97 protein-coding genes and 5 pseudogenes are annotated in these 100,041 nt (G+C 71.9%); 65 read left to right on the top strand and 37 right to left on the bottom strand.

Features of this window, described 5'->3' with window-relative positions:
• From ACFZBT_RS33475 to ACFZBT_RS33445, 7 genes and pseudogenes are all read left to right on the top strand, one after another.
• Positions 1 to 1,194: pseudogene (locus ACFZBT_RS33475) on the top strand (alpha-1,4-glucan--maltose-1-phosphate maltosyltransferase); the annotation flags it as partial.
• The gene (treS, locus tag ACFZBT_RS33470; RefSeq protein WP_391111716.1) at positions 1,191 to 2,927 is read left to right on the top strand and encodes a maltose alpha-D-glucosyltransferase; all 1,737 of its coding nucleotides are present in this window, start codon (positions 1,191 to 1,193) and stop codon (positions 2,925 to 2,927) included. The pseudogene ACFZBT_RS33475 and the gene treS, both read left to right, overlap by 4 nt.
• Positions 2,928 to 2,955: 28 nt before the next feature.
• Entirely contained in the window at positions 2,956 to 4,326 is a 1,371-nt protein-coding gene (locus tag ACFZBT_RS33465) for a maltokinase (protein ID WP_391111713.1), read from the top strand.
• 3 nt (positions 4,327 to 4,329) lie between these two features.
• Positions 4,330 to 6,537 (top strand): 1,4-alpha-glucan branching enzyme, encoded by a 2,208-nt coding sequence (gene glgB / locus ACFZBT_RS33460; protein WP_391111710.1) that lies wholly within the window; start codon positions 4,330 to 4,332, stop codon positions 6,535 to 6,537.
• A 112-nt stretch (positions 6,538 to 6,649) separates the two neighbouring features.
• Complete coding sequence (locus ACFZBT_RS33455; RefSeq protein WP_391111707.1) at positions 6,650 to 7,738, top strand: glutamate--cysteine ligase; 1,089 nt, start codon at positions 6,650 to 6,652, stop codon at positions 7,736 to 7,738.
• 155 nt (positions 7,739 to 7,893) lie between these two features.
• Positions 7,894 to 9,792, top strand: coding sequence for an AMP-binding protein (locus tag ACFZBT_RS33450; protein WP_391111704.1), 1,899 nt, complete (start codon positions 7,894 to 7,896; stop codon positions 9,790 to 9,792).
• 114 nt (positions 9,793 to 9,906) lie between these two features.
• Positions 9,907 to 10,341, top strand: a complete 435-nt coding sequence (locus ACFZBT_RS33445) for an ATP-binding protein (protein ID WP_391111701.1) — start codon at positions 9,907 to 9,909, stop codon at positions 10,339 to 10,341.
• A 38-nt stretch (positions 10,342 to 10,379) separates the two neighbouring features.
• Here ACFZBT_RS33445 and ACFZBT_RS33440 read toward each other — a convergent pair whose 3' ends face one another.
• Positions 10,380 to 10,751 carry a PRC-barrel domain containing protein gene (locus ACFZBT_RS33440; RefSeq protein WP_391111699.1) on the bottom strand — a complete coding sequence of 124 codons (372 nt, stop codon included), beginning with the start codon at positions 10,749 to 10,751 and terminating at the stop codon, positions 10,380 to 10,382.
• A gap of 344 nt (positions 10,752 to 11,095) precedes the next feature.
• Here ACFZBT_RS33440 and ACFZBT_RS33435 point away from each other — a divergent pair, with 344 nt between their 5' ends.
• The 8 genes from ACFZBT_RS33435 (at position 11,096) to ACFZBT_RS33400 (ending at position 20,496) form a co-directional block, all read left to right on the top strand.
• Complete coding sequence (locus ACFZBT_RS33435; RefSeq protein WP_391111696.1) at positions 11,096 to 11,497, top strand: anti-sigma factor antagonist; 402 nt, start codon at positions 11,096 to 11,098, stop codon at positions 11,495 to 11,497.
• Between the two features lie 198 nt (positions 11,498 to 11,695).
• A complete protein-coding gene (locus ACFZBT_RS33430; RefSeq protein WP_391111693.1) occupies positions 11,696 to 12,583 on the top strand; it encodes an RsbRD N-terminal domain-containing protein in 888 nt (295 codons plus the stop codon).
• Positions 12,580 to 12,999 (top strand): STAS domain-containing protein, encoded by a 420-nt coding sequence (locus ACFZBT_RS33425; protein ID WP_391111690.1) that lies wholly within the window; start codon positions 12,580 to 12,582, stop codon positions 12,997 to 12,999. The genes ACFZBT_RS33430 and ACFZBT_RS33425 overlap by 4 nt, the downstream gene beginning before the upstream one ends.
• A complete protein-coding gene (locus tag ACFZBT_RS33420; RefSeq protein WP_391111734.1) occupies positions 12,999 to 13,439 on the top strand; it encodes an ATP-binding protein in 441 nt (146 codons plus the stop codon). Before ACFZBT_RS33425 ends, ACFZBT_RS33420 begins: the two co-directional genes overlap by 1 nt.
• Positions 13,439 to 14,827, top strand: coding sequence for a SpoIIE family protein phosphatase (locus ACFZBT_RS33415; RefSeq protein WP_391111687.1), 1,389 nt, complete (start codon positions 13,439 to 13,441; stop codon positions 14,825 to 14,827). The genes ACFZBT_RS33420 and ACFZBT_RS33415 overlap by 1 nt, the downstream gene beginning before the upstream one ends.
• Complete coding sequence (locus ACFZBT_RS33410; protein ID WP_391111685.1) at positions 14,824 to 16,554, top strand: SpoIIE family protein phosphatase; 1,731 nt, start codon at positions 14,824 to 14,826, stop codon at positions 16,552 to 16,554. The genes ACFZBT_RS33415 and ACFZBT_RS33410 overlap by 4 nt, the downstream gene beginning before the upstream one ends.
• 230 nt (positions 16,555 to 16,784) lie before the next feature.
• Complete coding sequence (locus ACFZBT_RS33405) at positions 16,785 to 18,158, top strand: FAD-dependent oxidoreductase (RefSeq protein ID WP_391111682.1); 1,374 nt, start codon at positions 16,785 to 16,787, stop codon at positions 18,156 to 18,158.
• A 94-nt stretch (positions 18,159 to 18,252) separates the two neighbouring features.
• The gene (locus tag ACFZBT_RS33400; RefSeq protein WP_391111679.1) at positions 18,253 to 20,496 is read left to right on the top strand and encodes an FUSC family protein; all 2,244 of its coding nucleotides are present in this window, start codon (positions 18,253 to 18,255) and stop codon (positions 20,494 to 20,496) included.
• A gap of 12 nt (positions 20,497 to 20,508) precedes the next feature.
• Here ACFZBT_RS33400 and ACFZBT_RS33395 read toward each other — a convergent pair whose 3' ends face one another.
• The 5 genes from ACFZBT_RS33395 to ACFZBT_RS33375 all read right to left on the bottom strand — a co-directional run bounded on the left by ACFZBT_RS33395 (position 20,509) and on the right by ACFZBT_RS33375 (position 23,753).
• Entirely contained in the window at positions 20,509 to 20,943 is a 435-nt protein-coding gene (locus ACFZBT_RS33395; RefSeq protein ID WP_391111676.1) for a hypothetical protein, read from the bottom strand.
• 28 nt (positions 20,944 to 20,971) lie between these two features.
• Complete coding sequence (locus ACFZBT_RS33390; RefSeq protein ID WP_391111674.1) at positions 20,972 to 21,811, bottom strand: DUF1206 domain-containing protein; 840 nt, start codon at positions 21,809 to 21,811, stop codon at positions 20,972 to 20,974.
• A 166-nt stretch (positions 21,812 to 21,977) separates the two neighbouring features.
• Positions 21,978 to 22,223 (bottom strand): DUF5133 domain-containing protein, encoded by a 246-nt coding sequence (locus ACFZBT_RS33385; protein ID WP_391111671.1) that lies wholly within the window; start codon positions 22,221 to 22,223, stop codon positions 21,978 to 21,980.
• Between the two features lie 29 nt (positions 22,224 to 22,252).
• Positions 22,253 to 23,116, bottom strand: a complete 864-nt coding sequence (locus ACFZBT_RS33380) for a SigB/SigF/SigG family RNA polymerase sigma factor (protein ID WP_391111667.1) — start codon at positions 23,114 to 23,116, stop codon at positions 22,253 to 22,255.
• A gap of 202 nt (positions 23,117 to 23,318) precedes the next feature.
• Positions 23,319 to 23,753, bottom strand: a complete 435-nt coding sequence (locus ACFZBT_RS33375; RefSeq protein ID WP_391111664.1) for an ATP-binding protein — start codon at positions 23,751 to 23,753, stop codon at positions 23,319 to 23,321.
• A 273-nt stretch (positions 23,754 to 24,026) separates the two neighbouring features.
• Between ACFZBT_RS33375 and ACFZBT_RS33370 the strand changes: the two genes are divergently transcribed.
• The 3 genes and pseudogenes from ACFZBT_RS33370 to ACFZBT_RS33360 all read left to right on the top strand — a co-directional run bounded on the left by ACFZBT_RS33370 (position 24,027) and on the right by ACFZBT_RS33360 (position 25,744).
• Positions 24,027 to 24,248 carry a hypothetical protein gene (locus ACFZBT_RS33370; RefSeq protein ID WP_391111662.1) on the top strand — a complete coding sequence of 74 codons (222 nt, stop codon included), beginning with the start codon at positions 24,027 to 24,029 and terminating at the stop codon, positions 24,246 to 24,248.
• Between the two features lie 79 nt (positions 24,249 to 24,327).
• Positions 24,328 to 25,005: pseudogene (locus tag ACFZBT_RS33365) on the top strand (hypothetical protein); the annotation flags it as partial.
• A gap of 283 nt (positions 25,006 to 25,288) precedes the next feature.
• Positions 25,289 to 25,744, top strand: coding sequence for a cyclic nucleotide-binding domain-containing protein (locus ACFZBT_RS33360; RefSeq protein WP_391111659.1), 456 nt, complete (start codon positions 25,289 to 25,291; stop codon positions 25,742 to 25,744).
• A gap of 4 nt (positions 25,745 to 25,748) precedes the next feature.
• Here ACFZBT_RS33360 and ACFZBT_RS33355 read toward each other — a convergent pair whose 3' ends face one another.
• Positions 25,749 to 27,041: an MFS transporter gene (locus tag ACFZBT_RS33355; protein WP_391111656.1), complete on the bottom strand. Its 1,293-nt coding sequence runs from the start codon at positions 27,039 to 27,041 to the stop codon at positions 25,749 to 25,751.
• 83 nt (positions 27,042 to 27,124) lie between these two features.
• Positions 27,125 to 27,742, bottom strand: a complete 618-nt coding sequence (locus ACFZBT_RS33350) for a LysE family transporter (protein WP_391111654.1) — start codon at positions 27,740 to 27,742, stop codon at positions 27,125 to 27,127.
• Positions 27,743 to 27,811: 69 nt separating this feature from the next.
• Between ACFZBT_RS33350 and ACFZBT_RS33345 the strand changes: the two genes are divergently transcribed.
• Positions 27,812 to 28,711, top strand: a complete 900-nt coding sequence (locus ACFZBT_RS33345) for an ArgP/LysG family DNA-binding transcriptional regulator (protein WP_391111731.1) — start codon at positions 27,812 to 27,814, stop codon at positions 28,709 to 28,711.
• 11 nt (positions 28,712 to 28,722) lie between these two features.
• On the opposite strand, the gene ACFZBT_RS33340 is transcribed toward ACFZBT_RS33345, so the two are convergent.
• Complete coding sequence (locus ACFZBT_RS33340) at positions 28,723 to 29,430, bottom strand: TetR/AcrR family transcriptional regulator C-terminal domain-containing protein (RefSeq protein WP_391111651.1); 708 nt, start codon at positions 29,428 to 29,430, stop codon at positions 28,723 to 28,725.
• A gap of 112 nt (positions 29,431 to 29,542) precedes the next feature.
• On the opposite strand from ACFZBT_RS33340, the gene ACFZBT_RS33335 reads away from it, so the two are divergent.
• From ACFZBT_RS33335 to ACFZBT_RS33325, 3 genes are all read left to right on the top strand, one after another.
• A complete protein-coding gene (locus ACFZBT_RS33335; RefSeq protein ID WP_391111648.1) occupies positions 29,543 to 30,760 on the top strand; it encodes a saccharopine dehydrogenase C-terminal domain-containing protein in 1,218 nt (405 codons plus the stop codon).
• 103 nt (positions 30,761 to 30,863) lie between these two features.
• Positions 30,864 to 31,115, top strand: coding sequence for a WhiB family transcriptional regulator (locus tag ACFZBT_RS33330; RefSeq protein WP_215123942.1), 252 nt, complete (start codon positions 30,864 to 30,866; stop codon positions 31,113 to 31,115).
• Between the two features lie 75 nt (positions 31,116 to 31,190).
• Positions 31,191 to 31,541, top strand: a complete 351-nt coding sequence (locus ACFZBT_RS33325) for a DUF488 family protein (protein WP_391111644.1) — start codon at positions 31,191 to 31,193, stop codon at positions 31,539 to 31,541.
• 19 nt (positions 31,542 to 31,560) lie between these two features.
• On the opposite strand, the gene ACFZBT_RS33320 is transcribed toward ACFZBT_RS33325, so the two are convergent.
• Positions 31,561 to 33,234, bottom strand: coding sequence for an FAD-binding dehydrogenase (locus ACFZBT_RS33320; protein ID WP_391111641.1), 1,674 nt, complete (start codon positions 33,232 to 33,234; stop codon positions 31,561 to 31,563).
• 17 nt (positions 33,235 to 33,251) lie between these two features.
• Positions 33,252 to 33,884 carry a TetR family transcriptional regulator gene (locus ACFZBT_RS33315; protein ID WP_391111638.1) on the bottom strand — a complete coding sequence of 211 codons (633 nt, stop codon included), beginning with the start codon at positions 33,882 to 33,884 and terminating at the stop codon, positions 33,252 to 33,254.
• A gap of 116 nt (positions 33,885 to 34,000) precedes the next feature.
• Between ACFZBT_RS33315 and ACFZBT_RS33310 the strand changes: the two genes are divergently transcribed.
• The 3 genes from ACFZBT_RS33310 to ACFZBT_RS33300 all read left to right on the top strand — a co-directional run bounded on the left by ACFZBT_RS33310 (position 34,001) and on the right by ACFZBT_RS33300 (position 36,762).
• Positions 34,001 to 34,624 carry an alpha-ketoglutarate-dependent dioxygenase AlkB gene (locus ACFZBT_RS33310; RefSeq protein WP_391111635.1) on the top strand — a complete coding sequence of 208 codons (624 nt, stop codon included), beginning with the start codon at positions 34,001 to 34,003 and terminating at the stop codon, positions 34,622 to 34,624.
• 117 nt (positions 34,625 to 34,741) lie between these two features.
• Positions 34,742 to 35,488, top strand: a complete 747-nt coding sequence (locus ACFZBT_RS33305; RefSeq protein WP_391111633.1) for an MBL fold metallo-hydrolase — start codon at positions 34,742 to 34,744, stop codon at positions 35,486 to 35,488.
• A gap of 41 nt (positions 35,489 to 35,529) precedes the next feature.
• Positions 35,530 to 36,762 carry a DUF4032 domain-containing protein gene (locus ACFZBT_RS33300; protein ID WP_391111630.1) on the top strand — a complete coding sequence of 411 codons (1,233 nt, stop codon included), beginning with the start codon at positions 35,530 to 35,532 and terminating at the stop codon, positions 36,760 to 36,762.
• A gap of 33 nt (positions 36,763 to 36,795) precedes the next feature.
• Here ACFZBT_RS33300 and ACFZBT_RS33295 read toward each other — a convergent pair whose 3' ends face one another.
• Entirely contained in the window at positions 36,796 to 37,671 is an 876-nt protein-coding gene (locus tag ACFZBT_RS33295; RefSeq protein ID WP_391111628.1) for a universal stress protein, read from the bottom strand.
• Between the two features lie 199 nt (positions 37,672 to 37,870).
• Here ACFZBT_RS33295 and ACFZBT_RS33290 point away from each other — a divergent pair, with 199 nt between their 5' ends.
• The 4 genes from ACFZBT_RS33290 to ACFZBT_RS33275 are packed head-to-tail and all read left to right on the top strand — an operon-like array spanning position 37,871 to position 44,314.
• Entirely contained in the window at positions 37,871 to 39,547 is a 1,677-nt protein-coding gene (locus ACFZBT_RS33290; protein ID WP_391111625.1) for an FAD-dependent oxidoreductase, read from the top strand.
• Positions 39,544 to 40,989: an ATP-binding protein gene (locus ACFZBT_RS33285; RefSeq protein ID WP_391111622.1), complete on the top strand. Its 1,446-nt coding sequence runs from the start codon at positions 39,544 to 39,546 to the stop codon at positions 40,987 to 40,989. The genes ACFZBT_RS33290 and ACFZBT_RS33285 overlap by 4 nt, the downstream gene beginning before the upstream one ends.
• Positions 40,986 to 41,348, top strand: coding sequence for a UBP-type zinc finger domain-containing protein (locus tag ACFZBT_RS33280; protein ID WP_391111620.1), 363 nt, complete (start codon positions 40,986 to 40,988; stop codon positions 41,346 to 41,348). The genes ACFZBT_RS33285 and ACFZBT_RS33280 overlap by 4 nt, the downstream gene beginning before the upstream one ends.
• 29 nt (positions 41,349 to 41,377) lie before the next feature.
• A complete protein-coding gene (locus ACFZBT_RS33275) occupies positions 41,378 to 44,314 on the top strand; it encodes an AAA family ATPase (RefSeq protein WP_391111617.1) in 2,937 nt (978 codons plus the stop codon).
• A 242-nt stretch (positions 44,315 to 44,556) separates the two neighbouring features.
• On the opposite strand, the gene ACFZBT_RS33270 is transcribed toward ACFZBT_RS33275, so the two are convergent.
• On the bottom strand, positions 44,557 to 45,801 hold the full coding sequence (locus tag ACFZBT_RS33270) for a GDSL-type esterase/lipase family protein (RefSeq protein ID WP_391111614.1): 1,245 nt from the start codon (positions 45,799 to 45,801) through the stop codon (positions 44,557 to 44,559).
• Positions 45,802 to 46,002: 201 nt separating this feature from the next.
• Between ACFZBT_RS33270 and ACFZBT_RS33265 the strand changes: the two genes are divergently transcribed.
• The 5 genes from ACFZBT_RS33265 (at position 46,003) to ACFZBT_RS33245 (ending at position 52,058) form a co-directional block, all read left to right on the top strand.
• Positions 46,003 to 46,680 (top strand): AIM24 family protein, encoded by a 678-nt coding sequence (locus tag ACFZBT_RS33265; protein WP_391111611.1) that lies wholly within the window; start codon positions 46,003 to 46,005, stop codon positions 46,678 to 46,680.
• 197 nt (positions 46,681 to 46,877) lie between these two features.
• Complete coding sequence (locus ACFZBT_RS33260) at positions 46,878 to 47,942, top strand: tetratricopeptide repeat protein (protein ID WP_391111608.1); 1,065 nt, start codon at positions 46,878 to 46,880, stop codon at positions 47,940 to 47,942.
• On the top strand, positions 47,939 to 49,003 hold the full coding sequence (locus ACFZBT_RS33255; protein WP_391111605.1) for a polyprenyl synthetase family protein: 1,065 nt from the start codon (positions 47,939 to 47,941) through the stop codon (positions 49,001 to 49,003). Before ACFZBT_RS33260 ends, ACFZBT_RS33255 begins: the two co-directional genes overlap by 4 nt.
• A 99-nt stretch (positions 49,004 to 49,102) precedes the next feature.
• Positions 49,103 to 50,062, top strand: coding sequence for a pyridoxal-phosphate dependent enzyme (locus ACFZBT_RS33250; protein ID WP_391111602.1), 960 nt, complete (start codon positions 49,103 to 49,105; stop codon positions 50,060 to 50,062).
• Between the two features lie 337 nt (positions 50,063 to 50,399).
• The gene (locus tag ACFZBT_RS33245) at positions 50,400 to 52,058 is read left to right on the top strand and encodes a protein kinase (protein WP_391111600.1); all 1,659 of its coding nucleotides are present in this window, start codon (positions 50,400 to 50,402) and stop codon (positions 52,056 to 52,058) included.
• On the opposite strand, the gene ACFZBT_RS33240 is transcribed toward ACFZBT_RS33245, so the two are convergent.
• The gene (locus ACFZBT_RS33240) at positions 52,050 to 53,480 is read right to left on the bottom strand and encodes a serine hydrolase (RefSeq protein ID WP_391111597.1); all 1,431 of its coding nucleotides are present in this window, start codon (positions 53,478 to 53,480) and stop codon (positions 52,050 to 52,052) included. The genes ACFZBT_RS33245 and ACFZBT_RS33240 overlap by 9 nt on opposite strands.
• A gap of 73 nt (positions 53,481 to 53,553) precedes the next feature.
• On the opposite strand from ACFZBT_RS33240, the gene ACFZBT_RS33235 reads away from it, so the two are divergent.
• The 3 genes from ACFZBT_RS33235 (at position 53,554) to ACFZBT_RS33225 (ending at position 56,135) form a co-directional block, all read left to right on the top strand.
• Entirely contained in the window at positions 53,554 to 54,525 is a 972-nt protein-coding gene (locus ACFZBT_RS33235; RefSeq protein ID WP_391111594.1) for a TIGR03557 family F420-dependent LLM class oxidoreductase, read from the top strand.
• A 60-nt stretch (positions 54,526 to 54,585) separates the two neighbouring features.
• Positions 54,586 to 55,647 carry a hypothetical protein gene (locus ACFZBT_RS33230; RefSeq protein WP_391111591.1) on the top strand — a complete coding sequence of 354 codons (1,062 nt, stop codon included), beginning with the start codon at positions 54,586 to 54,588 and terminating at the stop codon, positions 55,645 to 55,647.
• 62 nt (positions 55,648 to 55,709) lie between these two features.
• Positions 55,710 to 56,135: an SsgA family sporulation/cell division regulator gene (locus ACFZBT_RS33225; protein WP_391111588.1), complete on the top strand. Its 426-nt coding sequence runs from the start codon at positions 55,710 to 55,712 to the stop codon at positions 56,133 to 56,135.
• 46 nt (positions 56,136 to 56,181) lie between these two features.
• Here the strand turns inward: ACFZBT_RS33225 and ACFZBT_RS33220 are convergent, their stop codons facing one another.
• Positions 56,182 to 56,679 (bottom strand): DUF6328 family protein, encoded by a 498-nt coding sequence (locus ACFZBT_RS33220; protein WP_391111586.1) that lies wholly within the window; start codon positions 56,677 to 56,679, stop codon positions 56,182 to 56,184.
• Positions 56,680 to 56,829: 150 nt separating this feature from the next.
• On the opposite strand from ACFZBT_RS33220, the gene ACFZBT_RS33215 reads away from it, so the two are divergent.
• Positions 56,830 to 57,174: a hypothetical protein gene (locus tag ACFZBT_RS33215; RefSeq protein WP_391111583.1), complete on the top strand. Its 345-nt coding sequence runs from the start codon at positions 56,830 to 56,832 to the stop codon at positions 57,172 to 57,174.
• A 24-nt stretch (positions 57,175 to 57,198) separates the two neighbouring features.
• Here the strand turns inward: ACFZBT_RS33215 and ACFZBT_RS33210 are convergent, their stop codons facing one another.
• Positions 57,199 to 58,182, bottom strand: a complete 984-nt coding sequence (locus tag ACFZBT_RS33210; RefSeq protein WP_391111580.1) for an aldo/keto reductase — start codon at positions 58,180 to 58,182, stop codon at positions 57,199 to 57,201.
• A 155-nt stretch (positions 58,183 to 58,337) separates the two neighbouring features.
• Between ACFZBT_RS33210 and ACFZBT_RS33205 the strand changes: the two genes are divergently transcribed.
• The gene (locus ACFZBT_RS33205) at positions 58,338 to 60,059 is read left to right on the top strand and encodes a cholesterol oxidase substrate-binding domain-containing protein (RefSeq protein WP_391111728.1); all 1,722 of its coding nucleotides are present in this window, start codon (positions 58,338 to 58,340) and stop codon (positions 60,057 to 60,059) included.
• Here ACFZBT_RS33205 and ACFZBT_RS33200 read toward each other — a convergent pair.
• A pseudogene (locus ACFZBT_RS33200) lies at positions 60,049 to 60,436 on the bottom strand (hypothetical protein). The gene ACFZBT_RS33205 and the pseudogene ACFZBT_RS33200 sit on opposite strands and share 11 nt — an antisense overlap.
• A gap of 373 nt (positions 60,437 to 60,809) precedes the next feature.
• On the opposite strand from ACFZBT_RS33200, the gene ACFZBT_RS33195 reads away from it, so the two are divergent.
• Positions 60,810 to 61,178, top strand: a complete 369-nt coding sequence (locus ACFZBT_RS33195; RefSeq protein ID WP_391111577.1) for a tyrosinase family oxidase copper chaperone — start codon at positions 60,810 to 60,812, stop codon at positions 61,176 to 61,178.
• A 31-nt stretch (positions 61,179 to 61,209) separates the two neighbouring features.
• Positions 61,210 to 62,031 (top strand): tyrosinase family protein, encoded by an 822-nt coding sequence (locus tag ACFZBT_RS33190; protein ID WP_391111574.1) that lies wholly within the window; start codon positions 61,210 to 61,212, stop codon positions 62,029 to 62,031.
• Here the strand turns inward: ACFZBT_RS33190 and ACFZBT_RS33185 are convergent, their stop codons facing one another.
• Together ACFZBT_RS33185 and ACFZBT_RS33180 are read right to left on the bottom strand one after the other, a co-directional pair.
• Positions 62,032 to 62,745 (bottom strand): RNase H family protein, encoded by a 714-nt coding sequence (locus tag ACFZBT_RS33185; protein ID WP_391111571.1) that lies wholly within the window; start codon positions 62,743 to 62,745, stop codon positions 62,032 to 62,034.
• 49 nt (positions 62,746 to 62,794) lie between these two features.
• Positions 62,795 to 63,595 (bottom strand): VOC family protein, encoded by an 801-nt coding sequence (locus ACFZBT_RS33180; RefSeq protein WP_391111568.1) that lies wholly within the window; start codon positions 63,593 to 63,595, stop codon positions 62,795 to 62,797.
• A 259-nt stretch (positions 63,596 to 63,854) separates the two neighbouring features.
• Between ACFZBT_RS33180 and ACFZBT_RS33175 the strand changes: the two are divergent.
• The 4 genes and pseudogenes from ACFZBT_RS33175 to ACFZBT_RS33160 form a co-directional block, all read left to right on the top strand.
• A pseudogene (locus ACFZBT_RS33175) lies at positions 63,855 to 64,410 on the top strand (cyclase); the annotation flags it as partial.
• Between the two features lie 44 nt (positions 64,411 to 64,454).
• Positions 64,455 to 64,898, top strand: a pseudogene (locus tag ACFZBT_RS33170) (SAM-dependent methyltransferase); the annotation flags it as partial.
• 136 nt (positions 64,899 to 65,034) lie between these two features.
• Positions 65,035 to 65,937, top strand: a complete 903-nt coding sequence (locus tag ACFZBT_RS33165) for an SGNH/GDSL hydrolase family protein (protein ID WP_391111565.1) — start codon at positions 65,035 to 65,037, stop codon at positions 65,935 to 65,937.
• Positions 65,938 to 65,970: 33 nt separating this feature from the next.
• Positions 65,971 to 66,846 (top strand): phosphotransferase, encoded by an 876-nt coding sequence (locus ACFZBT_RS33160; RefSeq protein WP_391111563.1) that lies wholly within the window; start codon positions 65,971 to 65,973, stop codon positions 66,844 to 66,846.
• Positions 66,847 to 66,885: 39 nt separating this feature from the next.
• Here the strand turns inward: ACFZBT_RS33160 and ACFZBT_RS33155 are convergent, their stop codons facing one another.
• The gene (locus ACFZBT_RS33155) at positions 66,886 to 67,368 is read right to left on the bottom strand and encodes a VOC family protein (protein ID WP_391111560.1); all 483 of its coding nucleotides are present in this window, start codon (positions 67,366 to 67,368) and stop codon (positions 66,886 to 66,888) included.
• Positions 67,369 to 67,490: 122 nt separating this feature from the next.
• On the opposite strand from ACFZBT_RS33155, the gene ACFZBT_RS33150 reads away from it, so the two are divergent.
• The 3 genes from ACFZBT_RS33150 (at position 67,491) to ACFZBT_RS33140 (ending at position 70,053) form a co-directional block, all read left to right on the top strand.
• Positions 67,491 to 68,702, top strand: coding sequence for an alpha/beta fold hydrolase (locus ACFZBT_RS33150; RefSeq protein ID WP_391111557.1), 1,212 nt, complete (start codon positions 67,491 to 67,493; stop codon positions 68,700 to 68,702).
• A 107-nt stretch (positions 68,703 to 68,809) separates the two neighbouring features.
• A complete protein-coding gene (locus ACFZBT_RS33145; RefSeq protein ID WP_391111554.1) occupies positions 68,810 to 69,451 on the top strand; it encodes an ATP-dependent Clp protease proteolytic subunit in 642 nt (213 codons plus the stop codon).
• The gene (locus ACFZBT_RS33140; protein WP_391111551.1) at positions 69,451 to 70,053 is read left to right on the top strand and encodes an ATP-dependent Clp protease proteolytic subunit; all 603 of its coding nucleotides are present in this window, start codon (positions 69,451 to 69,453) and stop codon (positions 70,051 to 70,053) included. Before ACFZBT_RS33145 ends, ACFZBT_RS33140 begins: the two co-directional genes overlap by 1 nt.
• 21 nt (positions 70,054 to 70,074) lie before the next feature.
• Here ACFZBT_RS33140 and ACFZBT_RS33135 read toward each other — a convergent pair whose 3' ends face one another.
• Positions 70,075 to 70,467: a helix-turn-helix domain-containing protein gene (locus ACFZBT_RS33135; protein WP_391111549.1), complete on the bottom strand. Its 393-nt coding sequence runs from the start codon at positions 70,465 to 70,467 to the stop codon at positions 70,075 to 70,077.
• A 276-nt stretch (positions 70,468 to 70,743) separates the two neighbouring features.
• On the opposite strand from ACFZBT_RS33135, the gene ACFZBT_RS33130 reads away from it, so the two are divergent.
• Positions 70,744 to 71,628 (top strand): SigB/SigF/SigG family RNA polymerase sigma factor, encoded by an 885-nt coding sequence (locus ACFZBT_RS33130; RefSeq protein WP_391111546.1) that lies wholly within the window; start codon positions 70,744 to 70,746, stop codon positions 71,626 to 71,628.
• A 176-nt stretch (positions 71,629 to 71,804) separates the two neighbouring features.
• On the opposite strand, the gene ACFZBT_RS33125 is transcribed toward ACFZBT_RS33130, so the two are convergent.
• Complete coding sequence (locus ACFZBT_RS33125; RefSeq protein ID WP_391111543.1) at positions 71,805 to 72,269, bottom strand: ATP-binding protein; 465 nt, start codon at positions 72,267 to 72,269, stop codon at positions 71,805 to 71,807.
• A 191-nt stretch (positions 72,270 to 72,460) separates the two neighbouring features.
• Between ACFZBT_RS33125 and ACFZBT_RS33120 the strand changes: the two genes are divergently transcribed.
• From ACFZBT_RS33120 to ACFZBT_RS33110, 3 genes are read left to right on the top strand one after another with little or no spacing between them, the layout of a single operon-like run.
• The gene (locus ACFZBT_RS33120) at positions 72,461 to 72,601 is read left to right on the top strand and encodes a hypothetical protein (protein ID WP_391111540.1); all 141 of its coding nucleotides are present in this window, start codon (positions 72,461 to 72,463) and stop codon (positions 72,599 to 72,601) included.
• On the top strand, positions 72,598 to 73,182 hold the full coding sequence (locus tag ACFZBT_RS33115; protein WP_391111537.1) for a PRC-barrel domain-containing protein: 585 nt from the start codon (positions 72,598 to 72,600) through the stop codon (positions 73,180 to 73,182). The genes ACFZBT_RS33120 and ACFZBT_RS33115 overlap by 4 nt, the downstream gene beginning before the upstream one ends.
• The gene (locus ACFZBT_RS33110) at positions 73,179 to 73,595 is read left to right on the top strand and encodes a PRC-barrel domain-containing protein (RefSeq protein ID WP_391111535.1); all 417 of its coding nucleotides are present in this window, start codon (positions 73,179 to 73,181) and stop codon (positions 73,593 to 73,595) included. Before ACFZBT_RS33115 ends, ACFZBT_RS33110 begins: the two co-directional genes overlap by 4 nt.
• Position 73,596: 1 nt before the next feature.
• Here the strand turns inward: ACFZBT_RS33110 and ACFZBT_RS33105 are convergent, their stop codons facing one another.
• The gene (locus ACFZBT_RS33105; protein WP_391111532.1) at positions 73,597 to 74,532 is read right to left on the bottom strand and encodes a DUF6777 domain-containing protein; all 936 of its coding nucleotides are present in this window, start codon (positions 74,530 to 74,532) and stop codon (positions 73,597 to 73,599) included.
• A 368-nt stretch (positions 74,533 to 74,900) separates the two neighbouring features.
• Here ACFZBT_RS33105 and ACFZBT_RS33100 point away from each other — a divergent pair, with 368 nt between their 5' ends.
• Positions 74,901 to 76,199: a streptophobe family protein gene (locus ACFZBT_RS33100; protein ID WP_391111529.1), complete on the top strand. Its 1,299-nt coding sequence runs from the start codon at positions 74,901 to 74,903 to the stop codon at positions 76,197 to 76,199.
• Between the two features lie 10 nt (positions 76,200 to 76,209).
• On the opposite strand, the gene ACFZBT_RS33095 is transcribed toward ACFZBT_RS33100, so the two are convergent.
• The 4 genes from ACFZBT_RS33095 to ACFZBT_RS33080 are packed head-to-tail and all read right to left on the bottom strand — an operon-like array spanning position 76,210 to position 81,010.
• Positions 76,210 to 77,196, bottom strand: a complete 987-nt coding sequence (locus tag ACFZBT_RS33095) for a protein kinase (protein ID WP_391111527.1) — start codon at positions 77,194 to 77,196, stop codon at positions 76,210 to 76,212.
• Positions 77,193 to 78,212 carry a hypothetical protein gene (locus tag ACFZBT_RS33090; protein ID WP_391111525.1) on the bottom strand — a complete coding sequence of 340 codons (1,020 nt, stop codon included), beginning with the start codon at positions 78,210 to 78,212 and terminating at the stop codon, positions 77,193 to 77,195. The genes ACFZBT_RS33095 and ACFZBT_RS33090 overlap by 4 nt, the downstream gene beginning before the upstream one ends.
• Before the next feature lie 9 nt (positions 78,213 to 78,221).
• Positions 78,222 to 80,552, bottom strand: coding sequence for an FHA domain-containing protein (locus ACFZBT_RS33085; RefSeq protein ID WP_391111522.1), 2,331 nt, complete (start codon positions 80,550 to 80,552; stop codon positions 78,222 to 78,224).
• Between the two features lie 47 nt (positions 80,553 to 80,599).
• A complete protein-coding gene (locus tag ACFZBT_RS33080) occupies positions 80,600 to 81,010 on the bottom strand; it encodes a hypothetical protein (RefSeq protein WP_382488502.1) in 411 nt (136 codons plus the stop codon).
• A gap of 345 nt (positions 81,011 to 81,355) precedes the next feature.
• Between ACFZBT_RS33080 and ACFZBT_RS33075 the strand changes: the two genes are divergently transcribed.
• Positions 81,356 to 81,643, top strand: a complete 288-nt coding sequence (locus tag ACFZBT_RS33075) for a DUF1905 domain-containing protein (RefSeq protein ID WP_391111519.1) — start codon at positions 81,356 to 81,358, stop codon at positions 81,641 to 81,643.
• Positions 81,644 to 81,692: 49 nt separating this feature from the next.
• Here the strand turns inward: ACFZBT_RS33075 and mgrA are convergent, their stop codons facing one another.
• A complete protein-coding gene (gene mgrA, locus ACFZBT_RS33070) occupies positions 81,693 to 82,685 on the bottom strand; it encodes an L-glyceraldehyde 3-phosphate reductase (RefSeq protein WP_391111517.1) in 993 nt (330 codons plus the stop codon).
• Positions 82,686 to 82,805: 120 nt separating this feature from the next.
• On the opposite strand from mgrA, the gene ACFZBT_RS33065 reads away from it, so the two are divergent.
• The 3 genes from ACFZBT_RS33065 (at position 82,806) to ACFZBT_RS33055 (ending at position 85,871) form a co-directional block, all read left to right on the top strand.
• Complete coding sequence (locus ACFZBT_RS33065; RefSeq protein WP_391111514.1) at positions 82,806 to 83,723, top strand: LysR substrate-binding domain-containing protein; 918 nt, start codon at positions 82,806 to 82,808, stop codon at positions 83,721 to 83,723.
• A gap of 67 nt (positions 83,724 to 83,790) precedes the next feature.
• Positions 83,791 to 85,287: a carotenoid oxygenase family protein gene (locus ACFZBT_RS33060; RefSeq protein WP_391111511.1), complete on the top strand. Its 1,497-nt coding sequence runs from the start codon at positions 83,791 to 83,793 to the stop codon at positions 85,285 to 85,287.
• 68 nt (positions 85,288 to 85,355) lie between these two features.
• Entirely contained in the window at positions 85,356 to 85,871 is a 516-nt protein-coding gene (locus ACFZBT_RS33055; protein WP_391111508.1) for a DUF664 domain-containing protein, read from the top strand.
• On the opposite strand, the gene ACFZBT_RS33050 is transcribed toward ACFZBT_RS33055, so the two are convergent.
• Together ACFZBT_RS33050 and ACFZBT_RS33045 are read right to left on the bottom strand one after the other, a co-directional pair.
• A complete protein-coding gene (locus tag ACFZBT_RS33050; protein WP_391111505.1) occupies positions 85,853 to 86,932 on the bottom strand; it encodes an adenosine deaminase in 1,080 nt (359 codons plus the stop codon). The genes ACFZBT_RS33055 and ACFZBT_RS33050 overlap by 19 nt on opposite strands.
• A gap of 45 nt (positions 86,933 to 86,977) precedes the next feature.
• Positions 86,978 to 87,370, bottom strand: a complete 393-nt coding sequence (locus ACFZBT_RS33045) for a VOC family protein (RefSeq protein ID WP_391111502.1) — start codon at positions 87,368 to 87,370, stop codon at positions 86,978 to 86,980.
• 125 nt (positions 87,371 to 87,495) lie between these two features.
• Here ACFZBT_RS33045 and ACFZBT_RS33040 point away from each other — a divergent pair, with 125 nt between their 5' ends.
• Both ACFZBT_RS33040 and ACFZBT_RS33035 read left to right on the top strand, forming a co-directional pair.
• Positions 87,496 to 87,891 carry a tautomerase family protein gene (locus tag ACFZBT_RS33040; protein WP_391111499.1) on the top strand — a complete coding sequence of 132 codons (396 nt, stop codon included), beginning with the start codon at positions 87,496 to 87,498 and terminating at the stop codon, positions 87,889 to 87,891.
• A 62-nt stretch (positions 87,892 to 87,953) separates the two neighbouring features.
• Complete coding sequence (locus ACFZBT_RS33035; RefSeq protein WP_391111496.1) at positions 87,954 to 88,412, top strand: pyridoxamine 5'-phosphate oxidase family protein; 459 nt, start codon at positions 87,954 to 87,956, stop codon at positions 88,410 to 88,412.
• Here ACFZBT_RS33035 and ACFZBT_RS33030 read toward each other — a convergent pair.
• The 4 genes from ACFZBT_RS33030 to ACFZBT_RS33015 all read right to left on the bottom strand — a co-directional run bounded on the left by ACFZBT_RS33030 (position 88,409) and on the right by ACFZBT_RS33015 (position 92,365).
• Entirely contained in the window at positions 88,409 to 89,326 is a 918-nt protein-coding gene (locus ACFZBT_RS33030) for an oxidoreductase (protein WP_391111493.1), read from the bottom strand. The two genes, ACFZBT_RS33035 and ACFZBT_RS33030, sit on opposite strands and share 4 nt — an antisense overlap.
• Positions 89,327 to 89,369: 43 nt before the next feature.
• Complete coding sequence (locus tag ACFZBT_RS33025; protein ID WP_391111725.1) at positions 89,370 to 90,734, bottom strand: phospholipase; 1,365 nt, start codon at positions 90,732 to 90,734, stop codon at positions 89,370 to 89,372.
• Between the two features lie 111 nt (positions 90,735 to 90,845).
• Positions 90,846 to 91,736: a glycoside hydrolase family 19 protein gene (locus tag ACFZBT_RS33020; RefSeq protein WP_391111491.1), complete on the bottom strand. Its 891-nt coding sequence runs from the start codon at positions 91,734 to 91,736 to the stop codon at positions 90,846 to 90,848.
• Between the two features lie 191 nt (positions 91,737 to 91,927).
• Positions 91,928 to 92,365, bottom strand: coding sequence for a MarR family transcriptional regulator (locus ACFZBT_RS33015; protein ID WP_391111489.1), 438 nt, complete (start codon positions 92,363 to 92,365; stop codon positions 91,928 to 91,930).
• A gap of 78 nt (positions 92,366 to 92,443) precedes the next feature.
• Between ACFZBT_RS33015 and ACFZBT_RS33010 the strand changes: the two genes are divergently transcribed.
• Both ACFZBT_RS33010 and ACFZBT_RS33005 read left to right on the top strand, forming a co-directional pair.
• A complete protein-coding gene (locus ACFZBT_RS33010; protein WP_391111722.1) occupies positions 92,444 to 93,547 on the top strand; it encodes an ABC transporter substrate-binding protein in 1,104 nt (367 codons plus the stop codon).
• A gap of 157 nt (positions 93,548 to 93,704) precedes the next feature.
• Entirely contained in the window at positions 93,705 to 94,754 is a 1,050-nt protein-coding gene (locus ACFZBT_RS33005) for an acyl-CoA dehydrogenase family protein (RefSeq protein ID WP_391111487.1), read from the top strand.
• A 4-nt stretch (positions 94,755 to 94,758) separates the two neighbouring features.
• Here ACFZBT_RS33005 and ACFZBT_RS33000 read toward each other — a convergent pair whose 3' ends face one another.
• Together ACFZBT_RS33000 and ACFZBT_RS32995 are read right to left on the bottom strand one after the other, a co-directional pair.
• The gene (locus ACFZBT_RS33000; protein ID WP_391111484.1) at positions 94,759 to 95,970 is read right to left on the bottom strand and encodes a serine hydrolase; all 1,212 of its coding nucleotides are present in this window, start codon (positions 95,968 to 95,970) and stop codon (positions 94,759 to 94,761) included.
• A 134-nt stretch (positions 95,971 to 96,104) separates the two neighbouring features.
• The gene (locus ACFZBT_RS32995; protein WP_391111481.1) at positions 96,105 to 96,284 is read right to left on the bottom strand and encodes a hypothetical protein; all 180 of its coding nucleotides are present in this window, start codon (positions 96,282 to 96,284) and stop codon (positions 96,105 to 96,107) included.
• Positions 96,285 to 96,512: 228 nt separating this feature from the next.
• Here ACFZBT_RS32995 and ACFZBT_RS32990 point away from each other — a divergent pair, with 228 nt between their 5' ends.
• Both ACFZBT_RS32990 and ACFZBT_RS32985 read left to right on the top strand, forming a co-directional pair.
• Positions 96,513 to 96,953: an SPW repeat protein gene (locus ACFZBT_RS32990; RefSeq protein ID WP_391111478.1), complete on the top strand. Its 441-nt coding sequence runs from the start codon at positions 96,513 to 96,515 to the stop codon at positions 96,951 to 96,953.
• Positions 96,954 to 97,113: 160 nt separating this feature from the next.
• Positions 97,114 to 97,377, top strand: a complete 264-nt coding sequence (locus tag ACFZBT_RS32985; RefSeq protein WP_184595905.1) for a GlsB/YeaQ/YmgE family stress response membrane protein — start codon at positions 97,114 to 97,116, stop codon at positions 97,375 to 97,377.
• 136 nt (positions 97,378 to 97,513) lie between these two features.
• On the opposite strand, the gene ACFZBT_RS32980 is transcribed toward ACFZBT_RS32985, so the two are convergent.
• Complete coding sequence (locus ACFZBT_RS32980) at positions 97,514 to 98,446, bottom strand: NAD-dependent epimerase/dehydratase family protein (protein ID WP_391111719.1); 933 nt, start codon at positions 98,444 to 98,446, stop codon at positions 97,514 to 97,516.
• A 135-nt stretch (positions 98,447 to 98,581) separates the two neighbouring features.
• Between ACFZBT_RS32980 and ACFZBT_RS32975 the strand changes: the two genes are divergently transcribed.
• Together ACFZBT_RS32975 and ACFZBT_RS32970 are read left to right on the top strand one after the other, a co-directional pair.
• Entirely contained in the window at positions 98,582 to 99,067 is a 486-nt protein-coding gene (locus tag ACFZBT_RS32975) for a deaminase (protein ID WP_391111476.1), read from the top strand.
• Positions 99,068 to 99,199: 132 nt separating this feature from the next.
• On the top strand, positions 99,200 to 99,934 hold the full coding sequence (locus ACFZBT_RS32970) for a class I SAM-dependent methyltransferase (RefSeq protein ID WP_391111473.1): 735 nt from the start codon (positions 99,200 to 99,202) through the stop codon (positions 99,932 to 99,934).
• Positions 99,935 to 100,041: the final 107 nt, after the last annotated feature.

Here is a 100,041-nt window from a genome sequence, read left to right as displayed (position 1 = left end):
CCCTGGGCCATCGGCTCCCCCGAGGGCGGCCACGACGCCGTCCACCCGGACCTGGGCACCCTGGAGGACTTCACCTGGTTCGTGGAGCAGGCCCGCGAGCTGGGCATGGAGGTGGCACTCGACTTCGCCCTGCAGTGCTCCCCCGACCACCCCTGGGTGCAGAAACACCCCGAGTGGTTCCACCACCGCCCCGACGGCACCATCGCCTACGCCGAGAACCCGCCCAAGAAGTACCAGGACATCTACCCCATCGCCTTCGACACCGACATGGACGGCCTCATCGCCGAGACCGTGCGCGTCCTGCGGCACTGGATGGACACCGGGGTGCGGATCTTCCGCGTCGACAACCCGCACACCAAGCCGGTCGTGTTCTGGGAGCGGGTGATCGCGGAGATCAACCGCACCGACCCGGATGTGATCTTCCTGGCCGAGGCGTTCACCCGCCCGGCGATGATGGCCACCCTGGCCCAGATCGGCTTCCAGCAGTCCTACACCTACTTCACCTGGCGCAACACCAAGCAGGAACTGACCGACTACCTCACGGAACTCTCCGGCGAGGCCGCGTCCTACATGCGGCCGAACTTCTTCGCCAACACCCCCGACATCCTGCACGCCTACCTCCAGCAGGGCGGCCGTCCCGCCTTCGAGGTGAGGGCCGTCCTCGCCGCGACCCTCTCCCCGACCTGGGGCATCTACTCCGGCTACGAACTGTGCGAGAACACCCCGCTCAGGCAGGGCAGCGAGGAGTACCTGAACTCGGAGAAGTACCAGCTCACCCGGCGCGACTGGGAGGCCGCCGAACGCGAGGGACGCACCATCACCCGGCTGCTGACCAGGCTCAACACCATCCGGCGGGAACACCCCGCACTGCACCGGCTCAGGAATCTCCGCTTCCACCACACCGACAACGACTCCCTCATCGCGTACAGCAAGCGCGCGGGAGACGACGTGGTCCTGGTGGTCGCCAACCTCGACCCCCACCACGCCCAGGAGGCGACGGTCTCGCTGGACATGCCGCAACTCGGCCTGGACTGGCACGAGTCGGTGCCCGTACGGGACGAGCTCACCGGCGAGACCTACCACTGGAGCAGGAACAACTACGTGCGTCTCGAGCCGGGGCGGGCTCCCGCGCACGTCTTCCACGTCCTGTCACCGCCCGCCGCGCGAGCGATCGGAGGGGCAGGAACGTCATGACCGTGAACGAGCCCGTGCTGGACACCTTCGAGGACACACCCGTCAGAGACCGGGACCCGGAGTGGTTCAAGCGCGCCGTGTTCTACGAGGTGCTCGTCCGCTCGTTCCAGGACAGCAACGGCGACGGTGTCGGTGACCTGAAGGGCCTGACCGCCAAGCTGGACTACCTCCAGTGGCTCGGCGTCGACTGCCTGTGGCTGCCGCCGTTCTTCAAGTCACCCCTGCGCGACGGCGGCTACGACGTGTCCGACTACACGGCCGTCCTGCCGGAGTTCGGCGACCTCGCCGACTTCGTGGAGTTCGTCGACGCCGCCCACCAGCGCGGCATGCGCGTGATCATCGACTTCGTCATGAACCACACCAGCGACGAGCACGCGTGGTTCCAGGAGTCGCGCAAGGACCCCGACGGGCCCTACGGCGACTACTACGTCTGGGCCGACGACGACAAGGGCTATCCGGACGCCCGGATCATCTTCGTCGACACGGAGACGTCGAACTGGACGTACGACCCGGTGCGCGGCCAGTACTTCTTCCACCGCTTCTTCTCGCACCAGCCGGACCTCAACTACGAGAACCCGCGTGTCCAGGAGGAGATCCTGGCCGCGCTGAAGTTCTGGCTGGACCTGGGCATCGACGGCTTCCGGCTGGACGCGGTGCCGTACCTGTACGCGGCCGAGGGCACCAACTGCGAGAACCTGCCCCCCACCCACACGTTCCTCAAGCGCGTCCGCAAGGAGATCGACGCGCAGTACCCGGACACGGTGCTGTTGGCCGAGGCCAACCAGTGGCCCGAGGACGTCGTCGACTACTTCGGCGACTACCCGAGCGGCGGCGACGAGTGCCACATGGCCTTCCACTTCCCGGTCATGCCGCGCATCTTCATGGCCGTGCGCCGCGAGTCCCGCTACCCGGTCTCGGAAATCCTGGCCAAGACCCCGGCCATCCCCTCGGGCTGCCAGTGGGGCATGTTCCTGCGCAACCACGACGAGCTGACGCTCGAGATGGTCACCGACGAAGAGCGCGACTACATGTGGGCCGAGTACGCCAAGGACCCCCGCATGCGCGCCAACATCGGCATCCGCAGGCGTCTTGCTCCCCTGCTCGACAACGACCGGCACACCATCGAGCTGTTCACCGCTCTGCTGCTGGCCCTCCCCGGCTCGCCGATCCTCTACTACGGCGACGAGATCGGCATGGGCGACAACATCTGGCTCGGCGACCGGGACGCCGTCCGGACCCCCATGCAGTGGACCCCGGACCGCAACGCCGGGTTCTCCACCTGCGACCCGGGCCGCCTCTACCTGCCGGCGATCATGGACCCGGTCTACGGCCACCAGGTGACCAATGTCGAGGCCTCCATGTCCTCGCCGTCGTCGCTGCTGCACTGGACCCACCGCATGATCGAGATCCGCAAGCAGAACCCCGCCTTCGGACTCGGCACGTACACCGAACTGCCCTCCTCCAACCCCGCGGTGCTGGCCTTCCTCAGGGAGGCCCCCGCTTCTGGGGAAGAAGGGGACGACCTGGTGCTGTGCGTGAACAACTTCGCGCGGTTCGCGCAGCCCACCGAACTCGATCTGCGCGAGTTCGCCGGACGTCACCCGGTGGAGCTGTTCGGCGGGGTGCGCTTCCCGGCCATCGGCGAGCTGCCGTATCTGCTGACGCTCGGGGGTCACGGCTTCTACTGGTTCCGGCTCACCCGAGTCGCATCCCGCATCGGACGGCGACTGTGAGCACGCGCCGGGACAAGGAGGCGTGACCATGCCGAAGACCGCATCCCTGCGCCCGAGCCTCACCCGCCTGGCCGAGCCCATGGAGTCGCTCGGCGCCCTGCTGCGCGACTGGCTTCCCCGCCAGCGCTGGTTCGCCGGCAAGGACCGGCCCGTCACGGAGCTCGGCCTGCTGTCGATGACCGAGCTGTTCCCGGGCTGTCTGCACCTGCTGGTGCACGCCGGGCACGCCGGGCACACGGGTGTGCCGTCACCGGGCGGTGCTCCCCCGGCCGGCGACTGCTACCAACTCCTGCTGGGCGTACGGGAACACCCGTCACCGCGCCTCGGCCGGGCCCTCATCGGGCAGGTGCAGGACGGGCCGCTGGCCGGTCTGACGGTCTACGACGCCCTCCACGACCCCCGTTCGGCCCAGTTGCTCCTGGACCGGCTGCGGCAGCCCGGCACCGCCGGCCCGCTGCGCTTCGACTGCGACCCGGACCAGCGGGTGCCCGGCGGGCTGGTGCCGCGGCTGCTCGACGCCGAGCAGTCCAACTCCTCGCTGGTGTACGGCGACGAGTACATCCTGAAGATCTTCCGGCGCATCCAGCCGGGCGTGAACCCGGACCTGGAGGTGCCGGGCGCGCTGGCCCGCCAGGGCTGCCACCGCGTGCCGGCGCCCGTGGCCTGGTTCCAGATGAACCATCCCTTCAAGGCGACGCTCGGTGTGCTCCAGCCGTATCTGCGGGACGCCTCCGACGGCTGGACGCTGGCGCTGCACGCCCTGGCCGCCGGGGACGACTTCACGGTCCAGGCGCGGGCGCTCGGCGCGGCCACGGCGGATGTGCACCTCGCGCTGGCCTCGGCCTTCCCGGTCGGCACGCCCGGGGAGAACGGGCGTACGGCGTCGGCGATGACCGAGCGGCTGGACGCCGCCGCGCACTGCGTGCCCGCACTCCAGCCGTTCGTGCCGGGCCTGCGGACCGCGTTCGCCGCCCTCAGCACCTGCGATGCCGGGCCGCCCGCCCAGCGCATCCACGGCGACCTGCACCTCGGCCAGGTGCTGCGGGCGGGGCGGGAGTGGTTCGTCATCGACTTCGAGGGCGAGCCGTCCCGGCCGCTCTCCGAACGGCGCAGCGCCCACTCCCCCGTGCGGGACGTCGCCGGGATGCTGCGTTCCTTCGACTACGCCGCCCGGCAGCGCCGCCCCTGGCGCCCGGAGTGGGCGCGGCGCTGCCGCGAGGCCTACTGCGCGGGCTATGCCGCCCGGGCCGGCTGGGATCCGCGCAAGAAACACGGACTGCTCCGGGCCTATGAGACGGACCGGGCCGTGTACGAGGTGCTGTACGAGGCACGGCACCGCCCCGACTGGCTGCCTGTACCGATGGCGGCGATCGAGCGCCTCGCTGTGAGAGGAGACTGAGCCGTGGCCCTGCGAGACACCTCAATCCCGGAGCCGTCAGGCCCGGTCCCGAGCGCGACCGCGCCCGCCCTGAGCCCGGAGGACCGCGGGCGCCTGCTGGCGGGCGCCCACCACGATCCGCACGCGCTGCTCGGCGCCCACCCGGCCCCCGGCGGGATCGCGTTCCGGGCGCTGCGCCCCTTCGCCCGCTCCGTGAGCGTCGTGACCGGCGGGAAGCGCACCGCTCTCGTCTCGGAGGGCGACGGCCTCTTCTCGGGCGTGCTGCCGCTGGACGCGATCCCCGAGTACACGCTGCACGTGGCGTACGACGGCGGTGAGCAGGAGACACACGACCCGTACCGCTTCCTGCCCGCGCTCGGCGAACTCGACCTGCACCTGATCCGCGAGGGCAGGCATGAGCAGTTGTGGCAGGCGCTCGGCGCCGAGCCCATGACTCACGAGGGCGTGACCGGCACCCGGTTCACGGTGTGGGCGCCGAACGCGCAGGGGGTACGGGTCGCCGCCGACTTCACCCACTGGGACGGGACGCAGTTCCCGATGCGGTCGCTGGGCGCGTCCGGGGTGTGGGAGCTGTTCCTGCCGGGCGTCGGGGAGGGCACCGCGTACAAGTTCGAGATCCACTCCCGGTACGGGCACCGCTTCCTCAAGGCGGACCCGATGGCCCGCCGTGCCGAGGAGCCGCCCAATACGGCGTCGATCGTGACGGCCTCGCACTATGAGTGGGCCGACGCCGAGTGGATGGCGCACCGCGCCGACAGGCCGGTGCACGAGGCGCCGATGTCGGTGTACGAGGTGCATCTGCCGTCCTGGCGCCCGGGGCTGACCTACCGGCAGCTCGCCGAGGAACTGCCCGCGTACGTCAAGGACCTCGGCTTCACGCACGTCGAGTTGATGCCGGTCGCCGAGCACCCCTTCCACGGCTCGTGGGGCTACCAGGTCACGGGTTTCTACGCGCCGACGGCCCGGCTGGGCTCTCCGGACGACTTCCGGTTCTTCGTCGACGCCTGCCACCGGGCCGGCCTCGGCGTGATCATGGACTGGGTGCCGGCGCACTTCCCGAAGGACGACTGGGCGCTGGCCCGGTTCGACGGGGAGCCTCTGTACGAACCGGGGGACGACCGGCGCGCGGAGCACCCGGACTGGGGCACGTACGAGTTCGACTTCGGCCGCACCGAGGTGCGCAACTTCCTCGTGGCGAACGCGGTGTACTGGTGCGAGGAGTTCCACATCGACGGGCTGCGGGTGGACGCGGTCGCCTCGATGCTCTACCTCGACTACTCGCGCGAGGACGGCCAGTGGGAGCCCAACGCCTACGGTGGCCGGGAGGACCTGGCGGCCATGGCGTTCCTGCAGGAGATGAACGCGACCGTGTACCGGCGTGCTCCCGGCGTGGTCACCATCGCCGAGGAGTCCACCGCCTGGGGCGGCGTGACCCGGCCCACCGACACCGGCGGGCTCGGTTTCGGGCTGAAGTGGAACATGGGCTGGATGCACGACTCGCTGGAGTACCTGAGCCACGAGCCGGTGCACCGCAAGTACCACCACCACGAGATGACCTTCTCGATGGTGTACGCGTACAGCGAGAACTACGTCCTGCCGATCTCCCACGACGAGGTCGTGCACGGCAAGCAGGCGCTGGTGTCGAAGGCTCCGGGCGACTGGTGGCAGCGGCGCGCCACCACCCGCGCCTACCTCGGCTTCATGTGGGGCCACCCCGGCAAGCAACTGCTGTTCATGGGGCAGGAGTTCGCCCAGGGGGCCGAGTGGTCGGTGGAGCACGGGCCGGAGTGGTGGCTGCTCGACGACGGCTACCACTCGGCCGGGGACCACCGGGGCGTGCGCGATCTGGTCCGCGACCTGAACACGGCGTACCGGGCGACGCCGGCGCTGTGGCAGTGCGACACCCGTCCCGAGGGTTTCCGGTGGGTGGCGGTGGACTCGGCCGACGACAACGTCTTCGCGTTCCTCCGCTACGACGCCGAGGGCAGTCCGCTGCTGGCGGTGTCGAACTTCTCCCCCGTCGTCCGGCACGACTACGGCCTTTGGGTCCCGGACGACGTGGTCGCCTGGCAGGAGATCCTCAACACCGACGACACGCGCTACGGCGGCGGTGGTGTCACCAACCCGAATCCGGCCAAACCGGAGGGCGGCCTGGTCCGGATCACGCTGCCGCCGCTGGCCACCGTGTGGCTGAGGCCGTTCGCTCCGTGAAGTCCCGCGGACGCAACAGGTGTCCGACCCGCCCGTGAGGGGCACTGGGGGTCGTACCACCGGGCGGATCCGGTGGTACGACGCGGCAGGGTCGCAGAAGGGCGGGCATCGGGTGCGCACCGTCGGAGTGGAGGAGGAACTCCTCCTGGTCGATCCGGAGACCGGCGAGCCGCGGGCGCTGTCCGCGGCGGTGCTGGCCCACGCGGCGCGGGACGGCGCGGATCAGGACGTCTTCGAGAAGGAACTCCACGAGCAGATGCTGGAGTTCGCCACCCATCCGCAGTCGTCCATGGAGAGCCTGCACGCGGAGATCGTCCGCTGCCGCGAGGAGGCCGCCCGGCACGCCGGGGAGATCGGCTGCACCGTCGCGGCGCTCGCCACCTCCCCGTTGCCCGTCAGCCCCGCCATAAGCGTCAACCAGCGCTACCAGTGGATGGCGGAGCGGTACGGCATCGCCACCCGGGAGCAGCTCGTCATGGGCTGCCATGTGCACGTGTCGGTCGAGTCCGACGAGGAGGGCGTGGCGGTCATCGACCGGGTGCGGCCGTGGCTGCAGGTGCTGCTGGCGCTCAGCGCGAACTCGCCGTTCTGGCAGGGTCACGACTCGGGGTACAGCAGCTATCGCAGCCGGGTGTGGCAGCGCTGGCCGTCGGCCGGTCCGACCGGGATCTTCGGCTCGGCCGAGCGGTACCACCGGCTGGTCTCGGAGATGGTGGCCACCGGGGTCATCCTCGACGACGGGATGATCTACTTCGACGCGCGGCTGTCCCGGCAGTATCCGACGGTGGAGGTGCGGGTCTCGGACGTCTGTCTGCGCTCCGGCACGGCCGCGCTGGTCGCCACCCTGGTCCGCGGGCTCGTCGAGACCGCCGCTCGGGAGTGGCGGGCGGGCCGGGAGCCCCTCGACCACAGCGTCAGCCTGCTGCGGCTGGCCTACTGGCAGGCCGCCCGGTCGGGGCTGACGGGCGAGCTGCTGCACCCCGCGACCATGCGGCGCATGCCCGCCGAGGCAGTGGTGCGTGCCCTGCTGGACCATGTCGGTGCGGCCCTCTCGGACACCGGTGACTTCGACCGTGCCCGGACCGCCTGCGCGGAACTGCTGCGGGAGGGCAACGGCGCACGGGTCCAGCGCGAGCTGATGGAGCGTACGGGCAGCCTGCGGGACGTCGTCACCGAGTGCGTGCGCCACACCCAGGGCTGAGCCGTCCCGCCCGTCCTTTCGGTCACGCCGAGATCATCAGCGGTGTCACTTCCGTATTTCCCGACCCCGAAGGGTCCCGACTCGACTACATTCGAGCACCGCCGATGACGGTACCCGTCGGCAATGTCACACCCCGTACACGTCAGGAGCAGTGCATGCGCGACACGGCCCTCGCTCCACCGGCCTTCTCGCCCCTGACCGGCGGGCTCGCCGACAGCGTCTTCGAGACGGCGGACCGCGAACCCACCCGGCCGATGCTCGCCCGCCGCACCGACCCCTCCTCCGCCGTCTGGGAGGAGGTGACAGCGATCGAGCTGCGCGACGAGGTGGTGGACGCGGCCAAGGGGCTGATCGCGTCCGGGATCGCGCCGGGCCACCGCGTGGCGATCATGGCGCGCACCCGGTACGAGTGGACGGTCCTGTGCTACGCGCTGTGGGCCGTGGGCGCCGAGGTCGTCCCGGTCTACCCGACCTCGTCGCGCGACCAGGTGGAGTGGATCCTGCGGGACGCCGGCTGTGTGGCCGTGGTGGTCGAGGACGAGCAGGGCGTCATGACCGTCGGCTCGGTGTGCGCGGCGCTGCCGCTGCTGAGCCACGTGTGGCAGCTGGACGCCGGGGCGCTGGAGCAGCTGGCGGTGCGCGGGGAGTCCGTGCCGCTCGCCACGGTCGACTCGATGCGCCGCATCGTGCTGCCGGACTCCACGGCCGTCATCGCCTACACCTCCGGCACGACCGGCCATGCCCTGGGCTGCGCCCTCAGCCATCGCAACCTGGCCGGGCCCTGCGACACACTGCTGGCCGGCTGGGGCCGGACGGCGGCAGGCCGCGGGGAGCAGGGCTCCGTGCTGGCGTTCCTGCCCTTCTCCCATGTGTACGGGCTCATGATCCAGGGCCTGTGCGTGCGCGGCGGCCTGCTGATGGGGCACCAGGCCGACCTCGGCGGGGACGCGCTGTTCTCGGCGCTGCGCTCCTTCCGGCCCACGTACTTCTACGCGGTTCCGTCGGTCTTCGAGAAGATCTACAAGAACTTCCTGCGCACGGCGCAGCAGGAGGGCCACGGCGGGCTGTTCGAGCGGGCCGCCGGGACGGCGCGGGACTTCGCCGCGGCCCTCGAACGCCAGCGGCTGGGCCGGGGCCGCGGACCCGGTTTCGATCTGCGGCTGCAGCACGCCCTGTACGACCGCACGGTGTACCGCAGGCTGCGGGCCGCGCTGGGCGGCCGGGTACGGCGGGCGACGTCCGGCGGTTCTCCCCTCAGCCGCGACCTGTCCCTCTTCTACGAGGGCATCGGCATCTACGTGAACGACGGGTACGGCCTGACGGAGACCAGCGGCGGGGTCACGATGCAGCCGCTGGGCCGGGAGAAGTCCGGAACCGTGGGGCAGGCGCTGCCCGGCACGGAGATCGAGGTCGCCGACGACGGCGAGATCCTGGTGCGCGGCCCGTCGGTGTTCCAGGGGTACGTGGGTGACGACGCCGGCACCCGGGCCGCGCTCCGCGGCGGCTGGCTGGCCACCGGTGACCTCGGGCGCCTGGACTCGGACGGCTATCTGACGATCACCGGCCGCAAGAAGGACATCATCATCACGAGCAGCGGCAAGAGCGTCGCCCCGGCCTCCCTGGAACAGCGGCTGCGGATGCACCCGCTCATCCATCAGGCGGTGGTGGTGGGCGACAACCGGCCCTGTGTCGGCGCCCTGATCACGCTGGATCCGGAGTTCCTGGCGCACTGGCGGGCGGCGCTGGCGCTGCAGGGCGAGATGCGGGAGGCGCGGGAGGAGAACGCGCTGCGGGAGGAGGTCGCGCGGGCCGTGGCAGCGGCCAACAGTGCCGTGTCGCGGTCGGAGTCGATCCGGGTGTTCCGGGTCCTGCCGGAACCGTTCGACGTGACCAACGGGCTGCTGACGCCGTCGATGAAACTACGCCGGGACGAGATCGTGCGGCACTGCGCGGCCGAGATCGACGCGATGTACGAATCGCGCAGGCGTCCCGGGCGGACGGGCACTGCGGAGGACCCGTCGCACTGGGACGACTCGGACAACGTGTTCCGATGAACACGGACCGGACGCGTAGTCCGCGCCGGCACGGGAACACGACAGTGGCGACGCAAGAGAGAGGACGACAGCCCTGACGACAGCCCTTGCTGACGACCGGGCCGGAAAGGCGATATGTCAACCGAGCCGCGTGGGGACGACGCACTGACCTCCGAGGACATCCCGAGCCGCACGAACAGCTTCGTGGGCGAGCCGCACGACGTGACCGGTGCGCGGCTGGCCGCGGAGGGCTTCTTGCGTGACCTGGCACGATCCTCGCCGCCCTCTGCCCCCGAGTACTGGGACGACATCCTGCTCGTGGTGACGGAGCTGGCCGCCAACGCGGTCCAGTACGCCCCGGGCCCGTTCGCGCTGCGGATGCGCCGGACCTTCGACGGGGTGCACGTGGTGCTGCACGACTCCAGCAGCACGGAGCCCGCCCCGCGGCCCTTCGACCCGCGCAGCGGTGGCGGCGGGATCGGCTGGCATCTGATCCACACCCTGTGCGACCAGGTCAGCGTGGTGGCCGACGAGGGCGGCAAGGACGTGCACGTCTTCCTGCCCTGGTGAGCCGGGAGCGTCACGGGCGCGGAGCGCCCGTGACCGACTCAGGCCGAGGCCGTCTCGCGTGGCGGCAGCCGCTCGTAGTAGTCGCCCACGGCCGTCAGGTACTCCCGGTCCCTGGTCTCGCTGTCCGTCTGGAAGCGGGGGGCCTCCTTGGCGTCTCCCCTGGTGCAGGCCAGTGTGATCTTCCGGGCCTGTGTGTCGATGCCGACGACGACCCCGGCCGGCACCAGCACGCTGCGGCCGAACACCCAGACTCCGGTGTCGACGATCAGGTGCCGCATGCCGTGCGGGGCGGCCTCGCGGTCCAGGTGCCCGATCGTGCCGTCGGTCGCGGCGACGGTGAACCCGGTCAGGTCCCGCCCCTCGACGTGACCGCTGTCCGGCGCGTACGACCAGATTCTGTCGATGGCCACGCTGCTCCATCCTCCTTCGCGGTGTGCGGATAGCGGAGGCCCCGGCGGACGTATCCCGCCCACCCGGCTCCACAGCAGCAATTACCCTCCTGCCGCACGCGCATTCGGCGCACACCCCTGCCACCGTACGAAGCGGAGCGGCGGGTCTCGGAGAGGTTCGGGGCAGAAGGAATGGAGGCCGGTTTCCGGGGTAATCGCGGGGGCGCGGTGAAAACGGAGCCCGGTGGCGAAGGGAGGCACATGACACACGGCATTCGAGCCCACCCCACGACCGGCATCGCCCCGTACCGCGGTCATCCCTGAGAGGTGACCAGACCAGGCCGCAGCACTTGTTGGAGGTATCCGTGCCCCTCGCCCAGAACCCGCTGTCCGTGGAAGTCGAGCTGCCCCGTGAGGATGTGGCCCTGATCACGGTCGACGGCTACCTGGACGTCGACACCGCGACCGAGTTCCAGGCCCATCTGGCCAACCAACTCCACCACGGCCGACGGCACTTCCTGCTCGACCTGTCGTCCGTCCCCTTCATGGACTCGTCGGGGATGAACATCATCCTCCGCGTGTACCAGGAGACCCGTAAGACCGCCGGCAGCGTGCACGTCATCAGCCCGACGTCCGCCGTACGCCGCATCCTCGACCTGACGGGCGTCAGCATCACGGTGCCGATATCGGAGAGCGTGGACGAGGCCCTGGCCCGTGCCGACGAGGGGCCGGACACCCCCGAGGAGCCGGAGGGAGCGGGCGTCTGACGACCCGCGTCCCCTCCTGCACGGCACCGGCCGCCGGCGGTGACCAACCGCCGTTTCCCTGAACCGGTCCGCCCGCGCCGGAGCAGGTGTCGTACGAGGTCGGGGCATGGTTAGAGTTGTCGCCCGGCAAGTGTCACCACGCCGTTCTCGTTTCCGAAGCGGGCTCGGTCGACGCAACGCGGATGAGGAGAGAACCAGGTGCCGGAGCACGAAGCGGACGGACAGCTCGCCACGCCCACCCAGGAGGTCAGGGACTTCCTGCACCGCCGGCGTGAGCAGATCGCCCAGCGGTGGGCGGACGAGCCCCTGTTCCGCACCGTGTTCACCGTCTCGCGCGACGAGGCGGTGGAGGCGGGCAAGGCCGTCGTGGACGCGCTGGCCCAGGTGGCCGACTCGGACCAGGTGGAGGACCCGGACGCCGCGGGGTTCAGCGGGGTGCGGGAGCAGCTGGCCCGGATGGGCGCGGCCCGCTCCCGTGCCGGGCTGTCCAACACCCAGGTGTCCAGCGAGCTCGCCGCCCTGCGGCCGCCCGTCGAGAACCTGCTGGCCGCCGACCTGGAACAGGCGCCGCCCGAGCACCTGCGGGCGTGTTCGACGGCGTTCACCGTCCTGATGGGCACCCTGCGGCTGGTGGCCATGCAGACGGCGCTGAGCGAGTGGGAGGCGCTCAGCGACCGGCAGCGGCTGCAGCTGATGGAGGTGGCCACGCCCGTCATCCGGCTGTGGGACGGCATCGTGGCAGTGCCGCTGATCGGGACGCTCGACAGCGCCCGCAGCCAGGTGGTCATGGAGACGCTGCTGGACGCCGTCGTCGACCAGCACGCCCGGTTCGCGATCCTGGACATCACCGGCGTGCCCACGGTCGACTCGCTGGTGGCGCAGCACCTGATGAAGACGGTCGCCGCCGCGCGGCTGATGGGCGCCGAGTGCATCGTCTCCGGCATCCGTCCCGCCATCGCGCAGACCATCGTCCACCTCGGCCTGGACCTGGACGTGATCACCCGCGCGAACCTCGCCGACGCTCTGGGATACGCGCTGCACCAGCTCGGCGCCGACATCGTGAACGCGGGTGCGGGACAGCGGTGAGCGACCCCTACCTCCGTCCCGTGCCGGGCCATGTGCCGGTCCTGCGGCTCGGCGACGTCCTCCTGGTCACGCTCCAGGGGGACCTGCACGACAGCACGGCGCAGCAGCTTCAGCAGGACCTCGCGGAGACGATCTCCCGTACCGGGGTGCGCGGTGTCCTCATCGACATCTCCGGCGTGGAGATCGTCGACTCCTTCCTCGGCCGGGTGCTGGCCGAGATCGCCGCGCAGGCCAAGCTGCTGGCCGCGCGGACCGTGGTGGCCGGCATGCGCCCGGCGGTCGCCATCACCCTGGTGGAACTGGGACTGACGCTGCCGGGGCTGCGCACCGCGCTCAGCGCCGAGGCGGGCCTGGAGCTCCTCGCGGGGCAGAGCCCGGTGACCCGTCCCGGCGGCCCGCGTCAGGAGAGTGCGTGATGCACACCGCCGCGGGCGTGGAGGCCTGCCTGCCCATCCGGTCGGACCTGGACCTGGTGTGGGTGCGACAGCATGTGCGGCAGGCCGCGGCCCTGCTCGGCTTCGGCCTGGTGGCGCAGACCAAGCTGGTCACCGCGGCCAGCGAGCTGGCCCGCAACACCCTCGTGCACGGCGGTGGCGGGCAGATGGAGGTGACGCGGGTCAGCAGCGCTGGTGCGCAGGGCCTGCGGCTGGCCTTCACCGACGAGGGGCCGGGCATCTCCGACCTGGACCAGGCGCTCAGCGACGGCTACACCTCCGGCGGCGGGCTGGGGATGGGCTTGAGCGGCGCGCGGCGCCTGGTGCACGACTTCCACATCGACAGCACGCCGGGCAACGGCACCACCGTGCGGGTGACCTGCTGGGCCGCCCACCCGCCGCGTCCGCGCGAGGAGGCCTGATGCCGCGCGTGTGGGACATCCCGGTACGGGACTCGACGCGGGTGCGCGACGCGCGGGTCGCCGCGGAGGGCGCGGCCGCGATGGCCGGTCTCGACGAGCGGCGCACCGCGGCCGCGGCGCTGGTCGCGACCGAGCTCGCCACGAATCTGCTCAAGCACGCCGAGGGCGGTCAGGTGCTCATCGACCTCGTGGCGCCGCCCGTGCCGCGGGAGGGGCGGGAGGATTCCCGGGTGGTGCAGATCGCCGCGCTCGACCACGGCCCGGGCATCGCCGACGTGCCCGCGGCGATGCGCGACGGTTTCTCCACGACCCGCTCGCTCGGCGCGGGCCTCGGCACGTGTCTGCGTCTCGCCGACGACTTCGGCCTGCACAGCGCGTCCGGCCACGGCACGGTCGCGGTGGCCCGCATGGGCACCACCCCGCGCGGCGACGGCACGCCGGCCGGGCCGGCCGTGCGCGTGTGGGCGGACGGGGTCTCGGGGAGCTGGGGTGACATGCCCGGGGCCGGCCTGCCGGTGGGCTCCGTGCCGGGGTGGTCCGGCGACGGGGTTTCCGGCGGCGGGCTACGGCCTGAGGGTGTGCCGGGAGGTGCCTCGGAAGGCGGTCGCCGGCCGGGCGGAGTCATGGCGTGCGGCGGCCTGACGGGGCACCCGACGGTGGCCGGCGGCCCGGGCTTCGCCGGGCGGGCCGGGAACCAGCCCCGGCCCCGGCCGGTCTCCGGTGCGCCGGGGCAGGAAGGGCAGCCCGGATCGTCGGACCTCGGCCCCGCGCCCCTCGCCGCTGTGCGGGCCGGAGGCGTGAACATCCCCTACGCGGGAGCCGAGTGCTCGGGCGACGCCTGGGCGTGGGTGCGGGCCGGGGAACGGGTGACGCTGATGCTGGCGGACGGTCTGGGGCACGGTCCGGAGGCCGCTCGTGCCTCGTCCGTCGCGGTCGCGGCGCTGCACCGCTGGGCCCATCTCTCCCCCGCCGAGGTGCTGCGGCAACTGCACGACGCGCTGAAGGGCACCCGGGGCGCGGCCGTCGCCCTGGCCCAGCTCGACCTGCGGGCCGGGCGGCTGCGGTTCGCCGGCATCGGGAACGTGGGGGCCCGGCTGCGTACGGGCGGCACCTGGCGCCACCTGCTGTCGCGGCCCGGCATAGTCGGTGTCCACCGGCCCGGCACCCTCCGCGAGGAGGAGGCCGAGTGGGCGGACGACCGGCTGCTGATCCTGCACACCGACGGCCTGCCCAGCCGCTGGACGCCGCCGTCCGAGGCCGGTCCGTCCCTGGCCGACCCGGCCGTGACGGCCGCCGTGACGATACGTGACGCGAGCAGTCCCGCCCGGCCGGTGCGGGACGACACCGCCGTGGCCGTGCTGACTCCGACCCCGCCGGACCGCCCATGATGCGCACTTGGCAGATCACCACCGTCACCGATGCGGCACGCGCCCGCATCGCCCTCGCGCGCCTGGCCGCCGCGTACGGTGTGCCCACCGTCGAACGGACGAGACTGGCCGCCGCCCTCAGCGCCCAGTTGCGCCAGTGCCTCACCAAGGGCGGCACATGGCTGCTGACCATGGATCTGGCAGGCTCCCCCGCCGAGGAGGGGCTGCTGCACGCCGTGGTGACACCGTCGCCGGAGGCGTCCGCCGCGGCCGGGGAGCCGCCGTGGGAGGTCACGGTCCCCTGCCCCGAGGCGGCCCGGGCCGGGGAGAGCGGCGCCGTCGGGGACGACCCGGCCGCGCTCGCGGAGGCGCTGCTCGGTGCCGACGAGGACACGGCCGTGGTGCTGGACAAGCTCACCGAGCAGGAGGACCTGGTCTCCTTCCACCGTGAGGAGCTGCACCAGACGAACCAGGGCGTCCTGGCGCTGCACGCGGAGCTGGACGCGGCCGGGCGGGCCCAGCGCGAGGCCTTCGCCGCCGAGCGCAGCGCACGCAACGAGGCCGAGAGCGCCCGCCGCAGGCTGACGTTCCTCGCGGACGCGAGTGCCGTGCTGACGGCTTCGCTCAACCACGAGGAGATCGTGCGCCGGCTGCCGGACCTGCTGGTGCCGGAGTATGCGCGCAGCGTCGACATCTGGCTGTTCGACCACGAGGACGACCGGCACGATGCGGCGCCGCGTCCGGCCGCCGCCGTGGTCGCGGCCCGGACCGGCCGGCCCCAGTACGCCGCCGACCATCCCGGGGGCCTGCCCGGCGTCGAGGACCAGCCGCCGTCGGCGCTGGATCCCGGGCGGCCGCTGCTGTGTGTCCCGCTGCCGACGCGTCGGGCGCCGCTGGGAGTCCTGACCCTGTCGCCGCCCGGTGCGCGCTGGGACCCGGACGACGCGGTGATGCTGATCGAGCTGACCCGGCGGGCCAGCATCGCGATCGACAACGCCCGGCGGTTCGAGCACAACCGCGACATCGCCGAGACGCTGCAGCGCGCCCTGCTCACGGATCTGCCGACGACGCCGGGTCTGAGCCTGGCCGCGCGGTACCTGCCCGCCACGCACGGGATGAACATCGGCGGTGACTGGTACGACGCGTTCCGCCAGCGGGACGGCGGGCTGATCACCGTCATCGGCGATGTGACCGGGCACGGACTGCACGCGGCGGTCATGATGAGCCAGCTGCGCACCGCGCTGCGGGCGTACGCCGTGGACGGCGACAGCCCGGGCCGGCTGCTGACCCGGCTGCACCGGTTCCTGCACCATCTGCAGCCCGATCTGTACGCCACCGCCGTCATCGCCCGCTTCCACCCGGACGAGCCCACCCTGACCTGGGCCGCCGCGGGGCATCCACCGCCGGTGCTGCGGCTGCCCGACGGGACGGTGCGCACGCTGGACGCCAAACCCGGCGCCATGCTCGGCATCCCGCTCACCCAGGAGATCGCCGACCACACGGAGCACGTGGAGCCCGGCTCGACGCTCGCGCTGTACACGGACGGGCTGGTCGAGCGGCGCGCGCAGGGCATAGACCCGGGTATCGAGCGGCTGGCCGCGGCGCTCGGCGGGTTCCGTTCCGCGGAGCTGGACGCGGATCTGGAGGGCTCGGCGGACCGGCTCCTGCCTCCGCTGCTGAGCGATTCCGAGCGCGACGACGACGTGTGTCTGTTGCTGTGTCATCTCCAAGGGGACGCCACGTCCTGACGGCGCGGTCCGGCCGACGTCCGGTCGGCCGTGCCTTGCACGCGTTCTTCACTCCCGCCTGGTGCTTTTCGGCCACGGGGCGGGCATGGTGGTGATCGACGCGTTGGTCTGCCTGCCGTGTCCGACTGGCGTACCCGCCGGACACGGGGTGGGATCGAAGGGGTGCGAACCGGCGATCCAGGGGCAGTCGGAAGGCGTTCGAGGCAGACCGCCTGGAGCCGCAGAAAGGGATGAACACCGTGACACGACCCAGGATCCTGGTGGTTGGCGCAGGCTTCGCCGGTGTGGAGTGCGTCCGCCGTCTGGAACGGAAACTCTCCCCGGACGAGGCCGACGTCACGCTGGTGACGCCGTTCGCCTACCAGCTCTACCTGCCGCTGCTCCCCCAGGTCGCCTCCGGCGTGCTGACGCCGCAGTCGATCGCCGTCTCCCTGCGCCGCAGCAAGAAGTACCGCACGCGGATCATTCCGGGCGGGGCCATCGGCGTCGATCTGAAGTCCAAGGTCTGCGTCATCCGCACCATCACCGACCAGATCGTCAACGAGCCGTACGACTACATCGTGCTGGCCCCCGGCAGCATCACCCGTACCTTCGACATCCCCGGTCTGACGGAGCACGCGTTCGGGATGAAGACGCTCGCCGAGGCGGCCTACGTCCGTGACCACGTCATCTCGCAGCTGGATCTGGCCGACGCGAGCCAGGACCCGGACGAGCGGGCCTCGCGGCTGCAGTTCGTGGTGGTCGGCGGCGGCTACGCGGGCACCGAGACCGCGGCGTGTCTGCAGCGCCTGACGCATGCCGCCGTGAAGCGCTACCCGCGGCTGGACCCGGGGCTGATCAAGTGGCATCTGATCGACATCGCGCCGAAGCTGATGCCGGAGCTCGGCGAGAAGCTCGGCAGCAGCGCGCAGGAGATCCTGCGGCGGCGGGGCATCGAGATCTCCCTGGGCGTCTCCATCGCGAAGGCGGGCCCCGAGGAGGTCACCTTCACCGACGGGCGGGTGATCCCGACCCGCACGCTGATCTGGACCGCCGGGGTCGTCGCCAGCCCGCTCATCGCCACGCTCGGCGCCGAGACGGTCAAGGGACGGCTCGCGGTCGCCCCCGAGATGAACCTGCCGGGCGACGACGGGGTGTTCGCGCTCGGTGACTCGGCCGCGGTGCCCGACCTGGCCAAGGGCGACGACGGCGCCATGTGCCCGCCCACCGCGCAGCACGCCCTGCGGCAGGGCAGGCATGTCGCCGACAACGTCATCGCGACGCTGCGGGGGCAGGCGCTGCAGCCGTACGTCCACAAGGATCTCGGGCTCGTCGTCGACCTCGGCGGCACCGACGCGGTCTCCAAGCCGCTGGGCATCGAACTGCGCGGCCTGCCCGCCCAGGCCGTCGCCCGCGGCTACCACTGGTCCGCGCTGCGCACCAACGTGGCCAAGACCCGGGTGATGACGAACTGGCTGCTCAACGCGGTCGCCGGCGACGACTTCGTACGGACCGGCTTCCAGACCCGCAGGGCCGCCCGGCTGAAGGACTTCGAGTACACCGACGCCTATCTGACGCCGGAACAGGTGCGGGAGCACATCGAGGGGACCGGCCGGCGGGACTAGGCCGGGACGGGACAGGGTCGAAGGGGAGCTTCCGATTCCGGCATGACATGCTGAGACACGGATCTTGGTGTGGGTCGGGAGAGAGTGCGGCGGCGTGAGGGCAGCGGGACGGTCGGTGTGGACAGGACTGCGGGACCGGATCGCGGCGAACGACCCCGGACTGCTGCGCCTGACGGCCGGGTTGCGCACGGTCGGCGCCATCGCGCTCACCCTGGCCGTGCTCAGCCTGTTCGGGGCCGATGTGCACCAGCTGGTGGCGGGGGCCATGGCGGCGATGGTCGCCACCTTCGCCATCCGGGAGAAGCAGCTCGGACCCCAGGCCGTGACGCTGGCGCTGGGCCTGCCGGTGGCGCTGGCCTCCGTGTCCCTGAGCGCGGCGCTCAACGCGCGTGTCTACGTCGGTGACATCTTCTTCGTCGTCCTGATCTTCTGCGCGGTCTACGGCCGCCGGTTCGGCGACCGCGGCACCGCGCTGGGGCTGATCGGCTTCCAGGTCTACTTCCTGTCCCTGTTCGTCGGCGTCACCGTCTCCTCGCTGCCCGCGCTGTGCGGCGTCATTGCTGTGGCCTTCTGCTGCAGTGCCGTGCTGCGCTTCGCGGTGGTGCCCGCGACGCCCACGGGCGTCCTGATGCGGCTGCGACTGGCGTTCCGCGCCCGGCTGGCCCAGCTGGTGGCCGCGCAGCTCGACCTCCTCGACGCCGACGGGGAGGACGTGGACAAGGCCCTGGAAGCCGTGCGCGAGGGCACCGCGCGGCTGCACGAGACGGCGATGATGATCCAGGCGCAGCTGGACGACGGCACCTCGGACGAGTCGGTGGCGCGGCTCGTGCAGCGCAGGGTCGCGGACGCGGAGATCGCCGCCGAGCGGCTCGGTCTGCTGTTGCTGACCGCCCGCAGCGCCGAGCGTGCCGACACGCTCACCCTGCACCTGCCGGGCGCGCCCGCTCCGTCGCTGAGCGCGCCCGCGGTGCCGGACGAGGCCACCGCCACGCTCCGCCGGGATCTCCAGGCGCTGCACACCCTCGTGCTGCGGGCCGGGAGCGGCGACACCGGCACCGCGCTGGCCCACCTGCGCAACCGGCTGCTCGGCTACCGGGACGAGGAGAACCTGCCGGCCGCGCCCGCCGCCGTGCAGGACGTCTTCCGGGGCATCGGCGAGTCGGCCCGCGCGGTGATGGGTCTGCGGATCGCGCTGGACGGCCCGCAGGACGAATCGGACGACACCCCTGCCACGGCCCGCTCCCGCGAGGAGCTGGACGCCGAGGACGCCGCGATCGACGGCGGCGGCGAGGAGCCGGCCACGGAGGAGGAGACGGGTCTGCGGCGGCCCACCACGCGTGCCGCCGTTCAGGTCGCGGTCGGCTCGACGCTGGCCATCGTGGGCGGCGAGCTGCTGTCCACACAGCGCTGGTACTGGGCGGTGCTGACCTGCTGGATCGTCTTTCTGAACACCGCCTCGACGGGCGAGATCCTCGTCAAGGGCTACCGGCGGCTGCTCGGCACGGTGTTCGGCGTCGTGGCCGGAATCGTCCTGGCGGGCCTGGTCGGGCAGCACACCTGGACGGCGTTCGCGCTGGTGCTGGTGCTGATCTTCGCGATGTTCTACTCGGCGCCGTTGTCGTACACGCTGATGTCGTTCTTCGTCACGGCGATGCTGGGGCTGCTGTACACCCTGCTGCACACCTACAGCCTCGAGGTGCTCTTGCTGCGGGTGGAGGAGACCGCCCTCGGTGCGGCCTGCGGCGTGGTGGCGGCGGCGCTGGTCCTGCCGGTGCGGACCGACCGCCGTACGAACGAGTTGCTCGGCACCGTGCTCGAGCGGCTCGCCGACGTCACCGAGGCCGCGGTCGGGCAGCTCAGCGGCGGGCCCGCGGACGAGCTGCTGGACAAGGCACGGGACCTGGACCAGGCGCTGGCCGATCTGCGGGCGGCCACGCAGCCGCTGACCCATCCGGTCACGCCGCTGCGGGCCCGGCGCCACACCGCCCGGTACGTGGTGGCACTGCTGGAGACGTGCGCTTACCACGCGCGGACGCTGGCGGCCACCGCCGAGCTGCTGCCCACGCATCCCTCGATCGCGGCGGACCCGCGGTTGCGCGGGGCCGCGGCGCGGACCGTGCGCAACATCGGGACCATCGCGGCCCGGGTCGAGGACGAGCACACCGGGGCCCGGGTGGAGACCGGACCGAGCATCGCCTCGCTGCTGGGGTCCGACGCCGGCACCCCGCGCTACGGCCGGATCACCGACCGCGTGCTGCGGCACCTGGAGCGGCTGGACGAGGCCGTGGTGGGCCTGGCCCGGCCGCTCGGCGTGCCGGTAGCGGAACCCCGGGGCTGAGCCGGGTACCGCTCAGAAGTCCGTGGGCAGTCCGCTCACCTCGGCGATGCCCCGGAGCTCCTCGGTCTGCTTGTGCCGTTCCTTGATGTAGTCGGCTATCTCGCCGAGGCGGTCGGGGTCGGACGCGGTGGTCGCGTCCGTGACGATCCTGACCGGGCCGGCCTCGTCGACGTCGAGTTCGACCACCTCGTTGTCCAGGCGGCCGGTGACGGCGGTGGCGATGACGAGGGCCACCTCGTCACGCACCTCTTGGGGCAGTTCGTCGCCGGCCCCTGAGTCGAGCGCGAAGTCGAGGCTGGACAGGCGCTCCTCGTCGATCGCCTCGAGGACCGGTTCCACCACACGCATGAGGAGGCGGTAGTCCTCGGTGTCCATCCGGATGCGCAGGAGGTCCAGGTACATGTCCACGGGCCGGTCGTCGCCATGCGGAATCTCGGAATCGCTCATTGGCTTCGTGTTCCCCGTACGACGCGCCTCAGACGCGTCGCCAGCGGGCCATGGCGAACGAGAACACCCCGAACAGCACGAGTCCGGCCGCGACGCAGACCAGCAGCCAGGGGCCGAGCGGGGTGTCGGCGAAGGTGCGCAGGGTGTCGTCCAGGCCCTTGGCCTTGTCGGGCTCGTAGTCGATCGCGGCGCGCACGGCGAAGACACCGGCCACGGCGAACACCAGCCCCCGGGCGGCCCCGCCCGCCACGCCCGTGACGTCCACGAGCCGCCGGGTGCGGGGGCCCATCTGCCCGAGCCGGAACTTGTCGTGGTACTTGCGCAGGACCGCCCGTACGCCGATCCACCCGCCCGCGGCGACGATCGCGATCCCGGCCGCGCCGACCAGCCACTGCCCGCCCGGCAGCTCCAGTGCCCTGGCGGTGGCGTCCCGGGACTGCCGGTCGCTGGAGCCGCCGCCGCTCTGATCGCGGCTGGCCGCGAACGACAGCACGGAGTAGGCGACGAAGACGTAGAACGCGAAGCGGACTCCCGCCATCAGCCGCTTGCGGGCGCTGCGGCCGTCCTGGCCGACGGAGCCGAAGAACACCTCGGACAGCCGCCACAGGGCCATGCCGACGAGCCCGATGCCCAGGGCCCAGAGCAGCACCGCTCCGAACGGCTTCTGCGAGATCGCCGCCAGGGCTCCCCCGCGGTCGGCCTGCTCCTTGGTGTCGCCGAAGGCGATCTGCAGCGCCAGCGCGCCCACGAGCAGATAGATCACGCCCCGGGCGGCGAGTCCCGCCCGTGCCGCCCCCTCCGTCACCGAACCCCGTGCCACCCGTCGGGCCCGGAACCGTCCGGTCTGTGCCAGCGCACTCGTGTTCATGTCGACCTCCCGGCGTTCCGGATGCCCCGGTCCGGCGGCCACACACCCGGCCGGCCGCCGGGCCGGCGCATTCCGGCCTGGCCACCCGGAGGGCCCGGCCCTCGCGGTACGCGAAGGGGCCCGGCCGCGGCTGATGCCGTCGGCCGGGCCCCTGTGCGGCCCGTGGTCAGGTGGCCAGGGCAGCGGTCTCCCGGGCCGGTGCGGGTGCGGTCGCGAGCCACTGGTGTGCGACCTCCAGGGCGCGCCCGATGTCACGGGTTCCGGTGGACACGCACAGCGTGTACGCCAGGTCGCGGGCCCGCTGACCGGCCTCCGCCGGTGCGCCTGCGGCCCCTGCGGCCCCTGCGGTCGAGGACAGTGCCTCGTACTCGTCGACGAGGCGGCGCAGAACGGCGGGATGGGGTCTCAGCATGTATTTTTCTCTCCTCGTGGGTCGGGGGGTCAGGCCGTCACGGAGGTGCCGCCGCTGTCCCGGGCGCCCGTCCGCTGCCCCATGGCCTCGTCGCGCACCCTGGCGCAACTGCGGCTGATGAGGCGGGAGACGTGCATCTGGGAGATGCCGAGGTGGTCGGCGATGCGGCTCTGCGTCATGTCCTCGAAGAAACGCATGTAGAGAATGGCCCGTTCGCGCTCCGGCAGGCGGCGCAGGCCTTCCTTGGCGGACTCGCGGTCGACCACGACGTCGTAGGAGGCGTCCGCCGCGCCGAGGGTGTCCGCGAGGCTGTAGCCGTCGTCGTCAGCCGAGAGTTCGGCGTCCAGCGACAGGGTGCTGAAGCTCTCCAGGGCTTCGAGCCCCGCGCCGACCTCTTCCTCGGTGAGGCCGGTGTGGGCGGCGAGGTCCGCCACGGAGGGCTCGGGGCTGCCCGGGTTCTGGGTCAGTTCACGGCGGGCCACCCGCACCTTGTTGCGCAGTTCCTGCACCCGGCGGGGGACCCGCAGGGCCCACATCCGGTCCCGGAAGTGCCGCTTGACCTCGCCGGTGATGGTGGGGACGGCGTAGCTCTCGAAGGCTCCCCGGCTCGGGTCGAACCGGTCGACGGCCTTGACCAGCCCGAGAGCCGCGACCTGCTTCAGGTCCTCCAGCGACTCTCCACGGTCGCGGAAGCGGCCGGCGATGCGATGGGCCATGGGCAGCCAGAGCGCGACGAGCTCGTCGCGGACCGCCTCCCGCTCGGGCCCCTCCTCCAGCTCCGCCAGCCGGGTGAAGAGGGCCGCGGTGTCAGGGGCGTCGTCGTGCCGCCGCCGGCCGGCGGTGGTGGTCGTTCCGGGCGTGTCGGGGCGGTTGGTGGGCGTGTCGATGAGCATGCGGATTCGCTCCTGACAACGGTGATTTCAGGGTCTACCGCGGGAAGGTCGCCGCCCGGATCGCCTGGAGGGCCTCCGGGGCAGTCATACCGCTCCCGCTGGCGCGCCTCCGGTCCGAAGCACGAGATTGCGACTGCCCTGCCCCCGGTGGAACAAACTCCACTTTGCTGTGCAATCTGCCCGGGAGTCGGCACCCGGGTTTTCAGGCGAGGGGCACGACGGCGGTGATGCACTTGCCGCCGGCGGGCAGGTCCGAGACGCGGATGTCACGGGAGAGCCGGCACACGATGGGCCAGCCGTGTCCGCCGTGCCGCAGCCGTCCGTGCGCATCGGTGGGCGGCGCGGTCACGGGCAGTTCGTCACTGCCGTCACTCACCGACAGTCGCACACGTGGGCCGTCGACGTCGACCCGGAAGTCGGTGACGCCGCCGCCGTGCAGGATCGCGTTGGTCGTCAGTTCCGAGACGACGAGCAGCGCGTCGGACAGGGCGTCCGCGTCGCACGGGGTGCGCGTGGCGCGGCAGCGTTCGGCCACGGCTCGCTCCACGGCCCGGCGCGCCTCGGCGGGTTTGTACGGCCGGGCCCGGTCCGCGCCGAGCGGCCCGAATACGGATTCGATCATGTGCTCGTCGCACATCCTGCAGCTCCCTGGTCGGTGAAGACGGGAAGCCGGGTCCGGCCCGCGTTCACAGCCGCCCGCACGGGCACGCCTGGGGCTCACGGTGCCCGCTGCTTCCTTCAGCCTGCCGCGGCGTTCGGGGCGCGCACCTCGCGAGCGCCGCGGGTCTCTTCTCTTCGGCTGACCTCTCCCCGCACCTGCAAACCTCCGGTCCGCCTCTTCCTGCCGAAAAGCGCCCGAACGGCCGCCGGTCGGTGCCATCTCGGAGCGTTGCGTGGGTAGGCGGGACGCATGACCGATGTGGTGGACTCGGACGAACTGCTGCGGCGCATCCGTCGCGCGAGGGCCTGCGCGATGCGGGAGGAGCGCTCGTGGCATGCCAAGAGCGAGGAACTGAGCGCGACCGACCCGAAGGGGGCCAGGGACGCGACCGTACGAGGGATCTCCTACGAGGCGGTGGTGACGGTGCTGGACGAGATCCTGACACCGGGCAAGCACGGTACGGAGGGCTGACCGGGAGGGCCCGTACCCCGTACCGCACAGCGGCCCGATTGCGAGGGACGCGCCGGGCATCCGGTTCGGATGACGGGACGGTCTGGACGACCGGCTCACCCGGGGACAGGTACTGCGGCGGGCACAGGAGCTGATGGCCGACGCGGTGCCACACCGAGCGGAAACTGGCCCGTCCTCCGTCCGCCGAGGACTTCGAGCGGGCCTTCGGGGCAAACCCGGACGCGCGGGGCGCACGGGTCACGAGTCCCACGCCGTACGGCGGTTGCGCGGACCTCCGGGCGATCGCCGAGGTGTGCCACCGGCGTACGCGGCCGCTGATCGTGGGACGAGGCGTGGGGTGCGCATCTGGTGACACCGGCGCATCGGCATGCAGATCACCCATGGCGACGACCGGGAGACGACCGGGCAGTTGCTGGAGGCGCTGCGCGTTCTCGCGCGTGCGGCGCGGGATCTGCCCCGGGCGCCGCGGGTTGAGGTGCCGTCGCCGGCCGAGTTGAGGATGGAGCAGGTGGTGCCGCCCCGCGACGCGTTCTTCGGCCCGGCCGAGGACGCGCCGGTGGGCGAGGCGGCCGGAAGGGTCGCGGCGGAGCTGATCACGCCGTATCCGCCCGGTATCCCGGCCGTCCTCCCGGGTGAGCGCCTTACCGAACCGGTGCTGGCGTATCTACGGACCGGGCCGGCGGCGGGCATGCACCTCCCCGATCCCACGGCCCCGGAGCTGGACACGGTCCGGGGCGTCGCCGGACACGCGCGGTGACCGCGACGTGAAACGGGTCACCCGACCCGGTCGGGGGTGCACGGACGGCCCGGAGATGGTTTATCGTTCATTCATACGTGGTGGCGGAGTCGAACCCGTGGTCCTCCGTCCATCACCGCCAACGGCCCTGGCTGGTCTCCCCCGTCCAGCCAGGGCTTTTTCATGCCCGGAGGAAGCCCGGAGAAAGTTGCGTACGCCGAGGTGCCCGAGGCCCCGCCAGCGGCTGAAATGGGCATAGGGAGAAAGCACCGGAAGTCGACCGCCCGGCGAGGAGCTCCGCGTCATGACCAAAGCGATCAAACTCCTGACCGCCCTGCCTCCGCCCCAGCGGCAGCGTCTGATGACGCTCGCGCGTGAGGTGTCCTTCCCCGAGGACACCCGCATCTTCGAGGCGGGCGGCGCGGCCGACCGCTTCTGGGTCATCCGCTCCGGTGCGGTCTCCCTGGACCAGGAGGTCAACTCCTTGCAACGGGTGACCGTGGCCAGCCTCGGCGCGGGCGACCTGCTCGGCTGGTCCTGGCTGTTCCCACCGCACACCTGGGACTTCGGCGCGGTGGCGTTCAGTCCCGTACGGGCCTACGAGTTCGACGCGGCGGCCGTACTGGAGCTGTGCGAGGAGGATTCCCAGCTGGGGCTGCTGCTGGTGCGATCGGTCGCGGAGGTGCTCGCACACCGGCTGGAGATGACCCGGGGCAAGCTGATGGAGCAGTACACACTGCACCGGCGAGGAGCCCTGTGAGGCATCAGACGCGGTAGCGGCGCAGTGCGGGGACCGCGGCGGCCAGGGCCAGCATCAGGGCGACGACCAGCAGGCCGCCGCCCGTGACGGCGGTGCGGGGGCCGAAGGCGGAGCCCGCCGTGCCGTGCAGTACGTCGGCGAGGCGCGGGCCGCCCGCCACGACGACGGTGAAGACGCCCTGCATGCGCCCGCGCATCTCGTCGGTGGCCGCGGACAGCAGGATCGCTCCCCGGAAGACCATGGAGACCATGTCGGCCACCCCGGCCACGGCGAGGAACGCCACCCCGACCCACAGACTGCCGCTCAGCCCGAAGCCCGCGATGGCCGCACCCCACGCGACCACCGCCCCGATGACCATCCAGCCGTGCCGGCGCGCCCGGGAGAAGGTGCCGGAGAACAGTCCGCCGAGCACGGCGCCGATGGGGATCGCCGCGAACAGCAGGCCCAGGGCGAGCCCTTCGCCGTAGGGCGCGTAGGTCTGGGCGGCGAGTTGCGGGAACAGGGCGCGCGGCATGCCGAGGACCATGGCGACGATGTCGGCGAGGAACGACAGCAGCAGCACGGTGTGCCCGGAGATGTAGCGGAATCCGGCGACGATCTCCCGCACGCCCGCGCGACGCTTGCCCGCGCTCGCCAGGGGCGGCAGCGGCGGCAGCCGGTACACCGCCCACACCGTGACGCACAGCGCCAGGGCGTCGATCAGGTAGAGCTCGGGCAGGCCGATCACGGGGATGAGGGCGCCGGCGAGCAGCGGGCCGGCCACCTGGCCGGTCTGCATCACGGTCGAGCCGAGGGCGCCCGCCGCGGGCAGTTCGTCCTCGGGGACCAGCCGGGCGATGGAGGCGGTGCGGGCCGGTGCGTTCAGGCCCCAGAAGGCCTGCTGCATCGCGAGCAGCACCATGAGCGCGGCGACCGACTCCAGGCCGGCGAAGGCCTGGAACCAGAACAGCAGCGAGGTGACGGCGATGCCGCTGTTGGTGATCAGCAGGAGCTTGCGCCGGTCCATGCTGTCGGCGATCGCCCCGCCCCACAGCGCGAACACGATCAGGGGCACGAGGCCCGCCAGGCTCGCCGCGCCCACCCAGGCCGAGGAGCCGGTGATGTCGTAGATCTGCTTGGGCACGGCGACGGCGGTGAGCTGGCTGCCGACGGCCGTGACGATCGTCGAGCCCCACAGCCGCCGGTAGGCGGGGCGGCGCAGGGGGCGGGTGTCCATGGCCCAGCGCCGCCAGCCGTGGCGCCGGGGTGCCTCCGGCGCCGGATCCCGCTCTTCCGTCCCGCTCTCGCTCGTGTCCACTCGCCGCTTCCTGGATGCTCGCTACATCTACCCGGCCGGGGATCACTATCGCACCAGCCGCGGAGCGTCCCGGAGCCGAGGTGTCAGCTTCCGGCGATGAGCACGGCACCGAGCACGATCATGGTCGCGGCGAGCACGCCGTCCATGACGCGCCAGGCGGCGGGCTTGGCGAGGTGACGGCCGAGCAGCCGGGCGCCGAAGCCGAGGGCGGTGAACCAGCACAGGCTGGCCAGGACGGCGCCGAGACCGAACGTCCAGCGCAGCGGGCCGTGGTCGGAGGCGACGGAGCCCAGCAGGAACACGGTGTCGAGGTAGACATGCGGGTTGAGCCAGGTCATCGCCAGGCAGGTGAGCACGGCCCGGCGGCGTGATCCGGCCGCCTCTCCCTCCGCCCGCAGCGCGCCGCCGACCGGCCGGAACACCCGGCGGGCGGCCAGGGCGCCGTAGCAGAGCAGGAACGCGCCGCCGATCCAGCCGACCACCGTCAGCGCGCCCGGCCACGCCACCACCACCGCGCCGACGCCGCCGACCCCGAGCGCGATGAGGGCGGCGTCGGAGAGGGCGCAGATGCCGACGACGGCGAGGACGGCTTCGCGGCGGATCCCCTGGCGCAGGACGAAGGCATTCTGCGCGCCGATGGCGACGATGAGGGACAGTCCGGTGCCGAATCCCGCGGCTGCGGCGGTGAAGGTGCTGGTCATGACCTTGACGCTACGGACGGACGCCCCACACGTACAGCTAATGATTCTTACGTATCATTAGCAGATGTGATGATGCCGGATCTCCCGCTGGACCAGGTGCAGACCCTGCTCGCCGTCGTGGACGAGGGCACCTTCGACGCGGCGGCGGCCGCGCTGCATGTGACGCCGTCGGCGATCAGCCAGCGCGTGAAGGCGCTGGAGCAGCGCACGGGGCGGGTGCTGCTGCTGCGGACCAAGCCGGTGCGGCCCACCGAGTCGGGCGAGGTGCTGGTACGGCTGGCCCGCCAGGTGGCGCGGCTGGAGCGCGACGCGTACGCGGAGCTGGGCCTGAGCGGTGCGGGCGAGCCGACCCGGGTCTCGGTCGCGGTGAACGCGGACTCGCTGGCCACCTGGTTCCTCGGGGTGCTCACCCGCGTCCCGGAGGAGCTGCGGCTCTACTTCGAGCTACGCCGGGAGGACGAGGACCACACGGCGGCGCTGCTGCGGGAGGGGGTGGTGATGGCCGCGGTGACCTCGTCGCCGGACGCCGTGCCGGGCTGCTCGGTGCGGTCCCTCGGGCGGATGCGCTACGTCCCGGTGGCCGCGCCGGACTTCGCCGCACGCCACCTCGGCGGCCCCCTGGAGCAGGTACTTGCCGAGGTGCCCGTCGTGACCTTCGATCGCAGGGACGACTTCCAGGACGGCTTCGTCCGCCGGCTCACCCGGGGCCGGAGCGGCGCGAGCGCGCTGCGGCACTACGTACCGACCTCGGAGGGGTTCGTCGACGCCGTGGCCGCCGGACTGGGCTGGGGCCTGGTGCCCGAGGCCCAGGCGGACCCCCTGCTGCGCACCGGCGGGCTCATCGGACTCGCCCCGGGCCGGACGGTCGACGTTCCCCTGTACTGGCAGCAGTGGAAACTCGACTCCCCCGCGCTGGCGCAGGTCGCGGAGACGGTGACGGCGACCGCCGCGGAGGCACTGCGCACCTGAGGCGTGCCGCCCTACTCCCCGATGCTCTCCAACTGCGCCGCCGCGCTGTGCAGCAGCATGTCCAGGGCCGTGGGATAGGCGCTGGTCAGCATGCGGGTGGCGAGAAGGGGTGCCGCTTCCGCGATGCGGGGGTGGGTGGTGGCGGGCAGGCGGGCGTAGGTCGAGCGCCACATCTCCTCGTCGGCGTGCAGTGAGGCGCTGGGCAGTGCCAGCGAGGCGGCGTCGAGTGCCGCGAAGGCCAGGGTGGTGTCGACGAAGGCGTGGTAGATCCGCACCGCGTCCGGCAGCGGGAAGCCCGCCGTGCGCAGGACGTCCAGGACCGCCTCGTCGGCCGCGAGTTCGTGGGCCCGGCCCGAGACCCGGCTGGCGGTGAGCACGGCCGCCTGCGGATGCGCCACGTACGCGGCGTGGATGCGCAGCCCGACGGCCCGCAGGTCAGCCCGCCACTCCCCCGTGGGCGCCCAGCCGCCGAGCGCCTGCCCGATCAGCGCGTCGCCGATGGCGAGCGTCAGGTCGTCCATGCCCCGGAAGTACCGGTAGAGCGTGCTCGGGTCGGCGTCCAGGGCCAGGCCGAGCCTGCGGGCGGTCAGTCCCGCGCTGCCGTGTTCGTGCAGCATGCGCAGCGCCGTCTCGACGATCAGCTCCTCGGACAGCACGGTGCCGCTCTTGGTGGGCCTGCGCCGGCGGCGTTTCTCCTCGGGCACCACGGGCTTCGGCACGACGGCTCCCTCCCTCGCTGCCTTATGCCAACGCCATTGACCTTAAGACAGAGAGCGGCGTTTCATCTCCTCGAGGGCCCGTCACGTTCTTCGCGAAGAGGGAGTTTCTGTTATGCGTGTACTGCTCGTGGGAGCCGGCGGTGTGGGCGGCGCGATCACCCGTATCGCGGCCCGGCGACCCTTCTTCGAGGCGATGGTGGTGGCCGACTACGCCCCGGCCCGGGCCGAGGCGGCGGTCGCCGCGCTCGGCGGCGACGCGCGGTTCACCGCCGAGCGGGTGGACGCCGGTGACGAGGCGGCGGTGGCCCGCCTGCTGGCGCGGCACCGCTGCGACGTCCTGCTCAACGCCACCGACCCCCGCTTCGTGATGCCCCTGTTCCGCGCGGCCCGCGCCGCGGGCGCCACCTATCTCGACATGGCGATGTCGCTGTCCCACCCGCACCAGGAACTGCCGTACGCGGAGTGCGGGGTGAAGCTCGGCGACGAGCAGTTCGCCGAGGCAGCCGACTGGGAGAAGGAGGGGGTGCTGGCGCTCGTCGGCATGGGGGTGGAGCCGGGCCTGTCGGACGTCTTCGCGCGCCACGCCGCCGACGAACTCTTCGACGAGATCGAGGAGATCGGCATCCGCGACGGCGCGAACCTGACCGTCGACGGCTACGACTTCGCACCCTCGTTCAGCATCTGGACCACCATCGAGGAATGCCTCAACCCGCCGGTCGTCTACGAGACCGACCGCGGCTGGTTCACCACCGAGCCCTTCAGCGAGCTCGAGGTCTTCGACTTCCCCGAGGGGATCGGCCCGGTCGAGTGCGTCAACGTGGAGCACGAGGAGGTGCTGCTCGTCCCGCGCTGGGTCGACGCCCGCCGCGTCACCTTCAAGTACGGCCTGGGCCGGGAGTTCGTCGAGACGCTGAAGACGCTGCATTTGCTGGGTCTGGACCGCACCGACCCGGTGACCGTGCCGGGGCCGGACGGCCCGGTGGCGGTCTCGCCCCGGGACCTGGTCGCCGCGTGCCTGCCCGACCCGGCGACCCTCGGCGAGCGGATGCACGGCAAGACGTGCGCGGGCACCTGGGTGCGGGGCGTCAAGGACGGCAAGCCGCGCGAGGTGTACCTCTACCACGTGGTCGACAACCAGTGGTCCATGAAGGAGTACGGCAGTCAGGCCGTGGTGTGGCAGACCGCCGTCAACCCGGTCGTCGCGCTCGAACTCCTCGCCACCGGCGCCTGGTCGGGCACGGGCGTGCGGGGCCCGGAGGCCTTCCCGGCCCGCCCGTTCCTGGACCTGCTGACGGCCTACGGCTCGCCCTGGGGCATGCGCGAGCAGTGACCTGGTTGTCCGTGCGATTTTGTTTCACGAGGCATCGACAGGTGACCCGAAAAGGAGTAATCATCCGAACGGGCACGTTTCTACTGTGATGCAGGTGACTTCGATGGACAACTGGCGAGACCACGCTGCCTGCCGGCACGAGGACCCCGAGCTCTTCTTCCCGATCGGCACCACGGGCCCTGCCCTGCTGCAGACGGAGCAGGCCAAGTCGGTGTGCCGGCGCTGCCCCGTCCAGGACGAGTGCCTGCAATGGGCCATGGACACGGGCCAGTCCATCGGTGTGTGGGGCGGCACGAGCGAGACGGAACGGCGTGCGCTGAAGCGGCGCACGGCGGCCCGGCGCCGCTCCGGCTGACGTCCCTCCACCGGCCGTCCGGCGCGGCCGGGGTTACGCTCGCGCCGTACCCGTCCGTCACAGAAGGGGCCGGCCATGAGCGTGCGCGTCCGCCGTGTCTACGATCCGCCCGAGCCGGCCGACGGGACGCGCGTCCTGGTCGACCGGCTGTGGCCGCGCGGACTCTCGAAGGACGCGGCCCGGGTGGACGAGTGGCCGAAGGCGCTCACCCCGTCGACGGAGCTGCGCCGCTGGTACCACGCGGGCGAGGCCTCGTACGAGGAGTTCGCCGAGCGGTACGAGGCGGAGCTCGACGGCGACGAGGCCGCCGAACTCCTCGGCCGGGTGCGGGACCTGGTCCGCCAGGGTGACGTGACACTGCTGACCGCGTCCAAGACGCCGGAACGGAGCCACGCGACGGTGCTGGCCCGCCTCCTCGAAGACTGAGGAGGCGGGCCCGAGCCTGTCAGGCGGTCTGCTTCGCCGCCGCCCGGCCGGCCGCCCGCCCCGAGAAGAGGCAGCCGCCGAGGAAGGTGCCCTCCAGGGCGTTGTAACCGTGGACACCGCCGCCGCCGAATCCGGCGACCTCGCCCGCCGCGTACAGCCCCTCCACCGGCTTGCCGTCCGCCCCGAGGGCGCGGGAGTCGAGATCGGTCTGGATGCCGCCGAGGGTCTTGCGGGTGAGGACGTGCAGCTTGACGCCGATCAGGGGGCCGGCCGCCGGGTCGAGGATGCGGTGCGGGGTGGCGACCCGGCCGAGGCGGTCGCCGATGTAGCGGCGGGCGTTGCGGATGCCCTGCATCTGGGCGTCCTTGGCGTAGGGGTTGACGATCTGCAGGTCACGCGCCTCGATCTGGCGCTTGATCCCGGGCGCGTCGAGGAGCGGCTTGTCGGTGAGGTCGTTCATCTTCGCGACCAGTTGTTCGATGCTGGGCGCGGTCACGAAGTCGGCGCCCATGCGCAGGAACGCGTCGACGGGTCCGGGCGCGCCCTTTCCTAGGATGCGTTCCTTGAGGAACCCGGCGCGGTCCTTGGCGGTGATGTCGGGGTTCTGCTCGGAGCCCGACAGCGCGAACTCCTTCTCGATGATCTTCTGGGTGAGGATGAACCAGGAGTGGTCGTACCCGGCGATGTCCTCGGTGGTGCGCAGGTGCCTCAAGGTGCCGAGGGTGTCGTAGCCGGGCAGGTACGGCCCGGGCAGGCGGCGGCCGAGGGCGTCGAACCACATCGAGGACGGCCCGGGCAGGATGCGGATGCCGTGGCCGGGCCAGATCGGGTCCCAGTTCCGCAAACCCTCGGTGTAGTGCCACATGCGGTCGCGGTTGACCAGCCGTACGCCCGCCCGGGCGCTGATGTCGAGCATCCGCCCGTCGACGTAGGCGGGTACGCCCGTGACCATCTCCTGCGGCGGGGTGCCGAGGCGCTCGGGCCAGTGGCGGCGGACGATGTCGTGGTTCGCGCCGATGCCGCCGCTGGTGACGATGACGGCCTGGGCGGTGAGTTCGAACTCGCCGGCCGGGTCCCGGTTGGAGGCGACGCCGCGGGGTGAGGTGTCCTCGGCCAGGACCGTGCCGCGTACGCCCCTGGCGGCGCCGTTCTCGACGACCAGTTCGTCGACGCGGTGGCGGTGGTGGAAGGTGAGCAGGCCGTCGCGCGCGGCCTGCCTGGCGTAGCGCACGAACGGTTCGACCACGCCGGTGCCGGTGCCCCAGGCGATGTGGAAGCGGGGCACGGTGTTGCCGTGCCCGTGCGCCGTGAGGTCGCCGCGCTCGGCCCAGCCGACGGTGGGCAGGAAGGTGATGCCGTGCCCGTCCAGCCAGGACCGCTTCTCCCCGGCGGCGAACTCGACGTAGGCGCGCGCCCAGCGCACGGCCCAGGAGTCCTCGTCGTCCAGCCGGTCGAAGCCGGCGCTGCCCCGCCAGTCGCTCCAGGCGAGGTCGAAGGAGTCCTTGATGCCCAGGCGCCGCTGCTGCGGCGAGTCGACGAGGAACAGCCCGCCGAAGGACCAGAAGGCCTGTCCCCCGAGGTTGGCGGAGTTCTCCTGGTCGACGAGGGCGACCCTGCGGCCCCTGCTGGTCAGCTCGTGTGCCGCGACCAGGCCGGCGAGGCCCGCTCCTACGACGATGGCGTCGGCATCCATGGCGACCGTTCCCTTCCTCAGTTCTGATCGGGGGTGCCGCTGCCGTCGGTCAGCAGGGCCGTGAGCAGTTGCTTCAGCCAGACGCGGGCGTGCTCGAGGTCCCGGTCCAGCAGCAGTTGCGTGGTGACGCCGTCGTACGCGGCGACCACGGCGCGGGCGGCGCCGTCGGTGTCGCCCAGGACGGCGGGCAGTGCGGTGTGGCCGCGGGCGCGGGCGAGCCGGTCGGCGATCGCCTGCCGCAGCCGCGCGCGGTGTTCCAGCAGACTGCGCGCCACGTCCGGGTCGCGGGCCGCGTGCACGAGGAAGTCCGTCTTCACCAGAAGCCAGTCCCGGTCGAGGAGCAGCACGTCGGTGACCCGGTCCACGGCGGCCGGCACGTCGAGACCGGGCCCGTCGAGGGCGAGGGCCCCCGACACCTGCTCGGCGATCAGGTCGGCCCGCTCGCGGTAGAGGGCGAAGAACAGCTCGTCGAGGCTGGAGAAGTTGGAGTAGAAGGCGCCTCGGCTGTAGCCGGCGGCCTCGCAGACCTCCTCGATGGAGACGTGCCCGAAGCCCTTGGCCGCGAACACGGAGAACGCCGCGTCCAGGAGGTTGGCCCGCGTGCGCACCCGGCGCCTGGTCACCCGCCCCGTCGTCCCCTCCACGGCCATGTCGGCCCCCTTTCGATACAGGACTGTATTCGATACACCGATGTATCGAAAGTCTCGCGTCATGAACCCTGCAATTCACATGGAACATATTTTCGATTACGGAGTACGCTGGGCGCATGCACCTCCAGGGCTCCCTCTTCGACCAGACCGACGAGCTGCGCCTCGGTCCTCTCGACGGGATCAGCCGCACCCACCTCGGGTTCGGCGCCTGGCTCGACGTCCTGCCGGCGTGGCTCAGCGGTTCCGACGACCTGTTTGAACAGCTGGCCGCCGAGGTGCCGTGGCGCGCGGAGCGGCGCACGATGTACGACCACGTCGTCGACGTCCCCCGGCTGCTCGCCTTCTACGGCGCGGACGACCCACTGCCGCACCGGGTGCTGGACGAGGCGCGGGACGCCCTGTCCGCCCACTACGCCGGCGAACTGGGCGAGCCGTTCACCACGGCCGGGCTCTGCTACTACCGCGACGGCCGGGACAGCGTGGCCTGGCACGGAGACCGGATCGGACGCGGCGCCCGCGAGGACACGATGGTCGCCATCCTGTCGGTGGGAGCACCCCGGGATCTGCTGCTGCGCCCGATGCGGGGCGGCCGGGACACCGTACGCCGCCCGCTGGGCCACGGGGACCTGGTCGTGATGGGCGGCTCCTGCCAGCGCACCTGGGAACACTCCGTCCCCAAGAGCACGCGGGCGACGGGGCCGCGCATCAGCGTCCAGTTCCGCCCGCACGGCGTGCACTGAGGCCGCCCGAACCGCCCTGGCGCGCGGGTGCGTTGATCGCGGACCCGGTGATTCCGCCTGTCGCGGGTTCTGCTTTCCTTCTCTCATCGGGCTGGGACCACACAACGCGGGGCGATCATGCGGGCAGACGTACGGCAAGTCGCGGACGGCACCTACCTGGTGCACGGCTCCGACACCAACTGGGTGATCCTCACGGAGGGGGACGCCGTCACTCTGGTCGACACCGGCTACCCCGGGGACCGGGAGCAGGTCCTCGCCTCACTCGCGGAGGTGGGCAGCTCCCCGGAGGCGGTCGCCGCCGTGCTGATCACGCATGCGCACAACGACCACCTGGGTTCCGCCGAGCACCTGCGCGCCACGTACGGCACGCCTGTCTACCTGCACGAGGCCGAAGTGCCGCACGCGCGCCGGGAGTTCCTGCAGCAGGTGTCCGTCGGGACGGTGCTGAGCAACGCCTGGCGGCCGGGCGTACTGCCGTGGATGGTGCACGCGCTGCGCTCCGGCGGCACGACGCACAACCCGGTCACGGCCCCCGCGCCCTTCCCGACGGCGGGTGCCCTCGACCTGCCGGGCCGTCCCGTGCCGGTGCACACCCCGGGCCACACCGACGGGCACTGCGCCTACCACGTGCCGGGCACCGGTGTGCTGATCTCCGGCGACGCCCTGGTCAGCGGGCACCCCACCTCGCGGATCGAGGGGCCTCAACTGCTGCCGGACATGTTCCACCACGAGCGCCGGCGTGCCCTGGCCTCCCTGGATCTGCTCGCGGAGCTGGAGGGCGATCTGCTGCTGCCCGGGCACGGTCCGGTCCACCGCGGCCCGGTGCGGGACGCCGCGCACCGGGCCCGCGAGCGCGCCCTTTAATCTGATGTGACGATCGGCGGCGAGACAAGGACACCCGGCCCATGGCACTGCAGATCAGCGCGACCAACCCGGAGCATCCCGCGCTCCTGCTGGAACTGCCGTGGGACGTTCCCCTGGAGGAGTGGCCGGAGGAGTACCTGGTGCCCCTGCCGCGCGGCATCTCCCGGCACGTGGTGCGCTACTCCCGGGCCGGCGACGAGGTGATCGCCGTCAAGGAACTGGCCGAGCGGCCCGCGCAGCGCGAGTACGACATGCTGCGCGACCTGGACCGGCTCGGCATCCCGTCGGTGGACCCCCTCGCCGTGGTGACCGGCCGCACCACCGCGGACGGCACCCCGCTGGAGAGTGTCCTGATCACCCGGCACCTGGGCGGGTCCATGCCGTATCGCTCGATGTTCGAGACGACCATGCGCCCGGCCACCATGCACCGGCTGATGGACGCGCTCGCCGTGCTGCTGGTGCGGCTGCACCTGGCCGGGTTCGCCTGGGGCGACTGCTCCCTGTCCAACACCCTTTTCCGGCGGGACGCGGGTGCCTACGCCGCGTATCTGGTGGACGCCGAGACCGGTGATCTGCATCCGCAGCTCAGCGTGGGACAGCGCGAGTACGACCTGGACCTCGCCCGGGTGAACATCAGCGGGGAGCTGCTGGACCTGGAGGCGTCCGGGGCGCTGCACCCGTCCGTGGACCCCATCGAGTTCGGCATGGAGATCTGTGCCCGCTACCGCACGCTGTGGGACGAGCTGACCCGCACCTCCGTCTATCCGGCCGGCCAATACCACTACATTGAGCGCCGGATCCGCCGCCTGAACGAACTCGGCTTCGATGTCGCCGAGATGCAGATCGAGCACGCGTCGAACGGTGACACCGTGAGCTTCGTGCCCAAGGTCGTCGACGCGGGCCACCACCAGCGGCAGCTGCTGCGCCTGACCGGCCTCGACACCGAGGAGAACCAGGCCCGGCGGCTGCTGAACGACCTGGAGAGCTGGATGGCGACCCAGGACGACTACGCGCCGGGCGACCCCCTGGGGGCCCGCCCGGAGGTCCTCGCCCACCGCTGGGTGCGGGAGGTGTTCCGGCCGACCGTGCGAGCCGTTCCGCCCGAGCTGCGGGGCGCGGTGGACCCGGCGGAGATCTACCACCAGCTCCTCGAACACCGCTGGTACATGTCCGAGCGGGCCCAGCACGACATCGGCATCGACACCGCGGTCGAGGACTACATTCAGAACATCCTGCCCAAGGCCCGCAAGACGCTGCAGCCGACCGCGGAATGAGCAGCCGCGGCCGTCGGGCGTGAGCCGGGCTTCTTACGGCACCACGACGACCGGGCAGTCCGCGTGGTGCAGCATGCCGTGCGCCACCGAGCCGATCCGGGCGCCGACGGCCGTACGGTGCGCCCGGCGGCCCACGACCATCAGCTGGGCCGTACCGGCCACCGACAGCAGGACCTGGGCGGCGCTGCCCATCTCGACGTGTTCCTCCACCGGTACGCCGGGGAAGCGCTCCCGCCACGGCCGGACCGCCTCGTCCAGGCTCTTCTTCTCGTACGGCTCCAGTCCGCCGGCCTCGTCGAGGAGCTTCAGCGAGCCCGGGCTGTAGGCGAACAAGGGCGGCAGGGTCCAGGCCCGTACGACCCGCACGGTCGCTCCGCGCGCGGCCGCCGTCTCGAAGGCGAAGCGCAGCGCGTCGGCGCTGTCCTCCGGGTCGCCCTGCTGGCCCACGACGATCTCGCGCCCGGCGGCCTCGGCGGAGGGTGCGTCGCCCGCGCGGACGAGGACGACGGGCCGGGCGGCCCCGGCGATCACCTGCTGGCCCGCCGAGCCGAGCAGGAAGCCGACGATCGGCCCGTGCCCGCGCGAGCCCAGCACCAGCAGCTCGGCGTCGGCTGCGGCGGCGAGCAGGGTGTCGACTGCCGGCCCCTCGACGATGTCGGTGGTCACGTCGAGGCCCGGGTGCCGTTCGGTGACGGTCCCGACGGCCTCGTTCACCGCGCCGCGCACCCATTCCGCCTGGCTGTCGGCGTCCCCGGCGATCCGCGCCTCGGGCGCCTCCTGCGGCTGGGGCCGCCAGGCGTGCACCACCCGCAGTGCCAGCCCGCGCCGCACTGCCTCCCGGGCCGCCCAGGACAGAGCGGCGAGGCTCTCCTGCGATCCGTCGACTCCTGCGGTGATCGGGCCTGTCATCCGGCTGCCTCCCTGAGAAACGGTCACTGCGTGCGTCCAGTCTTCACTACCCCTCTTCACCGCCTCCACCGAGTCCCGGACCGCCCGGGGTGATCTCCGTTTCGGAGCGCCGCCCGGCGATCGAACATACGATGGGCGAAGGCCGGCGCGGCGCCCCGGGACGCCGTGCCGTGAGTCGACCGCCCGGTGTGGGGGACGTATGGCACAGGCCGCCGACGCGGCACGGACCGTCATCATGACCGTGGACGACGACCCGGGAGTCTCCCGGGCCGTGGCCCGGGATCTGCGGCGGCGGTACGGCGCGTCGTACCGGATCGTGCGCGCGGAGTCGGGCGAGTCCGCGCTCGACGCGCTGCGGGAGCTGAAGCTGCGCGGCGATCTCGTGGCGGTGATCCTGGCCGACTACCGGATGCCGCAGATGAACGGCATCGAGTTCCTCGAACAGGCCCTGGACGTGTACCCGGGCGCGCGGCGCGTGCTGCTGACGGCGTACGCGGACACCAACGCCGCGATCGACGCGATCAACGTCGTCGACCTCGACCACTACCTCCTCAAGCCGTGGGACCCGCCCGAGGAGAAGCTCTACCCGGTCGTGGACGACCTGCTCCAGGCGTGGCGGACCAGCGACTTCCGGCCGGTGCCCAGCACCAAGGTCGTGGGGCACCGCTGGTCGTCGCGGTCCTCGGACGTACGGGAGTTCCTGGCCCGCAACCAGGTGCCGTACCGCTGGTACTCCGCCGAGGAGCCGGAGGGGCGGCGGCTGCTGGCCGCGGCCGGCACGGACGCGATGCGGCTGCCGGTGGTCATCACGCCGGACGGGACGCCCCTGGTCGAACCGGAGGCCGTCGACCTCGCCTCCCGGGTCGGTCTGGCGACGACCCCCACGGCCGACTTCTACGACCTGGTCGTGATCGGCGGCGGACCGGCAGGACTCGGCGCCGCCGTCTACGGTGCCTCCGAGGGGCTGCGGACCGTGCTGGTGGAGCGGTCGGCGACCGGCGGCCAGGCGGGGCAGAGTTCGCGCATCGAGAACTACCTGGGCTTCCCCGACGGGGTGTCGGGTGCGCAGCTCACCGACCGGGCACGGCGGCAGGCGGCGAAGTTCGGCGCCGAGATCCTCACCGCGCGCGAGGTGACGGCGCTGGAGGTCAACGGCGCCGCCCGGATCGTCCGGTTCTCCGACGGCTCGGCGGTCGCCGCGCACAGCGTGATCCTGGCGACCGGCGTGTCCTACCGGCAGCTGGCCGCGCCCGGCTGCGACGACCTGACCGGCTGCGGGGTCTTCTACGGCTCGGCCCTGACGGAGGCCCCCTCCTGCCAGGGGCAGGACGTCTACATCGTGGGCGGCGCCAACTCCGCCGGGCAGGCTGCGATGTACCTCTCGCGGGGCGCCAAGTCGGTGACGCTGCTGGTGCGCGGCGAATCGCTGTCGGCGTCGATGTCGCACTACCTGATCCAGCAGATCGAGGAGTCGCCCAACATCCAGGTCCGTGCCCGCACGGTCGTCGAGGAGGCGCACGGCGACGGCCACCTGGAACGGCTCACCCTGCGGGACGTGGACAGCGGGCAGACCGAACAGGTCGACGCGCAGTGGGTGTTCGTGTTCATCGGCGCGGCCCCGCTGACCGACTGGCTGGACGGCACGGTGCTGCGGGACGAGCGCGGTTTCATCCTCGCCGGGCCCGACCTGACCCCCGACGGCCGCCCGCCCGAGGACTGGGAGCTGGACCGGCCGCCGTACCACCTGGAGACGAACGTGCCCGGCGTGTTCGTGGCGGGCGACGCCCGTGCCGAGTCCGCCAAGCGCGTCGCGTCCGCCGTCGGAGAGGGAGCCATGGCCGTGATGCTCGTCCACCGGTATCTGGAGCAGTCATGAGCGGGCGGTCGTTGCCGTGCAACCCGCAGGAGATCGGGGCGCTGTTCCTGTTCGAGAAGCTCACGCCCGAGCAGCTCGGCAGGCTGTGCGGCGAGGGACGGGTGGAGCGGTTCGAGCCCGGCCCCGTGTACACCGAGGGCGAGCCCGCCACCTGCTTCTACGTGATGCTCGAGGGCACGGTCGTGCTGTACCGCCGGGTCGGCGGGGACGACGTGGAGGTGACCCGGACCTCCCAGCGCGGGGTGTACGCCGGGTCCATGCAGGCGTATCTGGGCGACCGGGTGCGGCAGGTCTACAACAACTCCATGCGCGTCACCGAGCCGACGCGGTTCTTCGTGCTGCCCGCCGACACGTTCGCGGACATCATGCAGGAGTGGTTCCCGATGGCGGTGCATCTGCTGGAGGGGCTGTTCTTCGGTTCGAAGAGCACCCAGCGGGCCATCGGCCAGCGCGAACGGCTGCTGGCGCTGGGCTCCTTGTCGGCGGGGCTCACCCACGAGCTCAACAACCCCGCCGCCGCGGCTGTCCGGGCCACCGCGACGCTGCGGGAGCGGGTCGGCAAGATGCGGCACAAGCTGGCGGTCATCGCGCAGGGGTCCTACTCCCCCGAGGTCATGGCGAACCTCATCGACATCCAGGAGCGCACCGCCGAGCGGGTCGCCAAGGCGCCCGCGCTGAGCCCGCTGGAGGCCTCCGACCGGGAGGACGTACTCAGCGACTGGCTCGACGACCGGGGCATCCCGGAGGGCTGGCGGATCGCGCCGGTGTTCGTGCAGGCCGGTCTCGACGAGGACTGGCTGGACCAGGTCGCGGCGGCCGTCGACGAGGAGATGCTGCCGAGCGCGATCGGGTGGCTCAACTACACCGTCGAGACCGAGCTGCTGATGGACGAGATCAACGACTCGACCACCCGTATCTCGCATCTCGTCGACGCGGCGAAACAGTACTCGCAGCTCGACCGGGCGCCCTTCCAGAACGCCGATGTGCACGAACTCCTCGACTCCACGCTGCTGATGCTGTCGGGCAAGATCGGCAAGGAGATCAAGGTCGTCAAGGAGTACGACCGGACGCTGCCGAGGATCCCGGCGTACCCGGCGGAGCTCAACCAGGTGTGGACGAATCTGATCGACAACGCGGTGTCGGCCATCAACAGCGCGGGCGGCGAAGGGACGCTGACCGTGCGGACGGCTCCGGACCACGACCGGCTGCTGGTGGAGTTCCGGGACACGGGTGTCGGCATTCCGGCGGAGGACCGGGGGCGGATCTTCGATCCGTTCTTCACGACGAAGCCGGTGGGTGAGGGGACCGGGCTCGGCCTCGACATCTCCTGGCGGATCGTGGTCAACAAACACCACGGGAGCATCCAGGTGGAGTCGGAGCCTGGGAACACACGGTTCCAGGTGCTGCTTCCGCTCACATCGGTCGAGGAGGAGCCTTCATGAGTGGCGACAGTGGTGACAACGGCATCGACCCGGGCGTGCCGCCGAGCGGCAACGGGTGCGTGGAGTGCGACGCGGCCGGGGGGTGGTGGTTCCATCTGCGGCGGTGCGCGCGGTGCGGGCACGTGGGGTGTTGTGACAGTTCGCCCGCGCAGCACGCGACGGGGCATTTCCGGGCCACCGGGCATCCCCTGGTGCAGAGCTTCGAGCCCGGGGAGAACTGGTACTGGGACTACTCTGCGAACGAGTTGTACGAGGGCGGGCCCGAACTGGCTCCGCCTGTGAGTCATCCCGCGGATCAGCCGACACCGGGGCCCGCGGGGCGTGTGCCGGTTGATTGGGCGAAGGTGTTGCGGGCCTAGGAGCCCCCTGGCAGAAGAAGGTTGGTTCAGTGCCCCAGGGTTCATTCGTCACGCCGGTTGTGGGGCGCGAGTTGGAACTTGCCCGGCTGAGTGGCGTGCTGGAGCGTGCCCGGGGTGGGGAAGCGCGGGCGGTACTGGTCGCCGGAGACGCAGGAGTCGGTAAGACGCGGGTCCTGGAGGAGGTTTCCGCACAGGCCGCCGCAACCGGGATGACCGTCGTCACCGGGCATTGTGTGGATCTCGGGGACGTCGGGCTGCCGTATCTGCCGTTCACCGAGGTGCTGGGGGTGCTCGCGGGCGATGAGCGGTTCCGGCCCGCTCTGGCCGCACACCCTGTCGTCGAGCGGTTGCTGGGGGCCGGGTCCGACGGTGTGCGGGACGTGGACGGGCGGTTGCGGCTGTTCGAGGGGATGGCGGGGCTGCTGGCCGACGCGGCGGATGTCGCCCCGTTGCTGCTGGTGCTGGAGGATCTGCACTGGGCCGACCAGTCGTCCCGGGATCTGCTGCGGTTCCTGCTCGGCCGGGGTGTCCTCAGGCACCGGCTGGCGGTTCTCGCCTCGTACCGGGCCGACGACCTGCACCGACGGCATCCGCTGCGGCCGCTGCTGGCGGAGTTGATACGGCTGCCCGCCGTGGACCGGCTGGAGCTGCGGCCGCTGGCCGATCCCGATGTGGCCCGGCTGGTGCGTGCCCTGGAGGACCGGCCGCTGCCGGACACCACCGTGCGGCGGATCGTGGAGCGCGCCGAGGGGAACGCCTTCTACGCGGAGGAGTTGCTCGCGGCCACAGACTCGGAGCCCGGCGGGGTGCCCGGCGGACTCGCCGATGTGCTGCTGATCCGTTTCGAGCAGCTCTCCGACACCGCGCAGCAGGTGCTGCGGACCGCGGCCGTCGCCGGGCGCCGGGTGGAGCACGAGGTGCTGCGGGAGGCCGTGGGGCTGCCGGAGGAGGAACTGGAGTCGGCGCTGCGCGAGGCGGTGGGACGGCAGCTGCTCGTGGCCGGGGACGACGACACGTACTCGTTCCGGCACGCCCTGGCCCGTGAGGCCGTCTACGCCGATCTGCTCCCCGGGGAGCGGGCGAGACTGCACGGCGCGTTCGCGCGCCTGCTCGCCGGGCGCGGCCGGACCGGCGAGAGCGCCGCCGAGCGCGCCCACCACTACCGGGAGAGCCACGACCTCGCGGAGGCGCTGACCGCTTCCCTGGAGGCCGCCGACCACGCCCAGCGGGTCGGTGCGCCCGCCGAGGAGCAGCGGCATCTCGAAGCGGCCCTCGACCTGTGGCCGGCGGTTGGCCCCGAGGCCCGGCCCCCGGGCGGAGGCGTCGACCGGGTGACGCTGACGCTGCGTGCCTCGGCGGCGGCCGTGCACGCCGGGGAGTTGCACCGCGCCGTCTCCCTGACCCGGTCCGCGCTGTCCGAGCTCGGTCAGGACGCCGACTCCGAACTCGCCGCCCGGGTCCGCTACACCCTCGCCGGGAACCTGCTGAGCGTGGACAGCCTGACGGCGGCGTTCGCCTACAGCAGCGAGGCCCTGGGAATGATCCCCGAGGATCCGCCGTCGCGAACCTGGGTGTGGGCGGCGGCCACTCATGTCATGGCCGCACGCCACGTCGGGGAGAACGAGACCGCGGTGCGGGTCGCCCGCCGGGCCCTGGGGGTGGCGGAGCGGCTGCGCGTGACCGACGCCCAGGCGGATCTGCTGATCTCCCTGGCCGTGTTCGACGGCGGCGGGCGGCGCGGCCCGGAGGGCCGTGAGCGGCTGGTCAAGGCCCGGGAACTGGCCCGGAGTTCGGGCAACGCGCCCGTGGAGCTGCGCGCCCTGTTCAACCTGGCCATGGGGTGCTACGAGTCCGGTGCGCTGGCGGAGTGCCTGCCCTGGCTGACGGAGGGACTGGACCGGGCCCGGCGTGCCGGGCTGCTGTCGTCGCCGTATCCGCTGGAGATGCGGTACCTGCGGCTGCTGGTGCTGCATGTGCTGGGCCGCTGGGACGAGTGTGTGCGCGCGGCGGCGACGGACGCGGACGTGCTGCCGGCGGCCGGCGGCTACACGGACGGTCCGGCGCTGTCGGTGGCGCTCGCGCGCGGCGATCTCGCCGCCGCCGACCGGGCGCGGGCGCTGCTGGAGGGGCCGTTCGACTGGATGGGCACCCTGGTCGCGGGCATCGTGCTCACCGACGCCGCCGGGTTGCGCCGCGATCCCGAGGACGCGGTGCGGTGGATGCGGTCCACGGTCGAGACCCTCACCGATGAGGCGGGTACCCGCCCGGATGTCACGGTCCGGCTCGCCGCCCTGGCGTTGTCCGCGGTGGCCGACGCCGCGGCCGGGCTGCGGCTGACCGGCGACGAGGCCGGGGCCCGCCGCTGGACGGACACCGCGGCCGAACTGGTGGAACTGGCGCGGGCCACCGCGGCCCACGGCGAGACCGGCACTTCCCAGGGCCCCGAGGGGCAGGCGTGGCTGGCCCGGGCGGAGGCGGAACGGCTCCGGGCCGTGTCGGGTCCGGACGTGGCGGCCTGGTCGGCGGCGGTGGAGGCGTTCGGCTACGGCGATGTCTACGAGCGGACGCGCTGCCGGCTGCGGTACGCCGAGGCCTTGGTGGCGGCCGGGCGTCGCGAGGAGGCGGCGGCGGAGGCCCGGACGGTCCGGGAGACCGCCGACGCCCTCGGCGCCACGCCGCTGCGGGAGCGGGTCGACGCCCTGGTCCGGCGCGGCCGGCTCTCGGACACACCGGGGGCCGAGGACCGGGCCGGCGCGCTCACCGCCCGCGAGCAGGAGGTGCTGCGGCTGCTCGCTCTCGGCCGCAGCAACCGGCAGATCGGCGACGAGCTGTTCATCAGCGGCAAGACGGCGAGCGTCCATGTCTCCAACATCCTCGCCAAGCTGAGCGCGTCGAGCCGCGGCGAGGCGGTGGCGATCGCCTACCGGGAAGGTCTGATCGCCCCGGAGCCGTCGGCGTCCGGCTGACCGGGACGACCGGTATGACCGGGTGAGCACGCCGTCGAGGCGCCGAACGGACCGGGCTAGGGCCTGTCGTTTGGATCAGGCTGCAGGAAAGTGACGGTGCTGTTCAGTGCCGGTGAGCGGGGCTTGGTGCGTGCAGATGCAAGGCGGAGGAGGGAGTCGACGCGGAGCGTCGGCGAGGGACGACAACGCGGCAGATGTGCGTGCCAAGCCCCGCGTCTGCGGCATGATCCAAACGACAGGCCCTAGCGGCCCCCGCAGTCGAGGCTCTCGAGGTCGACGGCGTCGGCCATCGCCCGCATCCCCTTGTCGTTGGGGTGCAGGTGGTCGCCGCCGTCGAAGGCGGGGAGGATCCGCTCGGGGTCGGAGGGGCTGCGCAGGACGCGGTCGAAGTCGGCGACAGCGTCGAACTCGCCGCTGCCGCGGATGAAGGCGTTGACCTTCCGGCGCACGGCCTCCCCCGCGGGGTCCCATTCCTGCCAGCCCTTGAAGGGGGCGATCGTGGCGCCGACGACGCACTTGCCGGCCGCGTGCACCCGGTCGATCAGGGTGCGGTATCCCGCGATCAGCTGGGCGGCCGTGACGCCCGGCTCGAACTTGATGTCGTTCACGCCCTGGAAGAGGACCACCGTGCGCACGCCCGGCAGCGAGAGCGCGTCCCGCGTGAGGCGGTGCAGGGCGCTCTGCCCGGGGCCGTCGGTCAGGACCCTGTTCCCGGCGATCCCCGCGTTGGCCACCCCCTTGACGGTCGTCGTGGGGGACTCGGCCAGCCGGCGGGCGAGGTAGTCGGGCCAGCGCCGGTTGAGGTCGGTGGTGGACTGCCAGCCGTCGGTGACGGAGTCGCCCAGGGCGACCACGGCGCCCGCCGTGGACCGTGGCCGCACGGTGACGGCGTCGAGGTAGAACCGGGAGCCGGTCCGCTTCTTCCAGTGGGCCCCGCTCTCCTCCGCGGTGTGGTCGCCCTCGGCGGTGTACGACGTCTGCATCGCCAGCCAGTGCCCGGTGAGCGCGCCTCCCGCCCGGGCGACGTACAGGCTGACGGCGAGCGAGCTCGCGGCGGGGACATGGCCGGGCAGCGGGTCGCTGTGGACGATGCCGCCGGCCGGGACGGTGACGGAGCGCGCTCCTTCGAAGGTCAGGCGCCTGTTGCTGCCGGGTACGAGCGCGGCTCCGTGCCGCCGTAGGCCGGCGTGGACGTTGCCGAAGGTCACCGGCTGGTCGCCGAAGGCGTTGGACAGCCGCACTCGCAGGCCACTGCCACCGACACTGGTGTGCACCACCATCCGGTAGCCGCGGCCGCCGACCGCCTCACCGAAGCGGTCGGCGGAGGAGGCCCAGGTGACCACACCGTCCCCCGGCTCCGCCGGAGCGCTGGGCGGCCGGGCCTGCTCGGCCCCCTGGGGCGTCGCCCCGGCTCCGCAGCCCAGCACGAGGCAGACGGAGAGGGCGGCCAGGGCGGTGCGTCGGCGGGGGCGGGCGGTGCGGGGCATCGTCGGCGCTCCTTCGGCCGGTCGGCGGGCGATCGTCCGGGGAGGTCCCGGCGTACGACACGGTAGTGGTGCGGTCTCGCACGCCGCGCACACGCCCCTGCCGCGACCATGACGATCCTCTCGAGTGTCGGCACCGGTCCTGAGTTGGCCCAGTGGCCGGCGATCTTGGCGGAGGGAGACGCTCCGGGTGAGGATGCCCGCATGAAGGGTGACCTCTTTTCCAGCGAGCACATGGCCCAGCCGGCCGTAGCGGCGGGCATGACGATCGAGAACGCCAAGTGCGTCCGGTACACGGTGAACGGCGAGATGCTCTCCCGGCAGGGCGCGATGATCGCCTACCGCGGCAACCTCCAGTTCGAGCGCAAGGGCCAGGGCGTGGGCGGCATGCTCAAGCGTGCGGTCACCGGGGAGGGACTGCCGCTGATGGCGGTGCGCGGACAGGGCGAGGCCTGGTTCGCCCACGAGGCGCAGAACTGCTTCATCGTCGACGTCGAACCCGGCGACGAGTTCACCGTCAACGGCCGCAACGTCCTGTGCTTCGACGCCACGCTGTCGTACCGCATCGCGACCGTGAAGGGCGCCGGCATGACCGGCGGCGGTCTGTTCAACAGCGTCTTCACCGGACACGGCAAACTGGGCCTGGTCTGCGAGGGCACCCCACTCGTCATCCCGGTCTCCGCGCAGTACCCGGTGTACGTCGACACCGACGCGATCGTCGGCTGGACGGCGGGCCTGGAGACCTCCCTGCACCGCTCCCAGTCCATCGGGTCGATGTTGCGCGGCGGCTCCGGCGAGGCCGTGCAATTGGTGCTGCAGGGCGAGGGGTACGTCGTCGTGCGGCCGAGCGAGGCGACCCCGCAGAAGCCCGGACAGCACTGATTCCGGCGCTGGATTCGCCTCGGGTGATTGCCCTCGGGTGATCTGCGCCTCACAGGCAACCCGGTCCGTTCACTCGACGTCTTGATCGGCAACAGGTGGGCCCTGGCCCTCGCGGCCAGGGCCGGTTTCCCCTCTTCTATACGCACCACGTATACACAGAGCGTATACATGGTGCGTATACGGATCGAAAGGCATCGATGTACGGCAAGGCATTCGCCCCGGAGTACCAGGGCGCACTCACCACTCTGTCCGTCAACTCCTCTCTGACCGACGTACTGGCCGCCGGCACCGAGCAGTTGAGGGCGGCCGAGCGCGCCGGCGAGCCCGGGGAGGTGGCGCGTTCCGGACTCGCGGTGGCCGAGGCGCAGCGCCGGCTGGGCCGGGTCGCGGACGCGGACCGGGCCTGGAAGGCGAGTTACCGCGCCGCCCGCGAGGCCGAGGACGTCGGGGCGATGGCCTGGGCTCTGTGGAGCGGCGGCACCCTGGCCCGGCAGCGCGGCGCGCTCCCGCTGGCCCGCCGCCTCCTCCAGCTCGCGGCCGACCTGGGCGAACGCGGCGGGGACATCGTCGTACGCGGCTACTCGCTGGCGGGCCTGGCCGAGACCGGCCGCATCCAGGGCGACTACGAGGCCGTCGGCCGGCTGCACGAGCAGCTGCTCGCCGAGGCCCGGCGGCGCGGCGAGGCGCGGCACACGGTGTGGGCGCTGGAGGGCATCGCGCAGATGCACCGCAACACCGGGGACTACGACACGGCGTACGCGCTGTTCGAGGAGTCCGCCGAGATCGCCGCGGGCGCCGACGACCGGCGCGGACACGCCTGGGCGCTGCGCGGTCTGGCCGACGTGGTGTCGGTGCGCGACGGGGACACCGAGCGGGCCCTGGAGCTGCTGAGCGAGGCGGAGACGACCTGCCGCGCGATGCGGTTGTCCAGCGCGCTGGCCTACAACCACAAGATGCGCGGCAACGTGCTGTACCGGGCCGGGCGTTACGCCGAGGCACGCGACCTGTACGAGCAGGCGCTCGCGGAGTTCCGCGAGATGAGCGAGCCGCGCGGGGAGGCCCTCTCGCGCCTCGGACTGGCCAAGTCACTGGCCCGGCTGGGCCGCGACCACGGCGAGACGGCGGCCGAACTGGCCGACCTCGCCGGCACCCTGGAGCGGATCGGCCTCCAGCACGCCCGCAAGATGGTGGCCCGCGCCCACGAGGAGCTCGGCATACCGGACGCGGGGCTCGCGCTCGCGGGGGCGGAGGCGACCCGATGACGGCGCTCCCCCTGGCGGTAAGGGCGGCACGGCAGGAACTCGCGGCCCCCACCCCACGCTCCGCGGACGCCCACCAGGTCCTCGATCGCTGCCGTGCCCTCGTGCGGCCCGCCCTGGCCGATGCCGTCGGTCGGCTGCACCCGTGGGTCGGCGAGATGGCGGCGTACTCCTTCGGCTGGTGCGAGGTGGGCGGTGCCCCCGCCGCCACCTCCGGCGGCAAGGGCGTACGTCAGGCGCTCGCGGTGCTCGGCGCCGAGGCGGCCGGCGCGCCCGGCAGGGCCGGAGTGGCCGCGGCCGTGGCCGTGGAGCTGGTGCACACCTTCTCCCTGCTGCACGACGACATCATGGACGGCGACGCGGACCGGCGACGCCGCCCGACCGTGTGGAAGGCCTACGGCACGGGACCCGCGGTTCTCGCGGGCGACGCCCTGTTCGCGCTGGCGATCGAGACGCTCGCCGCGCAGCCGGGCGGTGCCGGTGGCGTACGGGCGCTGTCCGGGGCGCTGGGCGACCTGGTGCGCGGGCAGGCGGACGACCTGCTGTTCGCCGAGCGGCCCTGGACGGGACCGCGGCGGGTGCGGCCGGACGAGTACCGGACGATGGCGGAGCACAAGACGGGCGCCCTGCTGGGCTGTGCGGCCGCGCTGGGTGCCGTGCTCGGGGGTGCCGGGCCGGAGACGGTCACCGCCCTCGACCGGGCGGGCCGGCACCTCGGAGTGGCCTTCCAGATCGTCGACGACGTGCTGGGCATCTGGGGTGACCCCCAGGTCACCGGCAAGCCGGTCCACGGCGATCTGCGGGAGCGCAAGAAGACGTTCCCGGTACTGGTCGCGCTCGACTCTCCGAGCGGCGGCAGGCTCGCCGCGCTCCTGGAGAGCGGCGAGGAGCCCGACGCGGCGGCGGCGCTGATCGAGGAGGCGGGCGGCCGTTCGGCGGCCCTGGCCGAGGCCCGGCGTCATATCGCCGCCGTCGAGACGGCTCTTGCCGGGGTGCCGCTCGCGGCGGGGTCGGTGGGCGAGCTGCGGTCGCTGCTCGGCTTCCTGGTACGGCGCGACGTCTGATCCGGTGGCTTGCGCCCGGCCGGATTGACCTCGGCCGGGTCGGCGGGCCAGGCTGCGACCAGGCGCGTTCCACGACCCCGCGCCGGAAGGACGACAGCCGTGATCGGCATCTCGGAGATCGAAGCGGCGGCCGGGCGGATCGCCGGACACATGGTGCGCACCCCGGCCGTGCCGAGCCCTGGACTGTCGGAACTGCTCGGCGCCCCGGTCACCGCGAAGCTGGAACTGCTGCAGCACACCGGGTCGTTCAAGGCGCGCGGAGCGACGGCGAAGCTGCTGTCGCTGGGCGAGGCGGAGCGGGCCGCGGGCGTGGTGGCGGTCAGCGGCGGGAACCACGGAATCGCCGTCGCGGTCATGGCCGCGGCCCTCGATGTGAAGGCCACGGTGGTGATGCCCCGATCGGCGCCCGAGCGTGCCGTGGAGATCGCGGAGGCGTCGGGCGCGTCGGTGCGGGTGACCGACGACATGGACGGCGCGTTCGCGCTCATGACGCGGCTTCAGCAGGAGGGGCTGACCCTGGTCCACCCCTTCGACGACCCCGTGGTGATCGCCGGGCAGGGCACCGTCGGCCTGGAGTTCGCCGAGGACGCCGGGGAGCTGACCGATGTGCTGGTCAGCGTCGGGGGCGGCGCGCTGATCTCCGGTGTCGCCGCGGCGCTGCGGGCGCTCCGGCCCGGTGTGCGGGTCTGGGGCGTGGAGACCGAGGGCGCGCAGGCCATGTCCGAGGCGCTGGCGGCGGGCGGTCCGCTTCCGGTCGCCCTGTCGTCGATCGTCTCCACGCTCAGCGCCCCGTCCGTCTCGCAACTGACGTACGACCATGTCTCGGCCCTGGTCACCGAGGTGCTCGTGGTCCCGGACCGGGAAGCCGTACGGGGCTCGCTGGAGCTGGCCGACCACGCCAAGGTGTGGGCCGAACCGGCCGCCGGCTGTCTGCTGCCCGCCGCCCGGCAGGTCCTGGAGCGGGTCGGTGACGGAGCCCGGCTCGGCCTGGTGGTGTGCGGGGGCAACGCGACCACGGGGGACATGATCGCCTGGTCGCGTCGCTTCGGTCTGCGCTGAGGATCCGGCCGCCCTCGGGGAATCCGTCGCGGAATTCATCGGAGGGCTCTGAGTTCAGATGTTGTACACCCACGCATTTACCGGCGGTTACCACCAGGCCAGCCCGGAATTTGCGAATCCGCGGGCGGCGGCGGGCGAATTCTCCGAGCGTGCGGAGACCCCGGTGGCCGAGGTAGGCCGCGTCTGAGCCCGCGAAAGACCGTTTTTCCTCGCACACTTGACCCCATCTCTTGAACAAAGGACAAGAATGAACACGGAGTTGCGATCCGATTGAACGGAGTGCGCCTCACTCCCCGTACCTCTGGAAAAGGTTGAGAGTTAGGTTTCCAGTCGAGGGATGGCCATGGGCAGGGCGCACGTCTCCACACACCAGTTGGTCGCCGGCCGGTACCGGCTGCTCGAGATCATCCAGCGCGAGACCAACCGCATCTGCTGGTACGCCGAGGACACCGGCGCCGGCGAGATCTCGCGGCCGTGTCTCGTCACCCAGATCGGGCTTCCTGACGACCCGCTCGAACCCGAACGCCGGGCCTCCGCCCGGCTGCTGCGCACGTCCGAGAACATGGCGCTGCTGTGCCCGGGCCGGATCGCCGCGGTCGTCGGCACCGTCGAGGAGGCCGGCGCCCTGTGGACCGTCAACGAGTGGATCGACGGCACTCCGCTGGGCGAACTCCTCTCGGAGCAGGGCACGTTCAACTACGTGCGGGCCGCGCGCATCGGCCTCGCGCTGCTCGACGTCCTGGACGCCGCGCACGCCGAGGGCATCACCCACGGCGAACTCAGTCCCGGCCAGGTGTTCGTACGCGAGGACCACTCGGTCGTCGTCACCGGCTACGGCCTGGCCGGCGCCACCCTCGCGCCCCGGCTCACGGCGCCCGCCTACGCCTCTCCGGAACAGGCCCGGGACGAGCGCATCGGCCCGGCGGCCGATCTGTGGGCGCTGGGCGCGATCCTCTACACGATGGTCGAGGGACGCCCGCCGTTCCGTGACCGGGGGCGCCCGGAGAACACACTGAAGGCCGTGGACCGGCTGCCGCTGCGGTCGCCGGTGCGCACCGGGCCGCTCACCCAGGTCGTGCAGGGGCTGCTCCGCAAGGACTCGCGGGAGCGACTGACCCGCCCGGTGGTCCGTGAGGCGCTGACCCGCGCGCTCAGTGAGGACCCGGAAGCGGCCCTGGGATCCGTGCAGGCCCCGCGGCTGCGCGGCTCGTACGCCGCCATGCTGCCGGGGAACCCGGCCTGGAGCAGACGGACCATGGTGGCCGGGACGGCCCTGGCCGTGGTCACCGTCGCGGTCGCCGTGCTCGCCGCGACCCAGGGGCTGCCCGGCGGTGACACCGGCGGCGAGGCAGCCGACTCGCCGGCCCGGCCGCCGGCCTCCGCCGCCTCGCCGGGCGAGAGCACCGGTGGCGACGGTCCCGAGCCGTCCGGGACGCCCAGCCCGACCGGGACGCCCTCCTCCCCCGCGCCCTCCTCTCCCACGCCCTCCCCGTCGTCCCCCGAGGCCACACCGTCCGCCCCGGCCACCGGCCTGCCGCCCGGCTTCCACCGCTACCGCGCACCGGAGGGCTTCTCCGTCGCCCTGCCCGAGGACTGGAAGCGGCTGGACACCGACCGGGAGGGCCCGGCGTACCGGGTCGTCTTCGGCGCCGACGGAGACGACCGCACGCTGGCCGTCACCTACAGCGCGGACGCCGGCCCGGACCCTGTGGCCGTGTGGCGGGACGACGTGGAACCGAACCTGAAGCAGTCCGACGACTACGACCGGATCGGCGCGATCCGCGCGACGACGTACCAGGGGCGCGAGGCCGCCGACATGGAGTGGACGGTGGACGCCGGCGACACCCGCGTGCGCACCTTCGGCCGGGGCTTCCTGCTGGGCGGGGGCCGGAGCTTCTCGCTGCGCTGGACGACCCCGGCCGCGGACTGGGAGGACAGCGCGAACGAGCAGGCGTTGCGCACCTTCCTCAAGACCTTCCGGCCGGCCTCAGACTGAGCCGCGCGGTGCGCGCAGGGAGGTGAGCGGGCCTGGACGCAGGGGTTGCGTGCGCCAGCGCGTGGTGAGCGTGCGGTCCGCGAGGGAGCACGTCAGCGCCAGACGGTGCGGGGTCTCGAGGAACGCCACCTCCAGAGCCAGCGTGCCGACATCGGTCCAGCCGCCGCTCACCGCGGTCGGGAGCGGCCCTTCCGCCACCGTCCAGTCCGCCTTCCCGATCCTCAGGTCCAGCCGGCTCCCGTTCTCGGTGAGTCCCAGCCTCCAGCCGTCCGCCTCCTGTACCAGCGCGGCCGACCGGGACGGGCCGCCCTCCGGGGAACCGAATTCGGCGGCAGCCCAGTCCTCGGCCCGTCCGGGCGGTGTCGGGCTGCCCGGGGCGGGCGGCAGCGCGAGCCCGGCGAGGCGCTCGCGCAGGGCCGCGTCGGCGGTCTCCCGGCCGGTCAGCGGTCCGGGTCCGAAGGCGGGCAGCAGATGCTTCCAGACGAGGTTCAGGAAGTCCTGCATCCGCTCGGTCGCCGCGGTCGTCGCGATCACCGCGTCGTGCCCGGGCAGCACCAGGCAGAACTGGCCGTACGCGCCGTCGCCCCGGTAGCCGTGCCGGGAGGTCCAGAACTGGTAGCCGTAGCCCCGGTCCCAGTCCTGCCGGTCCGTGTCTCCCATGGCACCGGCGGTCGCGATGTGCGGGCGCGCGGCCCGGGCCGCCCACCCTTCGGGCAGCAGGCGCTGGCCCTCCCAGACCCCGTCGCGCAGGTACAGCTCGCCGAGCCGGGCGACGGCGTCGGTGGTGGCGTGCAGTCCGCTGTAGCCGATCTCGCGGCCGGCGCGATCCCGCTGCCAGAACACCTCGCCGATGCCGAGCGGATCCAGCAGCCGCGGGCGCAGATACTCCGTGAGCCGCTGCCCGGTCACCCGCTGGACGATCGCGGCGAGGGTGTAGGTGGTGGGCTGGTTGTAGGCGAAGACCGTCCCGGGATCGCGGTCCGGCGGGAGCAGCAGGAACCCGCGCACGGGCTCCGCCCGGTCCAGCCCGTAGGTCTCCTCGACGGTCTCCCGCTCGTGGCCGCTCGACATGGACGCCACGTGCCGTACGAGCATGGCGCGGCTGCGGGGGTCGGTGATGTCGGCCTCGAACTCCGGGAAGTATGAGATCACGGGCGCGTCGAAGTCGATCAGTCCCTCCGCCTCGGCCAGGGCGGCGGCGGTCCCGGTGAAGCTCTTGCTGAGCGAGTACAGCAGGTGGGGGCGGTCGGGGGTGTACGGCGCCCACCAGCCGGAGGCGACGAGGTGTCCGTGCCGCATGATCATCAGGCTGTGCGGCTCGATCTCGGGGGCGGCTTCGAGGGCGTCGAGGAAGGCGAGGACGCCGGTGGCGTCGACGCCCTGGGCGGCTGGGACGGAGGACGGCAGGGCGGAGGCACTCATGGACGCATCCTGCACCCGTCGGCCGACCTTGATCGAGCATGTTTCACGCCCGCTGTCAGGGGACTCGCCGGTTATGGTGCAAATCGGATACACGATGATGACCGAACAGGCCGGCCCCCGAGAGCTCGTCGACCATGTGGTGCGGGCCGAGGAGGCGGGCTTCGACTTCTCGGTGACCTCCGACCACTACTTTCCGTGGCTGCGCTCGCAGGGGCACTCGCCCTACGCGTGGGCCGTGCTCGGCGCGGCCGCCCAGGCCACGTCACGTATTCCGTTGATGACGTACGTGACGTGCCCGACGTTCCGCTACCACCCGGCGGTGGTGGCGCAGAAGGCGGCGACGCTGCAGTTGCTGTCCGAGGGCCGGTTCCGGCTGGGACTCGGCTCCGGCGAGAACCTCAACGAGCACGTGGTGGGCGGCGGCTGGCCGTCCGTCGACGTGCGGCACGAGATGTTCGAGGAGGCCGTGGAGATCATCCGGGCCCTCTTCAAGGGCGGCCACGTCAACCATCGCGGCACGCACTTCGACGTGGAGTCGGCCCGGCTGTGGGACCTGCCGGACGAGGCGCCGCCCATCGGCGTCGCGGTCTCCGGGGAGCGGTCGTGCGAACTCGCGGGCCGGCTCGGCGACCTGGTGATCGCCACGGAGCCCAAGGCGGGGCTGCTGGAGGCGTTCGACCGGCACGGCGGCGCGGGCAAGCCGCGCATCGGCCAGCTGCCGGTCTGCTACGACCCAGACCGGGACACGGCCGTCGAGCGCGCCCACTCCCAGTTCCGCTGGTTCGGCAGCGGCTGGAAGGTCAACTCGGAGCTGCCGCACCCGGATTCCTTCGAGGCGGCCACCCAGTTCGTCACGCCGGACGACGTGGCCGACGCCATTCCGTGCGGTGACGACCCGGAGGCGTTCGTCGAGGCCGTCCGCCCGTACGCCGAGGCGGGCTTCACCGAGATCGCCCTGGTCCAGATCGGCGGCGAGTCGCAGCCGGCGTACCTGGACTGGTCGGAGAAGACGTTGCTGCCCGCGCTGCGCGACGCCTTCGGCTGAGGCCGGTGGCGCGGATGGCTCTCCGCCGGTGGGGATAGGCTGCTGGCCTGCACGTACTCGATGCAGCCAACCCCCTCAGGAGAGTCGTCCGTGACCGTAGCCATCACCCCGCCCGAGACCTCCCCGGCGCCCGTCTCCGACCTGGTCGCGCTGGACGCGCGGGAGTTCGGGGCGTACGCCCGGACCGGAGGGTGGGCCTTCGGGCTGAAGGTGGCGCGCAGCGTGCGGCCCGGCGGGCAGGGCGCGGACGAGACGCCGAAGGTGTCGGCGAAGGAGTTCGCGGAGCTCGCCGGGTGCTCACCGGAGCGGGTCATGCGCTACTACAAGGCGTGGGACCGGGCCGCCGACGACGGCCTGGTCCCGCACTTCGAGGCGCTGACGCCGGGCCAGGACGTGGAACTGCCGGACGCGGACGTGTGGCTGAGCTACTACGTCTCCCGCAACAGCGCAACTTCCGAGCGCGGTACCGCCATCACCGAGGCCGCCGAGGCGGAGGGCATCCGGCCCACGAAGGCGCTGGAGGTCGCGGAGAATCCCACCGCCCTGCGTGCCGCGATCCTCGCCGACCCCTCCACCGCCCGGGCGGCCCGTCAGGCCCTGCTGGACCGGGTCCGGGAGGACCCCGACCTGCAGGCCGAACTGGCCCGTGACGTCGTGCGCACCGACGAGCTGAAGAAGGCCGTGGCCGGCGAGAGCAGGGCGGCCGACCGCATCGGATACGTGCGCCAGATCGCCGAGTCGGGCCAGATCAGGACGCCCGCCGGGCAGACCCTCGACGCGCCCGCCGATGTGCGTCAGGAGGCCGAACGGCACCTGTCGCTCATCGACGAGCTGGACGAGGACGAGGACTCCGGCGAATGGGCCGCCGAGGCGTACGACACCATGAAGTCCCTCGTCGTCGAGACCGTGGAGGCCGACCCGGGGCTGCGGGTGCAGGAGCGGCGCACGAAGTTCTACAGCAGCCTGCAGAAGGCGACCAAGGTGTTCGAGGAGCTGACCTTCGACGACACCCCGGAGTTCTACGAGGACGACATGGTGGAGCGCCTGGAGGAGCTGCAGCGGGCCGTGGCCGTGTGCATCGAGTCCCTGCGCGGCGCCCGCGGGAATCACCCGCAGGGCTGAGCATCTTGCGCGTATGAGGGGTACTAGAGGGCTCTACGTCGGTTCATCCCGGAGGCCCTTTCGTGAACTCCTTCGTGCACAAGACCCTGGTGGTGCAGCTCCAGGCCGGTGACACGGACCGTTTCTCGGTGCTCGCCCATCTGAGCTACGACGCCGCGGACCCGTTCGCCGTCACCCTCGTGTTCAGCCACGACGGCCGGGTCCTGGCCCGGTGGCAGCTGGACCGCGAGATGCTCGGCGATGGTCTGCGGCGTCCGGTCGGTCTGGGGGACGTGCGGATCCGCCCGGTGGCGCGGGGCATGTGGCAGGAGCTGCGCCTGGAGTTCCTGGGTGACGCCCGCCCCGACGGCGGCCGTCACCACGCCCTGGTGTTCGGATGGGCCCCGGGGTTCGCGGCGTTCCTCCGGGAGACCCACGAGGTGGTGCCGCCGGGCCGCGAGGAGGTCCACGTGGACGATTTCCTGGCGGACGTCATCGCCGGGGGCTGATCCCCGGGTCCGCGGGCCGGCCCGGCGGCGGTCGTGCCGTCCGCCGTCACTCCGACGTATGGCGGTACCGGGTCCACAGGGGCAGGACGAACCAGCACAGCAGGTACCAGGCGACCACTCCGGCCACCAGGTACGGCACGAATCCGTCATGTGTGGCCACGCGCAGGATCAGCAGCAGGGAAGCGGTCGTCGTGGCCAGCAGCAACAGGAGGCCGAGCAGCGTCAGCCGGGAGGCGAGCCGTACCGCCTGCGGCTTGACGCGCCGCCCGGAGACGAGGCGGTGCAGGGACACCGGGCCTATGAGCGCCCCGGTCGCGCACGCGCCGAGGACGACCGTCACGAGGTAGATCGTCTGGTCCGTGCTGGTCAGGTCGTCGTACTTCTCGGTGAACACCACGGTGAGCAGAAAACCGAAGAGGATCTGCACGCCCATCTGGGCCACGCGGACCTCCTGGATGAGCTCCTGCCACATCCGGTCCGCTCTCTCCTCCTCCGTCTCGTCCCGCCCACGGCGCCTGGCCCCGCCCTCAACCGCGTCCGCCACTGTTCCTCCCGGTGTGAGACCTCGCGTCCTTCTCTCCCGCGAGTTCCCCGTAAAGCGCCGTCGTCCCGGGCCGCGCGGCGGTTTGATCGGTCAGGCGACGGTTACACGGACGACGCGAATGACGCAGAACCCCGAGGAGGTCGTGGACGCATGTCCGGTACGCAACTCACCGTGACGCTCAGCGGCGGCGGTACGGACGACGCACGAGCGGTCGTCCGCACCCTGGAAGGCACGTTCGGGGCGTCGGACGAGCTTCCCGCCGACGAGAACGCGACGGTGCACATGGCCACATTCGGCGATGCGGAGGCCGGTGCCTCCGGAGGCTCGGCGGCGAGCGCCGAGCGTCTGTCCGCGCCGGTGACCGTCACCGTGCAGGGCACCCCGGAGGCGGTGCGGCGGGCAAGCGACACGCTCACCCGGGCCTTCACGGCCCGCGACGACGGTGCCGCCTCCGGCGACCAGGAGCAGGAGCGGCAGCTGCTCCTGGTGCCCTGAAGGGCGCCGTGAACGAGGCAGGCCCTACCAGCGGGATTCGACCTGGTCCTTGATGCGCCGCTCGTAGAGGTCGCGGACCGCCGCCAGCGTCTCGCCGGACAGCTCCGGCAGGCGGGCGGCGTTCGCGTTGGCACGGGCCTGCTCGGGCGAACGGGCGCCGGGGATCACGGTCGTGACGCCGGGCTGCTCGACGATCCAGCGCAGGGCCAGCTGGGCCGGGGTGTATCCCTCGGGAACGAGCGCCGCGAACTCGGCGGCGGCCTCGACACCGGTGGCGTAGTCGACGCCGGAGAAGGTCTCGCCCACGTCGAAGGCCTCGCCGTGCCGGTTGTAGGCGCGGTGGTCGTTCTCGGGGAAGACCGTCTCCCGCGTGTACTTGCCCGACAGCAGGCCGGAGGCGAGGGGAACGCGGGCGATGACGCCGACGCCCGCCGCACGGGCGGCCGGGAGCACCTCGCGCAGGGGCTTCATGCGGAACGGGTTGAGGATGATCTGCACGCTCGCCACGTTCGGCCGGGCGATCGCGGTCAGCGCCTCCTCGCAGGTCTCGACGCTGACGCCGTACGCGGCGACGCGCTCCTCCTCGACCAGGGTGTCGAGGGCGTCGAACACCTCGTCCGTGGAGTAGACGGGCGTGGGCGGGCAGTGCAGCTGCACCAGGTCGATCCGGTCGACGCCGAGGTTGCGCCGGGAGCGGTCGTTCCAGGCGCGGAAGTTGTCGAGCACGTAGTTCCCGGGGATCTGGTCGACCCGGCGGCCCATCTTCGTGGCGACCAGGACGTGCAGGTCCGGCCTGCCGCTGAGGAACGTGGCGATGGTCTGCTCGCTGCGGCCGTCGCCGTACACGTCGGCGGTGTCGAAGAAGGTCACCCCGGACTCGGCCGCCGTCTCCAGTACCGCCAGGGCTTCCTTGTCGTCGACGTCTCCCCAGTCGGCACCCAGCTGCCATGTGCCCAGGCCTACGACGGAGGCGTGCTGACCCGACCTGTCGAATGTGCGCTCGTCCATGGGCGTCAGTCTGTCATCCGTCACGGCTCCGCACGGAACGCATCGCTCCGGCCTGCGGCCCCCGCCGGATTCACTCACACGAGTGAATAGACGCGACAGGGACGCGTCACGTGTCAATGAGGCCCCTAGCGTGACTGCACGTGACTATCGGCGCCATGGGCAACTGCCCTTCCCAGCAACCGCATTGGACGCGGCGGGGCTTCCTCCGCACGGCGGCCGCCCTCGCAGCCGTACCGGGTCTTCCGGCGGATCCGGCGGCCGCGGCGGCGGAGTTGCCGGACTTCCCGCCGGACGTCGCGCTGTACCGCTCGGCGTACCGGAACTGGGTCGGCGAGATCACCGCCGACGGGCTGTGGGCCTGCGCGCCGGACGGTCCTGGAGAGGTGGCCGACGTCGTCAACTGGGCGTGGCGGCACGGGTGGCGGGTGCGCGCCCGGGGCGCCGCGCACGGCTGGTCGCCCCTGACCGTGACGGAGGGGACGCCGTCCGGCGCGCCCGTCCTCCTCGTCGACACCACGCATCGCCTGACCGGCCTCGCGCTGGACTCGCCGACGGCCGTACGCGCCGGTACCGGCGTGTCCATGGAGGCCCTGCTGACCTTCCTGGAGGAACACGGCCTGGGCGTCACGGCCGCTCCCGCCCCCGGTGTCCTGACCCTGGGCGGCGCCCTGGCGATCGACGCGCACGGCACGGCCGTCCCCGCGCGGGGCGAAGACCGGCGGCCCGGGCACACGTACGGCTCGCTGAGCAATCTGGTCCTGTCCCTGACGGCGGTCGTCTGGGACCCCCGGGCCGGCGCGTACGTGCTGCGCACGTTCCGGCGCGACGAGGCGGACTGCGCCGCGCTGCTGACCCATCTCGGACGCTCCCTGGTGACCGAGGTGGTGCTGCGGGTGGGCGCGAACACGCACCTGCGGTGCGTGAGCCGTACGGACATCCCGGCGGGCGAGCTGTTCGCCGCGCCCGGCTCCGACGGGCGTACCCTCGCGCGCTTCCTGGACGAGGCCGGGCGGGTCGAGGCGATCTGGTTCGCCTTCACCGAGCATCCCTGGCTGAAGGTGTGGAGCGTCTCCCCCACCCGGCCGCTGACCTCACGGCGGGTGACACGGCCGTACAACTACCCCTTCTCCGACAACGTCCCGACGCCGGTGGCCGAGCTGGTGGGCCGGATGACATCGGACGCGGCCTGGTATCTGGCGCCGGTGCTCGGCACCGCGCAGTACGAGGCGGCCGCGCTGGGGCTGGTGACGACGCTGTCCGCCGATCTCTGGGGGCCGTCCAAGAACACGCTGCTGTATCTGAAGCCGAGCACCCTGCGGGTGCACGCCGACGGCTACGCGGTCCTCACCTCGCGGGAGCAGGTGCAGCGGGTCGTCTCCGAGTTCGCCGCCTTCTACCGGGAACGGCTGGCGGCGTACGCGGCCCGGGGCAGCTTCCCGGTCAACGGCTCGGTGGAGATCCGGGTGACCGGCCTGGACGAACCGGGTGACACCGGGGTGGCCGGGGCCCGCCCGCCGCTGCTGTCCGCGCTCCGGCCGCGCGAGGACCACCCCGAGTGGGACACGGCCGTGTGGCTGGACGTCCTGACGCTGCCGGACACGCCTGACTCGGAGGCGTTCCTGCGCGAGATCGAGCGGTTCCTGCTGCGCACCTTCGACGGCGGGTTCGCGCTCACAAGGGTGGAGTGGTCCAAGGGGTGGGCGTACACGGACGACGGGGTGTGGAGCGATCAGGAGGTGCTCGGCTCGGTGATTCCGGCCGCGGTCGGTCCGGCCGAGTGGGCCGAGGCCGACGCGACGCTGGACCGGCTCGACCCGCACCGCGTCTACGGCAACGCCTTCCTGGACCGGCTGTTCGGCCGGGGCGCTACGGGGTGAGGTGCGCCTGCACCGAGGGGGCGTAGCGGTCCACCAGAACATCGATCGTGCTCGTCCGCACCTCGGTGCCGCGGGCGATGCCGTACCTCCCGCCCAGGCCCGGCAAGGGTGGCGACGGCCAGTTCGGCGCGCAGGATGTCGCCCTGCTCACCGTGCAGGGGCGCGAACACGATCCGCAGCAGCGGGGCGGCGCCCTGCTCGGACTGGCTGACCAGGACGTGCCGGACCATGTGCGGTCCGAGTTGATCGAGCGGGGCGGCCAGCACGGCGGCGGCGTCCAGCAGATGACGGGCCGCCTTCAGGATGGCCGTGTGGGTCGCCTCGGCGTCCCTGCGGGCCGGCGTGGGCGTGACGGGTGGAGTGCTCACGGCACTCATGCTCCCTGCATCGCCCGGTCGCGCGCGCCCCGGGGACCGTCCCCGGCCGTTGCACAGGCGGGTGGGCGGATCCGCCACCGAGCCCCGCAGGGAGGTCGGACCGCCGGATCGCGCCAGTTCCGCGGCGTGACGTGCGCCACGAAGAGCGGACCGCGCGGGGAGGAACAACCTCCCCAGCACCCCGCGCGGGCGGAATTTCCCCTTCCGCACGCCCGCCGCCACCCCGGGCAGCAAGATCATCTTTGTTCAACCTTGCATGACATAAGGGGAATTGCCCGGATCATAGCCAACCGGCTCGCGCGGATTTCTCCCGGTACCGGACGGACCGGTAGGCATGCCCAGGTCAACACCCGAACCGACCCAGGAGGTCCGCATGCCGGAACTCAGCCGTCGCCGCGCGCTCACCGCCGCGGCCGTCCTCGCCGGGACGGCCGGCGTCCTGCCCGCCGTCGTGCCCGCCACGGCCGCCACCGGGCACCACGACTCCCCCGGGACCTTCGACGAGGTCTACAAGGGCCGCCGGATACAGGGCCGCCCGGCCACCGGGACCGGTCATCACCACCACGGCGCCGGATACACGGTGCTCGTCGACGGTGTGGAACTGCACGTGATGCGCAACGCCGACGGCACCTGGATCAGCGTCGTCAGCCACTACGACCCGGTGGCCACCCCGCGCGCCGCCGCCCGCGCCGCGGTGGACGAGCTGCAGGGCGCGCCGCTGCTGCCCTTCCCCGCCAACTGACCCGCACCGAAAGGCTCTGGAGCACCCGCACATGACCGTCCGCAAGAACCAGTCCGCCCTGACCGCCGACGAGAAGCGGCGTTTCGTCGCCGCCCTCATGGAGCTGAAGCGCAGCGGCCGCTACGACGAATTCGTCACGACGCACAACGACTTCATCGTCTCCGACACCGACAACGGCGAGCGGACGGGCCACCGCTCACCGTCCTTCCTGCCCTGGCACCGAAGATTCCTCCTGGAATTCGAGCGGGCGCTCCAGTCGGTGGACGCGTCGGTGGCCCTGCCCTACTGGGACTGGACCCTCGACCGCTCGCCGCGTGCCTCGCTGTGGGCGCCCGACTTCCTCGGGGGCACCGGACGCGAGCGGGACGGCCGGGTGCCGGACGGGCCGTTCGCCGCGTCCGCCGGGAACTGGACGATCAACGTGCGGGTCGACGGCCGTACGTTCCTGCGCCGCTCCCTCGGTTCCGGGGGACGCCAGCTGCCGACGGCGGCCGAGGTCGAGTCGGTGCTGTCGATACCGACGTACGACATGGCGCCCTGGAACAGCGGCTCGGACGGATTCCGCAACCATCTGGAAGGCTGGCGCGGAGTCAATCTGCACAACCGCGTCCACGTCTGGGTGGGCGGGCACATGGCCACCGGCGCCTCGCCGAACGATCCGGTGTTCTGGCTGCACCACGCCTACATCGACAAGCTGTGGGCCGAGTGGCAGCGACGGCACCCCGGCTCCGGCTATCTGCCGGTCTCGGGCACGCCGAACGTGATCGACCTCAACGAGACGATGCGGCCGTGGCACGACACGAGCCCGGCGGATCTGCTGGACCACACACCGCACTACACCTTCGACGCCTGATCAGGCGGTCGCGGCCGTGCGGCACTCCGGGTGTCCCCAGCCGCTGTCGTTCTTGGCGATGGACTCGCCCGCCGCGTAGGAGCGGCCGCACTGGCAGCGGCCGGGGAACTTCGCCTTGATGGTGCGCGAGGAGCCCTTGGCGCCGGAGCTCTTCGCGGTGCGGGCCGAGCCGCCGCGCGGGCGGGAGCGGGGCGCCTTGACGGGGGTGTCCGGGGCGGGCGGCGGCTCGGGGGAACCGAGCTCGCTGCCCGCGGGCTCCTGGACGGTGGCGGCCTGGCTGGCGGCGCGGTCGGCGAAGTCGTTGAGCCGGTCGCCGTCGACCTGGTGGGCGGGCACGTAGCGGAACTCCACCGAGCGGCCGTCCAGGAGCTCGTCGATGCGCACGACGAGGTCCTGGTTGGCGACCGGCTTGCCGGCGGACGTCTTCCAGCCGTTGCGCTTCCAGCCGGGCAGCCAGGTGGTGACGGCCTTCATCGCGTACTGCGAGTCCATCCGGATCTCGAGCGGTACGCCCGGGTCGGTCGCCGTCAGCAGGCGCTCCAGCGCGGTCAGCTCCGCGACGTTGTTGGTGGCCTTGCCGAGCGGCCCGGCCTCCCAGCTCACCGGGCTCTCGGAAGCGTCGGCGACGACCCAGGCCCAGCCCGCGGGCCCCGGGTTTCCCTTCGAAGCCCCGTCACACGCGGCCACAACACGTTCAGGCATGGGCTCGATCATGCCATGGCCGCACGGCCCGCCCGGCCGGGAGGGTCGGTAGGCCGGGTGGCTACGACACGTCGGTCAGCTTCGGCATGTCTCCCTCGGTCGTCGTGGTGTCGATCACCGAGAAGTTCGCGCCCTGCGGATCGCTGATGGCGGCGAACCGCCCGAACGGCGTGGTCATCGGGCCGTACCGCAGGACACCGCCGAGCTTGGTCGCCTTCGCCACGGCGTCGTCGCAGTCCTGGACGGTGAAGTAGACGTTGATGTACGGCGGCATCTCGGGCGGGAACTCCTCCGTCATCTTCATCCGGCCCAGGACAGTACGTTCGCCGAGGTCGTAGATGCGGAAGTCCATCTCGCCGTCCTCCATGTCCCGCTGCCGGTAGGAGAAGACCGCCGGGAAGAACGCGTCGGACTTCTCGGGCTCGCGGGTGAAGACCTCGGCCCAGATGTAGGCGCCCGGTTCGGCCATCGCCTCGAAGCCCTCGTGGGTGCCCGCCTGCCAGACGCCGAAGACGACACCGCTCGGGTCGCGGGCCAGGCACATGGTGCCGAAGTCGCCGACCTGCATCGGCTCCATCAGCACCTCGCCGCCGTTGTCGCGGATCCGGGCGGCAGTGGCGGCGGTGTCCCGGGCGGCGAAGTACAGGCACCACTGCGACGGGGCCTCCGGCTGGCCGGGCATGGGCGGGACGACGGCGGCGACGGCCTTGCCGTCCGCGTAGGCCTGGGTGTAGTCGCCGTACTCCGCCGACGCCTCGGCGAAGGTCCAGCCGAGGACGTCTCCGTAGAAGCTCTTGGCCCCTTCGAGATCGCTGAACGTCGCGTCGGCCCAGCAAGGGGTTCCTTCAGGTTGCACGGCCATGACTGCGGCCCTCTCCGGATGGGTGGATGGTCCGTTTCCTCACGCTAGCCACCCCCGGGCCGGCCCGCGCGCCGAACGGTGCGCGGACGGCGGCTACGCAGAGTACGCAACCGTACCGGCCGGGTTTCGCCTTACGGATGCCGGACGGGCGTGTGAACGACTGATTGTGAGGCGGGGACTCGATGGGGCCGGCCGGTGCGTGCGGCAGCGCCGAGGGAGGCGCGACGAGGTGTGCGCCGGGACGTACGGGTGGTGACTCTTCGCCGGCTTCGCCACACCCAGCCAGACCGACCGGTTCGTGCACGACATCGCCCGGCTGCACCTCGGCTACCTCGCCGAGGCCGCCTGGGCGGAGACGCGGTACGTGCCGCGCGTCTGGGAGTACCTGGTGATGCGGCAGTTCAACGACTTCCGGCCCTGCCTGTCGATCGTCGACGCCGTGGACGGCTACGAACTGCCCGAGGCGGTCTACGCCCGGCCGGAGATCCAGCGGATCACGGCGCTCGCGTGCAACGCCACCACGATCGTCAACGACCTGTACTCCGTCACGAAGGAGCTGGCTGCCGAACCCGACCACTCCAACCTGCCGCTGGTCATCGCCGCCGCCGAGCAGTGCGGACTCAAGGCCGCCTATCTGAAGGCCGTCGAGATCCACAACCAGATCATGGACGCCTTCTAGGAGGAGTCCGCGGTCCTGTTCCGCCGCCTCGCCGCTCGTCGAGCGCTACGCCCGGATCCTGGCCGCCTGGGTGGCCGGCAACCACGAGTGGCACGCCACCAACACCCACCGCTACCACCTGCCCGACTACTGGTAGAGCGCAGTCCCTTGACGTCACGCGAGAAGCACGAGGAGCCGTCCTTGACCACCACCGCCGACGCCACCACCGCATCGCCGCAGTCCGCGTCCGCCACCGATTCGACGTACCAGACCCGTGTGGCCGACTACTGGAACGCGGAGGAGAAGCCGGTCAACCTCGAACTGGGGAAGATCGACGACCTGTACCACCATCATTACGGCGTAGGAGAAGCCGACTGGTCTGTGCTCGACGAGCCCGACCCGGCGCTGCTCCGCGAGCGGGTCACCACGGAACTGCACCGCCTGGAGCACGCCCAGGCCGAACTGCTCGCCGCCCACCTCTGCCCCCTCTCCCCCGCCGATCGCGTCTTCGACGCCGGCTGCGGACGCGGCGGCGGCAGCGTCTTGGCGAACCTGCGGTACGGCTGCCGCGCCGACGGTGTGACGCTCTCCGCCAAGCAGGCGGACTTCGCGAACGAGCATGCCCGGCTGCGCGGCGTACCTGATGATCGTGGCCGACCGGGTCTGACCGGTCGTCAAGTCGTCGGTCACGGGCACTCCGTGGCCGACGCGCGTCTTCCGCCCCGGGCCCGGCTGTGCTTGCCTGGGGGGCCGATTCACCGGCCGGGGCGGGAGTTGCCGAATGCGCGGACCGTGGGTGGTGGGTGTCCTGCTGGCCGGGCTGCTGCTCGGGGCGTGCGGGGATCCGTCGTCCGGCCCAGGCACGTCTCCGCCGTCCGCTCCGGAGGTGTCCACCACCACGCACCAGCGGGCCCCGGTCTCATCGAGCCCCCGCGCGCCCGCCAAGGCGCCCCGTGTGCTGTATCTCGGCGACTCCCTCGCCATGGAGAACCAGAAGGTCCTCGGCCAGGAGCTGCGCCGGGACCTGCGCGCGAGGTACACGAGCGCCCCCTACTCGGGCACCACCCTGTGCGACTACCTGGAGGGCACGGCGGAGCGGTCGCTCGTACCGGCACGGGACAAGGCGGCCGCCCTGGTGCGGTCGCTGCGGCCGGACTTCGTGGTGCTGCAGTTCTGGGGCAACGCCTGGGACTTCACCTGGTGCATGGACAAGATCACGTACGACGGTTCGCGGGAGCGGTACTTCGAGCGGTACGAGGCCGACGCCCGCCGGCTCGTCGAGCAGATCGCGACGGCGGGCGGGGCGCGCCGGCCGCGGATCGTGTGGGTGCTGCAGGGCCCGGACCCGATCACACCCGACCGGGTACGGCGCGTGAACGGGCTGTACGAGCGGCTGGCCGCCGGCTCGGGCGACATCACCGCCGACGCCGGGCGGGCGGTGAGCCCCGGCTCGGACCGCTACACATGGACGCAGCATCTCCCCTGCACGGCCTACGAGCGGGCCCACCCCGACTACTGCACCCAGCCCGGCCGCGACCGGACAGCTCTCCACCGCGACGACGACTACCTGCACTTCTGCCTGGCTCCGACGACGTCCACGCCGAAGCCCTGCCCGGTGCGTTCCCCCGGCATCCTGCGCATCGCCCGGGAGATCACCAAAACCATTCGACAGTCGGCGGGTTGACCCGCTCGAATAAGCGTCATGTGCGCTGTGCTGATGCATGAGGACGAGCGGGACATCGACGCCTCGCTCGTCGGCCGGCTGATCTCGGAACAGTTCCCGCGGTGGGCGGGGATGCCCGTACGGCGCCTGGAGTCCTCCGGGACCGAGAACGCCATGTTCCGTCTCGGGCCCGACAAGGTCGTACGGCTCCCCCGGCATCCCCGCGCCGTCGAGGCCATCACGCACGAACTGCGCTGGCTGCCCCGGCTCGGCCCGGGTCTGCCCACCGCCTCGCCCGAACCCCTCGGGCGAGGCGAGCCCGGGGACGGCTTCCCGTGGCCCTGGTCGGTGTACGGCTGGCTGGACGGGCGCAACCCGGTGCCCGGTGCCCTCGACGAACCGGGGCTGCTGGCCGAGGACCTGGGCGCCTGTGTCGCCGCCCTGCGCCGCATCGACCCGGCAGAGGGCCCGACCGGTTACCGGGGAGTGCCGCTGGCGGCCCGGGACCCCTTCATGCGGGAGGCGCTCGCCCAGCTCTCAGGGCGGATCGACACCGAAGCCGTGACGGAGGCGTGGGAGAAGGCCCTGCGCGCCCCGGAGTACACCGGGCCGCCGGTCTGGGCGCACGGCGATCTGATGGCCGGGAACCTGCTGGTCACGGACGGACGACTGAGCGCCGTGATCGACTTCGGCACGGTGGGGGTGGGAGATCCCGCCGTCGACCTCATCAGCGCCTGGTGCGTGCTGCCGGCCGGGGTCCGCGGCACCTTTCGCGAGGCGGCGGGCGCGGGCGAGGCCGAGTGGGCGCGGGGCCGGGGCTGGGCCCTGTCGATCGCGGTCATCGCGCTGCCGTACTACTGGGACACCAACCCGCCGGTCGCGGAGAACTCCCGGCATGTGATCCGGGAGATCCTCGCCGAGACGGCGTAGGGGCAGGCTCGGCCGGGCCTGCCCCTGACCCGGGGGGGGTCACTCGCCCGCGTATGCCTTGTCCAGGGTCGCGATGTCGAACTTGGTCATCGCCATGAACGCCTCGGTCACACGGGCCACTTTCGCGGGGTCCGGGTCGGTGATCATGTCCTGGAGCCGGTCGGGGACGACCTGCCAGGACACGCCGTACCTGTCCTTGAGCCAGCCGCACGGACCGGGCTCGCCGCCGTTCTCGGTGAGCCTGGTCCAGTAGTAGTCGATCTCCTCCTGGTCCGCACAGAAGATCATGAAGGAGACCGCCTCGGTGAACTTGAACTGGGGGCCGCCGTTGAGTGCGAGGAACTTGTGGCCGTTGGCCGTGAACTCGACGGTCATGACGGTGCCCGCCCGGTGAGGTGTTCCCTCGGGGTAGCGGGCGACCTCGCCGATGCTGGAGTTCTTGAAGATCGAGACGTAGTGGTGGGCGGCCTCCTCGGCCTGGTCGTCGTACCAGAGACACGTGGTGAAACCTTCGGTGGCCATGGGTACCTCCTGGGCGCGGAACGCTGTCACCACTGTCGACCGGCTCTCGCCCCGGAACTCATCGGTCGGTCGGCCGGCAAAATCAGGTGGCCGTTACACCGTTCGGAACTAGCATCCAGGCCATGACGTCTTCGCCCGCGGACAGCGGCAGCAGTCTCCATCCGTTCCGTATCGACATTCCGCAGAGCGACCTCGACGACCTCCACGACCGTCTCGACCGGATCCGGTGGCCCGACGAGCTGCCCGGGGTGGGATGGGCGTACGGCGTTCCGTCGGGCTATCTGCGCGAGCTGGTGCGGTACTGGCGGCACACGTACGACTGGCGGGCGGCTGAGGCGCGGCTGAACGCGTGGCCGCAGTTCACGACCGAGATCGACGGCGCGCGGGTGCACTTCGCGCACATCCGCTCCCCCGAACCCAAGGCCACCCCGCTGATCGTCACCCACGGGTGGCCGGGGTCGATCGTCGAGTTCCTCGACGTCGTCGGGCCGTTGACGGACCCGGCAGCGCACGGCGGCGACCCTGCCGACGCCTTCCACGTCGTGCTGCCGAGCATCCCCGGCTTCGGGTTCTCCGGGCCCACCCGGGAGACCGGCTGGGAGGCGCGCCGGATCGCCGACGCGTGGGCCGAGCTGATGACGCGCCTCGGCTACGAGCGGTTCGGCGCCCAGGGCGGCGACTGGGGCGCTGCCGTCTCCCGCGAACTGGGCCGCGTCCACTCCGGCCGGGTCACCGGCGTGCACCTCAATCTGCTGCCCGGCGGACAGGCGACCACCGAGCCGACCGCCGAGGAGCTGGACGCGCTGAGTCCCGCGGAGCGGGAGCGCACGCTCACCTCGTGGCGCCGGTGGGCGGAGTGGTCCCGCGACGGGACGGGTTACTTCCATGTGCAGTCCACCAGGCCGCAGACGCTCTCGTACGCGCTGACGGACTCACCGGTGGGCCAACTCGCCTGGATCGTCGAAAAGTTCCGGGAGTGGACGGACTCCGAGGAGCTGCCCGAGGAGGCCGTCGACCGGGACCTGATGCTCACGAACGTGATGCTGTACTGGCTGACGGGCACGGCGGGTTCGTCCGCCCGGGTCTACTACGAGCGCGCCCACGCCCGGGGCGGGCGGATCGCCGCCCCGCACGAGCCCTCCACCGCGCCGACCGCCGTGGCGTCCTTCTCCGGCGACCCGCAGATCCCGCTGCGCCACAAGGCGGAGCGGACGGAGAACATCGTCCGCTGGACGGAGTTCCGCCGGGGCGGGCACTTCGCCGCCATGGAGCAACCGAGCCTGTTGGCGGAGGACGTGCGGGCGTTCTTCCGGCAGTTGCGCGAGAAGGGCTGACGCCCGCTCTGCCCGTAGCGGATCTGCCGCGGGCAGAGAATCCGCACAGCGGCGTCGTCCGAGGTCAACAGTGGAGTCGAGGACATCCCCGACCACCAGGAGAACCGATGACTCCACGCACGGCACTCGCCCCGAGGGCGGAAGAGGGCGACACCCCTCCGAGCCCGTTCGACGACCAACTGGCCGCCCAGTTGCTCGCGCAGCGCATCGTGCTGCTGGGCACCCAGGTCGACGAGGTCTCCGCGAACCGGGTCTGCGCCCAGCTGCTGATCCTGTCCGCCGAGGACCCCCGCACCGACATCAGCCTGTACATCAACAGCCCCGGCGGGGCGGTGCACGCGGGCCTCGCCATCTACGACACGATGCGGCTCATCCCCAACGAGGTCTCCACCCTGGCCATGGGTTTCGCCGCGAGCATGGGCCAGTTCCTGCTCAGCGTCGGCACGCCCGGCAAGCGCTACGCCCTGCCCAACGCGCGGATCATGATGCACCAGCCGTCGGCGGGCATCGGCGGCACCACCGCCGACATCGAGATCCAGGCGGAGAACCTGGAGCACACCAAGCGGACCATCGAGCGGATCACCGCCGAGCACACCGGCCAGAGTGAGGAGACCATCTCCCGGGACGGCGACCGGGACCGCTGGTTCACTGCCGAGGAAGCCAGGGAGTACGGCATGGTCGACCGGGTCGTGGAGTCCCTCGCGGACGTCCGCCCGACGGCCGGCCGGCGCAGGATGGGGCTGCAGTGATGGGTACCTACACGATTCCGAACGTCGTCGAGCGCACCCCGCACGGCGAGCGGTCCTACGACGTGTTCAGCCGGCTGCTGTCCGAGCGGATCATCTTCCTCGGCACGGAGATCGACGACGGTGTCGCCAACGTCGTCATCGCGCAGCTTCTCCATCTGGAGTCCTCGTCCCCGGAGAGCGAGATCGCGATCTACCTCAACTCGCCCGGAGGCTCGTTCACTTCGCTCATGGCCATCTACGACACGATGTCGTACGTACGGGCGCCGATCTCGACGTTCTGTGTCGGGCAGGCGGCCTCCACGGCGGCCGTGCTGCTGGCGGGCGGGGACCCCGGACGGCGGTTCGTGCTGGAGCACGCACGCGTGCTGCTCGGCCAGCCGGCGAGCGGGGGACAGCGGGGCATGGTCTCCGACCTGGCGCTCCAGGCCAGGGAGATGGTGCGGATCCGCTCCCAGGTGGAGGAGGTGCTGGCGCGGCACACCCACCACAAGGTGGCGACCCTGCGGGCCGACATGGATCGCGACAAGGTGTTCACCGCTCAGGAGGCGGTGGACTACGGGCTGGCCGACGAGGTGCTCAGCCGGCGCCTCGTACAGCTCTGAGGCGCCGGCCGGCAGGCGGAGTCAGGCGACCAGGCACAGTCCGTCGTACGACGACGGGGACGCCGCCCCGCGGCGGGCGGCGCCGCCCGTGTACCGGGAGGTGACGCGGGTCAGTTCGCCCTGCGTCCTCGACAGCAGGTCGCCGAGGCTCAGCCCGAGGGCGCGGGCGGCGGCCGCGAGGACCTCCGAGGAGGCCTCCTTGCGGCCGCGCTCGACCTCCGAGAGATACGGCATCGAGATCCGTGCCTCGTCGGCGACGTCCTTCAACGTGCGCTCCTGGGCGAGGCGTTCACGGCGCAGGACGTCTCCGACCAGATCGCGCCAGAGCGGCTCCTTCACGGCGGGGGCCGGGGGGCTCGCACCTTGCGGACGCAGCGGGATGACGCGGGCTTCGTTCGGCACGTGGTTGGTCACTTCTCCAGCCTAGGAGCGCCGGCCGCCGGGGGAAGGGCCCGGCGTTCCGCCCTGGGTGGAATCACCGGCGGGGTACGTCGTCTTGGCTCCAGCCGCCGGGCAGCGTACTGCCTCTTGCCCCCTGTCGGCCGTTCGGGTGAGCATGGACGGGCCGGAATGCCGTGCTCCACCGATTTTCGGCCGCACGGTGTTCGAGGGCATGTGTTGCGCCTGTCCGGGTACCCGCAACCCGGAAGGACCTAGGCAGATGTAGCCGTGACTTCGTGGGGAGAGGTAATGGAGACCGCCGTGATCCGGTCGAAGGCAGAGGTCGCCGGGGAGAACGCCGAGGCCGGGACGGGTGACGGAGCACTGCCGGTCGTGGACCCGCGGTCCGTGGCCCCGCGGGACGCCAGGGCGCTGTCCCGCCAGTTCTTCCAGCGCCTGACGGAACTCGAAGAGGGCACGCACGAGTACCAGTACGCGCGCAACACGCTCATCGAGATGAACATGTCGCTCGTGCGGTTCGCGGCCGGCCGCTTCCGGGGCCGCGGCGACGACATGGAGGACATCGTCCAGACCGGCATGATCGGTCTGATCAAGGCCATCGACCGGTTCGAGTTGTCGCGCGAGGTCGAGTTCACCTCCTTCGCGCTGCCGTACATCGTCGGTGAGATCAAGCGGTTCTTCCGGGACACCACGTGGGCGGTGCACGTGCCGCGGCGGCTGCAGGAGCTGCGTGTGGAGCTGGCCAAGGCCCGTGAGGAACTCGCGAGCCGGCTGGACCGCGAGCCGACCGTCGCCGAGCTGGCCACGCTGATGAACATCTCCGAGAACGAGGTCGTCGAGGGACAGATCGCGGCGAACGGGTACAACTCGTCCTCGCTGGACGCCGCGCTCACCGGCGACGGGCCGGAGGGCGGCGAGGCGGTTCTGGCCGACTTCATCGGCGTCGAGGAGGACGGGCTGCGGCTCGTCGAGGACTTCCACTCGCTCGCCCCGCTCATGGCGGAGCTCAGCGAGCGCGACCGGCAGATCATCCACATGCGGTTCGTGGAGGAGGCCACCCAGGCGGAGATCGGCGAGGAGCTCGGCTGCTCGCAGATGCATGTCTCGCGTCTGATCAAGCGGATCATCACCCGGCTGCGTGAGGGCATGCTGGGCGAGCTCGGCTGCGCCTGACACAGACGGCGGGCCGGCCGGGCACACGGCGACCAGCGGGTGCTGTCCCCCCATGCGGGAGTGGGACGGCACCCGCGATTGTGTCCGGTGTCCGGCTCTCATGGCGCGCGAGCGCCCTCGGTAGACCTCGGGGGCGCCTGGCCCTGACTGCTCAGGCCACTGCTCAGGCCGACGGATCAGGCGCCGGTCGCACCCGCGAGCGGCAGCACGGCGCGCACTCGCTTGCCCACCGGCACCCGCTCCACGCTGACCTGCTCGGCGAGCGCGTGGACGATCTCCAGGCCGTGCCGGCCGACCCGCTCCGGGTTGCGCGGGAAGATGCGGGGCAGGGCCGAGCTGCTGTCGTAGACCGACACGGTCACGGCGGTGTCCGTGCCCACGAGCTCCAGGATGTACGGCCCGTCGCTGTGCCGGTCGGCGTTGGTGACCAGCTCGCTGACCACGAGCTGCACCGCGCCGTCGGCCCGGGCGTCGATGCTCGCGCACCACTCGGTCCTGAGCTGGTCGAGGAAGAGCGCTGCGAAGGACCGCGCCTCGGCGATGCATCCCTGCTCGCCCGTGTAGTGTGCCGCCCGCCTCAGCGGTTCCACGGGCACGTCGAAACCAGTCGGTATCACTGCCCCGTCCAGGTGGTCGATCATTCGTTTCTCTCCGGGAAGAAGCCGGACTGGCCGGACGCTCTGCACCAGTGCTCGTACCCCGAGCCGGGCTTCGCAGTCCTGACACGTTTTCCGCCCATCCCCTGCCCCGGGCATTGTCCCCCGCGGGCGGGGCACTCGGAGGGAAAAAGGACCGGCCGAGGGCGGCCGGACCGGATCGCCGGAGGTGCGCGGTGGCCTGGTGGATATGGCTGGTCGTGGTGGTCGCGGCGCTGATCGGCGTCGCTGTGATGGCGCTCGCCGTGCAGGCCGGCCGGCGATCGGGAACGGTCATCGCGGTGCGGCGCCGGCCCGGCGGGAAGGGTGTCCGATGAACCAGCTGATGGCAGCGCGGAGCCTGACGACCCTGCCGGTGGTCACCCTGGGCGGCGACGCGGTCGCACAGATCAAGGACACCGTCTTCGACGCCGCGGCCGGGCGGATCACCGGGTTCACGCTCAGCGGCCGGGGTCTGCTGTCGGGCCCGCTGAAGCAGAGCCTGCCCTGGCCCGCGGTGCACGCGCTGGGCCCGCACGCGGTCATGATCGTCGATGCGGGGGCCCTGGCGGTCACACCCGTCGTGGTGGCACGCCGCGAGGCCCAGCAGGGCCGGGTCCTGCACGCCAAGGTGCTGACCGACGAGGGTGCCGAGGTCGGCACGGTGCTCGACGTGGTCGTCGAGGGCGGTACCAGCGGCCGGGTCGTGGGATTCCGGATCGCCGCGGTCAAGGCGCTGGTGAAGGGCTCCCGGCGGCACCGGCACCGGGTGTACGTGCCGCGCGGCGAGACGCTCGCGGTCTCCGGCCGCGCCCTGGTCATCCCGGCGGACGCCACCCGCTACGTCGCCGACGACCTGCCGGCCTTCGTCACCCGGGTCGGCGCCTTCCAGGAGGGGCGCGAGGAGACGCCGTCATGATGCTGTTCTCGCAGGCACGGGGCCTGCCGGTGCTGACCCTGACCGAGGCGGACGAACTCGGCGTCCTGAGGTCGCTGACGGTCGACGCGGCAGCCGGTGTGGTGACGCATGTCCGAGTGCGGGGCAAGCGCTCCCGGAAGGAGACCGTGCTGGCCTGGGGTGCGCTGCACGCCCTCGGCCCGGACGCCGTGCTCGTCCGCTCCGCCGCCGCCCCGGCCGAGGTGCCGCCGCACCACGAGCTGCCGGGCCTCAGGATCCTCACCGAGACGGGCGACTGGCTCGGCACAGTCCAGGACGTCGCGTTCGAACCGGACACCGGCCGCGTCGAGGCGGTCGTCACCGCCAAGGGCGATGTACCGGCCGATCGGCTGCTCGGGCTCGGGGACTACGCCCTGGTGGTCCGGGCCGGGTGACTCAGGAGGCCGGGGCCTGGTCCGTCGCGCCGCCCCCGGTGTCCTGGCCTGTGTCGCTTGCGGGCGGGGGCGGCGAGTCGTCCGCCGGGGGCGATTCGTCCGTCGTGGGTCCGGAAGTCGTCTCCGTGGTCGGCGGTTCGCTCGTGGTGGGCTCTGACGAGGTCGAGCCGGTCGGCGTGGTGACGGTCGCCGACGGGGTGGGCTTGCTCGGCGGAGCCGTCTTGCGGTCGTTCCCGCCCGTGTCGCCCTTGTCGCGCTTGAACCACTCGCCGTCGGGCTCGCACATCACGAACACCTCGATCGGCTCCTCGGCGGGCTTGACCGCGACGACGTCCGACGCCTTGTACCCCGCCCACTTGTCCCCGGTCGTCTTCCCCTGCTGGGAGACCGGCGGGGTCAGCGGGTTGCCGCACGCGCAGCGCACCCGGGGAACGCCCCGGTCGTCGACGAGCACGGCCGTGCCGGCTTGGAGGACTGCCTGGTACTGCGTGGAGCGGCCGCTCTTGTAGCCGTGGTTGGTGACCCAGGTGTCCAAGCGGAGTTGCACGGGGGTGAGCGAGCGCAGGTAGGCGGGGACCTCGGAGGGCTCGATGCGCTGGACCGAGGCGAACGCGCGCTGCTTGTCCGGGGCCTGCTTGAGGTACGTGATCTGCTTCTCCACGTCGCAGCTCGCGACGTTGCGGGTGCCGCCGTAGAGGCCGGGTGCCCCGCCCCGGACGGCCCGGACGGCGTTCGGCGACGCCGATCCGGCGGGCGTAGGCGTGACCGACGGGGCGGAACTCTCCTTGGCCGTCGAGTCGGTGAACGGGTCCGGGCCGGTGTCCGCCGCGGGCTGCAGCAGCACGTCGCCGCCGGAGGTACTGGTCCCTCCGTCGGACGTGCCGGTGCCGCCGTCGGGGCGGGTGAACACCACGGCCAGGACCACGGCGGCCACCACTGCGCCGGCGATCAGCGCGACACGGGGTACGGAGCCCCACCAGGGTCGGCCGGGCTCGGGTGACTCACCGCCCCCGCTCGGCGGTTCGGAGGGCGGGCCGCCACCCCCCGAGGGCGGCTGGGAAGGACCCGACAGAGGCCCCGAGGGAGGTCCTGTGGGGCGACCGGACGACGGCGGTTCGACGCTCACGAGCTCTTCTCCCGACGTGGGTTCTGTACGACCTGCGCACACCCGAGGCGATCAGCCCTGGTATATACCGCTTCTTCCATTACGAGTTCATTGTGTGCCCCGGTCCCGTGCGGCCCGCAAGCCGACGCGGACGGACCTCCCGACGGGCGCCCGGCCCGGACGCTGCTTAGCGTGGCAGCGTGAGTTCGCGCACCTCCTCCGGCCCGGCACGTACCTCCGGCGCGCGGGCCGCCGCCCGCCACGGGTGGGTGCACGCCCTCGTCACGGTGCTCGGCGGGCTGCTCGCCATGATGGTGGTGGCCACGCTCGGCCTGTGGGCCGCCGGGGCCGCGGACCTTCCGGACGGCGCGTTCGCCCCGGTCGTGACGGCGACCGTCGTCACCGCCGTCGGGGGCACGGTGAAGCTCTCCGGAAGTGCCGGCGACTTCGCCGACACACAGGCGGGACTGACCGTCATCCCGCTGTCCGTCACGCTCACCGGGGCACTGGTGATCGCCTGGGGATTCCTGCGGCCGCTGCGCCATCGCGCGGTCGCCGGCGCCAGGGAGCTGGCCGGCTGGGCCGCCAGGATCGCGGCCCTGTGGCTGCTCGCCATGATCGGCCTGACGCTCGCCGCCCGCCACACGTTCGAGATCTCCCTCGGCGACGAACAGCTGGGCGAACTCGGAGACCTGTTCGGCGCCTCACCGAAGATCGGTTTCACCACCGACGTTCCGCTGTCCGTGTTCGTCGGTCTGGTGTGGCTGGCCGGTGTGCTGGTGCTGGCCCTGCTGGTGTCGCGCGGCGCCCCGTTGCCGGCCGGGCTGCTGCGCTTCCAGACGTCGGTGCGTCCGGCCGCGTACGCGATGGTCGCGCTACTGCTGGCGTACGTCGCCATCGGTGTGGCCATCGCGCTGGTCGTCGCGGCGACGCGGGGCCACGCGGCGGAGACGTTCGCCGTGATTCTGCTCGGCATGCCCAACCTGGTGTGGCTGGCGCTGACGATCGGCCTCGGGGCGACCTGGACGGGCCGGGTGGAGGGGCCGTTCGGGCTGCCCATGCCGCAGGTCCTCGACGAGGTGCTGCGCACTCCGGACATCTCGGAGCTGAACCTGCGCACGCTCTCCGAGCACGACGGCCGGGTGTGGTGGCTGCTGGTCGTCGACGTGGTGCTGCTGCTGGCCGCCGCGTTCGTGATGGCGGCCCGCTCTCCGGCCCGGGTCCGGGCCTGGCAGCATGCCGTGCACATGGCGGTCGCCCTCATGCTCACGGTGTTCATGATCTGCCTCGTCGGACGTATCTCGGCGCACTACGGCCTCTCCGTGCTCGGCATCGGCGACCTGGGCGGGAGCCTCGGGGGCGAACTCTTCCTCAGACCCCGGCTGTGGGGTGCGGTCGGCCTGGCCGTCCCCTGGGGGCTGGCGACCGGATTCGCCGGGGCGCTGCTGGCGCGGCACGTACGGCGCCGAGGTGAGGTCCGCTCCGAGAGCCGGAGCTGACGCCGGGGCGCTACATCCGCTGCCGGAAGACCGGCTCGGCCCAGCGCGGCGGCGGCTTCGGCCGTTCCTCCCCCGGCTTCCGGCCCGCCCGGGTGGGGGTGTGTCCGGCGGCGGGCGTGCCGCCGGTCGTCGCGGCACGCAGCGCGGCGACGAAGGCGAGGCAGGACGGGTACCGGTCGTCGGGGCTCTTGGCGAGGGCCTTGGCGAGGACAGCGTCGGCCCGCGGGTCGATGTCGGGCCGGGCCTCGGTCAGCGGCGGCGCCTCGTCGTACTGGTGGGCCCACAGCAGGGCCATGTCGTCGTCCCGGCGGAAGGGCGGATGGCCGGCCAGAATCTCGTAGACGACACAGCCGAAGCCGTACACGTCGCAGCGGGCGTCGACCGGGCGGCCCGAGATCTGCTCGGGGGCGACGTAGTCGAGCGTGCCGACGAACTGGCCGACGGTGGTGAAGCCGGTCAGTGACAGCGACTTCTTCGTCAGGCCGAAATCGGTGAGGTAGGCGTGCTCGGGGTGATCGCTGTCGGTACCGCGGGCCACCAGGATGTTGCCGGGCTTCACGTCCCGGTGCACCAGGCCGTGGTCGTGGGCCGCGTCGAGCGCGGAGGCGACCTGGGCGGCGAGACGCAGGGTGGTGGCGGGCGACAGCGGGCCCTCCCGGTCGAGGAGATGACGCAGATCGCTGCCGACGACGTACCGCATGGCGATGTACAGCACGCCGTCCGTCTCACCGGCCTCGAAGACCGGCACGATGTGCGGGTGGTCGATCGCGGCGGCGGCCCGGGACTCGTGGGTGAAGCGGCGCCGGAAGGTGTCGTTGCGGGCGAGTTCCGGGGCGAGCAGCTTCAGGGCGACGGTGCGTTCCAGACGCAGGTCGCGGGCCCGGTAGACCACGGCCATGCCGCCGCGGCCGATCTCCTTCTCGATCCGGTACCCGGCGATCTGCTGCCCGAGCAGCTCGGAGGGCCGCCCCGAGAACAGGCTCGTCTCGCGGGTCAACGGGTGTCACCCTCGGGCGACACGACCCGGGTGGGCTCGGATCCCACGACGCGCGTGGGCGGCGCCTCGGCGGGGGCGTCCGGTTCCTCGGCCTCCTCTTCCGCCTCCTCGGATCCCACGACGCGCGTGGGCGGGGCGTCCGCGGGAGGGGCGCTTCCCCCGGCTCCCCCGGCCTCCTCTGCCTCCTCTGGGGACACGAGACGAGTGGGCTCGGGGACGTCTGGAGACACCACCCGCGTCGGCTCAGGCTTGGCGGGAGACACCACCCGGGTCGGCTCGGGACCCTCAGGCGGCGCGGCCCGCGCCGGTCCGGACGCCTCAGGCGACACCACCCGCGTCGGCTCAGGCGGAACCACCGCCGTGGGCGGCACCGCGGCCGGATGCGCGGCCTCCTCATCCCGAGGACTCTCCTCTGCCCTGGGCGACTCCTCTGCCCTGGGCGGCTCCTCTGCCCTGGGATGCTCCTCGACCGCCTCCGGGGGCACCACCCGAGTGGGCGTACGCGCCGGCACCGGGGTCCCGGACGGCCGGGAACCCGGTGTCTCGTCCGTCGCGTACGTGGTCGCCCGAATGCCCTCCGCGTACACCCAGTGCCCGTGCGCGGCGTCGTAGAGCCACACCGACCCGCCGTCGACGACGACGCCGATCCGCAGCCCGTGGGTGCGGGAGCGGAAGGTCTCCCGGTCGAGGCCGCCCGCGAGGTCCTCGACCGCGGACCGGTAGCGCGCCAGGGCCTCCTGCGTGCGGGTCAGCAGCGGACGCGAGTCGGCGGTCAAGGTGAGCGGCCCGTCCGCGGCGGGCGGATCCTGCGGGACGGCGACCAGGTGGCGGCCGTCGACCCAGGCCGACCAGCCGTTGAAGCACAGCACATGCCCCCAGTCGCCCTGCTGTTCGATGAGCTGCACCGGCAGCAGGGGGTCGAGGTCCACGGTGGGCCGGGCCGGGTCGGGGGCCTCCCAGGCGGGCATCCCGTGCTGCGGGACGACGTGCGTGGGCCGGAAGCCGGGAGTCGTCACAGTGGCTCCCTACTTCCGCATCACGGCCGGTTCGTGCCGGCGCAGCAGCCGGGACACGAGGAAGCCGAAGAGCGCCGACAGCACGACGAGCATCCCGACGTCGAGCAGCCATATGCCCGCCGAGTGCTCGAAGAGCGGATCCTCGGTCAGCTCGTCGGGCACGATCCGGGCCAGCCCGACGGTGCCGGCCATCGCGGCCAGCGCCCAGCGCGCGGGCACCAGCCAGCCGAGCTGCTCCAGCCCGGGCACTCCGTCCAGCTTCAGCAGGGCCCCGCAGAAGACGACCTGGACGATGGCGACTAGCACCAGCAGCGGCATCGTCACCTCCTCCTTGCGCACCAGCGCCGAGATGAGCAGGCCGAGCATCATCGCCGTGAACGCCAGCAGGGCGACGGCCACCGCGATCTCCACCAGGGGCGGCATCAGCACGCCTTCGTCACCGGGCGCGCCGAGGTCCACGCCGAGCAGGGCGACGAGTGTCAGCACCACCGCCTGCAGCACGGTGATGGCACCCAGGACGACGACCTTGGACATCAGGTACGCCGATCTGGACAGGCCCACCGCCCGTTCCCGCTGGTAGATCACGCGTTCCTTGACGAGCTCGCGCACGGCGTTGGCGGCGCCGGTGAGCACCGCGCCGACGCAGAGGATGAGCAGGGTGTTCATCGCCGTGTCGAGGGTCAGCTTGCCACCCGACAGGGCCCGCGCCATCACGCCCATCACGAACGGCAGGGCGATCATGATGATCAGGAACGTGCGGTCGGCGCTGAGCGCGGAGGCGTAGCGGCGGACCAGCGTGTTGAGCTGGGCGGCCCGGCTGCGCGGCCGGGGCGGCGCGGCGATGACGACGGGCTCGGACCGGGGCTGCCGGGGCTGGGCGGTGGCGTCGGCGATGTAGCGGCCCTGGAAGGGCGAGGCGCGGTAGGCCCCCGCCCAGTCCCGGTCCTTGTCCCGCTCGAAGGCCTCGAAGGCCTCGGGCCACTGCTCGAAGCCGAAGTACGCCAGGGCATCCTCGGGCGGCCCGTAGTAAGCGGTCTTCCCGCCGGGCGCGAGCACGAGGAGCCGGTCGCACACGTCCAGGCTGAGCACGCTGTGGGTGACGACGATGACGGTCCGGCCGTCGTCGGCGAGGCCGCGCAGCATGTGCATCACCGAGCGGTCCATGCCGGGGTCGAGGCCGGAGGTCGGCTCGTCGAGGAACAGCAGCGACGGCTTGGTCAGCAGCTCCAGGGCCACGCTGACGCGCTTGCGCTGGCCGCCCGACAGGCTGTGCACAGGCTGGTCGACGCGTTGTTCCAGGCCCAGTTCGCGGATCACCTCGTCGACCCGGGCGCGTCGTTCGGCCTTGGCGGTGTCCTGCGGGAAGCGCAGCTCGGCGGCGTAGGAGAGGGCTTTGCGGACGGTCAGCTGGGCGTGCAGGATGTCGTCCTGCGGGACGAGGCCGATGCGCTGCCGCAGCTCGGCGTAGTCGCGGTAGAGGTCACGGCCGTCGTAGAGGACGGTGCCGTGGTCGGCGGGCCGCTGGCCGGTGAGGGCGTTGAGGAGTGTGGACTTTCCGGCGCCGCTCGGGCCGACGACGGCGAGCAGGCACTTCTCCCCCACCGGGAACGACACGTGGTCGAGCAGCGTCTTGCGGCCGCGGTCGACGGTGACGGCGAGGTCCTGTACGTCGAGGGAGATCTCGCCGGTGTCGACGTACTCCTGGAGTTCGTCGCCGACGAGGCAGAACACCGAGTGGCCGATGCCGACGATGTCGCCCTGGCCGACGGGGGCGCTGGTGACGGGGCTGCCGTTGAGGTAGGTGCCGTTGTGGCTGCCCAGGTCGGTGATCTCGTAGGTGCCGTCGGGCAGGGCGCGCAGTTCGGCGTGCCGACGGGAGACCACCAGGTCGTCGATGACCAGGTCGTTGTCGGTGGCGCGGCCGATGCGGACGGTGCGGGCGGGCAGCGGCCGCACGGTGGTGGGCTGCCGGTAGGTGCCGGTCGCCGCGGGCATGGAGACGGCGGAGGGGCGTTCCGGGGCCGGTGCGGGGCGGCCCAGCAGGACCACACGGGGTCCGTCGGCCGGGTTGCCGAAGCGGATGACGGTGCCGGGTCCGACGTCCCACTCGTGGATGCGGCGGCCCTCGGCATAGGTGCCGTTGGTGCTGTTCTCGTCCTCGATGGTCCAGTGGCCGTCGGTGGGCCGCAGCACGGCATGGTGCCAGGAGACCCGGTCGTCGTCGATCACGATGTCGCTCAACGGGTCGCGCCCTACGTGGTAGTCGCGACCCGGAATCATCACGGTGGAGTCCGTCTCGGTCTCCAGCACGAGTTCTGGTGCTACCGAAGACTGCGCCATGACCAAGATTCTACCGATTTGCCTGCTTTACGCCTCTGCGGACGGCGTCAGGCCACCGGAATGCCCAGGCCAGGGGCCGTCCGCTGCATCCGGAGGGCGTCCACGGACTCGGCGAGCAGTTCGTATTCGGTCGTGTCGTCGCTGGTGGCGATGCGCACCAGCCGTCCGGCCGCCAACTCCTCGGCGACCCGCTCCTGGTAGCCGGGGTCGGCACACCAGGCGCGCAGCTGCGTGGGCACGTCGGGCACGGTGTCGGCGACCGGCACGAGCGCGCCCGGCGGTAAGTGCTCGGCGTCGGGCTGGGGATCGAGGCGCTGGGCGATCCAGGAGGCGCGGTCGCGCAGCCACCACAGAGCGAGGGCGAGGGTGGGCGCCCGATAGGTCCCCAGGGGTACTCCGATGCGGCGGCCGTCGCAGACCCCGTACGCAGTGACGTGACACAGGAACTCGTCGTGCACGTGACCTCCCCCGTTGCCCTGCCCGCCCGCCGGACTCACTCCACCGCGGCTCGCGTGCTGTGCGTGAGGACACCGTCGCTGGATGTGAAAGCGCTCTCGCAGGTCAGTATGTTCACTGCTGAATCACTGTCACCACGACTTTCCGGCCACTCTCCTGGCATATTCACAGCTCGAGTTGGCCGAAACCCGGCAGAGTGGCCGGTGCCGGGTTCGCCACGAGCGGTGATCCGGGCCCTGACCAGCGGGCCCGACCTACCGGATGCCGGCCGGGACGTGCGGGGGCGATGAGTTCTCCGTTGTCCGGCGGTCTGATGCTTGAGAGGCAGCCGAGCACCGGAGGACGTCATGGCCACGACCACAGAGCTGGACGCGGAGTTCACCGCGGTCCTGCACACGAGCCCCGCCGAGGGCGGCTGGACCTATCTGGTCTGGCCCCGGTCCGTCGAGTTCTTCGGCACCCGTGGGCTGGTCAAGGTCCGCGGGACGATCGACGGGCACCCGTTCCGCAGCTCGTTCATGGCGCTGGGCGACGGCACGCACAAACTGCCCGTGAAGGCCGACATCCGCAAGGCCATCGGCAAGGAGGAGGGTGACACCGTGACCGTGCGCCTGGAGGAGCGGATCAGCTCTTAGGCCGTGTCCGCTCGGCCGGAGGCGGTCACCCGCCTCCGGCCGAGAACCTCTACTGCTTGACGATCGCGTCGATCCGGGCCAGCTCGTCCGCGTCGAAGTCCAGGTTGCGGACGGCGCCGACGCTGTCCTCGATCTGCTGTGCGCTGCTCGCGCCGACCAGCGCGGAGGTGACCCGGCCGCCGCGCAGCACCCAGGCCAGCGCCAGCTGGGCCAGGGTCTGGCCGCGCGACTTGGCGATGTCGTTCAGGTCGCGCAGCCGTCCCACCAGGTCCTCGGTGAGCGCGTCGGAGTTCAGGAACGGGCTGTCGCTCGCCGCCCGGGAGCCCTCCGGGATGCCGTCCAGGTAGCGGGCGGAGAGCATGCCCTGCTCCAGCGGGGAGAACACGATGGAGCCGACCTGGAGCTCGTCGAGGGCGTCCAGCAGGCCCTGGTCCTCGGGGCGGCGGTCCAGCATCGAGTAGCGCGGCTGGTGGATGAGGAGCGGGGTGCCCAGCTCGCCCAGGATGCGGGCGGCCTCGCGGGTCTGCTCCGCGGAGTAGTTGGAGACACCGACGTACAGCGCCTTGCCCTGCTGCACCGCGGAGTGCAGGGCGCCCATCGTCTCCTCCAGCGGAGTGTCCGGGTCGGGGCGGTGCGAGTAGAAGATGTCGACGTAGTCCAGGCCCATCCGCGTAAGGCTCTGGTCCAGCGAGGACAGCACGTACTTCCGCGAGCCCCACTCGCCGTACGGGCCGGGCCACATCAGGTAGCCGGCCTTGGTGGAGATGACCAGCTCGTCGCGGTACGCCGCGAAGTCCGACTTCAGGAACCCGCCCAGCGCGGACTCGGCGGAGCCGGGCGGCGGGCCGTAGTTGTTGGCGAGGTCGAAGTGGGTGACGCCGAGGTCGAAGGCGCGGCGCAGGATGGCGCGCTGGGTCTCGACGGACCGGTCCGGGCCGAAGTTGTGCCACAGACCGAGGGAGAGCGCCGGGAGCTTCAGACCGCTGCGTCCGGTGCGCCGGTAGGGCATGTCCGCGTAGCGGTCGGGGTGTGCGGTGTACAACGCGACTCCAGAGGGGTTGGCCGGGACGGTCGGATGAAACCGGTGTCCACTCTGGCGTGACCTGCTCCCATGCGTCCAACAGAAGAATCCGATGGAATTCAGCGGTTACGCTTCTCAGTCATGGAACTGCGCCACTTGCAGCACTTCGTCGCGGTCGCCGAGGACCAGCACTTCACCCGGGCGGCGGAACGCCTCCTGGTCTCCCAGTCGGGCCTGTCGGCCTCGATCCGGGCGCTGGAGCGGGAGCTGCAGACACCGCTGTTCGTGCGGACGACCCGCCGGGTGACGCTGACCCCGGCCGGGCGGGCACTGCTGGGTGAGGCGGAGCGGATCCTGGCGCAGGTCCGCTCGGCCCACGAGGCGGTGGCCGCGGTACAGGGTGTGCTGCGGGGGATGCTCGCACTCGGGTCCGAGCAGTGCATCGCCGGGGTGCACGTGGCGGGGCTGCTCGCGGCGTTCCGGCGCAGCCACCCGGACGTGGAGATCTGTCTGCGGCAGGCGGGCTCGGGGGCCCTGGCGGAGGAGGTCGCGGCGGGGCGCCTGGATCTGGCGTTCGCCGTGCGCACCGCTCAGGAGGACACCGACCAGCTGCGGGCGGTGCCTCTGACGAGTGAGCCGATGACCGTGCTGTGCCATCCGAGTCACCGGCTGGCGGCGGCCGGGGGCGCGGTGACGCCGGAGGATCTGGGCGGTGAGGTCTTCGTCGACTTCCATCCGGACTGGGGGCCGCGGCGCACCACCGACGCGGCGTTCGCGGCGGCGGGCGTCCGCCGGAGCGTCGCCTTGGAGGTCAACGACGTGCACAGCCTCCTCGACCTCGTGGACGAGGATCTCGGCATCGCCGTCGTGCCGCGGCACTTCCGGCACAAGCGCGCCTCGCTGACCGCCCTGCCGGTGAAGGGGGCCGCGGACGCCGTGTACGAGACGGTGGCGCTGCTGCCGCCCGAGCAGGCGACCAGTCCGGCGGCCCGGGCGCTGATGGGCCTGTTGGAAACAGGGGGTCTGGCACCACCCCAGGAGGGTGTCCACCCCTCCTGACCCGATCCGCCGCGCGCACCAGACTCGTGACCGTACCCGGAGGCAACGACGGTCAGGAGTAGGGCAGATGACGGATCCCACACGGCGGAGCGTGCTGCGCGGCGCGGCCGCGGTCACGGCGGCCGGCGCGCTCGCCGGCACCGGCGCCGCGGCCGCTCCGGCCCTGGCGGCGCCCACCGCACCGCGCCGCTTTCCCTTCCTGGAGGGCGCGTTCGAGCCGGTCACCGAGGAGCTGACGGCCTTCGACCTGCCGGTCACCGGCCGCATTCCGCGTGAGCTGAACGGCCGCTACCTGCGCAACGGCCCCAACGTCCTGGGGCTGGAGGACCCCCGCGCCCACCACTGGATGCTCGGCGACGGCATGGTGCACGGCGTGCGGCTGCGCGAGGGCAGGGCCGAGTGGTACCGCAACCGCTGGGTGCGCTCCTCGCAGGTGGCGCAGAAGCTCGGCGAGCCGTACCCGGGTCCCGTGCCGCCGGACGACTTCCCGTGCAACACCCATGTGATCCCCCACCGGGGGCGGATTCTGGCCCTCCAGGAGAGCGGCCCGCTGCCGTACGAACTCGACGACGAGCTGAACACCGTCGGCACCTACGACTTCCGGGGCACGCTCCGGGGTCCGCTCACCGCGCACACCAAGTTCGACGTCCACGCCGACGAGCTGCACGCGATCGCCTACTACCCGGCCTGGGACCACGTCCGGCACCTGGTCGTCGGCCCGGCGGGCAAGGTGGTGCGGAGCACGAGGATCCCGGTGGCGGACGCGCCGATGATCCACGACTTCGCGCTCACCGAGAACCACGTGGTGATCCTCGACATGCCGGTCACCTTCGACCCGGCGGGCGCCGAGCGCGGCGACCTCGTGCCGTACGTCTGGAACGACCGGCACCCGGCGCGGGTCGGTGTTCTGCCCCGCACGGGCGGCGCGGTCCGCTGGTTCGAGGTCGACCCGGTCTACTACTCGCACACGCTCAACGCCTACGAGGAGGGGCCGCACATCGTCGTCGACATGACGAACTTCGACGCGCCGTTCCTCGTCGCCGGCAACGGCTCGGGCGGCCCCCACACGACGGGCACGCCCCGGCTAGACCGCTGGACGATCGACCTGCGGCACGGACGGGTGCGGACCAGGACCCTCGACGACCGCCCCCAGGAGTTCCCGCGGGTCAACGAGGCGCTGGTGTCCCGCAGGCACCGGTACGGCTACTCGGCCGCGGCCGCGGAGATGTCGCTCGCCTACCAGGCGGTCGACGGGACGCCACCTGATGGGGCCTTCGCCAACGCGCTCATCAAGCACGACCTGCTGCGCGGGACCTCGCAGGTGCACCGGCTGCCCGCAGGCGCGGCGGCGAGCGAGGCCGTGTTCGTGCCGTCCGACCCGTGCGACGGCCGCGCGGCGGAGGACGACGGGTACGCGATCGCGTATGCGCACAATCCCGACCGCGGGGCGTCGGACCTGGTGATTCTCGCGGCCCAGGACTTCACCGGGGAGCCGGTGGCCCGGATCCACCTTCCGGGCCGGGTGCCGCTGGGCTTCCACGGGAGCTGGGTTCCCGACGCGTGATCGCCCTGCGCGTGATGACGGGCGCGCTCCCCGGCGCGTGATCCCCGGCGATGCGCGATGGTGGACCCATGCATGCGAAGGACATCCTCATCGACGGCTTCAGCCGCATCCGCGAAGAAGTCCACGCCACCGTGGAGGGTCTGGGGCCCGACGAGCTGAGCGCCCGCCCCTCCCCCGACACCAACTCGATCGCCTGGCTGGTCTGGCACCTCACCCGCGTCCAGGACGACCACATGGCAGACGCCTTCGGCCTGGAACAGGTGTGGCTGTCCCAGGACTGGGAGAAGCGCTTCGGTCTCGACCTGCCGCGCCGCGACACGGGCTACGGCCACAGCCCCGCCAAGGTCGCCAGGGTCCGGGTCGACTCGGGCGAGCTGCTGACCGGCTACTACGACGCGGTGCACGAGCAGAGCCTGGACGCCCTGCGGGGCCTGACCGCCAAGGACCTGGAGCGGGTCGTCGACGAGCGCTGGGACCCGCCGGTCACCCTGGGCGTCCGGCTGGTCAGCGTCCTGTCCGACGATCTCCAGCACGTCGGACAGGCCGCCTACCTGCGGGGGCTGCTTCAGAGCGCGGCGGCGTAACCGGGCAGCACCACGTCACGGATGAGTGCGTTGCGCTCGTCGAACGGGATGAACGCGCTCTTCAGGGCGTTGACGGTGACGGTGCGCAGGTCCTCGACGGTCCAGCCCGCCTGCTCGACCAGCAGGGACATCTCGCGGGTCATCGTCGTGCCCGACACCAGCCGGTTGTCGGTGTTGAGGGTGACGCGGAAGCCGAGGTCCTTCAGCGCGGTGATCGGGTGGTCGGCGATGGAGGTCGCGGCGCCGGTCTGGAGGTTGGAGGTCGGGCACATCTCCAGGGCGATGCGCCGGTCGCGCACCCAGCCGGCGAGCCGGCCGAGCTTGCCCGCCGCGAGGTCCGGGATGTCGTCGGTGATGCGCACGCCGTGCCCGATGCGCTGGGCGCCGCACACCTGGAGCGCCTGGTGGATGCTGGGCAGGCCGTGCGCCTCTCCGGCGTGGATGGTGAAGGGCACGTTCTCGCGGCGCAGGTGCTCGAAGGCCGCGAGGTGGTCGGCGGGCGGGAAGCCGTCCTCGGCGCCGGCGATGTCGAAGCCGACGACACCGGCGTCGCGGAACGCCACGGCCAGGTCGGCCGCCTCGCGCACCCGGTCGAACATCCGCATCCCGCACAGCAGGGTGCCGACCCGCACGGGCGTGCCCGCGGCAGCGGCCTTCGCCATGCCCGCCGCGAGGCCCTCCTGGACCGTCTCCACGACCTCGGCCATGGTCAGCTCGCCATTGGTGTTCAGCTCGGGGGCGTAGCGCACCTCGCCGTACACGACACCGTCGGCGGCCAGGTCGAGCACGTACTCCTCGGCCGTGCGCAGCAGGCCCTCGCGGGTCTGCATCACGGCGAGGGTGTGCTCGAAGGTGGCTATGTAGCGCACCAGGTCACCGGAGTTGGCGGCCTCGTAGTACCAGGCGGCGAGCTCGTCAGGGTCGGTGGTGGGCAGGGTGTGACCGACCGCGTCCGCGAGCTCCACGACGGTGGCGGGGCGCAGGCCGCCGTCGAGGTGGTCGTGCAGCACGGCCTTGGGGAGGCGGCGGATCAGGTCGGCGTCTACGCGCGTAGCAGTCATGGCGGGTCTTTCCTCGGGCGGGTCGTTCGAAGTGATGGGGAGGGATCAGCCGGCGGGCTGGAGCAGGTCCCAGCGGTTGCCGTACAGGTCCTGGAAGACGGCGACGACGCCGTAGGGCTCGCGCCGCGGTTCCTCCAGGAAGGTGACGCCCGCGGCGGCCATCCGGGCGTGGTCGCGGGCGAAGTCGTCGGTGTGCAGGAAGAACCCGACCCGCCCTCCGGCCTGGTCCCCGACCCGGGCGGCCTGGGCCTCCCCCTTGGCGCGGGCGAGCAGCAGACCGCCACCGGCTCCCGGCGCACCGGGTTCGACGACGACCCAGCGGGATCCGTCGGGCCGGGGCGCGTCCTCGACGAGCCGGAATCCGAGGGCCTCGGTGTAGAAGCGGATCGCCTCGTCGTAGTCGTCGACGACGAGGGTGACCAGGGCGATGCGTCTCATCGGGGCCTCTCGGTGCGTGCGGTTGACGGGAGAGGTTATACGTAAAACTCACAGGACGCCAGTCATGCGGGGCGCGTGTAACTACTAGTATGTACACTCACGATCGACATCACCCCGGAGGCCCCATGCCCTTGGTCCGCATCGACACGCTCCGCGCCGGGCCCGAGCGCCTCGCCGCTCTCGGCCGTGCCGTCCACGACGCCCTGAGGGAGACGATCGGCATTCCGCCCGACGACCGGTTCCAGATCCTGAGGGACCACGACGGCACGAGCGGGACTCTCCAGTACGACGACTACCTCGGCGTGCACCGCGACGAGGACATCGTCTACGTCGCGATCACACTCCGCTCCGGTCGCACGCCCGAGCGGAAGAAGGCGCTGTACCGGAGAATCGCCGAGCTCGCCCAGGCGTACGCGGGCACCGAGCCGAGGAACGTCTTCGTGGTCCTGACCGAGAACGCGTCGGCCGACTGGTCGCTGGGCGAGGGGCTGGCTCAGTACCTCGATTCCGCGAAGGCCTAGGCCTTAGGCCTACGCCCGCAGCCCGAGGCGGGACCCCTGGCCCGCCCGCTAGCGTCCCGTCCATGAAGATCACCGAGCCACCTCGCACCCCCGCGCGGCGCAAGACGGACCTGCTGGCCCGGCTGGAGCGGGAAATCGACATCTGGGTCGCCACGGCCGACACCGAAGGAGTGCCGTGTCTGGTACCGCTGTGGTTCGTGTGGCACGAGGAGGCCGTGTGGCTGTGCACCCGGCTGGCCAACCCCACCGGCCGCAACCTGCGGGACGGCCGTCGGGCCCGGCTGGCGTTCGGGGACACCCGCGACGTCGTGCTCCTCGACGGCGACGTGGAGACCTTCACGTCCGTCGAGGTACCGTCCGCCGCGGCCGAGGCGTTCCGTGCGAAGACCGGCTGGGATCCGCGCGAGGGCCACGCGTCGTACGCGTTCTTCCGGGTGCGGCCGCGTGCGGTGCAGGTGTGGTGCGAGGCGCACGAGTTGCCCCGCAGGCACCTCATGCGGGACGGGGTCTGGGCGGTCTAGCCGGTTGCGCCGGCCCTTCGCCGCGGCGCGCCGAGCCGGTCCAGTTCCTCGGCGGTGAGCCGGATCGCACCCGCCGCCACGTTCTCCGCGAGGTGGCCGGGGTCGCCGGTGCCGGGAATGGCGAGGATGTGGGGGCCCCGGTGCAGCGTCCAGGCGAGGCGGATCTGCGCGGGGCTCGCACCGCGGGCGCGGGCCACGGCTCGCACCTCTTCGTCGTGGGCGGTGGTGGCACCGTGTTCCCCGCTCTCGCCGGCGACGGCGTAGAACGGCACGAAGGCGATGCCCTCTTCGCCGCAGCTCCGCAGCAGTTCGTCGGCCGCCGGGTCGGGACGGTCGAGGGCGTACCGGTTCTGCACGCAGACCACCGGCGCGATGGCCCGCGCCTCGGCGAGATGACGGGGCTCAATACTGGAGACCCCCAGGTGCCGGATCAGGCCCGCTTGCCGGAGCTCCGCGAGGACCCCGAAGTGCTCGGCGATCGAGTCGCACCTCGGCATCCGGCGCAGGTTGACGACGTCCAGGTGGTCGCGGCCGAGCTGGCGCAGATTCTCCTCGACATGGCCGCGCAGATCCTCGGGGCGGGCCGAGGTGCCCCACTCCCCGTCGAAGGTCCGATGCGGGCCCACCTTGGTGACGATGACCAAGTCGTCGGGGTACGGCGCCAGCGCGCTGTTGATCATTTCGTTGGCGGAGCGCAGCGACGAGAAGTAGAAGGCGGCCGTGTCGATGTGGTTCACGCCGAGGTCGATCGCCTTGCGCAGGACGGCGATCGACCGGCCGCGGTCGCTCGGTGTGCCGTGGTGGAAGGCGGCGCTGCCCGTCAGCCGCATCGCGCCGAAGCCGAGGCGGTGGACGGGCAGGTCGCCGAGTTTCCAGGTGCCCGCGGCGTCCGCGGTGATCGTCTGTGAACTCATCGGCGGAGTCTCACACACGTCGCCCGGACGGGTGCGGCCGTTTTTACGGATACGTGTACGAGTTGAGCGTGGTGACGGCGGAGGCCGGGTTGCCGCGGTCGTAGTGGTCCACGGCGAGGAAGTTGGGCTTCTTGCGGGCGGCCGGCTGGCAGAACCGCCGGGCGCGGTCGGCGAGTTTGCCGTTGTCGGTCGTGGCCGTGGAGGTGATGCCGGCGTCGCGGAAGTGGTTCATGACGAACAGCGGGCGGAAGCCGGGTTCGGTGCGGGTCAGCGGGATGTTGGTGCCGGCGTCGTACCAGCGGCTGTAGCAGGACCAGTCGGAGGAGCCGATGCCGGAACCCATGGACCAGTAGTTCTCGACGGTCCATTCGCGCTGGTACATGACGCCGAAGCTGTCCCGGGTCAGGCCCGCTGCCTGGTCGGCGGAGCGGCTGTGGTCGGTGAAGATCAGCAGCCGGTCGCCGGCGGCGGCCAGGTCCGCCATCGTCGGCCAGCCGTTCTGCCGTACGCCGGTGCGGTCGGGCCGGTACAGCACGTCCGACAGGCCGTTGACGCGGGCGAGTTCGGCGCGCAGAACGCCCGGGTCGACGTAGTCCTCCAGGAAGACGGTGACGAACTGGTCGGGGTGGGCCTTGAGGAAGTCCACCATGCGCTGGAGGTCGACCCAGAGGGCGACCGGCCTGCTGACCAGGGTGCAGCTGTTGTGGCAGAGGATCGCGCCGTCCGGGGTCTGGTGGATGTCGAGCATGAACCCACGTACCCCGTCGGCGAGTTGCCGCTCGATGCCGCGGGTCTGATTGGGCACGAGGTTGATGAAGGGCGGCGCGAAACCGCCGTCGACACCGTTGGCGTAGGCGTTGTGCGAGGTGAGGAACGTGACCTGGTCCAGGGTGCGTTGATCCTGCGGCGGCATCGGGCCGGTCGCGGGGTCGACGGGGGTGAGGTACCAGGCGGCCAGGTCGCCCGCTCCGCCGACGGCGAGCCGGGCGGGGTAGGTGGCGCCCGACGGCTTGGGGGCCACCGTGAGATGGCGTGCGGTGCCCGGGGCCTTGAGGGTGTAGCGGTCGGCGCCGGCCGGGGCGATCTCCCAGGCGGCGTCGGCGCTCGTACAGGCGACGGTGGCGGCCTGGTCGCCGTTGCGGCCGAGGCAGTTGCCGGGCGTGTCGGTGTTCTCCAGGAGGTGGGTCGACCCGTTCGGCTTCAGCCGCCACTGCTGGCGGTCCTCGTTGCCGCGGGGTCTGTGCTGCTCGACCGCTCCACCGCTGTCGGCCGCGTTGAGCCCGGTCGTGGCGCTCTGGACGTAGTACGTGCCCGAGGGCGGAACCGCTGCGGCAGCGGCGGGCGGCGGGGCCACGACCGCGGCGGCCAGCGCGGCGGTCGTGGCGAGCAGGGCGTGGGGGGTGCGCAGACGCATGAGGGATGCCCTTCGTCGGACTGATCAGGACCGATCGAGACTGATCAGATGAAGGCTGATCAGGTTCATGACATCCCGTATGACACCACGCCCTGGGGTCCGGCGTCAGCAGTAGAGGTTGCCACCGGGTGACGTCCCCAGGATCTGCGTGAACCGCTGGTAGTTGTTGACGCGGCTCTGCACCTGCGCCGGGTTCTTGCCGTCGCACTCCAGCGAGCCGTTGATGCTGCGGATGGTCTGGCCGAAGCCGGCGCCGTTCACCATGGCGTTGTGCGGGGTCATGGTGCCCGGACCGGTCTGGGTGTTCCAGTACCACAGGGCCGTCTTCCAGGCGACGGCCGAGTCGTTCTGCACCAGCCAGGGGTTGTTGAGCAGGTCGATGCCGAGCGCGTCGCCCGCGGCCTTGTAGTTGAAGTTCCAGCTCAGCTGGATCGGGCCGCGCCCGTAGTAGGCGGCCTGGCCGGCCGGACAGCCGTAGGGGCGGCTCCAGTCGCAGTAATGCGGGTAGTTGGCCTGGTTCTGCTCCACCACGTGCACCAGGCCGCCGGTCTCATGGCTGACGTTGGCGAGGAAGGCGGCGGCCTCCTGCTTCTTCACCGTGTCGCTTCCGGTGTTGGCGAAGCCGGGGTAGGCGCTCAGGGCCGCGGTGAGCCCGCTGTAGGTGTAGAAGGAATTCCGGTTCGGGAACATCTGGTTGAACTGCGACTCGGTGACGACGAAGCGCGCGTCGGGCGTGCCCGGCCCGCTGTCGCAGGCGTACGGCTCCCAGTACCAGGTGCTGATGACCGGGTCGTAGCCCGGGTTGGCGTGCTCGGCGCGGTAGGCCTTGCCGTCGGTGTAGCGGACGATGTCTCCGGCGTTGTACGACTTTCCCGCCACCCAGCTCGGATAGCTGGAGCAGGCCGCCGCGGCGGCGCTGGAGGCGGGCAGAACGACGGGCGCGGTGCCGGCGAGGGCGAGGGTGGCCAGGACGGCGGCGACGCGGCGTCTCGACATGGGATCAACTCCTTCGCGGAGCACGGCCGCACCCGGCAAGGCAGGGCGAAGCAGGCCTTGGCGCACGCGCCGGCCGGGCCGGTCACGGCGTGGGGCGGCCGTGGTGGGGGGTTGTGGAGGCACACTCAACCGCGTTGGTCTGTACCAGTCAAGGGTGTAGACCAGTCATCCGCGTCAGAGGTGTCGGGGGCTCACACGTGGGCCGACTCGCCCAGCGTCGCCGCGAGTCGGCCCAGCAGGGACCGCAACAGTTCGTCGTCGCCGTCGCCGAGCGTGGGCCGGGCGGCGCGGACCGCTCGGTCGACGCGCTGCCAGTACTCCCGGCCGCGCGGGGTGAGGTGGGCGAGGATGCGGCGGCGGTCGAACGGGTCGACCCGGCGGTGCAGCAGGTTCTGGTCGACGAGCTGGTCGACCAGCTTGGTCAGCGTCGGAGGCGGCAGGAAGGCGGCCTCCGCGATCGCCGTCATGTGGTGCCCCTCGCCTTCGGACAGAAGGGCCAGTACCCGCCACGCGTCGAGCGAACAGCCCTCCTCCTCCAGAACGGCCTGCAGCCGCCGCGCCGCGAGCCGCTCGGCCCGCGTCAGCAGTTGCACGAGGTCGTCGGACCGACGCGGGGGTGGGGTGGCCATGCCGCTCCCTAGCTCAGAGGTGCGTCCATGGTAAGAGACGCACTGGAGTTCGTACGGTGGAGCCAGGATCATGACGCCATGTTCCGGCACGACCTCCCCGCACCCGAGTGGTTCACGGCCGACGACTCCGTGCTCGGCGTGGCCCTCGTGTTCCCCCTGCGCGGGCCGGCCGGGATCTTCGGGCCGACGTGCGAGCTGTGCGCGCGGCTGGCCGCGGAGGAGGTCAACCGGGACGGCGGCGTGCTCGGCAGGCAGCTGCGGCTGGTGCCGGTCGACGGCTCGGGCCCGCCGCACGAGGTCGCCGCCCAGGTGGAGGCGCTGGTCGACCTGGGTGTCGTGCAGGGCGTCACGGGGTGGCACATCTCCTCGGTGCGCCAGGCCCTGGCGCCGAGGATCGCGCACCGCGTCCCCTATGTGTACACGGCGCTGTACGAGGGCGGGGAGGACACCGCGGGCGTGTTCCTGACGAGCGAGACCCCGCACGATCAACTGCGGCCCGCCATGGACCTGCTGGCGCGTGAGCGCGGGGTACGGCGGTGGTTCGTCGTCGGGAACGACTACGTGTGGCCGCGACGTACGGCACGGGCGGCCCGAGTGTACGCCCGCGCGTCCGGCGGGTGTGTCGCCGGTGAGGCCTACCTCCCGCTCGGCACCGACGACTTCGGGCCGGTGCTGCGCAGCGTCGAGCGCGCGGACGCCGACGGGGTGCTGATGCTGCTCGTCGGCAGCGACGCGGTGCGCTTCAACCGGGCGTTCGCGGCGTACGGACTGCCCGCCCGCTGCCCGCGGCTGAGTACCCTGATGGACGAGAACATGCTGATGGCGAGCGGCCCGGCGGCCACCGAGGACCTCTACAGCACGGCCGGCTTCTTCGCCTCGCTGGCCAACGGGGACACCCTCGACTTCCACGGACGGTACGCCGCCCGCTACGGCGTCGAGGCACCCGCCCTCGGCAGCCTCGGCGAGTCCTGTTACGAGGGTGTGCTGTTGCTGGCCGCGCTGCTGAGAAGAGCCCGGTCGCTGGACGTGTCGGCGATCGGCGCGGCGGCGGGCACGGTGTCGTACGAGGGCCCGCGCGGGCTGCTGCACCTTCGGGACAGTCATGTGCGCCAGCGCATCTACCTGGCCCGTGCCGACGGGCTCGACTTCGACGTGCTCACGGAGCTGGATGTCCGTCCCTGAAGGGGCTGCCCGCCTGGCGCCGCCCCACGAGCGCCTCTCTGCGGCGGGAGGGTCGGGCGTCCGGGTGTGCGGGTGTCGGGGTGTCCTTGCACCTCCTACACGAACGACACACCCCCGGATCGACAGCCCGCGCCACGCGACCGGGAGAATTTCTTCCATGACCACCACACCCCATCCCCTCGTCACCCGCGCACAGCGACTGGCGCACGATCTCCTCGTCCCGCATGCCGAGCGGGTCGACCAGGAGGGTGTGCCGGAGAGCCACATCACCGCCGTGAAGCGGTCGGGGCTGCTCGGGGTGGGCGCGCCGGAGGCGTACGGCGGGGCGGACGCGCCCGTCGGCGTGGCGCGGGAGACCGCGGAGATCCTGGCCGGGGCGTGCTGCTCCACATGGTTCGTGCAGACACAGCACCACACTCCGGTGAAGCTGATCGCGACGTACGACTCGCCCGTCCGTGAGAAGTTCCTGCGCCCGCTGGCGACCGGCGAGGTGATGGCCGGTATCGCGTTCGCCCATGTCCGTGCCTTTCCCCGCGTCCCCGTGCGGGCGGTGCCCGAGCGGGACGGCTGGCGGTTCGAGGGAACGGTGCCCTGGTTCACCGGCTGGGGTCTGAACGACGTGATGCTGCTGGCCGGTGTGACGGATGCGGCCGAGGTGGTGTTCGTACTCGCCGAGGCCCGCGAGCAGCCGGGGCTGTCTCCCTCGGCACCGATGCGGCTCGCGGCCCTCACCGCCGCCCGTACGGTCTCTCTGGAGCTGGACGGCCTGTGGGTGCCGGACGAGGCCGTCGTGCTGCGCGTGCCGCAGCGGGAGTTCGCCCTGGTCGATCTGCCGAGGGCCGCCAACGCCAGTCCGGCCGTCTTCGGGGTGGCGGACGCGGCGCTGGACCTGGTGGCGGACGCTCCGGACGGCCAGGAGACGGCCCGCTCGCTGCGGGCCCGGATCGACGAGGTCCGGAGGGAGGCCTACACACTGGCCGACCACCCGGTCCCCCACGAGTGCCTCGCGGAACGCCTGGCCGTGAAGACACGCGCGTACGACCTCATGCGCGCGGCCACGACCGCGGCGGTCGTGGCCGGGGGCGGCCGGTCCATGGCCCTGGACAGCCGGGCGCAGCGGCTGGCCCGCGAGGGAATGTTCCTGCTGGTGCAGGGCCAGACGGCCGAGGCACGCCGGAGGCACCTCGGGTCGCTGGCGTCCGGCTAGGGCCCTAGCCGAGCTGAGGCAGGAGCGGTTTGTCGGTCGGACTCCCGGTCGGGGACGGGGCCTTGCCACAGAACTCCGCTTCGATCACATCGACGTAGAGCGATCCGTCCGGGAGCCAGTCACCGTTGATGTTGAACGTCATCTGGTGCCGGCCGTCCTGTGTGCCCACCATCGCGGACAGGGAGCCGTTGGTGCGGCCTGTCTTGCCCACCACCTTCACACCGCAGGACAGCTCCGCGAACTCGACCCCGAGCCCGAACCCGAGCCCGTCCCCCGACGGGACCTCGTCGAGCATTTCCTTCATCTGGGCGGGTGGCAGCAACTTGCCCTTGATCAGGGCTCGTTGGAAGCGGTTGAGGTCGCCGCTCGTGGAGATGACGTCGCCGGCCGCGCCCAGCCAGGTCATGTTCTGTTCGGTTGCGTCATGGATCTCGGCGTCCGGGGCTTCCTCGTGGAGCCGGGAGTAGCCGACGGGGTGCGGGTTCGGCATCTTCGGCGAGGTCCCGGGGAAGGACGTCCCGCGCAGCTTCAGCGGCCGGATGACGCGACGGGTGACCTCCTGCGCGTACGAGCGGCCCGTCGCCTTCTCGATGACCATCCCGGCGATGACGAAGTTGGTGTTGGAGTACACCGGCGCCGCCTCCGGGTCGGGCAGTGGCGGGTACTTCAGCGCGATCGCCACGAGTTCCTCGGGCGTGTGGGTGTCGTACCGGTGCTCCGGGAAGCCGGGGCCGGCGGCGTCGTGGAGGAACGCGGGGTCGTCGGTGTAGTTGGCGATGCCGCTGGTGTGGTTGAGGAGCCGGCGCAGGGTGATCTCGTCGCCGTCGTAGCCGTTGCCCCGCACCAGGCCGGGCAGCCACGATTCGACGGAGTCGTCCAGGCTCAGTCTTCCTTCGGCCTCCAGTTGGAGCAGGACGGTCGCGACGAACGTCTTGGTGATGCTGGCGCCGCGGAAGTGGTCGGCGGGCGAACGCTCGCGGCCGGTGCCGGTGTCCGAGTGACCGGAGGCGGCCCACCAGGTCTTCTTGCCGTCACGGACCTCGGCCGCCACGCCGGGGAGTCCGCCTTTGTCGACCAGATTCCGCAGTGCGGTCCGGGTCACCTCGTGGCCGTGCTCGGACCGTGCGGCGTGTGCGGACGGGGCGATGGCCGCCGTTCCGGCGGACAACGCCACGGCCAGAGATAATGAGACGGTGCTTGCGGCCCGCTGCTTCATGCGTCTGTGCCTCCTCGTCACCGAGGGGCAAGGCCTGCCCCTCGGTGCGGATGACGCCGAAGTCGGGCTCCAGGGTTGATCTTTGGAGTAGTTCGAAGGGCGTGGCTCAGGCTGGTGCGCGACAGAGCGCTGGATCAGGCGTCGCCGTCCGACGGAACCACCACGAGGAAGGCGTCCGACTCCAGATCCATCACGACGGTGGCGGGCTCGCCCTCGGCGCGGCGGCGTGCCGCGTACTCCTCCGCCGGCCACGATCCGCGCGGGGCTCCCGCCGGGAACCGCTCCAACACCTTCGCGCTGATCGCCGTAGCCATGTCCGCTGCCCTCCGCTGTCCCGCGCCGCCCGTCGGGCGGCGTCGACCGATCACTGCCGTATCCCTCCGGTTGCCCGCGATCCGATCGGACATGTACCGCCCGACAGGAGTCCACACCCCCGCACAACCCCTACACATAAAGGAAAAATAAGAGCAGAATGTGCTTACGCGGCGCTTACCGCATACCCCACCAGACGCGGTCGCCCTGTAAGACGAAGGAGACGAGTCATGGCCAACGTCTCGCCCACCAGAGGTGACATCACCAGCCACCCTGATGCCTCCGAGATGCGGGATCGGTACGCCCGCATGCTCGGTGGACGCGATGTGGCGCTCGTGGACGGACCGGTGTTCCTGCTGGGTCTGTACTGCGCGGCCTCCCCATGGATAGTCCACTACACGACCAGCCAGCCGCCGCTCGTGACGCACAACCTGATCATGGGGATCGCGATCGGTCTGCTGGCGCTCGGGTTCACTCGTGCTCCGGAGCGTATGTACGGGCTGAGCTGGGCCATGTGCGCCCTCGGGGTGTGGATGATCATCTCGCCGTGGATCGTCGGCGAGAGCCCGGACGCCGGGGTCGTGTGGAACAACATCATCATCGGTGCACTGGCCGTGCTCCTGGGCCTGGTGTGCGCCGGCACGGCGGCGAAGGCCTCCCCCAGGCCGTAGTCCCCGCCGGAAGGGAAACGAAGGCCGGTCCGCGCTCCCGGACCGGCCCTTTCGCGTCCGCACCCGCGACACGAACGACCACGCGGCACGGGACCCGGAGTGTCCCGGCCGCCAGGGGGCAGACGCACTGCATCGGGGGTCCTGAGGAGAAGGGGCGGAGATGGAAGTCGACGGCATCATCAGTGCCATCGTGATCGGCATCGTCATCGGCGTCCTGGGCCGGCTCGTGGTCCCGGGCCGTCAGCGCATCGGAATTCTGTGGACGATCGTCGTAGGCATCATCGCCGCGCTGATCGGCTCCGCACTCGCCGGCGCGTTCGGCGTGGCCGACACCAAGGGTGTCGACTGGGTCGAATGGCTCATCCAGATCGGCCTCGCCGCGCTCGGCGTCGCCGCGCTGGACCGTTCGAAGGCAGGCCGCTGACGGAGTAGCGAGCGAAGGCGTATCGACAGTACGTGCGCGACACCAGGAGTCACACCAGGAGTCACCCGGCACCCGGTGTGCCGCGGCCCGGCGGCCCGGCGCACCGGAGCCGGACCCGGCCGGTACTCCCCCGGCGTCAACGGCCGGCCGACCGCATGGCGGCGAGCCCCTCGCCGCTGGACGCGTAGCGCGGAGACCAGCCCAGTTCACGTTCCGCCTTGGCGCAGGACACCCGCAGCCGCGACGCCATCACGGTGTGCGCGTACGACATGGGCCTCATCAGCCACAGCGGCACGGTGACCGGCTTCGGCATTCCGAACGCTTCGGCCACGCTCTCTACGTGGGCACGGAAGCCGAGCGGCGTCCGGTCCGCGATGTTGTACGCCTGCCCCGGCCGGCCGCGCTCCACGGCGGCGGCCACCGCGCGGGCGGCATCGGTGAGCTCCACCCAGGGCAGCACCCGGCCGCGGTCACCGGGCATCGGCAGCTGCCGTCTGCGCAGCAGCGGCAGCAGGGTGTCGGTGCCGCCGGGGCCGTAGAACAGGCCGAAGCGGAGCGCGACGCCCTCCAGTGCCTCCGACTCGAAGGTGAGCCGCTCCTTGGTCCGCATGGCGGCGATGTGCCGCTCCAGCTGCGGCGTCCGGCCGAGCGGGCCGAAGGGGTCGTCCTCGGTGAGCGGGCGGTCGCCGTGGTCCCCGTAGCCGTAGCCGAAGACCATCGACTCGGCGACGAAGCGGCGGGCTCCGGTGGCCCGGGCGGCCTCGACGAGGTGTGCCGTGCCCTGGGTGCGCAGCGCGTCGGTGGCGTCCATGTCGCGGTCGCGCATGGGGGGCTTGTGCAGGGCGGTCGCGGCGTGGATCACGGTGTCGAAGTGGTGTCCGTCGACGGCGCGCAGCAGCGCGTCCCGGTCCATGAGGTCGGCGCGGACACCGTTGTCCCGGCTGCGGCCCAGTCCGGTGACCTTGTGACCCGCCTCGGTGAGCGCGTGGGTGATGTGCCGGCCGAGCACACCGCTCGCGCCGGCGAGGAGGACGTTCTGGTTCTTCTGGTCCTTCTGGTTCGTCGTCATGACCATGCGACGGATCGGACGGGCGTGGATGTGACATCCGACGGCGGCCTGGCGGCGCGCTGTCCGGTGGGGCCGTACGCCCCGGCCGCCGTACAGTCCTGTTGATCGCTTCGTCCCGAGGAAGGGCCCGGCACCATGGTCGTGAAGGACACGGAACTGCCTCACCTGCGCCGATGCGTGGAGCTCGCGGCCGAGGCGCTGGACGCGGGGGACGAACCGTTCGGTTCGGTTCTGGTGGGGAGGGACGGCACGGTCCTCGCCGAGGACCGCAACCGCGTGGCCTCGGGCGACCGCACCCGGCATCCCGAGTTCGAGCTGGCCCGCTGGTCGGCCGCCCGTCTCACGCCCGAGGAGCGCGCGGCGGCCACGGTCTACACCTCCGGCGAGCACTGCCCGATGTGCGCGGCGGCGCACGCCTGGGTCGGTCTGGGACGGATCGCCTACGTCGCCTCGTCCGAGCAACTCGTGTCCTGGCTGAGCGAATTGGGGGTCCCCCTACCACCGGTGCGGCCACTCCCCGTACGCGAGGTCGCACCCGGTGTGACCGTGGACGGTCCGGTGCCCGAACTGACGGAACGGATCCGGGATTTGTACGTGCGGTTCCATCGCGGGCGCGGCTGATCCGCCCCTGGACCGCCCTTCCCGCCCGAGATGCAGGGCCGCATGGGCGAATCTACGATCGAATTCAACTGGACGATGCGTCACGCCCGGCTGTCCGAGCGTTTCCCGCTGCGGCTGAAGGGCTGAACGGCCATGACGACGCACAATGACGACGTGGACTGGGATCACTGGCCGGTCGCGGACTACCTCGCGGAGAACTACCGCGAGGTACGTCCCTCGGACGCGGCGATCATCGCGCACCACAGCGCCTTCTTCCGGCGTTTCCCGCCCGGCGGCATCGACCGCTCGGTGGAGTTCGGGGCGGGCCCCAATCTCTATCCGCTGATCCTCGCGTCCGCCGCCTGCCGCAGGATCGACGCCGTGGAGGCGGGGGCGAGCAGCGTCGCCTACCTACAGGAGCAGATCTGTCACCGCCTCGACGCGAGCTGGCTCCCCTTCCACACACTGTGCCGGGAGCTCAACCCGGACGTGCCGGCGACCCTGGCCGGGGCACTGGCTCCGGTGAACGTCGTCCACGCCGACGTCCGGACCCTGCCACCGGGCTTCTACGAACTCGCCTCCATGCACTTCGTCGCCGAGGTCGCCACGGAGGACTTCGCCGAGTTCGCCGGCTTCTGCCGCACCTTCGTCCGCACGGTCACGCCTGGCGGTCACCTGGTCGCCGCCTTCATGGAGAACCTGCCGACCTACCGCATCGGCCCGGCGTCCCGCTGGCCGGGCTGCCCGGTGAACCCGACGACGGTCACCGAGGTCTTCGCCCCTCTGACCCGCGATCTGGACGTCACCCACATCGACACCGACCGCGCCCTGCCGGACCACGGCGACTCCGGGATGGTGCTGCTCACGGGGGTGGCGGAGCCGGTCTGACGACCACCGGTCGCCTAAAGGGTGTTGCAGAAGGCTTGGTGGCGGGCATGGCTGAGCAACGCCTGACGTGCTGTTTCACCCGGCTAGGGCGAGGTTGTGCATGGTGG

Source organism: Streptomyces sp. NPDC008137 (assembly GCF_042957035.1).
In the GTDB taxonomy this organism is placed as follows: Bacteria; Actinomycetota; Actinomycetes; order Streptomycetales; family Streptomycetaceae; genus Streptomyces.
The sequence above is the reverse complement of the archived record's forward strand: the minus strand, read 5'-3'. Positions and strand labels throughout refer to the sequence as shown.

Coding starts and splice junctions, on each gene's coding strand:
- ACFZBT_RS33450 (WP_391111704.1), top strand. CDS start 7,894: ATGCGCGACACGGCCCTCGCTCCACCGGCCTTCTCGCCCCTGACCGGC.
- ACFZBT_RS33330 (WP_215123942.1), top strand. CDS start 30,864: ATGGACAACTGGCGAGACCACGCTGCCTGCCGGCACGAGGACCCCGAG.
- ACFZBT_RS33240 (WP_391111597.1), bottom strand. CDS start 53,480: ATGAGTGCCTCCGCCCTGCCGTCCTCCGTCCCAGCCGCCCAGGGCGTC.
- ACFZBT_RS33245 (WP_391111600.1), top strand. CDS start 50,400: ATGGCCATGGGCAGGGCGCACGTCTCCACACACCAGTTGGTCGCCGGC.
- ACFZBT_RS33145 (WP_391111554.1), top strand. CDS start 68,810: ATGACTCCACGCACGGCACTCGCCCCGAGGGCGGAAGAGGGCGACACC.
- ACFZBT_RS33290 (WP_391111625.1), top strand. CDS start 37,871: ATGGCACAGGCCGCCGACGCGGCACGGACCGTCATCATGACCGTGGAC.
- ACFZBT_RS33255 (WP_391111605.1), top strand. CDS start 47,939: ATGACGGCGCTCCCCCTGGCGGTAAGGGCGGCACGGCAGGAACTCGCG.
- ACFZBT_RS33215 (WP_391111583.1), top strand. CDS start 56,830: ATGTCCGGTACGCAACTCACCGTGACGCTCAGCGGCGGCGGTACGGAC.
- ACFZBT_RS33415 (WP_391111687.1), top strand. CDS start 13,439: ATGCCGCGCGTGTGGGACATCCCGGTACGGGACTCGACGCGGGTGCGC.
- ACFZBT_RS32980 (WP_391111719.1), bottom strand. CDS start 98,446: ATGACGACGAACCAGAAGGACCAGAAGAACCAGAACGTCCTCCTCGCC.
- ACFZBT_RS33345 (WP_391111731.1), top strand. CDS start 27,812: ATGATGCCGGATCTCCCGCTGGACCAGGTGCAGACCCTGCTCGCCGTC.
- ACFZBT_RS33155 (WP_391111560.1), bottom strand. CDS start 67,368: ATGGCCACCGAAGGTTTCACCACGTGTCTCTGGTACGACGACCAGGCC.
- ACFZBT_RS33375 (WP_391111664.1), bottom strand. CDS start 23,753: ATGTGCGACGAGCACATGATCGAATCCGTATTCGGGCCGCTCGGCGCG.
- ACFZBT_RS33295 (WP_391111628.1), bottom strand. CDS start 37,671: ATGACAGGCCCGATCACCGCAGGAGTCGACGGATCGCAGGAGAGCCTC.
- ACFZBT_RS33040 (WP_391111499.1), top strand. CDS start 87,496: ATGCCCTTGGTCCGCATCGACACGCTCCGCGCCGGGCCCGAGCGCCTC.
- ACFZBT_RS33125 (WP_391111543.1), bottom strand. CDS start 72,269: ATGATCGACCACCTGGACGGGGCAGTGATACCGACTGGTTTCGACGTG.
- ACFZBT_RS33265 (WP_391111611.1), top strand. CDS start 46,003: ATGAAGGGTGACCTCTTTTCCAGCGAGCACATGGCCCAGCCGGCCGTA.
- ACFZBT_RS33165 (WP_391111565.1), top strand. CDS start 65,035: ATGCGCGGACCGTGGGTGGTGGGTGTCCTGCTGGCCGGGCTGCTGCTC.
- ACFZBT_RS33405 (WP_391111682.1), top strand. CDS start 16,785: ATGAACACCGTGACACGACCCAGGATCCTGGTGGTTGGCGCAGGCTTC.
- ACFZBT_RS33085 (WP_391111522.1), bottom strand. CDS start 80,552: ATGGCGCAGTCTTCGGTAGCACCAGAACTCGTGCTGGAGACCGAGACG.
- ACFZBT_RS33205 (WP_391111728.1), top strand. CDS start 58,338: ATGGGCAACTGCCCTTCCCAGCAACCGCATTGGACGCGGCGGGGCTTC.
- ACFZBT_RS33015 (WP_391111489.1), bottom strand. CDS start 92,365: ATGGCCACCCCACCCCCGCGTCGGTCCGACGACCTCGTGCAACTGCTG.
- ACFZBT_RS33005 (WP_391111487.1), top strand. CDS start 93,705: ATGACCACCACACCCCATCCCCTCGTCACCCGCGCACAGCGACTGGCG.
- ACFZBT_RS33270 (WP_391111614.1), bottom strand. CDS start 45,801: ATGCCCCGCACCGCCCGCCCCCGCCGACGCACCGCCCTGGCCGCCCTC.
- ACFZBT_RS33110 (WP_391111535.1), top strand. CDS start 73,179: ATGATGCTGTTCTCGCAGGCACGGGGCCTGCCGGTGCTGACCCTGACC.
- ACFZBT_RS33285 (WP_391111622.1), top strand. CDS start 39,544: ATGAGCGGGCGGTCGTTGCCGTGCAACCCGCAGGAGATCGGGGCGCTG.
- ACFZBT_RS33235 (WP_391111594.1), top strand. CDS start 53,554: ATGGTGCAAATCGGATACACGATGATGACCGAACAGGCCGGCCCCCGA.
- ACFZBT_RS33150 (WP_391111557.1), top strand. CDS start 67,491: ATGACGTCTTCGCCCGCGGACAGCGGCAGCAGTCTCCATCCGTTCCGT.
- ACFZBT_RS33195 (WP_391111577.1), top strand. CDS start 60,810: ATGCCGGAACTCAGCCGTCGCCGCGCGCTCACCGCCGCGGCCGTCCTC.
- ACFZBT_RS33280 (WP_391111620.1), top strand. CDS start 40,986: ATGAGTGGCGACAGTGGTGACAACGGCATCGACCCGGGCGTGCCGCCG.
- ACFZBT_RS33075 (WP_391111519.1), top strand. CDS start 81,356: ATGGCCACGACCACAGAGCTGGACGCGGAGTTCACCGCGGTCCTGCAC.
- ACFZBT_RS32975 (WP_391111476.1), top strand. CDS start 98,582: ATGGTCGTGAAGGACACGGAACTGCCTCACCTGCGCCGATGCGTGGAG.
- ACFZBT_RS33395 (WP_391111676.1), bottom strand. CDS start 20,943: ATGAGCGATTCCGAGATTCCGCATGGCGACGACCGGCCCGTGGACATG.
- ACFZBT_RS33370 (WP_391111662.1), top strand. CDS start 24,027: ATGACCGATGTGGTGGACTCGGACGAACTGCTGCGGCGCATCCGTCGC.
- ACFZBT_RS32990 (WP_391111478.1), top strand. CDS start 96,513: ATGGCCAACGTCTCGCCCACCAGAGGTGACATCACCAGCCACCCTGAT.
- ACFZBT_RS33060 (WP_391111511.1), top strand. CDS start 83,791: ATGACGGATCCCACACGGCGGAGCGTGCTGCGCGGCGCGGCCGCGGTC.
- ACFZBT_RS33140 (WP_391111551.1), top strand. CDS start 69,451: ATGGGTACCTACACGATTCCGAACGTCGTCGAGCGCACCCCGCACGGC.
- ACFZBT_RS33115 (WP_391111537.1), top strand. CDS start 72,598: ATGAACCAGCTGATGGCAGCGCGGAGCCTGACGACCCTGCCGGTGGTC.
- ACFZBT_RS33210 (WP_391111580.1), bottom strand. CDS start 58,182: ATGGACGAGCGCACATTCGACAGGTCGGGTCAGCACGCCTCCGTCGTA.
- ACFZBT_RS32970 (WP_391111473.1), top strand. CDS start 99,200: ATGACGACGCACAATGACGACGTGGACTGGGATCACTGGCCGGTCGCG.
- ACFZBT_RS33180 (WP_391111568.1), bottom strand. CDS start 63,595: ATGGCCGTGCAACCTGAAGGAACCCCTTGCTGGGCCGACGCGACGTTC.
- ACFZBT_RS33350 (WP_391111654.1), bottom strand. CDS start 27,742: ATGACCAGCACCTTCACCGCCGCAGCCGCGGGATTCGGCACCGGACTG.
- ACFZBT_RS32985 (WP_184595905.1), top strand. CDS start 97,114: ATGGAAGTCGACGGCATCATCAGTGCCATCGTGATCGGCATCGTCATC.
- ACFZBT_RS33420 (WP_391111734.1), top strand. CDS start 12,999: ATGCACACCGCCGCGGGCGTGGAGGCCTGCCTGCCCATCCGGTCGGAC.
- ACFZBT_RS33030 (WP_391111493.1), bottom strand. CDS start 89,326: ATGAGTTCACAGACGATCACCGCGGACGCCGCGGGCACCTGGAAACTC.
- ACFZBT_RS33230 (WP_391111591.1), top strand. CDS start 54,586: ATGCAGCCAACCCCCTCAGGAGAGTCGTCCGTGACCGTAGCCATCACC.
- ACFZBT_RS33310 (WP_391111635.1), top strand. CDS start 34,001: ATGCACCTCCAGGGCTCCCTCTTCGACCAGACCGACGAGCTGCGCCTC.
- ACFZBT_RS33050 (WP_391111505.1), bottom strand. CDS start 86,932: ATGACTGCTACGCGCGTAGACGCCGACCTGATCCGCCGCCTCCCCAAG.
- ACFZBT_RS33320 (WP_391111641.1), bottom strand. CDS start 33,234: ATGGATGCCGACGCCATCGTCGTAGGAGCGGGCCTCGCCGGCCTGGTC.
- ACFZBT_RS33185 (WP_391111571.1), bottom strand. CDS start 62,745: ATGATCGAGCCCATGCCTGAACGTGTTGTGGCCGCGTGTGACGGGGCT.
- ACFZBT_RS33065 (WP_391111514.1), top strand. CDS start 82,806: ATGGAACTGCGCCACTTGCAGCACTTCGTCGCGGTCGCCGAGGACCAG.
- ACFZBT_RS32995 (WP_391111481.1), bottom strand. CDS start 96,284: ATGGCTACGGCGATCAGCGCGAAGGTGTTGGAGCGGTTCCCGGCGGGA.
- ACFZBT_RS33305 (WP_391111633.1), top strand. CDS start 34,742: ATGCGGGCAGACGTACGGCAAGTCGCGGACGGCACCTACCTGGTGCAC.
- ACFZBT_RS33000 (WP_391111484.1), bottom strand. CDS start 95,970: ATGAAGCAGCGGGCCGCAAGCACCGTCTCATTATCTCTGGCCGTGGCG.
- ACFZBT_RS33465 (WP_391111713.1), top strand. CDS start 2,956: ATGCCGAAGACCGCATCCCTGCGCCCGAGCCTCACCCGCCTGGCCGAG.
- ACFZBT_RS33190 (WP_391111574.1), top strand. CDS start 61,210: ATGACCGTCCGCAAGAACCAGTCCGCCCTGACCGCCGACGAGAAGCGG.
- ACFZBT_RS33360 (WP_391111659.1), top strand. CDS start 25,289: ATGACCAAAGCGATCAAACTCCTGACCGCCCTGCCTCCGCCCCAGCGG.
- ACFZBT_RS33010 (WP_391111722.1), top strand. CDS start 92,444: ATGTTCCGGCACGACCTCCCCGCACCCGAGTGGTTCACGGCCGACGAC.
- ACFZBT_RS33315 (WP_391111638.1), bottom strand. CDS start 33,884: ATGGCCGTGGAGGGGACGACGGGGCGGGTGACCAGGCGCCGGGTGCGC.
- ACFZBT_RS33380 (WP_391111667.1), bottom strand. CDS start 23,116: ATGCTCATCGACACGCCCACCAACCGCCCCGACACGCCCGGAACGACC.
- ACFZBT_RS33410 (WP_391111685.1), top strand. CDS start 14,824: ATGATGCGCACTTGGCAGATCACCACCGTCACCGATGCGGCACGCGCC.
- ACFZBT_RS33300 (WP_391111630.1), top strand. CDS start 35,530: ATGGCACTGCAGATCAGCGCGACCAACCCGGAGCATCCCGCGCTCCTG.
- ACFZBT_RS33335 (WP_391111648.1), top strand. CDS start 29,543: ATGCGTGTACTGCTCGTGGGAGCCGGCGGTGTGGGCGGCGCGATCACC.
- ACFZBT_RS33445 (WP_391111701.1), top strand. CDS start 9,907: ATGTCAACCGAGCCGCGTGGGGACGACGCACTGACCTCCGAGGACATC.
- ACFZBT_RS33020 (WP_391111491.1), bottom strand. CDS start 91,736: ATGTCGAGACGCCGCGTCGCCGCCGTCCTGGCCACCCTCGCCCTCGCC.
- ACFZBT_RS33045 (WP_391111502.1), bottom strand. CDS start 87,370: ATGAGACGCATCGCCCTGGTCACCCTCGTCGTCGACGACTACGACGAG.
- ACFZBT_RS33130 (WP_391111546.1), top strand. CDS start 70,744: ATGGAGACCGCCGTGATCCGGTCGAAGGCAGAGGTCGCCGGGGAGAAC.
- treS (WP_391111716.1), top strand. CDS start 1,191: ATGACCGTGAACGAGCCCGTGCTGGACACCTTCGAGGACACACCCGTC.
- ACFZBT_RS33260 (WP_391111608.1), top strand. CDS start 46,878: ATGTACGGCAAGGCATTCGCCCCGGAGTACCAGGGCGCACTCACCACT.
- ACFZBT_RS33035 (WP_391111496.1), top strand. CDS start 87,954: ATGAAGATCACCGAGCCACCTCGCACCCCCGCGCGGCGCAAGACGGAC.
- ACFZBT_RS33390 (WP_391111674.1), bottom strand. CDS start 21,811: ATGAACACGAGTGCGCTGGCACAGACCGGACGGTTCCGGGCCCGACGG.
- ACFZBT_RS33325 (WP_391111644.1), top strand. CDS start 31,191: ATGAGCGTGCGCGTCCGCCGTGTCTACGATCCGCCCGAGCCGGCCGAC.
- ACFZBT_RS33055 (WP_391111508.1), top strand. CDS start 85,356: ATGCATGCGAAGGACATCCTCATCGACGGCTTCAGCCGCATCCGCGAA.
- ACFZBT_RS33385 (WP_391111671.1), bottom strand. CDS start 22,223: ATGCTGAGACCCCATCCCGCCGTTCTGCGCCGCCTCGTCGACGAGTAC.
- ACFZBT_RS33160 (WP_391111563.1), top strand. CDS start 65,971: ATGCATGAGGACGAGCGGGACATCGACGCCTCGCTCGTCGGCCGGCTG.